Here is a 101,934-nt window from a genome sequence, read left to right as displayed (position 1 = left end):
CGCTGCCGCTCCGCTTTGCCCATCCAAGGCTTTCTCTGTCGACTCATCGATGCTCCCACACCCTTTCCCGATAATTAAACCAGAGGTGTTGCATCGACCGGTTGAATCCGCCGCTTTTCAAGCCCGCTGTCACACGCAACTTGGCCAATTTTCTCCCTCAAGTTGGCACTCGCCTAAGTGTCGCCCTCACAGGCCCAATCGGACTTGGCTCGCGCACGGTCTGCCGCATCGCGCCGCCCGCCAGATTGGTTCAGCACGAAATAGCATCGGCACAGCGCTGCGCGCAGCCGTTGGGTATGCGAGGGAAACCGGCGAGAAAGAAGCGCACGCAGACCGCCCCCGCCCCGATGGACCCATCGGCCGCGTAGCGGGCCGGCGCCATTTCGTGCTGGGCCAACTTGTTGTGTGGTGCGATGCGTCAGACCGTGCGCGAGCCAAGTCCGACAAGACCTTTGAGGGCACTCGCTACTCTGGGGGCCATTCGGTCGATCGCCTGTGCCGCGGCCGGTGTGAAGTGCTTAGGCTGGGGATAGCTGTTTCTTTGGTTACTTTCTTTGCAGCAGCAAAGAAAGTGACTGCCGCCCCGCACAGGGGCAACGCTAATAAACCGACGCGAAAACGGGATCCGGCGAAAACCCTCGAGGCCTCAGAAAGCCCCCGCGCCGAGCGCGATAAAAGCTGCTTCATTGCAGCAGCAAAGAAAGCGACTGCCGCCCCGCACAGGGGCAACGCAACAAACCAAAAGCAAATCGGGGTCCGGCGAAAACCAAAAAAACCTCAAACCGCCAAATCGGCGGTCCCCTCCCGATGCAGCGCCCGAACCCACTTCCCCACGCGCCGAGGATCGAGCCTCCCCCCACGCCCGCCAGGCTCATCGCATAACGCCCCACGAAACCCGGCAATATCGGGCGCAAGCATGAGAATCCTGTCGAGATCGCCCCAGCCCAGCGAGCCGGCAACCGCAATCATCGTTCCGCGAGCACGCGCATCGGCGATACACAAAGTCAACACTTCGACATCGACGCAATCGAACAACGTGCGCCCGTTCTTGTTCGCCGTATCGAACACGATACCGACAAATCCCAACCGGGCCGCCAGCGCGGCCAGTTCACGATCCACGCCGTCGTCCGACAGAAACACCGGCACCACCGCCGCGGGCAGGCTCGCCAAATGCCGCAAGCAGGCATAAGCCCCTGCACCGGGCGTCACCCCGACCTTCACATAATCGACACCCGCCGCCGCGACATCGAGCACGCGCGCGGTCATCTCGTCGAGCGCATCGTTGGGCAAGTCGCCGATGGTCGCGCTGATCGGCCGCACCGCATATCGCGCACGCAACGCCTGCACGATCCGCGCGATATCGCCGATCGCGACGCCGCCCAAGGCTCCCGCGTCCGGCTCCTTCAGATCGATCAGGTCGGCGCCGGCGTCGGCGGCATCGAATGCTTCGTCGGCCGAGCGGACGCTCGCGAGCAATGCGGTCATCGTCGAAACTCCAGAGAAATGCTAGGAATGAAGCGCTTTGGCGCGATGCGCCTCGATCGCCTGCAAGAGCCATTGCCATGCTTCGCGCTCGGCGTCGCCCGCGGTCTTGTCGATCGCGATCTTCAGATACGCGATCTCGCTGTCCACTTTTTCCGGCGGCAGCATGAAGAGCCGGCTCACCAGAATCGCGCCTTCGACCACGGCAGCCTGCGCGCGATTGAAGCCCGCAAACGGCGCATGCGTCGCGCGATGCACGCATGTCATGCGCAAAGTCGGACGCGTTGCGTCATCGAGAAGTTCGGCGAGACGCAGCTCGGTGTGCGCGAGCGTCGATTCGAGCCGCACGCCCGGCACCACATCCGCGGCGACCGTCGGCCAGTCGCGCGCATAGCCCGTCACGCAGCCCGCGAACACGCGCACGTCCGTCGTGAAGTTGATGACGGCGCTCTGCGTCGCGAGGACGTTGTCGAGCGTCGTCGATGGGCGGAATGGCGCGAGTATCGCCAGGCCATCTTCGAAGCGCACGCCCATCGGCGCGATATGCGGCCGGCCATCGCGATCCGCGGTCGTGACGATGGTCTCGTAAATCATGATGGTCGGCGCATGCATGCGTAGCCGCACGAAATGGCCGCGATCGCGTCGATGCGGCTTCGTGCGGGTTTGATCCGCATTTAGCGGGTGGCGATATACATCGTGATTTCAAAACCAAAACGCATATCGGTGAAGCTCGGCGTAGTCCATTGCATGCGCGTTCCTCCATGTGAGTGGGATTGATGTTTTGCCGATGCGGACGAATCCGCCCAGGCGGCCGGGAGGGGCCGGCATTTCGACGATGCAAGCGTCATGCCAATCGCATGAAGCGGATGCCGAAGAACGCGGCTCGCGCGTCGCGCGCGCCGACTGTGACGGAATCAGAGCAAAGTGTCCCATTCGCGTCGCCACATACGCATCAGGGCTAATCCGGACTAAGGCAACGCTTATGGTCCGCCAAGTTAATCGTGAATTCCGTTCCTCGCGGCCAGTGCGTAGTCTGGAATCACCGCAGGCAACAACGCTCATGTCACTGTCGAGGAAACGGAATGAACGACTTCAGCAAGGCCGCCATCGACGCGGCGCGCAATCCGTCCGATCCGCGCTCGCGCTATGCGGCCGGCGTCATGAAGTATCGCGAGATGGGCTACTGGCAGCCCGATTACACGCCGAAGGACACGGACGTCATCGCGCTCTTTCGCATCACGCCGCAAGCGGGCGTCGAGCCGGAGGAAGCGGCCGCGGCCGTGGCGGGCGAATCGTCGACGGCGACGTGGACCGTCGTATGGACCGACCGTCTCACCGCGTGCGACATGTATCGCGCGAAGGCGTATCGCGTCGAGCCCGTGCCGAACGCGCGCGCCGACGAGCCGCAATACTTCGCGTACATCGCCTACGAGCTCGATCTGTTCGAGGAAGGATCGGTGGCGAACCTGACGGCGTCCATCATCGGCAATGTGTTCGGCTTCAAACCGCTGAAGGCGCTGCGTCTCGAGGACATGCGCATTCCCGTTGCGTATCTGAAGACGTTTCAGGGGCCGCCGACGGGCATTGTCGTCGAACGCGAGCGGCTCGATAAGTATGGAAGGCCGCTGCTCGGCGCGACCGTGAAACCGAAGCTCGGCTTGTCGGGCAAGAACTACGGGCGTGTCGTGTATGAAGGCCTGAAAGGCGGACTCGACTTTCTGAAGGACGACGAAAATATCAACTCGCAGGCCTTCATGCACTGGCGCGACCGCTATCTCTTCTCGATGGAAGCGGTGCACCGCGCGCAAGCCGAAACCGGTGAAGTGAAGGGCCATTACCTGAACGTGACGGCCGGCACGATGGAAGACATCTACGAGCGCGCCGAATTCGCGAAGGAACTGGGCTCGTGCATCGTGATGATCGATCTGGTGATCGGATGGACCGCGATTCAGTCGATGTCGAAATGGGCGCGCCGCAACGACATGATCCTGCATCTGCATCGCGCGGGACATGGCACCTATACGCGGCAGCGCAATCACGGCATTTCGTTTCGCGTGATCGCGAAGTGGCTGCGCATGGCGGGCGTGGATCATGCGCATGCGGGCACGGCGGTCGGCAAGCTGGAAGGCGATCCATTGTCGGTGCAGGGGTATTACAACGTGTGCCGTGAGGCGCGCAACGAGCCCGACCTTTCTCGCGGGGTCTTTTTCGATCAACCGTGGGCGGGGTTGCGCAAGGTGATGCCGGTGGCATCGGGCGGCATTCATGCGGGGCAGATGCATCAGTTGCTCGATCTCTTTGGCGATGACTGCATTCTGCAATTCGGCGGCGGGACGATCGGGCATCCGCAAGGTATTCAGGCCGGTGCGACGGCCAACCGCGTCGCGCTCGAAGCGATGGTCAAGGCGCGGAATGAAGGGCGCGATATTGCTAATGAAGGAGCGGATATTCTCGATGCCGCTGCGCGGTTTTGTACGCCGCTGCAGCAGGCGCTCGATACCTGGCGCGATGTGACTTTTAACTATGCATCGACGGATATGCCGGATTTTGCTGTTACGGCGACAGTGGCGGCGTGAGTTTCTTTTTTTTCGCCGGATCCCGATTTGTTTTTGGTTTATTAGCACTGCCCCTGTGCGGGGCGGCAGTCACTTTCTTTGCTGCTGCAAAGAAAGTAACCAAAGAAAGCAGCTTTTCAAGCCCGCGGTCACACGCACGTTGGCCACTTTTCTCGTTGCAGATGGCACTCGCCTAAGTGTCGCCACCAAAGGCCCAATCGGGCTTGGCTCGCACACGGTCTGACAAGCCATATGTTTAAGGGCGCTGGTTCAGCACGAAATAGCATCGGCACAGCGCTGCGCGCTGCCGTTGGGTATGCGAGGGAAACCAGCGAGAAAGAAGCGGACGCAGTCCACCCGCCGATTGACCCATCGGCCGCGAAGCGGGCCGGAGCGATTTCGTGCTGAACCAGTTTGTTATGCGGTGCGATGCGTCAGACCGTGCGCGGTCCAAGCCGCGCGAGTTTTGTGAGGGCACTTGCTATAGCCGTTCCATTCAGCCAATCGCCTGTGCCGCGGCCGGCATGAAGTACTTAGGCTGGGGAAAGCTGTTTCTTTGGTTACTTTCTTTGCAGCAGCAAAGAAAGTGACTGCCGCCCCGCACAGGGGCAACGCTAATAGACCAATAACAAATCAGGATTTCACGAAGAAACAACTTAAGGATATCGAAATGAAAATAACGCAAGGAACATTCTCCTTCCTGCCCCCTCTCACCGACGAGGAAATCGCGAAACAAATCACCTACGCGCTAGACCAGGGCTGGTCATGCTCAGTGGAATACACCGACGATCCCCACCCCAGAAACACCTATTGGGAAATGTGGGGCCTCCCCATGTTTGATCTCCACGATGCCGCCGGCGTGCTGATGGAAGTGAACGAATGCCGCAACACGTATCCGAATCACTACATCAAGGTGAATGCGTTCGATTCGGTACGCGGGTTCGAAACGATACGTCTCTCGTTCATCGTGAACCGTCCCGAGCAGGAACGAGGCTTCCGTCTCGAACGTCAAGACGATAGAAGCCGTGTTCAGCGCTACGCGATCCGCACCTACGCAACCGACCGCCCAAGCGGCGAGCGCTAATAAAAAGGGGCGATCATGAGCGCCGAAGTCACGCTCGAAGAAGCGCCTCTTCAAACCACAGCGGATCTGATGGCGCTCTATCGCGAATCGCGTATCGGTGAAGTGCTGGCCGAACTGGATCGCGATCTCATCGGGCTCGCGCCGGTCAAGACCCGCATCCGCGAAATCGCCGCGCATCTGCTCGTGGAGCGCGCGCGCAAGACGCTCGGCATCGCGTCGGGTCCGCCCACGCTGCACATGTGCTTCTCGGGCAATCCCGGCACCGGAAAAACCACGGTCGCGCTGCGCATGGCGCAGGTTCTGCATCGGCTCGGCTATATCCGGCGCAATCAGCTCGTTTCAGTGACGCGCGACGATCTCGTCGGTCAGTACATCGGCCATACCGCGCCAAAAACGCGCGAAGTGCTCAAGCGTGCGATGGGCGGCGTGCTCTTCATCGACGAGGCTTATTACCTGTATCGCCTGGAGAACGAGCGCGATTACGGGCAGGAAGCCATCGAAATACTGCTGCAGACGATGGAGAACCAGCGCGACGATCTCGTCGTGATTCTCGCGGGGTACGCGTCGCGCATGGAAACGTTCTTTCACAGCAATCCGGGCTTTCGCTCGCGCATCGCGCATCACCTCGTGTTTCCGGACTACGCGCCCGACGAGCTAATGCAAATCGCCGGGCACATGCTTGACGCCATGCACTATCGCTTCGACGATGACGCGCGCCGCGCCTTCGAAGCGTATCTCGCACGCCGCATCAGACAGCCGAACTTCGCCAACGCGCGTTCGGTGCGCAACGCGCTGGATCGCGCGCGCCTGCGTCAGGCGAATCGTCTGTTTGCCGCAGCGGAAAGGGGCGACGGTATCGCCGACGCCGATGCGTTGATGCAGCTCGACGCAAGCGATATCCGCGCGAGCCGCGTGTTCACCGATTCATGAAGCAAAAGGAGAGCGCGATGCAGGATGGACGCACGACCTTATCGAAGTTCCTGATCGACACGCTGGACCGCAAGCCCGGGCCGGAAGTGGCGAGCGGTTTGTCCGCGCTGCTGATCGACGTGGCCGCATCGATCAAGACGATCGCGGCGGCATTGACACGCGGCGCGCTGGGCGCACAGCACGGCTCGGCGCACTCGGTCAACACGCATGGCGAGGAACAGAAGAAGCTCGACCTCGTGACCAACGATATCTTCCTGCAACACTGCGAATGGGATGGACTGCTCGCGGGCATGGTGTCGGAAGAGATGGAGCATGTCTATGCGATTGCGGAGCCTTATCCGCGCGGCGAATATCTGCTTGCATTCGATCCGCTCGATGGTTCGTCGAACATCGACATCAACGGCGTGGTCGGGTCGATCTTCTCCGTGCTGAGACGCGGCTGCCATCAAACCGGCGCACCGGACGACGCATCGTTCCTGCGGCCCGGACGCGAGCAGGTCGCGGCGGGTTACGCGATCTACGGGCCATCGACGATGCTGGTGCTCTCCGTCGGCAACGGCACGCATGGTTTCACGCTGGAACGCGATGTCGGCAATTTCGTGCTCACGCATTCCGATATCCGCATTCCCGACGATTCTTGCGAGTTCGCGATCAACGTATCGAACGAGCGCTTCTGGGAGCCGCCCGTGCGCCGCTACGTGCAGGAATGCAAGGACGGCCGCACCGGTTGCCGCGCGCAGGACTTCAACATGCGATGGATCGCGTCGATGGTCGCGGAAGTGCATCGCATCCTCATGCGCGGCGGCGTGTTCATGTATCCACGCGACTTCAAGACGCCCGAGATGGAAGGACGCCTGCGCCTGCTGTATGAAGCGAGTCCGATGAGCTTTCTCGTCGAGCAGGCGGGCGGCCTGTCGATCACGGGGCGCGAGCGCATTCTCGATGTCGAACCGAAGGCGCTGCATCAACGCGTGCCGGTGATTCTCGGCTCGCGCAACGAAGTCGCGCGCATTCAGCGCTATCACAGCGAATACGATCGCGGCGAGGACAAGCCCTTCACGTCGCCGCTATTCAAGGAACGCTCGTTGTTTCTGCCGGAAACGGAAGCATAGATCGACAGAGGTAGGGAGAGAAACGCATGTCAGCCAAGCATCCGATCGTTGCCGTGACGGGCTCCAGCGGCGCCGGCACCACCACCGTCATGAAGAGCTTCACGCATATTTTCAGGCGCGAGAGAATCAATGCGCAGATCGTCGAAGGCGATGCGTTTCATCGTTACGACCGCCTCGCCATGCGCGAGGCGATGAAGCAGAGCGAGCGTGACGGCATCGTCAATTTCAGCCACTTCGGACCGGAAGCGAATCTGCTCGAAGAACTCGAAACCTTGTTCGATACCTACGGCGATAAAGGCGGCGGCCGGTTCCGCCATTACGTGCACGATGAAGGCGAAGGCGCGCATTTCAAACAGGACGCGGGCACCTTCACGCCGTGGACGGACATCGCGCCCGGCACGGACATGATGTTCTATGAAGGCCTGCACGGCGGCGCCGTCACCGACAAGGTCGATATCGCGCGCCATGCGGATCTGCTCGTCGGCGTCGTGCCGATCATCAATCTCGAATGGATTCAGAAGCTGCATCGCGACCAGACGATGCGCGGTTATTCGCACGAGGCCGTCGTCGATACGATCCTGCGCCGCATGCCCGATTACGTGAACTACATCTGTCCGCAGTTCTCGCGCACGCACGTGAATTTTCAGCGCGTGCCGACCGTGGATACGTCGAACCCGTTCACTGCACGCGAGATTCCGCAGCCCGACGAGAGCTTCGTCGTGATTCGTTTCGCGAAGCCGAAGGGCATCGACTTTCCGTATCTGCTGACGATGTTGCACGACTCGTTCATGTCGCGGCCGAATGTGATCGTCGTGCCCGGCGGCAAGATGGGTCTCGCGATGCAGCTCATCTTCACGCCGATGATCCTGCAACTGCGCGACCGGCGCGCGCGGGCATAAAAGGTTTCTTGTCATTGCATAAAAGGAGGCATCTCATGAATGCCGTCGCTGAGGCTTTGCCCCGACTTCATCGCTCACCGGATACGCGACAGATGGCGAACGCGTTGCGCATGCTCGCCATCGATGCCGTGAGCCAGGCGAACTCCGGCCATCCCGGCATGCCGATGGGCATGGCGGAGATCGCGGTCGCGCTGTGGGGGCGTCATCTGAAGCACAATCCCGTCGATCCCGACTGGCCGGATCGCGATCGCTTCGTGCTGTCGAACGGTCATGGCTCGATGCTGCTCTATGCGCTGTTGCATCTGAGCGGCTACGACTTGTCCATCGACGAGATCAGACGTTTTCGCCAGATGGGCAGCAGGACGCCGGGGCATCCGGAAGCGGGCGTGACGCCCGGCGTCGAGACGACGACCGGGCCGCTCGGTCAGGGCTTGACCAATGCAGTCGGCATGGCGCTCGCCGAGGCCTTGCTCGCGCGCGAATTCAATCGGCCGGGGCATGAGATCGTCGATCATCGCACCTATGTCTTTGCGGGCGACGGCTGTCTGATGGAAGGCGTGTCGCATGAGGCGGCGTCGCTCGCGGGCACGTTGCGGCTCGACAAGCTCACCGTGCTCTATGACGACAACGGCATTTCGATCGATGGCCATGTCGGCGGCTGGTTCACCGACGATACGCCGAAGCGTTTCGAATCGTACGGCTGGCACGTCGTGCGCGCGGTGGATGGCCACGATGCCGATGACGTGTCGCGCGCGTTGCAAGAAGCACGCGAGTCGGATCGTCCGACGTTGATCTGCTGCAAGACGGTGATCGGCTTCGGCGCACCCGGCATTGCCGGCACGCACGACGTACACGGCGCGCCGCTTCCCGCCGACGAAGTCGAAGCGACGCGCCGCGCGCTCGACTGGACGCATGCGCCCTTCGAGATTCCATCGTCGATTCGCGCGCTATGGGACGCGCGCGAGGCGGGCGCGGCGGCGCAAGATGACTGGAATCGCCGCATGGATGTGTATCGCCGCCTGTTTCCGGACGAGGCGGCCGAGTTCGAGCGTCGCGTGCGCGGGGCGCTGCCCGCGAACTGGCGCGATAGGGCGGATGCGCTCGTGCGCGATGCGGATCGCGCGCGGCAGACGGTCGCGACGCGCAAGGCATCGCAACTCGCCATCGAAGGACTCGCGCGCGTGTTGCCCGAATTGCTCGGCGGTTCGGCTGATCTGACCGGATCGAATCTCACGCGCTGGAAAGATGCGGTCGATGTGAGCGCAGCGCCGGAAAAGGGCAACTACGTCCACTTCGGCGTGCGCGAGTTCGGCATGAGCGCCGTGCTGAACGGCGTCGCGCTGCATCGCGGCCATCTGCCTTTCGGCGGGACGTTCCTCACATTTTCCGACTACTCGCGCAACGCGTTGCGCATGGCCGCGCTCATGAAGGCGCGCGTGGTCTTCATCTTCACGCACGATTCGATCGGCCTCGGCGAAGACGGTCCCACGCATCAGCCGATCGAACATGCCGCGAGCTTGCGCATGATTCCGGGCCTCGATGTCTGGCGTCCGTGCGATACCGTCGAGACGATGCAGGCGTGGGTCAGCGCGGTCGAGCGCGACCGGCCTTCGTGCCTGTTGCTGTCGCGCCAGAATCTGCCTTTCGTGCCGCGCGATGAAACGCAGATCGATGGCATCGAGCGCGGCGGCTACGTGCTTCTCGACTGGCCATCGACATGCGAGCGCGATGCGCGCCGCGTCGTGCTGATCGCGACCGGCTCCGAAGTGACGCTCGCGCTCGCAGCCGTCGAACCGCTGAAGCAGGAGGGCATTCTCGCGCGCGTCGTGTCGATGCCATCGACCACCGTGTTCGATCGTCAGTGCAACGCGTGGCGCGAGCGCGTGTTGCCCGAAGGCGTGCCGCGTGTCGCGATCGAAGCGGGCGTCACGGCGTTCTGGCGGCAATACGTCGGACTGAACGGCGGCGTGATCGGCATCGATCGCTTCGGCGAATCCGCGCCCGCGAGCGCGTTGTTCGAGCACTTCGGCGTGACGACCGGAGCGCTTATCGATGAAGCGCGCCGCGTGGCCGCCTGAACGCTCGCACCGTGAATGGAGCAATCACGCTGGCAAAGCGCGATCACTGATTCCTCTTCTTCGTGCTGCCCGGCGCGTGCCACGTCATCAGATCCTCCTCCGGCCGCTCGACTTCGCATCCCCAGTCGAGCGGCTGATCCTGATCGAAGCGTTTGCCTAGCTGCCAGGCGATCTCCGCGCGCGCAAGCTGCACGCCGAGATAGAACGCATGACCGCCATCGCTTTCGACCTTGAGCTCGGGATAAAGCGCGAACGGATCGATGGCGACGTGATGACCATCGCGGTTATAGACATGAATTCCTTCGGCAGATATCTGCACGCGATAATTCGGATCCCTAATCGCATCGGCTAGCGCGGCGATCTCTTCCGCGCTATACGGAAACGGCCGCTTCGCATGCAGCGCGGACAGATCGGCGGAAATGCCTTTGGGCAGCGTCTGCGTTTCGCGCGCGGCATGCATCACACGCCGCGCGACATCGGCTTCGCGAACGGCACGCCGTGCGTGCAGACTGACCGATGTCGTCAACACGGCGGCGATGCGCAATTCGGCCGCCATGCCGAACAGCACCGCATTGATGCCGCTCGTATCCGCCTCGGTCAGCTCGGTCACGTTGCCGACGCCCATCATGATCGGCACATCGCGATAGCGCTCGCGCAACGATACATATCGCGCGATGGAAGCCGCGAGCCCGAACGGAATCGGATCGAGAATCGGATCGGCGAGAAAGGGGCGGCCGCGCTTCGTCATCGCTTCGATGGCGGCATCGAGCGAGGCGGCGTCCGCGGGTTCGCGCGGCACGAGAATCGGCGTCGAGGCGATTTCATCGGCGATCCATAACGTGTCGACGTTCAGGCTCATCACATAGTCCGCGCCCGCGCGTCCGCCGCGCACGAGTTCTTCATCGTGCATCGAATCGACGCTCACGCGATAGCCTTGCTCCTTCAACATCGCAACGGCGTCTTCGAGATGCGGAAACGCCGTCTCCGGGAGACAGCCGACATCGATGACATCCGCGCCCTGACGCTTGTATTCGCGCGCGCGCGCCGCGATGCCGTCGAGATCGAGGCGCGGCGCATCCACGATTTCCGCGAAGATTTCCGTCTCGTAGCGCGACAGATCCATATGCCGCGCCTCGCGTCCGAAAAATTGCGGCAAGTCCTTCACTTCCTCGGGGCCGCGCTCGACGCGCACGCCGTAATGCGCGCTCAAGGCGTCGAGATCGCCACGGCATCGGCCGGGCACGATCATGCGGCTCGTGCGCTCGCTCAAAGGCGCGGCGACGCGGCGCCGGATCATGTCGGCGGTCATCAGTCCCGCGACCTGCAAGCCGATCTCGCGAATTTCCCACGTGAACGGCGATCCCACGGCGGCGGGCGCGATGCTTTCGAGTACCTGATGGAGGCTGAGCTGCGCGAGCCGCCCCGTCAGGAAGACGATGTGTTCCATGCGAGCTTCAGGTCCGACAGGCGTTGATCGAGCGCGGCTTTGAGATCGTCGAGCGAGCGGGCCACGGTGGTATGCGCGAAGCGCGCGAGCCGCTCCACGTTCTCGAACTCGATCGCGCGTGGCCGCACTTCGACCCATTCATGCGGGGTCTGCGTGATGACACTCGGCGCGGTATCGCATGCGAACACGATGCCTGGCACGCATTGCTTGCCCGCTTGCGCATAGAGGTTCGTGGGCAAGGTATCGGAGATGCCGAACGCGCACTTAGCGACGGTATTGCTCGTCGCGGGCGCGATCACGACCGTGTGATATTCCCCGTTATAGATCATGCCGACAGGCACGCTGCTCGCGCTGTTGTCGCGAAACACCTTGAAGTGCTCGCGCAGCTTGGCGAGGGTCAAGCCATAGAGCGGCAGCACTTCTTCGCCCGCAGCGGAAAGGAACAGATCGACGCCGGGTAGTTGCCGCGCGAGTTCGATCGACTCGTCGAGCATATGGCCGGAGCCGGTCACGCACCACGCGAAGCGCGCGTCGGGCTTGAACTCGTCGAGCCGGCGGGCGGGCGTGGGTTGCGTCATGCGTCGGATGCAGGCGTGTCGTGCGACAGGCGAATATGCAGGCGATGCATCTTCCGGTACAGCGTGTTACGGCTGATGCCGAGCACTTTCGCGACATTGCTCACGTTCCAGCGATGCTCGTCGAGCAGTTGCAACACGGTCTCGCGCTCCTTCACTTGAATCGCGTTGAGCGACGATGTATCCGCTTCTTCGCTCGGATGCGTGGGCGGCGCACCCGGCGAGCGCGCAGGCGTCTGCGCACTCGCAGTCGCGCCGTTCGCGATCTCCGGCGGCAGATGTGCGCAGCGGATCTCGGGACCGTCGCAGAGCGCGATCGCCATTTGCAGCACGTGACGCAACTGGCGAATATTGCCCGGCCACGGATACGACAGCAGCGCCTGACGCGCTTCGGCGGAAAGCGCGGGCGGATCGTCGGATTCGGTTTCGAGAATATGCGCGATGAGCGCGAGCGCATCGGCGCGTTCACGCAGCGGCGGCAGATTGATCTCGATACCGTTGAGCCGGTAATACAGGTCCTCGCGGAACATGCCCGTCTGCACGAGTTCGACGAGATTGCGGTGGCTCGCGCTGATCAACTGAAAGTCCACCTTCACGGTGGTTTCCGCGCCGAGCGGCGTGACCTCGTGCTCTTCCAGCACGCGCAGCAAACGCGCCTGCAAAGCGAGCGGCATGTCGCCGATTTCATCGAGAAAGAGCGTGCCGCCGTTCGCCTGCACGATCTTGCCGCGCCGGCCTTCGCGCTGCGCGCCGGTGAACGCGCCCGCGCGATAACCGAACAACTCGCTTTCGATCAGATTCTCCGGCAGCGACGCGCAATTCACGGCGACGAACGGACCGGTTCCGTTCGGGCTGATGCTGTGCAGCGCATTGGCGAACACTTCCTTGCCGGTGCCCGTCTGGCCGCGAAGGATGATCGGGATCTTGCGCTGGATCACGCGCGCGGCGAGCTGAATCTGCGAGGCCATGCGCGGATCGCCGAATTCCAGATGCGCGAGCTTGTCGAGACGGCCGGCGCCGCCGGTCTCGCGCGTGTCCTTCTTCGATGCTTTCGCGCGCGCGTCGGAGGCGGACAGATCGCGCGACAGGGGATCGTTCATCAGGATGCGTGTCGCGCCGTTCGCGCCTTCGCGCGGCGTCTGCGCGGTGAGGAAGAAGCGGCTGTTCGCCTTCGCGCTGTAGACCGTCACGGGATGAAACGAGCCGCGTATGCTGCGCGCGATCATGTCCTCCAGCGAAGCATTGAACGCTTCTTCGATGCGCTTGCCGCAGAGTTCGGCGGGCGAGCGCAGGTCGAGCTGGAAGAGCGCGCTGCGGCTCGCGGCGAGCACGACGCCATCGTCGCCGACAGCGAGCTTGCCCGCGTGCAGCGTGCCGACGAACTCGGGCCTGCTGTGAAAGTGGATGATGTTCGCGTGCCGGTAACGCGCATCGATCAGACGATTTTCGATCATCTGCCGCGACATGCCGACGAGCACGAGCGAATGCTGTTGCAAGAGCTTCGAGCGGCTCGTCACGTCGAGCACGCCGGCGACGGCGCCGCGTTCGTCGAAGATCGGCGCGGCGGAGCAGGTGAGCGACGTATAGCGCGGATAAAAGTGCTCGTGCTGGCACACGGCGATGCAATCGCGTTCGATGAGACATGTGCCCATGCCGTTGGTCCCGGCCTCGCGCTCGCTCCACAGCGCGCCGACGCGCAGGCCATCGGCGGCGACTGCTTCGCCGAACGGCACCGACGACACCTGATGCACGATGACGCCGTCCGCATCGACGAGCACGACGGCGAGTTCAGGATCGGCGAGTTGCTGATACAACGTCGTCATTTCCAGCTTCGAGCACGCGATGAGATCGCTCGCGGCCTCGCGGCGGTCGTTGAGTTCGTGCTGAGTGAGCACGGGCGGCATGACGAAGCGGCCCGGATCGAGCCTGAATTCCGTGAGGCACCGCAGCCACGATTGCGCGACCGAATCGCTGGCGCGACGTGCGGCCAGCGGATTGTGGACGATGTTCAGCACTTCCCGGACATGCGTGTCTACGTCAACAAGCGACGACATGGGGGCAAGTCTCCGTTGCGCCGCATTCCGGTGCGCGGGTGTCGCGCGCCGTCCGGCGCTGAATTTGTTGTGTGACTACGCTGGCGCTCTGTTCGCCTGTTCTGGGCGCGCCTCGTGACCGGGTTGTCGGGCCGGTTCTCAAAAAGGTTACATCCTTAGACGCATTGGTTCAATAAGTAGTCGCATAGAGTGGGGCCAACGCGCCCGTTTTTTGCTTGTAGCTTACGGATTACTCTGGCGATTCTATAGGGCCGCCTTTGCGCGGCATCAGGCATATGGGCCGATTCGAACCGATTCGCGAAGCGGGTTATGTTGCACCGCAACCTCGTGTTTCCGAGGCGTGTGCTGCATTGGACATCGTATATATCGAAGGGCTTACGGGGCAGACGGTCATCGGCATCGACAAGACCGAATTGCATGACCCGCAGCCGGTGCGGCTTGACCTTGCTATCGGCGTGCCTTCCATTCGCGCTTGTCTCACTGACCGGATCGAAGATACGGTGAATTATGCGGCAGTGCGGGAAGCGGTTCTTGCGCTGTTCGCCTCGCATGGATTGCAGTTGCTCGAGGCGCTGGCGGAACGCATCGCGCAGATGGTCATCGCGGATTTCGGCGCTCACTGGGTTCGCGTTACGCTCGCGAAACCCGCGAAGTTCGATGATGTCGAGGCGGTTGGTGTCGTTATCGAGCGGCGGCGCTCGGCCGATGTTTGTGGTGTCAGTCTTGCCTGGATTGGGCGGGGGTATGTGCCGGAGTGATTTGGTTTTTGGTTTTCGCCGGATCCCGTTTTCTTAGTGGTTTATTAGTGTTGCCCCTGTGCGGGGCGGCAGTCACTTTCTTTGCTGCTGCAAAGAGAGCAGCTTTTATCGCGCTCGGCGCGGGGGCTTTTTGAGGCTTCGAGGGTTTTCGCCGGATCCCGTGTTCGCGTCGGTCTATAAGCGTTGCCCCTGTGCGGGGCGGCAGTCACTTTCTTTGCTGCTGCAAAGAAAGTAACCAAAGAAAGCAGCTTTTCCATCCAAAGTGCTTCATGCCGGCCGCGGCACAGGCGATTGGCTGAATGGCCCCCAGAGTAGCGAGTGCCCTCACAAAACTCACGGGGCTTGGATCGCGCACGATCTGACGCATCGCACCACACGCCAGATTGGTTCAGCACGAAATAGCGCCGGCCCGCTTCGCGGCCGATGGGTCAATCGGGTCTGCGCGTGCTCCCTTACTAACGCTGCCATCTCACGGCATTTGTTATTAGCATGGTTTCCCTCGCATACCCAACGGCAGCGCGCAGCGCTGTGCCGATGCTATTTCGTGCTGAACCAGCGCGCTAAAACGTATGGCTTGTCAGATCGTGCGCGAGCCAAGTCCGATTGGGCCTGTGAGGGTGACACTTAGGCGAGGGCCATCTGCAAGGAGAAAATTGGCCAAGTTGCGTGTGACAGCGGGCGTGAGAAGCTGCTTTCTTTGGTTACTTTCTTTGCAGCAGCAAAGAAAGTGACTGCCGCCCCGCACAGGGGCAGTGCTAATAGACCAATAACAAACCGGGATCCGGCGACACACACACAAGAAGACAAACACACAACAAAACCATTCACTTAGCCGCAGACTTCTGCTGAATCCCGCAAGCCTTATAAGCATCCCTCTGAAGCTCACGAAACTTCTTGGTCTGCGCCTTAGCCCGATCGACGCGAAACTCGGCGCCGCCTTCGCCGCCTAACGTAGCGTATTTGGAAAACGTGGACTGCTCGACGTAGTCGTCGTAAGGAAGCACCGCAGCGATCTTGTCGATCGCACAAGAGCACTTGTACACGTTGGCGAAATCGTGCCCGTTGTCGTCCATGCACCCGAGCACGTACTCGACGCGCCCTTCGGTCGGATAATCGTGCGTGCCAGCGGGCGCGCCGCCACCAGCCCCCGTCGCGGCGATCGAAACCGGCGAAATCAGCGAGAGGCACGTAAGCACCGTCAACGCGCAGCAACGTGGGGTCATGCGATGAACCTCGTGGTTGTGTCCATCCGAATCGGCGGCCGGCACGCAAGAACGAACAAGCACGCACCGGCCACGCAGCACATCATCAGCTCGGCGAGAACGGATGCGACATCGTTCCCTTCTTCGATACTACCTCCTGCGCCGACGGCTCGCCCGCCACCGCGCGCGCGATCGCTTCCTTCGTCGCCTGATAGTTGAAGTCGTGGATCTTCTGGTCGTTATCCGCTTCCCAGTGAATGAACACGCCGACGCAGACGAACAGGTCGTCGGCCTCATCGGCGGGAATGACGCCGCCTTCCACGCTGTCGGCGACGGCCATCGCTACCGCGCGCTGCGCCGGGCCGAACATCTGCACCGCCTGCTTCGCGCCCTTGATCGTCACCTTGTTGAAGAGAATCGTGTTCGGCTTGGTCAGCAGATTCGGCGCGACCACCGCGAGCAGCGACGTGAAGCCATCCTTGTTGTTCGTGAGCGCGTGACAGAACGCCGTCTCGGCAGCGGAACCTCGCGGTCCGATGATCAAGTCGATGTGCGCGACTTCGTTGCCATCGCCGACGAGCGACTCTCCCACCATGACGCGGTTGATCTTGGCCATGCTGTTCCTCCAGTGATGTGTGGTTGCAGACCCTGACGACTTGCTCCCGGCTCGCGGCTCGATCGGCGTTCCGACGATGCGATCGCTCAACCTCGGAATCTCCTAACATGTTCCGTGCCAATTTTTTGTCCGCGCGGGGCAGACTTCATGCGTTCATCGGCGACACCGCCAGCGCGACGAAGAGCGCCGCCACCGCGAGGTCCGCGCTCGTGCCCGGATTGATGCCGCGCGCCTTCAGTTCGGCGTCCCAGCCGTCGAGCGCCGGCGACTCGGCGGGACTGCCCGCCATGCGCCAGTTCGCGCGATGCCGCGCCGCATCGCGCGTGACACTTTGCGCCACCGCCGCGCCCGCTTTGCGCACTATGTGCGAATCGGGCCAGCCCGAGAGAAACATCAGATACGCGTCGAGCATCGCGCGATGCTCCGTCGACGGCGTGACCGGGTCCGCCGCGCCGAATACGTCGGCGAAACCGTTCTCGTATTGACGCGCGATGCTGTCGCGATCCGCCGCCAGCATCATCGCCGCGCGCAGGTTCACGGTCGGCGGCGCGTGGACGGACTGCTCGGGCGCGTCGCCCAGGCCGCCCGGATTGGCGAGCGCAATCGCGCGATAGGCGAGGCGCGCATCGTCGATATCCAGTTCCGCCAGCACGCGCTCCGTCGCCCGATGCCAGCGCGCCGCATCGACCGATGCGCTCGCGCCGAACGAATCGAGCGCGGCGCACAAGGGCGCGGCGAGCAGCACGATGCCGAGGTTCGTATTGCAGCCGACCGCGTCGGACGTGCGGCGCACGGCGTCGAGAATGCGCGCGCCCACGCGTGCATGCGGCGCGAAAAGACCCGCCGCCGCAGTTTCCGCGCTCGCGATGAATTGCGCCGACGTCATGCCGTGTCCCGCGCTCGCGACGCTCACGTTGCCGGGCTTTCTCGTCTCGACGTCGAGCCGGCACGCGCGCAGGAACGCGGCGCGCGCGCGGACGGCGAGCGGTGCGTCAGAAGCGTTCATCGCCGCTGGCGAGCGCGAGCGCGCTTTTCGAAGCGGCCAGCTTGCGATCGAGCAGATCGTCGACGAGCAGCGCCGCGATATCGACCGGCGTCACCGATTGCAGGCCGCGCCACGCCGCGACGCCGTTCACTTCGAGCACGACCGGCCGCCCGCCCTCCGACGGAATCAGATCGACGCCCGCGTAATCGAGCCCGAGCGCCGCCGTCGCGCGCACGGCGATGTCCGCGAGCGCGGGCGACAGTTCCGCCGCCTCGCAGCGCGCGCCGCGCGCGAAGTTGTGAATCCAGTCCTCGCCGCCGACGCGCTTCATCGCCGCGACGGCCTGCCCGCCGATCACGAGCACGCGCCAGTCGAAGCCGGGCGTGCCCGCATCGACATAACGCTGCAGATAGGCGACCTGACTGAACGGCTTGAGCGACGGCAATTTCACGCCGGGCTTTTTCAGGCCCTTGCCCTGCGAACCGAAGAGCGGCTTCATCACGACCCGCCGGCCCGCCGCCGCCTCGCGCATCAGCACGCGCTGCGCATGCGCGGGCGATTCCCCGGCCCACGTCGCGGGCGTCGGCACGCCGTAGCGATTGAGCAGAAAGCTCGTCATCGACTTGTCCACGCTGCGCTCGATCGCGCGCGCATCGTTATAGACGGGCACGCCGCATTCGCGCAGCGCGTGCAGGATGCCGAGCCGCAACGTCACTTGCTCGAAGGTGCCGCCCGCGATCCCGCGCACGATCGCCGCGTCGGGCAGCGTGTGGCCGAAACCGGGAATCGCGAGGCCGTGCGGCTTCCATGTCGTGTCGATGCGGCAATCCGCGAGATCGACGCAGCGCGCATCCACGTCGCGCGTGCGGAAGGCTTTTTTGAGGCGGGCGGTGTGCCAGCCGGTTTCATCGGTCATGATGGCGACGCGCACGCTCATGACGCGCTCCATTGCTTCTCCAGCAGCGCGTGGTCGATCTTGCCGCCGAGATACGTCGCGCCGCTTTCCAGGCTCGACACCCACACTTCGGCGGGCGCGAACAACGCCGGGTCGATCTGATAGAAGTCGTAGTTGAACGACGCGAAGATGTCGGCGAACGGACGGCCATGATCGCGCGCATTCGACGACGGCAATTCGGCCGCGAGGCGCTTCGCAACCGCATCGCTTTTCACGGTCAGATGCACGCGGCCGCCGTAGAGAATAGCGTCGTTGGTGCGGCCCATCGCCTGGATGCCGTCGGGCGCGGGCGGCGGAAGCGGCGCGCTGCCGCTGCCTTCGACGATTTCCGCGAGATCCACGCCCAGCACGTGCGTCTTGTGCAGCGCAACTTCCACGACACGCGCGACGACCTGAACCGTGCCCGCCACAGACTGTGTCGGTGTCACGGCGATCACGAGATGCTCCGGCGCGAGGCCGCAATCGTTGAGCACCTTGTCGATGACGACTTGCGGCGGCAGGCGATCCACTTCCATCACGAGCGCGCCGCGATCGTGCCGGTCGCGATAGCCGAGCTCGTCGAACAGCGGCTCCTTGCACGCGAGCGCGCGCGCCGGGCCCGAGCCGAGCGAGAAGAACTTCTTGCCGCCCGTCTGTTCCTTCGTCGCGGAGAGGCTCCAGCCCGCGTACTGGCTCGCGAGGCAGGCGAGGACCGGATTGCTCGTATGCACTTCGATGAAACCCGGCCACAGCGGCGCCTGATCGAAAGCGACGCGCCTCGCCACGCGACCGAGCCCGCCCATGCAGATGCGCGCGATCAGGATGCCCGCGTCGGCGCTGCCTTTCGCATCCACGCCCGCATCGACGATGACGGTGCCGCCGTCCGTGCGCGTCACATCGACGTGAAGACGCGCGGCGTCGTCGATGAGACGTGCGACGAGCCGCTCGCTCGTTTCGTTGACGCTGATCGCGGCGTCCGCCTGAAAGGTCGAAGTCATGGTCTCGATAAGGTTTCGATGCGTTGCAAAAGGCGCGCGTGCTCGCGGTCCAGGGCGTCGCGCAGCTCGGCGAACGCGGGCGCGGTGACGGTCATCGTGCAGACCGGCTGGCCCGCTTCGATGCGCGCGCCGGCGAGCGGCACGTCGTGGCACGCGGGATCGTGAAAGCATGCATCGCTGAACGCGCGCGATGCGCTGAAGCCTTCGCGCGCGAACACGACGCGCTGTCCCGCAAAAAGCGGCGGCGACTGCGCGGCCGCGTGCGGCAGCTCGCCATGCAGACACGCGTCCAGATGCGCGCCGATCAGCCCGCGCGGCCACGCGTCGGGCCAGGCGGTTTCGTAGAGCGCCATCGTCGAGGACGGACGCGTGTTGATTTCGAGCACGCTGAAGGTGTCGCCGTCGAGCAGGAAATCGATGCTGTTCAGGCCGGTCAGGTCCGTTTGCCAGACGATCGTGTCGATGGCCTCGACGATGCGCGCCGCGACGTGCCGCGGCAATCGCACCGGCCCGAGCGAGCCCGCGTGCACGAAGGGCAGGCGTCCCGCCTCGACCGTCAGTTGCTCCGCGAAGCCGATCACGGCTGCCTCGCGATGGGCGGCGACGAAGAGCGCTGACATCGAACGGCCTTTCGCGAGCCGCTGAAAATACGCGCCGGCGGGTGCGCGCTCGATATCGTCCGCCCATTCGATATGCGTGCCGCCGCAGCCGTCGGAGCGCTTGACGAGCCAGCCGCTGCGATCGGCGGGCGGCGTAGGGCGCACTTCCGGATGCGTGATGTGCGCCTCGTCGAGCAACGCAAAAAAGCGCCGTGGATCGCGCACCGCTTCCGCCTGCGCGCCGTTGCCGATGAAACGCGGCACGCGCGGCGCACGCGCAAGTTCGGCCGCGAGCGGTTCGAGGCCGCTCGTCACGATGAGGCCGAGCATGCGCGGCAGGCGGGCTGCGTGTTCGAGCGCATCGTAGAGACGCGCGCGGTCGATCGACAGACCATTGCCGCCGATATCGAACCACAGGCCCGCGTGCTCGCGCGTGTCGCGGTCGCCAAAAATATCGAGCGCGACGACATTCAGCCCCGCGCGCGCCGCCGATTGCGCGACAAGCCGCGCCGACAGTCCCGCGACGGCGACGCGCGGCGCGCGGGCGGCATCGGCGGATGTCATGCGCTTTGTCCGGCGACGATCGAGCGGGCTTCGTCGAATGCTTCGGGAAAGCCGAGATAAACGGGCTTGCCGCCGGTGCGCATGCGCAGGAAGAGGCGATGTTCCGCCTGATACTTCACGTTGCCGATGGCGAGCGCGCCGATGCCGACGGCGTCCGCGCGCGCCGCGCCGGCGAGCGGCTTGCCGTCGTCCATCACGTTCACGCCGGCGATGCCTTCGGGCGGCACGGCGTTGACATCGGCGGCGATCAGAAGATTTTTTGCGTGCGCGAGATCGGCGGATGTCATCACCTGCACGCCCGCCGCGGCAGTCGCGAACACCACTTCCGCGCGCGCGAGTTCGCGGTGCAGCAGATCGGGCGAGCCGGTCGCGACGCCCGAGGTCGCGATATCGAAGCGGCGATTGATCTCGTCGCTCACCTGCGTCGCGCGCGACTGGCTGGAATGGCTCGCGACGACGACGTCCGCGCCGAGCGACGCGGCCATCGCCGCCGCCACGCGCCCGACCGCGCCCGTGCCGCCGAGCAGCAATACCCGCTTGCCGCCGAGATCGACCGAATGCGCGGCGCGCAGATGCTTTTCCGCGAGCGCGACGAGCGCGGCGGCCGTCGTGTAAGCGCCGCTCGGATCGGCGAAGACGGAGACTTCGAAGGGCGGGACCATTGCGTTGCGGGCTTTTTCGAGCATGTCGGCGGCGAGCATCACGTCGCGTCCGCCGATGAAGATGCCGGTGCGCGACACGCCTTTCGGCCCGCGCGAGAAGATCGCGTCCTGCGTGAGCTGCACGACGATGTCCTCATCGACGTTGCAGTACGGCACGAGGATCTGATAACCCGCGTCGGCGGCCATGTTCACGTCGAACGGGCTCATTTGCGGCGTGCTGGTGAACATGTGCAGGACGTAGGGTCGTTCGGTGGCTTCGGGCATGGCGATGGACTCGATTGGCGTGTAAGTGTCGATTGAACCTGTCGATGCGCTGCGTGCTCAGGCCGCGTCCGCGCCGTGATGACGCCGGTCGGCCGCGCGCCACGTCGCGCCGCGATTGCGTCCCGCGGCGACCGTGAACGTGAGCGGGCCGCCTTGCGAGACGCGTTGCGCCGCCGCGAGCGCGCGTTCGGCGTCCTGCGTGCTCGCGATGAACGCGAAGCCGACCGGCCCCCACGACGTCTGGCCGATGCCCGCCTTCATCTCGGCGGCGACGGCTTCGAGCGCGCGCGCGACGGCCAGACTCGCGAACACGCCGCCTTGCACGGGCGCGAAGTATTCGCCGATGGTCTGTTGCAGGTCGCAGATGGCGTCGGCGAAGGTGTCGAAATCGCTTTCCGCGACGCCGGGCAGAATGCGCATCAGCACGAGATGGGCGAGATGCGCGGCGAGCGCGGCGGGAAAGGGCGCGAGCGACGCGAGGCCGCGCTTTTCCGCGTCGCCGTGGAGGCCTTCGCGCGAGGTGTCGTCGATGAGCAGCACGCGCCATGCATCCGGGAACGGCTGGCGTGCGATGAGCGGCGGCGGTGTCTTGCGGGAAGCATTGCGCCCGCCGTCGACGATCAGGCCGCCGTGATCGAATGTATGTATGCCGATGCCGGAGCGCGCACCGCGTGCGAGGATTCTTGCGATATCGGCGGTGCTTGCTTCGTGGCCTCTTGCATGGGCGAACGCGGTGCCGAGCGCCAGCGCCAGTTGCGTGCCGGAGCCGAGGCCCGTGTGGGCGCGCGGTGTTTCATGTATTTCGATGTCGATTGCCGGGCCGTTGCCTAGCGCCGATTCGAGTTGTTCGAGATATCGCTCGACGCGCTCGCGCTGGGCGTCGTTGATGGTGCCTTCGATGATCGAGGTTCGTCGCGAGGCTGGCGCTTGTCGCGCGGTGATTCGCGTGCCGTGCGCGTCGATGGCGAGTCCCACGCTTCCGAACGCGCGGCCCAGAGAGCCGTTCGGATCGATGAAGCCAAGATGCAGGCGCGATGGCGATTCGACTGTGATCGCCGGGGGCGATAAGCGTCCGGGGGAGGTCAGCATCGGAGTGGCTTCCTTTTTGCACGGATTTTTTTTGAGGCCTAGGGGATAGGCAAATCCTGTACCAATTTGGTTTTTGGTTTTTGGTTTTTGGTTGTTGCCGGATCCCGTATTCGTGTCGGTTTATTAGCACTGCCCCTGTGCGGGGCGGCAGTCACTTTCTTTGCTGCGGCAATGCAGGCACCTTTTATCGCGCGTGGCGCGGGGGCTTTTTGAGGCTTCGAGGGTTTTCGCCGGATCCCGTATTCGTGTCGGTTTATTAGCACTGCCCCTGTGCGGGGCGGCAGTCACTTTCTTTGCTGCTGCAAAGAAAGTAACCAAAGAAAGCAGCTTCTCAGGCCCGCTGTCACACGCAACTTGGCCAATTTTCTCCCTCAAGTTGGCACTCGCCTAAGTGTCGCCCTCACAGGCCCACTCGGGCTTGGCTCGCGCACGGTCTGCCGCATCGCGCCGCCCGCCGGATTGGTTCAGCACGAAATAGCATCGGCACAGCGCTGCGCGCTGCCGCTGGGTATGCGAGGGAAACCAGCGAGAAGGAAGCGCACGCACCCGCCCCCCGCCGATTGACCCATCGGCCGCGCAGCGGGCCGGCGCTATTTCGTGCTGAGCCAATCTGTTGTGTGGTGCGATGCGTCAGACCGTGCGCGAGCCACGCCCCGTGAGTTTTGTGGGGGCACTCGCTACTCTGGGGGCCATTAGGTCAATCGCCTGTGCCGCGGCCGGTGTGAAGCACTTTGGATGGGGATAGCTGTTTCTTTGGTTACTTTCTTTGCAGCAGCAAAGAAAGTGACTGCCGCCCCGCACAGGGGCAACGCTAATAAACCGACACGAACACGGGATCCGGCGAAAACCCTCGAAGCCTCAAAAAGCCCCCGCGCCGCGCGCGATAAAAGCTGCCTTCATTGCAGCAGCAAAGAAAGTAACTGCCGCCCCGCACAGGGGCAACGCTAATAAACCAATAACAAACCGAGATCCGGCAATACAAAAAGCATCCAATCAAGCATCGTCATACTTGACATAGCGGAATCGCTGATCATCCGAGGGTGTGCCATCAAGCGGCCCATCTTCCTTGCCGGGTTGCCACTGAATAACCTCTTCGATCTTCGAAGCAAGCGCAAAGTCCTTATCGGTAATGCCCTTGGCGGAATGCGTCTTGAGCTTGACGATGACGAACGCATAAGAAACGGTCAGATCCGGATGATGCCAGGCGGTTTCCGCCAGATGCCCGACCGTATTGACGACCATGAGCGTTCCTTTCCAGCTCTCCGTCTTGAACTTGCGCCTGAGCCAGCCATCCTCCACATACCAGTGCTTGAGCGCGCCAGTCAGACGTTGCTTGATTTCCTCGTCGGAATAGACCTTTTCGGCTTGGGTCATGGCGAAGCCTCTAAAAAAATTCGACGAGACCCAGTATGCGCCAAAGAAAACATGCTGCATCGCGTCATGTCACGCGGTCCATTGCTGTATTTGACACAGTATGTCTCGTCACCCGAAAGAAACCCGCCGACTAACAACACCTGCCCCCGTCAAATTCCCGATTTAAAGCAATGCGAGTTAAACCGGCATGGAATATGCAATTAGCCTCTCTACGCAATCGTCCGGCTATGCACCGGACCAAGCGCAGCTCGTTACCTGCATTTGAAGGCGCGCACGATGCAACCTGGTAGCGTGGTCATCCCTGGGTCGGAGGCATCACCATTCTGGAGGAGACATGAACTTACGCACCCTGGTTCTTGGACTGGCGGTGGTCGGGACGGCTGGCCTGAATTCATATGTGGCCCAGGCCGACCCGCAACTCGACAGCCTCATCAAGAATCCCTCGAACTGGGCGGCGCAGGCGGGCGATTATTCGAATCACCGCTATAGCACGCTCAAGCAAATCAACGAAAGCAACGTCGGCAAGCTACAGGTTGCCTGGACCATGTCGACCGGCGTGCTGCGCGGCCATGAAGGCTCGCCACTCGTCATCGGCGACACGATGTATATCCACTCGCCATTCCCCAACAAGGTCATCGCCATCAACCTGAAGGATCAGACCTTTATCTGGCAATACCAGCCGAAGCAGGACACGTCGGTCATTTCGGTGATGTGCTGCGATACGGTCAACCGCGGCCTTGCATATGGCGACGGCAAGATCTTCCTCCAGCAAGCCGATACGAAGCTCGTCGCGCTCGACGCCAAAACCGGCGACGTCGTCTGGACCGCGCAGAACGGCGATCCGAAGAAGGGCGAAACCAACACCAATGCGCCGCACGTTTTCGGCGACAAGGTGCTGACCGGCATCTCGGGCGGTGAGTTCGGCGTGCGCGGACGTCTTATCGCCTACAACATCAAGGACGGCAAGGAAGTATGGAAGGCGTATAGCGTTGGTCCGGACAACGAAATGTTGATCGATCCGCAATCGACCATGACCTGGACCGACGGCAAGATGACGCCGGTTGGCGCGGACTCGTCGCTCAAGAGCTGGCAGGGCGATCAGTGGAAGTACGGCGGCGGCACGACGTGGGGCTGGTATGCGTGGGACCCGAAGCTCAACCTTGTGTACTACGGCTCGGGCAATCCGGGCACGTGGAACCCGACGCAGCGTCCGGGCGACAACAAATGGTCGATGACGATCTTCGCGCGCGATCTCAACACGGGCAAGGCGAAGTGGGTCTATCAGATGACGCCTCACGACGAGTGGGACTATGACGGCGTCAACGAGATGATCCTCTCGGACCTGAACATCGGCGGCAAGAAGGTGCCCGCGATCGTTCACTTCGACCGCAACGGCTTCGGCTACACGCTGAATCGCGAATCGGGTCAGTTGCTCGTCGCGCAGAAGTACGACCCGGCGGTGAACTGGGCCGACAGCGTCGATCTCAAGAGCGGCCTGCCGATCCGCAACGCGAGCTATTCGACGCAGAAGGCCGGGCCCGATCACAACGTCAAGAACATCTGCCCCGCGGCGCTCGGCTCGAAGGACCAGCAGCCGGCCGCATTCGATCCGAACTCCAGCCTGTTCCTCGTGCCGACGAATCACGTCTGCATGGACTACGAGCCGTTCCAGGTCGATTACGTGTCGGGTCAGCCGTTCGTCGGCGCAACGCTCTCGATGTATCCGGGCCCGAACGAGAACGGCGCGATGGGTAACTTCATCGCCTGGGATGCCGCGAAGGGCAAGATCGTGTGGTCCAAGCCGGAGAAGTTCTCGGTATGGTCCGGCGCGCTCGCGACCGCCGGCGGCATCGTGTTCTACGGCACGCTCGAAGGCTATATCAAGGCAGTGCGCATCAAGGACGGCAAGGAGCTGTGGAAGTTCAAGACGCCGTCGGGTGTGATCGGCAACGTGTTCACCTACCAGTACCAGGGCAAGCAGTATGTCGGCGTGTATTCGGGAATTGGCGGCTGGGCCGGCATCGGCATGGCGGCGGGTCTCGAGAAGTCGACGGAAGGCCTCGGCGCAGTGGGCGGCTACAAGGAGCTCGCGAAGTACACGGCGCTCGGCGGCACGTTGTTCATCTTCGCGATCCCGGGTTGATGAAGTTCATTTGATCGCGGCAATGCGCGGCGGCTGCAATGGCCGCCGCGCCGAAATACCCCCTATACCGAGACATGAAGGAGTTGGACGCATGAAAGGCCGATCACGCTTGCTGCTGACGTTGACGCTCGTTGCGTCTTCCGCTTCGTTTGCCCAGACGTCCGATGGCGCGGGACAGATGAAGCCGGTCGCGTACAAGGTCGTCGATGGCAACAAGGTCGACACCGAAACGCTGCAAGGCTGGAAGACCTGGCGCGCGCTGGCGTGCGAACGTTGTCACGGGGCGAAGCAGGAAGGTATGGTCGGCCCGTCGCTGATCGATGCTTTCAAGACGCTGGACAAGAACGAATTTCATCGCACGGTGTTCGGCGGGCGCGTGGACAAGGGGATGCCCGACTTCAGTTCCAGTCAGATGATGCAGAAGAACTGGGAGAACCTCTTCGCCTATCTGAAGGGACGTTCCGATGGCAAGATCAATCCGGGCGACCTGCAGGCAATCGATGCAAAATGAGGACGTTGCATCGCCGATGATTGCTCTCATACCCGGAGGTGTCGATGTCTGATCGTAATGCAAGCCGCGCCGCTTCGTTCCGATTCATCGCCGTGCTATGCGCGGCCCTCGCGACGTTCCCGGCGCAACAGGCGCTCGCGCAAGGCGCGGGCGGTCCACCGCCCGATTTGCCGAACAACGATGGCGCCGACGGCGTGTTGCGCGTGTGCGCCGATCCCAACAACATGCCGCTCTCGAACACGAAGGGCGAAGGTTACGAGAACAAGATCGCGAGCCAGATGGCGAGCGACTTCGGCTACAAGCTCGAATACACGTACTGGCCGCAGCGCATGGGTTTCGTGCGCAACACGTTGCGCGAAAAAGTGCCGCAAACGGAGCGCTTCAAATGCGATCTGATCATCGGCGTGCCGAAGGGCTACGAGCTCACCGCGACCACGCGTCCGTATCTGCATTCCACTTACGCCATGGTGTTCCCGAACAAGCCCGAGTACGCGAGCATCAAATCGCCTTCGGACCTCATGAATCTGCCGCCCGAGCAGTTGAAGAAGATGAAGCTCGGCATCTTCGTGAAGAGTCCCGCGACGGACTGGCTGCTCAGTCATGACCTCATCAATCAGGCGGTGTCGTATCAGGGGCAAAGCGGCGATCCCGAAGCTTTTCCGGGCGAAATGATCGAACATGATCTGGTGCAGGGCAATGTCGATGCGGCTTTCGTATGGGGGCCGATTGCAGGCTATTTCGCGAATCGCTCCGATAACAAGGTGCGCCTCGTGCCGTTCCCGGCGGGCCAGCCGATCCGTTTCGACTACGAGATTTCGATGGGCGTGCGATACGGCGAAAAGGCGTGGCGCGACAAGGTCGATAACTGGATTGCATCGAATCAGCCGAAGATCGATCAGATTCTGTCGAGCTATCAGGTTCCCTTGCTGCCGTTGCAGCCGGCAAGCGCGCAATGAAGCGTTCTCTTCGCACGTGGGCCGTTGTTTGCGCTGCGCTGACGATATCGGCCGGTGCGATTGCAGCGGATGCGCCTGCCTCGGGCGCGAACATCAAGCCGGCCGAGCAGTTGCTTTTCATGCAGCCGCATATGAACGGCGTCGAACCGCAGACCGAGCTCGACTACGCGGTGGAATATTCCGGGCCGCCGTCGAAAGTCAAGGATACGCTGCGCGTGCTCGTCGTGAGTCCGGGCAACAACAAGAACGACGCGCATGTTTCGGATCGAACCGGCAACGTCGACGTGCCGGGCGGGCTGCCGTGCAATCCGGCGATCATCTATTTTCTCGAGCATGACATCGCGGAGATGGCGCAACTGACGGGCGGTCAACGGCGCTATTTCCAGCAGCGTGTGCGCATGGCGCTCGCGGCCGGACCGGCGATCACGCCGGTGTCGAGCGAATCGCTCGGGCTCGGCAAGCACGAGAAGGCGCGGCAGATCGTCATTCAGCCTTATTTGAATGATCCGAATGCAGAGCGTTTCACCAAGTACACAGGCAAGCGATATACCTTCGTCATGGCCGACGATGTGCCCGGGCAATTACTGATGATTCGCACTGAAGTGCCGGGCGATGGGAATGATTTTGCGCATCCGCTGCAGAAGGAGACGATTGCTTATCAGGGAACGCTCAAGAACATGAGTCCGCCGGGCGGTGCGCCGGCGAAGCCCTCGAATGCGCCGCGGGCGAGCCGGTGAATGCTTTTTTGTTGGGGTATTTCGCCGGATTGCATAAAAGCGAAGCCCGGGCGACCCCGACATCCACAGAAACCCTTCGTGAATTTCATCCGCTCCCTGACGCTGCGTCAGCTACAAATCTTCGTGATAGCGAGCCGCTGTCCGAGCTTCGCACGCGCAGCGGAAGAACTGCATCTCACGCAGCCCGCCGTATCGATGCAGATCCACCAACTGGAAGAAGCCATCGGTCTGCCGTTGTTCGAACGCGTCGCGCGCCGTCTGGCGCTCACGGAAGCCGGTGAAAGGCTATCGCATCACGCGGCCCGCATACTGGGCGAAATAAAGGACGCCGAAGACGCGATGATGTCGCTCACGCAAGCCGACAGCGGCTCGATCGCGGTGAGCATCGTCAGCTCGGCGACATACTTCGCGCCCAAGCTCCTCGCGCTCTACCGGCAGCAGTATCCGAAAGTCGACGTGCATTTCTCCGTCGGCAATCGCGAGACGCTTCTGCGTTTGCTTCAAGACAATGCGACCGATCTCGCCATCATGGGCCGGCCACCGCCCGAACTCGGGACGACGGTCGAGCCGCTTGCCTGGCATCCGCATGTGATCGTCGCGCCGCTGTCGCATCCGTTGCGTCATGCGAAGGCGTTCGACTTGCAGGAACTCGCGAACGATACCTTCCTTCTGCGCGAGCCGGGCTCGGGCACGCGCGCGGTTGTCGAGCATGTTTTCCGGCAGAACCTTTTCGTGCCCGCGCGCAGCGTCACGCTCGGGAGCAACGAGACCATCAAGCAGGCGGTGATGGCCGGAATGGGCATAAGCCTGATCTCGCTGCACACGTTGTCGCTCGAATTGCGAACGGGTGAGATCGCCGTGCTCGACGTGAACGGCACGCCCGTCGAACGGACCTGGCAACTCGTGCATTCACGCTCGAAAAAGCTGTCGCCAACCTGTCTCGCGTTTCGCCGTTTTCTTCTCGAACACGCCGAGCCGTTTCTGGAGCGTGAATACGCGCAGTTCGGCCTGCGCCGGTCCGGACGTCTGGCCGAAGCGGGCAGCGTCCGATGAGCGCCGCCCGGCGCAGTGCGATGTTCCTCATACTAATTGCATGCGCAACTATCGCGCGGAGCGAGAGCGTGCTTTTGATAAGACAGATCGCGCCGGGCAACTACGCGCATCGCGGTCACGACGATGTCGCGACGCCCGAAAACGGCGGCGATATCGCCAACGTGGGCTTCATTGTCGGAACACGCTGCGTCGCGGTGATCGACACGGGCGGCACGCTCGACGAAGGCCGCGCATTGCGCGCCGCAATACGCGCGGTCACGCCGCTGCCGGTTTGCTATGTCATCAACACGCACATGCATCCGGATCACATTTTCGGCAATGCGGCGTTCAAGGACGATCACCCGGAATTCGTCGGCAGCGCGGCGCTCGCGCAAGCCGAAGCCGCACGCGCGGACAACTACATGCGCGCGCTGAATCGCGAACTGGGCAGCGCGGCGGCGGGCAGCGAAATCATTGCGCCGACGAAGACCATCGACGGCGTCGGCACGCTCGATATCGGCGGACGCACGCTCACGTTGCGCACATGGAAAACCGCGCATACCAACAACGATTTGACGGTATACGATGAGAAGAGCGGCACGTTCTGGACCGGCGATCTTTTGTTCGTGCGCTGCATTCCCGTGATCGATGGCAGCGTGACCGGCTGGCTGGACGATATCGCGCGCATTCGCCAGATGAATCCGCGCCATGTCGTGCCGGGGCACGGTCCGCTCGATCCGCCGTGGCCGCAATCGCTCGATGCCGAAGAGCGTTACCTCGCCGATCTGGCGCGCGATGTGCGTGCGGCCATCAAGAAAGGCGAAACGATTCAGCAGGCCGTCGATAGCATTGGCGTCGACGAGAAAGACGAGTGGCTCCTCGTCGATATCTATCACCGTCGCAATGTGACGGCCGCTTATGCGGAACTCGAGTGGGAGCAGTAGTGCAGCATTGGAGGGACATCATGAACACAGCATGGTCCGGCACGCGCGCGATGACGATCGCGAGCCTCGCCGCCGCGGTCCTCGCACCGTATGCCGCGCAAGCGGCGCAGCCCGACGACGATCCCGACAAAGTGGCGCGCTGGCTCGACTTCAAGGAAGGCACCTTCAAGGGCCGCGCGATCGATCCGCACGGCGATGCCGTCATCAAGTTCGATGCGCCCGCGCGCGCGGCGGACGCCGCCGTCGTGCCGATCGCCGTCAACGCGCGATTCCCGCAGACGCCCACGCATTACATCAGGAAGCTCTATCTGTTCATCGACGAGAATCCCGAGCCTTACGCCGGTTCTTTCGAATTCACGCCGGAGTCCGGACTCGCGACGATCGAGACGCGCGTGCGCGTGGAAGACTACACGTTCATGCGCGTGATCGCGGAGACGAACGACGGCAAGCTTTATAGCGCGATTCGTTTCGTGAAGGCATCGGGCGGCTGCTCCGCGCCCGCCGACAAGGACGATGACGCCGCCGAACGCGCCGCGGGACAGGTCAGGATTCAGGCTGAAGGACAGGCCGTCGCGGGCAAGCCCGAGCTCGCGCAATTGATGGTGCGCCATCCGAACCGCACCGGCATGGCGATGAACCAGGTCACGCGCAACTATGCGTCGGCGTACTTCATCCGCAAGGTCTCGGTCACGTATGCGGATAAACCGGTGATGACCGCGAACGTCAATTTCTCGATTAGCGAGAACCCGAATTTTCGCTTCTATTTCGTGCCGGGCGGCAATGGCGAACTGAAAGCGCATATTGAAGATACCAAGAACAAGCAATGGGACGGTGCGGTCGCGGTCAGCGCACAACCGGCCGGCGCGCAAGCATCGGCGATGAAATGACGGGGCGTCGATGGCGGGCGCTCGTCTGCACGTTGTTCCTCGTGCTGAGCACGCTCGCGCGCGCGGCGATGAGCGGAATGCCCGCGCCCGTCGCGATTGCGCCGAACGTGTACGCGTTCCTCGGCGACAACGAAGCGGTGGCGCCCGCGAATCACGGCATCGTGTCGAACAACGGCTTCATCGTCGGGCAAGATGGCGTGACGGTGATCGACACGGGGTCGTCGTATCGTTATGGCCGCGCGATGATCGAAGCGATCCGCAAGGTCACGCCGTTGCCGGTGAAGCTCGTCATCATCACGCATCAGGCGCCCGAGTTCGTGTTCGGCGCGTCCGCATTCCGTGACGACGACGTGCCGATCCTCGCGCACGCGCGCACCGCGCAACTGATCCGCGAGCGCTGCGCGATCTGCCTCGCGAATCTGCGCAAGACGCTTGGTGAAGATGAAATGGCCGGCTCGCGCGTGACAGTGCCCGATCAAACGGTGAACGGCACGACGGAAATCGATAGCGGCGGGCGCAAACTGCAACTGCTGCACTTCGGACCCGCGAGCACGCCCGGCGATCTCGCCGTGCTCGATACGCAAACCGGCGTGCTCTTCGCGGGCGGGCTCGTCTTGAACGGACGCATACCCGAGTTGCGCAACGAGCAGATTCCCGGCTGGCTCGCCGCACTGGAGAACCTGCGTGCGCTCGATCTGAAGACAGTCGTTCCCGGCTTCGGCGCACCTTTGCGCGGCGAAGCCATCATGCGGACGGGCGATTATCTTCGCGAGCTGGATGCGTCGGTGAAACGGGCCTATAAAAACGGTGTCGGTCTCACCGAGGCGAGGCATACCGTGCAGGTTCCGGCGTTCAAGAACGACAAGCTCTATGCGATCGCGCAGCCGCAGAACGTGCAGCGCGTCTATCTGCAACTCGAAAAGCAGTAACGCCTCGACGCGAATTTCATTCACGCCGTACAACCACCAGGAGACACGAAGATGGCCCAACTCGTAGCGCTATACAAGAATCCGTCCGATCCGAAGGCATTCGACGAATACTATGCTTCGACCCATGCGCCGCTCGCAAAGACGCTGCCGGGTCTGCGACGCTATGAGATCAGCACGGGGGCCGTCGTGGCCGCGTCGGGCGATTCGCCGTATCACCTCGTCGCGCTGTTGCAGTTCGATTCACTCGAGGCGATCCAGACCGCGCTCGGCTCGCCCGAAGGTCAGAAGACCGCCAACGATCTCTCCAATTTCGCGCAGGCGGGCGTCGAATTGCTGATGTTCGATTCGAAAGAAGCCTGACATCGCGCGCGCCTTCGGGGCAGGTTATCGCATCGGCTTTGGCATGGCATAGCGGTTCGCGTCGGCGTTATCGGCGAATCCGTATGCGATCGGCGTCGCGACACGCTAATCGATATGACCGGAGGAAGAATCGCCGGATTCTTCCTCCGGATCGGCCACGCTCAAATCTTCGCGCCGATGGTTAATCGCGAGAAATACGCCCATCAACACGAGAAACGCCACGACGAGCATCGCGGCATTGATGAGCACGCGCTCATAACCCAGCTCCGAGACGTTGATGAACGGATAGGGATAGAAGTCGGAAAGACTTCCGCGCCATAGCGTGAAGCAGAAATACGAGAGCGGATAGACGAGCCAGAGCGCGCATCGTCGCAATGACAGATGAAAGCGCGGCACGAACAGGAACCAGTACAAAGCGGCGAGCGCGGGAACGATCGTATGCAGCGATTCGTTGACGAGCGCGCGATAGCCCGACGGCGTCCAGAGATATCGCAGTAACGCGTTATAGGCGATGCCGACGAACACGATATACACGACGACCGCCGTCACCACGGTCGGCTTGCGAAAGAATCGTGCAATGGGAAATTGCGCGCGCGTCGCGACGCACGTGAAACAGAGCGCGGTCAGCAGCACCGTGAGGTTCGTCAGATAGCTGCTCATGCGCGCGACGCCGTCGAACACGGTGAAGCCGCGATGAACCACGCGCGCGATGGTGATGTCCGTTTGCGCGGCGAACGCGAGCCACGCGATCATCGCGATGGCCGCCGCAAGCGCGAGCGACGCAGTGCTCGGGGTGTGGAGCGGAAGCTCGGGTTCTTGCCTCGGGGGTCGGGAAGATGCGTTCGCCATGACGCCATTTTACTGATGTGGCGCCGGCGCGTGAGCTACCGCGGGAAGTCGGAGATGCCGCTGTTTTCGATGAACAACATCTGCAACACTGCATTTCATATCTTCGCTATCACTTTCGCCGACTTCCGAAAGCCGCATTCGGACGGCGCTCATAGAATTCGGGCATCTCAAACCGCGCGATCCACATCATGCCGACCAAGCTCGAATTCGCAACACCCGAAGGACGTCTCTCGCTTTCCATTCTCGACGTTCAATTCATGGCTTATGACGCGGGCGAACTCGCCTATCGATCGACGCGGGATTTCGTCGCGCGAATGCAATCGATGGGACTGGGCGAGATGGCGGAAAACTACGCGCGCAGTCTTGCGCAGAACAAGGTCTCGGTGATGGAACTGAACGAAGCGCGCGAAGATGCGCAAGCGTGTCTTGGTCGCGAGGCTGAATATCGCGAGATCGCGGAAGGCATCATGCCGCGGCTTGAAAAACTTCGCGAGATCATCACGCAAACGCAGCTCGACATGCGTGCGAACGTGGATCGGCTCGCCGCGCTTTCGGCTGCGTGCGATCAGGCGCTGCGCCAGATTCCCGGTTATCGGCCATCGGCGCGGAGTTCGCGGTGAGCAACTTCTCGACGAATGGGTAACGGTCGAAGAGCTGCTGAGCGGGCATCGAATCGTCACCGGTCCGCCCGCAACCGGTGACGAAGCGAAGGTGTCGGCTTCCACGTTGCCCGACAATCACCCAAGCTTCCCCGCCGCATCCCGCAACGCCGTCCGCAACCCTTCTTCCACCACCGGATGATAGAACGGCATCCTTAGCATATCGTCGATCGTGAGCTTCATCTGCAAGGCCCACGCGAGCAGGTGGGCAATATGCTCCGCATCCGGCCCGATCCATTCCGCGCCGACGAACCGGCGGCTCGCGCGATCCACATAGACATGCATCAACCCGCGATTTCTGAGCATCACGCGGCTGCGTCCCTGATCTTCGAAACTTACTTCGCCCGTCACGAAGGCGCCTTGCGTCAGGTCGATATGACGCGCACCGACCATTGCAATGCCGGGGTCCGTGAATGCAATCGCGATCGGCGCGCGACGCTCGAACGGCGCGACATGCGGGTAGCGCGCTGCATTCGTGCCTGCCGCGCGGCCTTCGTCGGCTGCTTCGTGAAGCAAGGGCAGCACGCCGTTCGCATCGCCGGCGATGAACACCGGATGCGTGCCCGCCTGCAAGGTCAGCGCGTCATACACGGGCGCGCCGTCGCTATCGAGCGCGAGCGACGTGTTCTGCAAGGCAAGCCCGCCGACATTGGGTTTGCGTCCCGCGGCCACGAGCACGTAATCGAAAGTATCTTCAATCAGTTCGCCTGCACCTGAAACGTAACGCAAGCGCACCTCGTCGCCTTCGCGCGATGCGGCTTCGACTTGCGCACGCGGCTCGAATCGAAACGCCTCGCTGAATACACGTTCGGCATATCCGCGCACATCCGGATCGCTCAAAGGTCCGACGCGCCCGCGCGCACCCAGCACCGACACGCGCACGCCGAGCCGCGCCAACGCCTGACCAAGTTCCAGTCCGATGACACCCGCGCCGATCACCGCGACGCGTTTCGGCAGATCGTCCCACGCGAACACGTCGTCGTTGATGATCGCGCGATCACCGAGCGCGCGATACATCGCGGGCATGACGGGGCTCGATCCCGTCGCGATCACCACGCTCTTCGCCTGCACCTTGGTGTGCTCGCCCACTTGCAGCAGGTTGTCGTCGATGAAACGCGCGTAGCCGGTGAGCTTGTCCGCATCGGGCATCGCATCGACGCCCGCGACGACGAAGCTCACGAAGCGATCGCGCTCACGTTTCACACGCGCCATCACCTCGCGTCCGTCGATGCGCACCGCGCCGTCGATATGCACGCCGAATGCATCCGCGTGGGTCGCGTGATACGCGGCATCGGCCGCCGCGATGAGCAGCTTCGAAGGCATACAACCGACGCGCGCACACGTTGTTCCGTGCGCGCCGCCTTCGATGAGAATCGCCGAAGCACCCGCCGCCTTCGCCGCGCGATACGCGGAGAGTCCCGCGCTGCCTGCACCGATGATGGCGACATCCGTATGGATCGTGTTCATGATGAAGTCCCGAAAGGTTGTTGCATTTGCAACTATCATGGCGCGCGGCATGCGGAATGTGAATGCTCGTTCGGATCGATTTCCTGCTCGATCGTCTCACTCGGCGTTTGCCGAAGTCATGTATTCATCTAGACGTCTCATCCGCGTCACCTTCTCGTCATGTTCGCTTTTTAGAATCTCTCGAACGTTTCAGCGCGCCGTTTGAGCGCGCCCATCGAGGGAAGCTATGGACGCAATTCGCATCGAGCGTCTCACCAAGACGTTCAAGAATGGCCGCAAGGCGCTCGACTCCGTCGATCTGTGCGTGGAAGAGGGCGAAATGGTCGCGCTCATCGGCGCATCGGGGTCTGGGAAGTCGACGCTTCTGCGGCATATCGCCGGCTTCACGGCATCCGACCCCGCGCCGTCGCACGTCACGTTGCTCGGCCGGCCGATCCAGCAGAACGGCAAGATCGTGCGCGAAGTGCGTTCGATTCGCCGCGACGTCGCCTTCGTGTTTCAGCAGTTCAATCTCGTCGGACGCCTTTCGGTGATGACCAACGTGTTGATCGGCGCGTTGTCGCGCGTATCGCTGTGGCGTCGTCTCGCGGGGCGTTTTCCGCGCGGCGAGCGTTCGTTTGCGATGGATTCGCTCAGCGCAATGGGCATCGGCGAGCACGCGTTCGAACGCGCGAGCAATCTGTCCGGCGGCCAGCAGCAACGCGCTGCATTGGCGCGCGCGCTCGTGCAGCGTGCGCGCATCGTGCTCGCCGACGAGCCGATCGCGTCGCTCGATCCCGAATCGGCGCGCCGCGTCATGGAATTGATGCAGACGCTCAACCGCGAACACAAGCTGACGGTCGTCGTGTCGCTGCATCAGATCGATGTCGCGATGAAGTATTGCCCGCGCACGATCGCCCTGCGCGATGGCCGCGTCGTGTTCGACGGCGCAAGCGAGCGCCTCACACCCTCCGTGCTGCGCGAGCTGTACGGCTCGTCGGCGGATGAACTGCTCACGCATCACACCGCGCAAATCGCGGACACGCAAGCTTCGCCGGTATTCGTACCGGCCGCGAGTGTCTGAGTTTCGAACCCAACATCAACCCTGGATCGCATCATGAAAACAGCCCGTTTCTTCCTGGCTGGCGCCGCGCTCGCGTCTTGCCTTCTGACGCAGAACGTTCTTGCCGAGACGATCAACTTCGGCATCATCTCGACGGATTCGTCGGCCGCGCTCAAGCAGCGCTGGCAGCCGCTCATCGACGATCTGAACAAGCAGACGGGCCTCGACGTGAAGGCCTATTTCGCGACCGATTACGCGGGCATTATCGAGGCGATGCGCTTCAACAAGGTGCAGATGGGCTTCTTCGGCAATGCATCGGCGATCGAAGCCGTCGATCGTTCGAATGGCGAAGTCTTTGCAAAAGTGAAGTACAAGAACGGCGAAGCGGGCTATTACTCGCTGCTCATCACGAACGTGAACAGCAAGTGGAAGTCGCTCGATCAGGTGTTGAAGAACACGAAGGACGTCAATCTCGGCTTCGGTGATCCGAACTCGACCTCGGGCACGCTCGTGCCTTCGTATTATCTGTTCGCGAAGAACGGCATCAATGTAAAGAGCGCATTCAAGAGCGTGCTGCCTTCGAGCCACGAGGCGAACATGCTGGCGGTCGTGAACGACAAGATCGATGTCGCGACCAACAACACCGACATGCTCGACACCATCAGGACGCAGCATCCGGAGCTGTATCCGAAGGTGCGCGTGTTGTGGAAGTCGCCGCTGATTCCGTCGGACCCGCTCGTGTGGCGCCGCGATTTGCCGCAGGCCACGAAGGACAAGCTGCGCAACTTCTTCGATCACTATGCGGAGAAAGATCCGCGTGAGCAGGCTGTGATGACCGCCATCTCGGGTTACTCGGGCTTCGCGGATTCGTCGGACGCGCAACTCGTGCCCATTCGCCAGATGGCGCTCTTTCAGAAGAAGGAGCAGGTGCAGAACGATGCGCATCTCGACGCCGCCGACAAGCAGGCGCAGATCGCCGCACTCGATCAGAAGATCGCCGCGCTCGGCAACACGGCGGCGAAGTAAATGAAGCCGCTCGACGTAACCACGTTCGAGGCCGGCATCGTGCGGCCCGTGCAGGCGAGCGCGCCCAAGCGAAGCTGGACGTCGATGCTCGGCTGGATCGTCTTGATCGCGGTGCTCGGGTTGTCATGGACGAGCGCGGACATGCGCCCGCTCGATCTGCTCGGCGCATCGGGCAACATGAGCCAGTTCGCGCGCGACTTCTTTCCGCCCGACTTCAGCGAATGGCGCACGTATGTGCATGAAATGATCGTGACGCTCGCGGTCGCGGTGTGGGGCACGGCGCTCGCGCTGGTCTGCGCGGTGCCGTTCGGCCTGCTCTCGGCGCAGAACATCGCGCCCGTGTGGATATCGCAACCGGTGCGCCGTCTGATGGACGCGTGCCGCGCGATCAACGAAATGGTCTTCGCGATGTTGTTCATCGTCGCGGTCGGGCTCGGACCGTTCGCGGGCGTGCTCGCACTGTGGGTGCATACGACGGGCGTGCTCGCCAAGCTGTTCGCCGAAGCGGTCGAGGCCGTCGATTCGAGGCCCGCGGAAGGCGTGCGCGCGACCGGCGCGAGCAGTCTCGACGAAATCGTCTATGGCGTGCTGCCGCAAGTGTTGCCGTTGTGGATTTCGTTCGCGCTGTATCGCTTCGAATCGAACGTGCGCTCCGCGATGGTCGTCGGCATGGTCGGCGCGGGCGGGATCGGCGTCGTGCTTTATGAGGCGATCCGCTCGTTCAACTATGCGCAGACGGCGGCGGTGATGCTGATCGTCATCGTGATCGTGTCGCTGATCGATCTCATGTCGGGATGGGTGCGCGAACGCGTGATCTGAGCCACGTCATGACGTCATGAAATCTCGATGCCGAGCGCCTTGATCAGGCGCTCGCGTCGTTTCTGCGCCTGCAGCGAACGCCTTGCCGAGCTGCGCCGCGCGAACGCAAACGCAACGAGTCGAGCCTAGATGCCGCCGGCGCGCGCGAGCACGTCGAGGAACTGAGTGCCGGCGTCGGCGAGCATGCCGGAATTGTCGATCTTCACGACATGCGCGTGCGACGGCAATTCGAACGCGGGGCGGCGTGCAAGACGCGCTTCGATCTGTCGCGCATCTTCGCGGCCGCGACGCGCGAGGCGCGCGGCCAGGACCGAAGGGGTTGCATCGATATGCACGAAGCGCGCTTCGGGATAACGCTCGAGCGCGAGTTCCGCATATTGCCGCGAGCCGTTCACGACGACGGTCATGCCGCGCGCGAGCCACGCATCCAGCTCGATGCCGATGCCGTAGCGCAGACCGAGACTGGTCCAATGCATCGCGAAGAGGCCATACGAAAGCCGCGACGTGAATTCGTCATGCGAAAGCGCGATATGGTTCTCGCCGTCCGCGACCGCGCGCGTGATGTAGCGATGCGCGAACATCATCTGTGCGCCGATGCGTTCGCGCGCGAAGCCGAGCAGGGAGTCCTTGCCCGCGCCCGACGGTCCCATTACGTAGATCAGTTTCGTGCTATCGACTGCGGTCATGCCACATCCTGTGCGTTGTTGAACGGCAGGCGCTGCCACAGCGTGAAGGGCGCGCCCGGCTCCGGTTCGATGAAAAGCGCCGCGCCGTGCACCGGCAACGGGCCGAGCGTGTCGATGCGCTTCATCCAGTCCGACATGATCGACGCACGCACGTTCGCGTCGTCGAGCGAATCGGAGAGCGTCATGTGAAAGCGATACTCGTCGAAGACATACGGATAGCCCCATGCGCGCAGAAGCTCGATTTGCCGCGCGCTCATGCCATCTGCAATGCGCCGCTCGATGCTTTCGTGCGAAGGCATCTTGCGCAGTGCGGAAAGCGCCTGCAAGGCGCTGGCGGCGAGCGTGCGAAGCGTGGCGTCGTCGTTGGCTTCGGCGGGCCGCAGTGCGACGAACCGGCCCAGTTCGGCGGCCTTCACGCGCATCTCGAAGCGCGGCACCAGGCTCGCCCATGCGCGCGCGCATGCGAGCACGTCCGCGAGTTCGATGCCGGGCGCCACGTGAAAGGGCGCGACGAGCGTCGCATGCCAGCCGTAACGGCGCGGCGCGTGCGTCACGTCATGCGCGGCGGTTGCGGTCTCGCGTCCGTTCTCGGGATCGCGCCCGAGCCATTCGCAACCGTCGCGCCACCATGCGGACGATGCGGGCGGCGCGTAATAGAGCGCGACGCGCGGATTTCGAGCGACATTCATAGATCGTGCTCGACCATCAATTGCACGCGGTCCGCCGCGAAATGCGTGATGCCGTACTTGACCGGCACGCCTTCTTCGTCGACATCGACGTTCTCGACCCACAGCACCGGCTGCTGGCGATTGATCTGCAAGCGCCGCGCCACGTCCGACGAAGGCAGCACGCTGCCGATGCGGCTCCATTTGCGCGTGTAGTCCTTCACGCCGAACGTTTCCAGCGCGGCGCTGATGCCGCCCGCCGCTTCGATCGCCGCGGGCAGCTCGTTGAAGCGCGCCGCCGGATACCAGTTGCGCGCGTAGGTCATCGGGATGCCGTCGGAATCGTGGCGCGTCTCGATCTGATAGACGAGCGTGCCCGCGCGCACGCCGAGCGCCTTCGCGACGGTCGGATCGGCCTTCACGCGCTCGGAGCTCAGCACGACGCCCGCCGACGTGTGCTTCTGGCGGCGCAGATTCTCGGTGAAACGCGTGCGGCGTCCGATCTGATAGTCGATCGCGCCCGGCTGCACGAACGTGCCACGTCCCTGCTCGACGCTGACGAGGCCCGTCGCGGCGAGCCGCAGCATCGCGCGGCGCACCGTATGACGATTCACGTCGAAGCGCTTGGCGAGCTCGGCCTCGCTCGGCAGACGGCCTTCGTCCCCGAAGCTCTTCGCGGCGATCTCGGCGGCGAGAATCTGCTCGATCTGCCGCCAGACCGCGACCCCGGCGCCGCGCTCGACCGCATGTCCTGGCGCGGCGTTTTCGTTCGATGTCATTGCGCTGTCATTCCTGTCGGTTTGAATATCGTTCTCTGGATTGTAGTGCGCAACTCGTGATGGAAATGTGAAAGCCTCACTACACGACCAAACGTCTAGACGACTAGATCAAACGACGAGTACCATACGACAACCGGATCCTTCCAGACATAGGGAAAGCGATGAGTAATTCAATGCAGAACGCCTGGGGCCGCCGCGAATGGATGGCGGTGCTCGCACGCACGCCGTGCGATGCGCTGAAACAGGCGCTCGACGCCGCGCTCGAAGGCGCGAAGGCGCCCGAATACGAGTGGCTGCGCGCGCCGGACATCGGGCTCGCGATGGTGCGCGGGCGCATCGGCGGCACGGGCGATGCGTTCAATCTCGGCGAAACCACCGTCACGCGCGCCACGCTGCGGCTGCGTACCGGTGACGGCAGCGCGCCGGTCGGCGTCGCCGTGCACATGGGCCGCGACAAGGAGCGCGCGACGCTCGCCGCGCTCGCCGATGCGCTCCTGCAGATGCCGCGCTACGCCGACAAGTTGCAGACGCAACTAATCGAGCCGCTGGCCGCGCGCATCGCTGAAGAGCGGCGTCGCAAGGAAGCGGAAGCGGCGGCGACCAAGGTCGAATTTTTCACGATGGTGAGAGGCGAATGATGAGAATCGACATGACCCGGCTCGTGCCCGGTTTCAACGACACGGTGCACGACGCGCAGCGCGTGTTCCGCGCGTTGCTCGATGCGCTGTCGCGTCCGGGCAGCATCGTCGCGATCGATGCCGCGCTGCCGAATAATCACGCCATGCGCGATGCGCTCGCGGCACGCGTGCCGCTCGCCGCGTTCGCGTCGCTGCTCGCGCTGACAGATTATTCGACGCCGGTTTTCATCGAACGTGAAGACGACGTGCTCGGCGACGCGCTGCGCTTCCATGCAAGCGCGACCCTGACGCGCGATCGCCGCGCGGCCGCGTTCGCCTATATCGACGATGCGCGCGACATGCCTTCGCTCGATGCGTTCTCGCACGGCGATCCCGAGTCGCCCGAGGATTCGGCCACGTTGTTCATCCGCGTGCCCTCGCTGACCGAAGGCGAGCCGCTCGTGTGGAGCGGTCCCGGCATCGCCGAGACGCGCACGGTCGGCATCGCGGGTCTGTCGCGCGAATTCTGGCGCGAGCGCGCGGCGCTCACCGCGCTCTTTCCCTGCGGCATCGATTGCTACTTCGTCGCGGGCGGCTCGCTCGTCGGCCTGCCGCGCACGACGCACGTGGAGGTGAACTGATGTACGTCGCGGTCAAGGGTGGCGAACGCGCCATCGAACGTTCATGGGACGTGCTCGCGAAGAAGCGCCGCGGCGACGTCGCCGTGCCCGAGCTTTCCGTCGCGCAGATTCGCGAGCAGATGCGTCTTGCCGTCGCGCGCGTGATGACCGAAGGCTCCGTCTACGACGAAGACCTCGCTGCGCTCGCGATCAAGCAGGCGGCGGGCGATCTCGTCGAAGCGATCTTCCTGCTGCGCGCGTATCGCACGACACTGCCGCGCTTCGGCTACACGCTGCCGATCGATACGGAAGCGATGTGCGTCGAGCGCCGCATCTCGGCGGCGTTCAAGGACATTCCCGGCGGCCAGATGCTGGGCGGCACCTACGATTACACACAGCGTCTGCTCGATTTCACCTTGCTCGCCGAAGGCGAACAAGTTAGCGATGCAACTATCGCCGCTAAGTTGCCCGACGAAAGCGCGATGCCGCGCGTGTTGTCGATGCTCGACAAGGAAGGACTGATCGAGCAGGAGCGGGCGCACGAGGATGCTCCGCCGCCGGGCGATCTGTCGCGCGAGCCGCTGTCGTTTCCCGCCGATCGCTCGACGCGCCTGCAAAATCTCGCGCGCGGCGACGAAGGCTTTCTGCTCGCGGTCGGCTATGCGACGCAGCGCGGCTATGCGCACAGCCATCCGTTCGCGGGCGAGATTCGTCACGGTGAAGTGGCGGTCGAGATGGTGATCGAGGAACTCGGCTTTGCGGTCGAGATCGGCCAGATCGACGTGACCGAATGTCAGATGATCAACCAGTTCGCCGGCAGCGGCGACGTGCCGCCGACCTTCACGCAAGGCTATGGTCTCGCCTTCGGCCATTCCGAACGCAAGGCGATGGCGATGGCGCTCGTGGATCGCGCATTGCGTGCGGAGGAACTGGGCGAAACCGTGGGTTCGCCCACGCAGGATCCCGAATTCGTGCTGTATCACAGCGATAACGTCGAAGCGTCCGGTTTCGTGCAACACCTGAAATTGCCGCATTACGTCGATTTTCAATCCGAGCTGGAACTGCTTCGCCGGCTGCGCGCGGCGCATGGCGCGGATGACAACAAGGAGAATGCGGCATGAACGCACTCACCGAAGGCTATAACTTCGCGTATCTCGACGAGCAGACCAAACGCATGATTCGCCGCGCGCTGCTCAAGGCGGTGGCGGTGCCGGGTTATCAGGTGCCGTTCGCGTCGCGCGAAATGCCGCTTCCGTACGGATGGGGCACCGGCGGCTTGCAGGTCACGTCGGCGATCATCGGTGAAAGCGACACGCTGAAGGTCATCGATCAGGGCTCCGATGAAACCACCAACGCGGTGAACATTCGCCGCTTCTTCGCGCGCACCGCGGGCGTGGCGACCACCACGCGCACTGCGGATACAAGCATCGTGCAGACGCGTCACCGTATTCCGGAGACGCCGCTCACGGACAAGCAGATCATCGTTTATCAGGTGCCGATGCCCGAGCCGCTGTTCCGGCTCGAACCGCGCGTGACGGAGTGCAGAAAGCTGCACGCGCTCGCGGACTACGGCCTCATCAACGTGAAATATTATGAGGATATCGTGCAGCACGGCAGCATCGCGACAACCTACGATTATCCGGTGCTCGTGAACGACCGCTATCTGACGTCGCCTTCGCCGATCCCGAAGTTCGACAATCCGAAGATGCACATGAATCCCGCATTGCAGCTTTTCGGCGCGGGCCGCGAACGGCGCATCTACGCGATTCCGCCTTATACGAAGGTGAAAAGCCTGGACTTCGAGGATCATCCGTTCAGCGTGCAGAAGTGGGAGCACGCGTGTGCGCTGTGCGGTTCGCACGAAAGCTTTCTCGACGAAATGATCGTCGACGATCAGGGCACGCGCATGTTCGTCTGCTCCGACAGCGATTACTGCCACAGCCGTCGCGGCGATGAAGAGGTGTCGCAATGAACGCACTGCTGAAAGCGACGCGCCTGACGAAGCGTTATGACGGACGCGGCGGTTGTGTCGATGTCGATCTCGACGTGTATCCGGGCGAAGTGCTGTGCATCGTCGGCGAATCGGGCTCGGGGAAATCGACCTTGCTGAATGCGCTCGCGTTGCGCAGCGAGATCGACGGCGGCGCGCTCACGTACACCACGCGCGAAGGCGAAGCGCTCGATCTCCTGACGCTCGCCGAAGCACGCAAGCGGCTTCTGTCTCGCACCGAATGGGGCTTCGTGCATCAGAACGCACGCGACGGCCTGCGCCGCAACGTATCGGCGGGCGCGAACATCGGCGAGCCGTTGATGGCGATCGGCGCGCGCCACTATGGCCGCCTGCGCGATACGGCCGCCGACTGGATGAGCCGCGTCGAACTGGATGCGGCGCGCATCGACGAATTGCCTTCGGCGTTTTCGGGCGGCATGCAACAGCGCCTGCAGATCGCGCGTAATCTGGTGACGGGTCCGCGCCTCGTGTTCATGGACGAGCCGACCGCCGGCCTCGATGTATCCGTGCAGGCGCGTCTGCTCGATCTGCTGCGCACGTTGACGAGCAAGCTGCATCTGGCCGCCGTGATCGTCACGCACGATATCGGCGTGGCGCGTCTGCTCGCGCATCGGCTGATGGTGATGAAGGACGGGCGCGTCGTCGAGAGCGGTCTCACGGACCAGGTGCTCGACGATCCGCAACATCCTTATACACAGACGCTCGTCGCGTCCGTGCTGCCCGTTTGAGGTGCGAGACATGACCATGAATGCCTTTGTCACGAACGACAAACTGATGCTGCAGGCGCGCGGCATCGAAAAGACCTTCACGCTGCATCAGCAGGGCGGCGTGCGTATCGCGGCGCTGTCGGGGGTTTCGCTCGATGTCGAGCGCGGCGAGTGTGTCGTGCTCGCGGGCGCATCCGGCGCGGGCAAGAGTACGTTTCTGCGCTGTATGTACGGCAACTATCTCGCGACGCGCGGCACCATCGCGATTCGCGACGACAGCCGTGCCGCGCGTCACGTCGTGCTGACCGAAGCCGCGCCGCACGAGATCATCCGCCTGCGCAATACGACGATGGGCTACGTCAGCCAGTTTCTGCGCGCGATTCCGCGTGTGTCGTCGCTCGATCTCGTCGCGGAGCCGCTCGTGTCGCGCGGCGTGGACGAAGACGAGGCGCGCACTCGCGCGAGCGTCCTGCTCGAACGCCTCAATGTGCCGCGACGTCTGTGGACGCTCGCGCCCGCGACGTTCTCGGGCGGCGAGCAGCAGCGCGTGAATATTGCGCGCGGGTTGATCGCGGCGCATCCGCTGCTTCTGCTCGACGAACCCACCGCGTCGCTCGATGCCGAGAACCGCGACGTGGTCGCCGATCTGATCGTCGAGGCGCGCGAGAAAGGCGCGGCGATCGTCGGCATCTTTCATGACGAGGACACGCGCGAGCGCGTCGCGACGCGCATCGTGCGGCTCGCGAGCGTCAACGGCGCATCCGTTCAAACCGATTCCGGAGTGTTGCAGACATGCTGATCAAAAATGCGCGCATCGTGACGCGCGACGAGGAGTTCACGGGCACCGCGCGTGTCGAGGACGGACGCATCGCGGAGATCGCGCCGGGCAATACGGCGGCGCGCGAAGCCGTGGACTGGGACGGCGATTATCTTTTGCCGGGCTTCGTCGAACTGCATACGGACAACATCGAAAAGCATCTCGCGCCGCGTCCGGGCGTGCTGTGGAATCACGAAGCGGCGATCATCGTGCATGACGCGCAGGTGGCGTCCGCCGGCATCACGACCGTGTTCGATGCGCTCGGCGTCGGCTCGCGTCCCGAAGACGGCGTGCGTGGCCGCGAGCTTCAGGTGCAATGCGCGAAGTCGATCGGCAAGTTCGTCGAGCGCGATCTGCTGCGCGCCGATCACTTCCTGCATCTGCGATGCGAAGTGGGCACGACCGATGTCGTCGAAGTCTTCGATTCGCTCTCGTCGCATCCGCTGTTCAGGCTCGCTTCGGTGATGGATCACACGCCCGGCCAACGGCAATGGCAGGACCACGAGAAGTGGCGCAAGTATCAGGAGCGCCACGGCAAGTGGAGCGACGAGCACACGAACCAGATCCTCGCCGAGCTGGCGGATCATCAGGCGCGTTATGCCGCCAAGCATCGCGCGGATATCGTCGGGCGTTGCAAGGGCTTGGGCATCTCGCTCGCGAGTCACGACGACACGCTCGTCGAGCACGTCGAGGAAGCGGCCCGCGACGGCATCGCGCTCGCCGAATTTCCGACGACGTTCGAAGCCGCCCGCGCCGCGCGCGAGCACGGCATCGCGACGATCATGGGCGCGCCGAACGTGGTGCGCGGCGGCTCGCATTCGGGCAACGTGTCGGCGCTCGAACTGGCGCGCGAAGGGCTGCTCGACATCTTGTCGTCGGACTACGTGCCGTCGAGTCTCCTGATCGCCGTGTTCGATCTCGTGAGCAAGGCCGGCTGGTCGCTGCCGCGCGCGGTCGCAACCGTTTCGTGGTCGCCGGCGCATGCGGCCGGCCTGACCGATCGCGGCGCCATCGCCACGGGCCTGCGCGCGGACTTCGTGCGCGTGGCGGCGGTGGACGGCGTGCAGGTTCCGCGCGAGACCTATCGCGCGGGCCGGCGCGTGGCCTGACGCACGGCGCTTCATTCCCTCCCTCCGACAGCCACACGTCAGCGCTTCGTCATACGCGGGTAAGCCCGCGTTGACGAAGCGCAAGCTTCTTAAGTACCCTCGGACGCGTGTTCGCTATTAGAATCGGTGTTCGTCTGTCGAACTTTTTTGCGCCGATGCCCGCGCGACGACAACAAGAACGCTTGCGGGAAGCGGGTTTCAGTTCCGGGATGCGAGCTTGCGAGGCGCGCGCCCATCATTGAAAAGGGAATGAAGTGAGTAGAAGTCCTGCCGTGAACGTACAGACGTTCATCAACGATCATCCGTTTTCGCCGTTTCAGTGGCTCATCTTCGTGATGTGCTTCGTGATCGTGCTGCTGGATGGTTTCGATACCGCCGCGATCGGCTTCATCGCGCCTTCGCTCGTCAACGAATGGCACATCAGCCGGCCGGCGCTCGCGCCCGTTCTGAGCGCGGCGCTGTTCGGTCTCGCCGCCGGCGCGCTGCTGTCCGGGCCGCTCTCGGACAAGCTCGGCCGCCGCGCGATGCTGCTCTCGTCGGTGCTGCTCTTCGGCGTCGCGTGTCTCGCGTCGTCGTTCTCCGCGGACATCACGCAATTGACGACGCTGCGCTTCATCACCGGTCTCGGCCTCGGCGCGGCCATGCCGAACGCCGTCACGATGATGAGCGAGTTCTGCCCCGACAACCGCCGCGCGACGCTCATCAATCTGATGTTCTGCGGCTTTCCGCTCGGCGCGGCATTCGGCGGCTTTCTCGCGGCGTGGATGATCCCGCATTTCGGCTGGCGCAGCGTGCTGATGCTGGGCGGCGTCGCGCCGCTCGTGCTGTCGGTGCTGCTCGTCGCGAAGCTGCCGGAATCGGTGCGCTACATGGTGGCGAAGGCGAAGCCCGTCGAGAAGATTCGCGCGACGCTCGCGCGCATCTCGGCCGACGCCATGCAGGCGGGCTCGTTCTTCATGACCGAAGCCGCGCCCGCCGCGGCAGGGCAGAGCGGCATGAGCGTGGTGCTGTCGCGTTCGTACATCGTCGGCTCGATCATGCTGTGGATCGCGTACTTCATGGGCCTCGTGATCTTCTATGCGTCGATCAACTGGATGCCGATCCTGCTCAAGGAATCCGGGCTGACGCCGCAGAAAGCGACGCTCGTCTCCGCGCTGTTCCCGCTCGGCGGCGTCGGCGCGGTGCTGTGCGGCGTGCTGATGGACAAGTTCAACGCGAACCGCATCATCGCCGCGTGCTATGCGCTCACCGCCGTGAGCGTGTACCTGATCGGCCAGGCGGCGGGCAACGTCGGCATGCTGGTGCTCGTCGTGTTCGTTGCGGGCGTACTGATGAACACCGCGCAATCGTCGATGCCCGCGCTGGCCGCGGCGTTCTATCCGACGCAGGGCCGCGGCACGGGCGTCGCGTGGATGCTCGGCATCGGGCGCTTCGGCGGCATCGCGGGATCGTTTCTCGTCGCCGAACTGACGCGCTTGCACTTCAGCTTCGGCGGCATCTTCGCGACGATCGCGGTGGCGGGGATCGTCTCGGCCATCGCGCTGCTGATCAAGCAGGCCGCGCACCCGCAGACGGCGATGGTGAGCGATCTCAAGTCGACGGAACCGGTCGGCCACTGATTCGACGACACGGCAGTGGCGGCGCCCCGCGTGGCTTTGGCTGCGCGGGGCGTTTTTCCATCTGACGAAGCGCCTACATTTAGGATTTTTCGCTCTGTTGCGCGCGTGTGGCAGCATCGACAATGCCCGGTTTTCCTAGTCGCCGGGCGGCGCGTTCTGCTTCTTGCTGACCGAGTTCGGCTACCAGACGTTTCGCCCGGTTCCGGCGATCCGGGTGTGTCGAATGAAAGTGTTCAGCAAAAACAAACTCCTTGGTTTCTGCAGGTTTTGCATCGTCCTCGTGATGCTGCTGATCTGCGCGGGCAACGTGACCAACAGCGTGTTGCTGAAATACGGCTTCCGCGATACGCAACGTGCCGAGCGCTACGAGGAGACGTTCAGCCTCGTCGGCATGATGAACGGCACGGCGCCGCGACCTTACGTGTACCGCTCGACGCTCGCGAAAGTCGCGAAGCGCGGCGCCGAGGCGATCGCGCCGCCCGTCCGCGACAAGCTCTATCGCTCGATCAGCAAGTACGATTCGCTGCGCCACGCGTACTTCGACGGTGTGCCCGACGCGCTCTGGACGCCCGTCGTCGCGATCACCTATCACCTGATGTACCTCGCGACCGTGCTCGCGACGATCTTCATCCTGTTGATCGTCTATCGGCTCGCGCGATTGCACGACTACCGATTCGGCGCCGCGTTGACCTTCATGGCGGCGTTCAGCTTCGTGTATCCGCTCACGTTCCAGCAAGGCGGCGATTTCTACGACTTTCCGGAAATGCTCGGCGCGTTCGGCGCGATGTACTTCGTGCTCAAACGCCGCATGATTCTCTGCACCGTGTTCGTCGCGCTCGCGTCGTTCAACAAGGAGACCTTCTTTCTCGTGCCGATCGCGCTGTTCTTTCTGCACGACAAGAGCGTGGCGCTGAATCGGCGCGTCGGCTGGCTGTTGTTGCAGCTCGCGTGTTGCGTGATCGGCCGCCAGTACGCGATGAGCGGCTACGCGCACAACGCGGGCGGTTTCGTCGAAGTCCACATCCTCGACAATCTGCGCTTCTGGATCAAGCCGGGCTCGTACTTCAGCTTCTACAATCTCGTCGCGAAGGGCGTGTTCACGCCGAGCCTGCAAAATCTGCTGATCGCGATTCCGCTCTTCGTGTTCTTCCGCGAGGCGTGGAAGTCGGCGCCGCGGCGCTATCGACGCTATTTTCTGGCGGCCGTCGTGCCGCTTCTGCCGCTGTACGCGTGCTTCGGATTCGGCGACGAAGTGCGCGGACTGTCGCTCGCGTTTCCCGCCATCGCCTTGCTGGCGGTCGGTGTCGCGCCGCGCTTTACATCGATTTTCGAGCCGTTGCCCGAGGCGTACCAGCCGCACCGCGTGGCTAAAGATCCCGCACCCCTTGCCGTTAAATTGCACGCAGCTTTCGAAAACGAGACCGCGTCGCACGCCCGCACGCAAACGTAAAACCGCCCGCGATCGGAAGCCGCACAGCGAGCGCCTGCCCCGGCGCTTCCATCGGCTCCTTCAACCAGATCGTGAAAAAACTCTCTTTCAAGACCAAGCTCATGAGCACCGTGGGCTTCGTATGGCTCAGTCTGATTCTTCTGTGCGCGCTCAACGCGATCTCCACGAAACACTCGCTGATGCACAACCGTGAAAGCGCGCTCGCCGAACAGGTTCAATCGGCGACGAGCGTCGTCCGGTTCTATGTGAAGCAGGCGCAAAGCGGCGCGTTGCCCGAAGACGAAGCGAAAAAACTCGCGATCGCCAGTGTGCGCGCGATCCGCTACGGCACGAGCGGCTATCTCGGCATTCTCGATTCGAAGATGTTCCAGGTGCTGAATCCCGTGCGCCCGGACACCGAAAACAAGATCAACGATTTCGTCGATGCCACCGGCAAGCATTTCACCGGCGAAATCGTCAAGCACGGTCTCGACGGCTCGCATGTCACGACGTATCTCTATCCGAAGCCCGGCGAGACCGAGCCCCTGCAAAAGCTCACCTACGGCGACTACGTGCGCGAGTGGGACTGGCACGTCTACACCGGCGCGTATATCGACGATATCGACGCGGCCTTTCACGCGATCGTGCTCAAGTCGCTGCTGCTCGTCGGCGTGATCGGCGTGGCGTTGACGCTCGCGATGACGCTCATCATTCGCGGCGTGCTGAAGAGCATCGGCGGCGATCCGCGCGACGTGTCGATCGTCTGCCAGCGCATCGCGGCGGGCGATCTCGCGCAGTCCGTGCAGATCGAGCCGGGCGACGAGTCGAGCCTCATGCACTCGATGCACACGATGCAGTCGCGCCTCACGCAGACGATCGCGCAGATCAAGCTCGTCGCGGACGGCATCACGGCGGCGTCGCGCGAAATCGCCGACGGTCATCATGATCTTTCTTCGCGCACGGAAGAACAGGCCGCTTCGCTCGCGCAAACGGCGTCGAGCATGGAAGAACTGACCTCGACGGTGCGCCTCAATTCCGACAACGCGGGACAGGCGAGCCAGCTCGCGGCGAGCGCGTCGTCGACGGTCGAAAGCGGCAGCGGCGTCGTGCTCGGCGTCGTCGCGACGATGGACAAGATCGCGGGCAGCTCGGAGAAGATCGTCGACATCATCGGCGTGATCGAGGGCATCGCGTTTCAGACCAACATTCTCGCGTTGAACGCGGCCGTCGAAGCGGCGCGCGCGGGCGAACACGGACGCGGCTTCGCGGTGGTCGCATCGGAAGTGCGCGCGCTCGCGCAGCGTTGCGCGGCGGCGGCGAAGGACGTGAAAACGCTCATCGACGAATCGGTGACGAACGTCACGGCCGGGCAGGATCTCGCGCAGCAATCCGGCGACACGATGAAGCAGATTCTCACGTCCGTCACGCGCGTGAACGACATCATGAACGAGATTTCGTCGGCGTCTTCGCAGCAGACGCAGGGCATCGAGCAGGTCGGCGTCGCGATCACGCAGATGGACGCCGTCACGCAGCAGAACGCGGCGCTCGTCGAGCAGGCGACGGCCGCCGCCGCCGCGCTCGCCGTTCAGGCCGAAGAGCTGAAACGCGCGGTCTCGGTGTTCAAAACCTGAATGTTCGACGAAAGGGCGCGCCTTTCATCGACGAAACTCCGTTTGCGAAACGTCAGACCGTGGCATAGCGCGTGCTGACTCGTAACGTGCGAGCTGGTCGCGGCATGAGCGTCGCGACCGGCAGGCAGAACCCGCCGCAAGCATCGCATTCGCAAACCGCCAACAGGAGTGTCCGATATGAAACGTTTCGCCCTTTCCGCCGCCGCCGGCGCTTTTGCTCTCGTTTGTGCGTCGGCTTTCGCGCAAGATAATCCGCCGAGCTCGAACACGGGCTTGCAGGCCGGCGACAACGCGCAAACGACGACGCAGCACGCGCAGTCGAAATCCCACAAATCCACGCATTCGAGCAAGATGCAAAAGAGCCCGATGAACGCAGGCCCGTCCAACGCGCCGAGCGGCACCGCGACGCCGAGCGGTCCGGGCGCGCCGGTCAGCGCGAGCGGCTCCGGTCAGTAATGCACGACGCCGGGACGCCACGAGGCGTCCCGTTTTTCATCGACACGCGTTACTTCGCGAACAGCGACGACATATCCGCGAACGCCTTGATCTCGACCGCATTGCCCGACGGATCGAGGAAGAACATCGTCGCCTGCTCGCCGACTTCGCCCTTGAAGCGCACATGCGGCTCGATGATGAAGCGCGTGCCCGCGGCGCGCAGCTTGTCGGCGAGTTCTTCCCATTGCGGAATCGACAGCACGACGCCGAAGTGACGCACCGGCACGGCGTCTCCATCGACGGCGCTCGTCGAACCATGCCCGGCTTCCTCGGGCGCGAGGTGCGCGACGATCTGATGTCCGTAGAAATCGAAATCCACCCAGGCATCGGAGCTGCGGCCTTCCGGGCAGCCGAGCAGTTCGCCATAGAACGCGCGCGCGGCGGCGAGGCTGTGAACGGGGAATGCAAGGTGAAACGGCGGCATGGCGTGCTGGGTCGTGCTCATGGCGATGAATCCTTTTTTCGGCGTAGGGAACGAAGACCAGTGTATTGACAAAAGAAAATGTTGAAAAACGATATATTGCGGGGGTCAGCCACAATATTTTCGATGAATCGACATGCTGCGCGAACTTCAGACTTTCATGGCGGTGGCGCGCCACGGCACGTTTGCGGGCGCGGGCGCGCAGATCGGCCTCACGCAATCGGCCGTGAGCGCGCAGATGCAACGCCTCGAAGCGCATCTCGGCGTCGCGCTCTTCGACCGCACCGGCCGCTCCGCGACGCTCAACAAGGCCGGCAGGCGCACGCTGGAACTCGCCGGCGAACTGATCGCGCTGTACGCGCGCCTCGCCGAACCTGAAGGCGAGGACGGGCGCGGCGGCTCGCTGTCGGTGGGCGCGATCGCATCGGCGCATGCGGCGCTGCTGCCCGAAGCGATCGGCGCATTCCGGCGCATGCTGCCCGCGTGGCGCATCCGGCTCGTGCCGGGCGTGTCGCTCAATCTGCTGGCGAGCGTCGATGCCGGCGAGATGGACATGGCCGTCATCATCCGTCCGCCGTTTTCGCTGCCGGCGGAGCTGCAATGGCGCACGCTCGCCGCGGAGCCGTTCGTGCTGCTCGCGCCCGCCGCGAAGAAAGGGGCGGACTGGCGCGAATTAATCGAGTCGGAGCCGTTCATCCGCTACGACCGGCGCTCGTTCGGCGGCCGGCAAGTCGATACGTTTCTGACGAAGCGGCGCATCGCGGTGCGCGATTCGATCGAAGTCGACGAATTGCCGGGCATCGCGCAACTGGTGGCGCGGGACTTGGGCGTGGCGCTCGTGCCGGTGTCCGACGGCATCGGCGCATGGCCGCGCGGCGCGGTCGCGCTCGATCTCGGCGACGCCACGTTTCATCGCGAGATCGGGCTCGTCGAGCGGGCGCGGCGCGTGCGCGCGGACGAGCCGGATGCGGCGGCGCGGCTCGCCGGCTGCATCGTCGAGGCCGCGCGGCATGGCGCGGCGAAAGCGCCCGTCAAACGCGCACGCGGACGGAACGCGGCGCGCGGCATCGCCTAGAATGCGTTGCAGACGCGTTTCCTTCGGTGAATGCCCATGGACGACGAGCAGAATATCGGCGCGAGAACCCGCCTCGCGGACGTTGCACTGACGCTCGGGCGTTACGCGCGGATGGCGCTCGCGTGGCTCGATCGCGTCGATCCGGGCACGCATCGGCGGATCAAGGGCTTGCGGCTCGTCACCGCGTACGGGCTCGCGGCGGCGCTCGGCGCGTTGCAGGACGTGACGCAGAGCGTGCCGCCGGGCGTGTCCGTCGGCACGCTCGCGGGCGGCTTCGCGCTGTGGGCGAGCGTGTCGGAAGCGCGCACGACGCGTTTCGAATCGAGCCGCGACCTCGCCATTTTGTGCATGGCCGCCGCATTCGGCGCGCTGACATTCGCGCTCTTCGGCTCGACGCTGCGCGAGTTCGGGCGCGGCGGCGCCGAGCTGATTCTCGTGACGGGCGCGTTTCTCGCGGGCTATCTGAAGCGTTTCGGGCTGATCGGCGCGGGTATCGGCTCGCAGCTTTATATCGGACAGCTTCTCGCCTATGGGATGGACCTCAGACCCGGCGATTCACCGGCGATTCTGATCGCCTTGCTGATCGGCATGCTCGCGGCCATCGTGCCGCGCGTCCTGAGCGGGCCGGCCGAGCATCCGGCCTTGCTGCCCGCGCTGGCGTCGGAGCCGGCATATGGGCGCCACGCGATCTCGCCCGCATTCGCGATGGGCCTGCAGGCGGCGTGCGGCGCGCTCGTCGTCGTGGCGCTGAATCGCGTGTTCGTGCTGGCGGAATCGGCGTGGGCGATCACGGCTTGTGTGTATGTCGTGGCGACATCGGCGGTCGGAACGGCGGAGCGCGTGCGGCGGCGCATCTACGGGACGCTCGTCGGCGTGCCGATCGGGATCGCGTGTCTGCCGCTTGCGGAGCATTGGCCGCTCGTCGTGTGGACGTTGTCGGCATTCGCGATGATCGCTTATGCGATGGCGTTGCCCGAGCGCTATGACGTCGCGTGCGGGGCGTTCGCGTTCGTGCTCATCGTGACGATGGCCGCGAGCGGCGTGCATTCGGTCGAATTGCTGACTGCGCGGGCTTGGGAGACGCTGCTCGGCGGGGCGCTGGGGTTGATTGCGTCGAGGGTCGTGTTTCCGTTGCGGGTGGTGAGGGCGTAGGTTTTTCTCTCGTTGCCGCAGACCTCACCGCTCCGCCACCTTCTCCAGCAACCGGTCCAGCACTTCGAAATCCACCGGCTTCACCAGATGCGCATCGAACCCGGCTCGCGCCGACCGCTCCTTGTCGCTCTCTTGACCGAAGCCCGTCATCGCGACCACCGTCGCGCGCCCGAGGAGCCGTTGCGAGCGCAGCGTCCGCAGCACCGCGTAGCCGTCCATATCGGGTAACGCCAGATCGAGCAGAATCAACTCCGGCGGAAAATGCCGGATGACATCGAGTCCTTCCTTGCCGTGATACGCGATACGCACGTCATGCCCCTTCATCTGAAGCAGCATCGCGAGGCTGTCGGCTGAATCCTGGTTGTCGTCGATCACCACGATGCGCAGCGTATCGCCGGCGGGCTGCAGCGCATTCTGCGCGAGCACGCGATGCGGCCGCGGCGCGTCGTCGTCGGAGGCGTAGGGCAGGCGCACCGTGAACGTGCTGCCCTGATTCAGGCCGGCGCTCGCCGCGCTGATCGAACCGCCATGCATCTCGACGATAGACCGGCACAGCGTCAGCCCGATGCCGAGCCCCGCCTCGCCGGGATTCAGATAATGATCTTCCTGCACGAAGAGATCGAAGATGGACGTGAGGCCCTTTTGCGAAATTCCACGCCCGCTGTCGATCACTTTCAGCAGCAGCGCGCTCGCCTCGCGCTCGACTTCGACGCTGATCTTGCTCGCGCGCGGCGAGAACTTCGACGCATTGTTCAACAGGTTCTGCACGACCTGCACGAGCCGCGTGCTGTCGCCCATCACATGAACCGGCTCCTGCGGCAGCTTCGCGACGACGCGCTGCGCGCGTTCATCGGTGAAAGGATGCACGAGCTCGATGCTGCGCGAGACGATATCGCTCACGTCCACGCGCGCCATGCGCAGATCGATCTTGCCCGTGGTGATGCGGCCCATGTCCAGCAGATCGTCGACGAGCCGGCCGAGATGCGACGTCTGCCTGTCGATGATGTCGCGGCACGCGGTGATGCGCTGCGGCATGTCCGCTTCCATCTGCATCACGCCGATGGCATTGCGCACCGGCGCGAGCGGATTGCGCAGTTCGTGCGCGAGCGTCGCGAGAAATTCGCTGATGCGCCGCGACGAGACTTCGAGCTGTTCGAGGCGCTTGCGCTCGCTCATGTCGCGCGTGACTTTCGCGAAGCCGCGCAGCACGCGATGCTCGTCGTACACCGCCGTGATGACGACGTTCGCCCAAAAGAGCGAGCCGTCCTTGCGCACGCGCCAGCCTTCGTTTTCCACGCGGCCCGTGCGGATCGCGGTCTGAAGCTCGATCTCGGGAACGTTGGCGGCGAGGTCTTCGGGGCAATAGAACGTCGAAAAGTGCTTGCCCAGAATGTCCGACGGCTGATACCCCTTGATGCGCATCGCGCCCGTGTTCCAGCTCGCGATATGGCCGCCCGGATCGAGCATGAAGATCGCGTAGTCGCTCACGCTTTCCACGAGCAAGCGGAAGCGCTCTTCCGACAGGCGCAGCTTCTCTTCCTCCGCGCGCTTCGCGGTGAGATCGCGCGTGCATTTCGCGTAGCCGATGATCTCGCCATTCGTATTGCGCGCGGCAGTAATGACGACGTTCGCCCAGAACAGCGTGCCGTCCTTGCGCACGCGCCAGCCTTCGTCTTCGAAGCGGCCGGTCGCATACGCCTGCTTCAGCTCGTATTCGGGCCAGCCGCGCGCCACCGATTCCGCCGTATAGAAGCGCGACAGATGCTGGCCGATGATCTCGTGCGCCTCGTAACCCTTGATCTTGCGCGCGCCCTTGTTCCAGCTCGTGATGCGGCCTTTGAGGTCGAGCATGAAAATCGCGCAGTCTTCGATCGCGTCGACGAGCGCGTGATATTGCGCGTCGCTCATCGCGTGGTCGCTCGACGCCGGGCCTGCGACGCCGAACTGGGGGACGGCTGATCTCGATCTGGTCATGGTTAAGGTCGTCAGCGCAGCGGTGAAATGGTGGATCGCCTTTTTAGTGTAGCCGTCGTCCGTGGGTGGACGTGGCTTGGACAACGCCGCTCGCCATAGTTTACCCGCTCGCCGCGCCGCGCACCGGCGCCTTTGTAAAAAGCGGATCGCCACGCCATGCTGTCACGCAAACGTCCCTTGACAGTGCGGGGCGTGATTTATAGCGTTAAGCATTTCATTTCCGAAGAGAGCCTCGCTTATCCGTCGGATGGACCGCTCGACGCATCCAGCGAACTCCCGTCTGTCGTGCACCGCATCGACGTCTGCAAACGGAGGCTCTCATGGACCGTCGCCGCTTTCTCTCGCTGTCCTCGTTCTATACCGTCGCGGCCGCCGCCGGCTCGCTCGCCGCCTGCCATTCCGGCGATCACGACGACGACAATCCCGGAAGCGTCGGTTCGACGCCGCCTCCGCCGGCGGGCGCATTCGCGTTCCCGCAAGGCGTCGCGAGCGGCGATCCGCGTGACGTCTCCGCCGTATTCTGGACCCGTTGCGTCGCGAACGGCAGCAATGCGGCGACGCCGGCGACGCCCGTCGCGCTGACGTTGCAGGTGTCCGCGCAGCAGAACTTCGCGCAGCTCGTCGCCAGCGTGCCGTTGAGCGCCGTGCCGGATTACGACTTCACGGTGCGTATCAAAGTCACGGGGCTCGCCGCGAAGACGACGTATTACTACCGCTTCGTCGCGGGCAGCGACGTCAGCGTGACGGGCACGACGCGCACCGCGGCCGCGGCGGCCGAAGCGATTCCGCAACTGCGCTTCGCGTGGTTCGTGTGCCAGAACTGGAGCGCGAATCACTGGCAGGCGATGTCGCTGCTCGCCGCCGAAACCGATCTCGACTTCGTCGTGCATCTGGGCGATTACATCTACGAGGCGGGCTTCGCCGCGCAGCCCGGCACCGTGGAGCCCGCGCATCCGACCATCACGCTGCCGAGCGGCGGTTCCTATGCGAACACGGTCGATGACTACCGCACGCTGTATCGCACGTATCGGGGCGACGCGCGCCTGCAGAACGTGCACGCGCGCTTTCCCATCATCGCGATCTGGGACGATCACGAGTTCTCCGACGACTGCTGGCAGGATCATCAGACCTATACGAACGCGAACCTTCAGCAGACCGCGCGCCGGCGCAACGCGAATCAGGCGTGGGCGGAGTATCTGCCGGTCGATTGGGGCGACGTGTCGTTCGATCTGAACAACCCGGCCTACGACAACATCCGCATCTATCGCGACTTCCACTTCGGCTCGCTGATGCATCTCGTGATGACCGACGAGCGGCTCTATCGCGACGATCACGTCGTCAGCGAAGCGGCGATCGCGCAGGCGCTCGGGCACGATCCGGTCAATGGCAACGATCTCGTCGGCTCGCGTTATTTCGTGCCGCAGCAAGTGCTCGCGCAGTTCGAAGCCGCCGATACGCAACGCCTCGGACGCGTGCCGTCGATCTTCGGTCCCACGCAGACGCAATGGTGGAAGGACACGCTGAAGGCTTCGACGTCGATATGGAAGGTCTGGGGCAACGAAGTGATGATGAACCGCTTGTGGCTCGATCTTTCGTCGATCGCGCCGGCGCCCGACAACGTCGTGTTCGTGCTCGACTGCGATGCGTGGGATGGCTATCCGTCGCACAAGGCGGATCTGCTGTCGTTCGTGAAGACGCAGAACATCACGAATCTCGTCGCGATCACGGGCGATCTGCACGCGTTCCAGGCGGGCATCGTGCGCGATGTGCCCGATCCCGCGACGGGCACGCCCGTGATGATCGATCTGATGTCGGCGGGCATCAGCAGCCAGCCTTTCTTCGAAGACGTGAAGACGTATGCGGCGGGCATGCCGCTCGCGTCGCTCATCAGTTCTTCCGCGCTGCTCGACAGCTTCATCCGCCAGAACAATCCGGACATGCAGTATGCGGATCACGACGGCATCGGCTATGCATCGGCGACGGTCACGCCCACGCAGTTCGTCGCGATCTTCAACAAGATGAAGTTCCTCAACGCCGACGGCACCGCGCCGCAAAGCCCGCTGCAAAAGCGCACGCGGCTGACGATCAATGCGGGTGCGGTATCCGTCGCTGTCGAGGACAACGTGTGATGCATGACACGCTCCATACATGAGCGACGCGCCCATCCATTTTTATCCGTGCTTTTGAGGGGATTTCAACGCCGGTCCGCGCCAGTAGACTGCGTGCACATTTCAGAAGGTCGGTTGCTGGCAGGCAGTGCAATGAGGCCGATTGAAGTGACTATGTGAAACCCTCAGGAGCACTATCATGACCGGCACTCTCAAAGGCATCATCATCGTCGCGGCGCTCGCGGGCGCTTCCTACGCAATGGCGAGCGGCTACGGCCCCGCGCCGTACTATTCGCCGATGGAAGGCGCGCCCATGTCGCAACAAGGCATGAACACGCAGACCATCGCGCAGGACGCGCAGCAAAGCAACGATGCGAGCGTCGACAAATCGAAGCAGGAAAGCCCGCTCATGCAGGCGCAGGACTGAGCGTGCCTGCATGACTTCGCGTCCCGCCGGCCGCCCCGGCGGGACGCGTTCGTCGAAAGATGCGTTGATGCGCGACACCTGTTGTGAGCCGTGCTTTTGGGGGGATTTCAAGTCGGGCGCGCGCCAGTAGACTGCGTGCACATTTCAGAAGGTCGAGCCTGTGGCAGGCAGTGCGATGAGGCCCATGAAGTGAACCTTGAAAATCTTCAGGAGCACTACCATGACAGGAAAACTCGTCGGCATCGTTCTCGTTGCGGCGCTGATCGCCGGATGCTATGCGCTCATGCATAGCCACGGTCCCATGACGTACTACATGGACGACAACGCGCTGCTGTCGCGCTATCTCGCCGATACGGAAACGCTCGCAAGCGATAGCCAGCCCGCCAGCGCGAGCGTCGCGACCGTGAAGCACGAAAGCCCGCTGCTCCAGTCGCAGGACTGAGAACGTCAGCGCCCGCCGAGCAGCGTGCGCAACATGCGTTCGGGATTCGCGAGAAACGCCCGCGTCACCTTGAAGTGCTCGGTCTCTTCGTAGGCGACGCGCTCGATGCCGTCCGCGGTGAACTGATAGATCCACGCGTCGGGGTAGGCCATGAGAATCGGCGAATGCGTGGCGATGATGAACTGCGAATCGTCGTTGACGAGATCGTGAATGCGCGCGAGCGCCGCGAGCTGGCGTTGCGGAGACAGCGCCGCCTCGGGTTCGTCGAGCAGATAGAGCCCTTGCCCGCCGAAGCGCTCCATCAGCAACGCGAGGAACGACTCGCCGTGAGATTGCTCGTGCAGCGACTTGCCGCCATACGACGCGATGACCGGCGGCCCGAAGCCGGGTTCGCCGTCGAGCTGTTCGATTTCCGTCGCGACGTTGAAGAAGCTTTCCGCGCGCAGAAAGAAGCCGTCGCGCGGCCGTTTGAATCCTTTCGCGATGCGCAGATATTCATGCAGCGGCGAATGCGACGCGCGCGTGCCGAAGCGAAAATTCTTCGTTCCGCCTTCGGGATTGAAGCCCATCGAGACGGCGATCGCTTCGAGCAGCGTCGACTTGCCCGAGCCGTTTTCGCCGACGAGAAACGTGACCTTCGAATGAGGCTCCAGCGTATCGAGCGCGCGCACGGCGGGCAGCGAGAACGGATAGACGTCGAAGGACGGCGCCTTGTCGCGCATCAGCGTGATGCGGCTGATGTACTGGGTCGAAAGCATCCCGCGCGCTCAGTGGAACGCCTGATTCGCGGCGTTTTTGGCGTCGGCCGCGCCGACTTTCTCGACCGTTTCCTTCGCGCGTCCGATCTCGATCTTCGGCATGAACATCATCGCGACGACGGTGCCGAGCGCGATCACGAACATCGCCGCGAAAGTCATATGCAGCGAGTGATGCAGCACGAGGCGGATCTCGCTGTTGGTCGCGAAGTCGCCGGGCACGGACGAGAGCAGTTGCTTCAACTGATCCGCGTGCACGGGCGGCAGGCCGTCCGTGTGCGTGAGGCCGTAGTTCTGCACCGCGCCGAACACGGCCGCGCCGAGCGTGTTGCCGAGATTGCGCGAAAAAAGGTTCGACGCGGTCGCGCTGCCACGCTCGTGCGGCTGCACGATTTCCTGAATCAGGATGAGACACGACACGCTCGTGATGCCCATGCCGAAGCCCAGCACCGCCGAGCCGACGCCCGCCCAGACCGGGCTCGATTGCGGGCCGAGCAGCACGAACGGCAACGCGCCGAGCGGAATGAACACGGGGCCGATCATCAAAAGACGCCGCAGCCCGATGCGGCTGAACGAACGCGACGTGAAGGTCGCGCCGCTCGGCCAGCCGATCATCATCATCGTGAGCGCGAGGCCCGCTTGCACCGGCGTGCGATGCATCACGCCCTGCACGTACATCGGCAGGAACGTGGTGAGGCCCATCATCGCCATGCCGGCGAGCAATGTGGCGACGTTGCTCGCCGCGATCGGCCGATGCGACCACAGGCCGAACGAGATCATCGGATCGGCGGCGCGGCGTTCCTGAACCACGAAGCACACGATGGCGAGCACCAGCACGACGATCTCCGTGCCGACGCGCGCATTGCTCGCGTGGCCGGCGTCGGTGAGCGTCATCATCAGCGCGGCGACGGCGGCGGTGAAGAAGAACGCGCCCGCGAGGTCGATCGCCGGACGGTCGTGGCGCTTTTCCTCGTGCAGGAAGAGCGTGAAGAGCAGCGCGGCCAGAATGCCGATCGGCACGTTGATCCAGAAGATCCACGCCCACGAAAACTGGCGGATCAGAAGGCCGCCGACCATCGGCCCGAGCACGGCGGACACGGCCCACACGCTCGCGAGATAGCCCTGCACCTTGCCGCGCTCGCGCGCCGGATAGAGATCGCCGACGACCGTCAGCGCAACCGGCAGGATCGCGCCCGCGCCGACGCCCTGGATCAGCCGGAACACGATCATCGCGGGCATCGACCACGCGAAGCCCGCGAGCACCGAGCCGATCAGAAAGATCGCGATGCCCGCGAGGATCGCCGGCTTGCGGCCGTACAGGTCCGCGAGCTTGCCGAAGACCACGGTGAGCGCCGTCTGCGTGAGCAGGAACGACGAGAACACCCAACTGTAAAGATTGAGGCCGCCGAGCTGCGTCGCGATTTGCGGCATCGCGGTCGAGACGATGGTGGCTTCGATCGCGACCATGGCCATCGAGGCCATGACCGCTGCAATGACGAGGGGACGGGCGGTTTTTCTGGTCTGTGACATGCGTTGATGGATGGCATATCGCTCGCCGCGCGATCCGGAAGTCGATGCGCGCAAGCGGGCCATGCTCGATAAATGGAGATGCGGCGGCGACGCGCGGCTTGCGGAATCCTTGCAGCCGAAGCAATGTCGCCGATGAAGAAGCGCCGGATGCAATGTTATCCCGCCACGGCAAACGCTGCTCGGCGCAACGCGCCGCGCGCTCATTCAACGCTAATTCTTCGCGCTTACGCTTCTTCACGTGGACGGGCGGCGCGCTTCCCCGAGCAACCTGCGGCCCGTTACACGTTTCTCGAAGTCTCCTCAGCTCTGGCGTCGGCCGTGACCGGACCGACGCTTTTTTTTCCACGCGCTTACGCGTATCTGCCACGCACATGTCGTCTTTCAGACCGAAATCTCCGGGAATGTCGCCTAAAATCGAACGGATTGATGAATCGCCCCGTTCCTTTCCGAAGCGGCGGACCCGAATGGTCAAATCATTGAAGAATCAGCTTGTCATCGCACTCGGGTTGCTCGTGAGCGTGATCGGCGTCGTGCAGGGCGTGAGTTCGTATCAGTTGAGCAAGACCGGCATGAGCGCGCTGCTCGACATGCGGCTCGAACAGGTGGCGGCCCGTCTGCGCGAAGGGCTCGCCGAGAGCCTGCCGAAAAATCCCTCGCGCGGCACGCAAGACGAGCGCGACGTGGTCGCCGTCGTGTGGAAGCCCGGCCAGGATGTGCCGTTTCGCACCACCGACCCGTCGCTGCACTTTCCGCGCGACGCGCAGCCGGGTTTCTCCCAAGTCGATGTCAACGACGAGGACTGGCGCATCTTCACGCGTCAGGAGCCGACCATGACGATTCAGGTCGCACAACGTTCGTCCGTGCGCCGCGAGATCACGCAGGAAGCCGCGACCCAAACGCTCTGGCCGATCGCCGTGTTGCTGCCGCTCGTGTGGATCGCGGTCGCGCTGGTCGTGCGGCGCTCGCTGCGTCAGTTGAACGAACTCGGCGCGGAGGCGCAGGCCATCGACATGAGTCATCTGCAGCCGCTCTCGACCGTCGGCGTGCCCACGGAGATCGAGCCCTTCATCCATTCGATCAACACGATGATCGAGCGTCTCGCGACATCGATCGAGAAGGAGCGCAAGTTCATCGCCGACGCGGCGCACGAACTGCGCACGCCGCTGACCGCGCTTCAGCTTCAGGCGGATAACCTCGCGCCGCATATCGTCGCCGGCAATCAGGAGCGCTTTCAGGAACTGCGCAAGGGCATCGCGCGCAGCGGCAAGCTCATCGCGCAGTTGTTGCGGCTCGCACGCGCCGATGCGCCCGTGAACGGCGCGCCGCTGGCGCGCGTGGACCTGTCGGAAGTGGTGACGAATGCCGTCGCCGATGTGCTGCCGATCGCGATTTCGCGCGGCATGGACATCGGCGCGGAGGAAATGGTGAATGCGCACGTGCGCGCCGTGGAGACGGACATCGGCATGGCGGTGAAGAATCTCGTGTCGAACGCGGTGCGCTATACGGCGGATGGCGGCACCATCGACTTGCGCATGCGGCGCGACGGCGAAATGGTCTGGGTCGATGTGATCGACAACGGACCGGGCATCGACGAAGCGCTGCTGCCGCGCGTGTTCGACCGCTTCTTCCGCGCGAATCCGGACGTGGAGGGCAGCGGGCTCGGATTGTCGATCGTGAAGGCGATCGCCGCGCGCTACGGCGGCGACGTCACGCTGAAAAACCGCAGTGACGGGCACTCGGGCATCGTCGCTTCGATCAGCTTTCCTGCCGAGGAAGTCACGGAAGACGCGGTCGCGCCCGCGTTGAACACATAGGGATTTGCGCGCGCTTTTACGCCGATTACAATGCATTCGCTGCGTGGCGCGAAGCGATCATCGGCGGTCAATACAATATTCAAAACGACCGGTCGTACGTTTTCATCTCCTTCGGGCCGCATTCCGGGCGCGTGGCGCGCGCCATTCTCGCGAGACGCGGGTGGAACATGCGAATTCTCCTGATCGAAGACGACGTGCAGATCGGCACGAGCCTCATGCGGGCGCTCAAGGACGCCGACTATGCCGTCGATTGGGTCCGCGACGGCAACGCGGGCCGCGAAGCGCTCGACGCCGCCGAATACACCGTGGTGCTGCTCGATCTCGGTTTGCCGGGCATGACCGGAATCGAGTTGTTGCGGCAGGCGCGCACGTCCGGCAACGCGACGCCGGTGCTGATCCTCACCGCGCGCGACGATGTCGACACCCGCGTTCAGGGCCTCGATCTCGGCGCCGACGACTACCTGCTCAAGCCCTTCAACATGCCCGAACTGCTCGCGCGCATCCGCGCGGTGCTGCGGCGCAAGGCGGGCTATGCGGTCTCGCGTCTCGGCGACGACTCGATCTGCCTCAATCTCGATCAGCGCACGCTCACGTGCGGCGAGAATTCCGGCGTGCTCTCCGCACGCGAATTCGCGCTGATGCACGCGCTGCTCGAACGCCCGGGCACGATCTTCTCGCGCGATCAACTGGAAGACCGTCTTTATGGATGGGGCAAGGAAGTCGAAAGCAACGCGGTCGACGTGCTGATCCATTCGGTGCGCAAGAAATTCGGCGCCGGCGTGATCCGCAACGTGCGCGGCCTCGGCTGGACCGTGATGCTCGGGCAGGCCGGCCGTGAGGAGCCGAAGTAGCGCACGACGCATGGGCCGCGCGGCTCATGGCTGGTCGTGATGCCGCCCGAGCGCGCCGCAGAAATGCATGCTGTAGTCGTGGTCCTGCGTTTCGACCTGACGCATGCGGCGTTCGAGATCGGCGAGATCGCTCGACGATGCGAGATAGGTTTCGCGAGCCTCGTCCGACGTGCGGATCGAGAAGAAGTGGTCGATGGACTGCGAAAGGCGTTCGAACATGATGTGCTCCCGTCGTTTAAATGAGGCCGGTATGGGTGGCCGACGAAAGCAGGTTATGCCCGGCAAATTAGAGAAAAATGAGCGCCGTGGAGCGCCTTCGCCGCGCGCGTTCGAGCTCTTCGCATGCCGAAGCGTTCGCCAACGCACCGTGAACCGGATCGCACTGCGGGCAGGGATCGCCGCGTCGCACCATCCCGTGCTATCGTGCTTTTATAGGGGTGACGTGCGCGTTTGCAGATGAAACGCCGTGCGTGATTCGCGTTCGTCGATCGTCTCTCGTGAAGGCCGCCATGAACGATGTCTCTCGTATCCTCAGTGCCCGCGACCGCGTCGAGTTGCTCTGCTGGCTCACGTGCGGCAGTCTCGGCGCGTATTACCTGAATGGCGACTGGCCGGCGGCCTCGTTTCACGTGCAGGCCGCGCACAAATGGCTCGACCGGCATCAGCGGCTCGCGGACTGGCTCACGGTCGCGAAGCTCGCCGCCATCGCACGCGACATCGCCACGCAGCATTGCGCGATGCTCGAAGCGGACTGGGCGCGCGCCGCCGTCGAGGAAATTCTCGACAGCGAAGACCTCAACTATCAATCGGATGTCGTGCGGCAGGTTTTCGACGATTGCCGCCGCGCACTGGCGGAAAAGCGCACGCCGGAATGACGCGCCGCTCGCCCGCGCGGACAGGCTCTAGCGCGAATTGCTGTATGGATGTACAGTAAGCCATTTTCATTGCCTGGCGGCACTGTCTCAGCATGTTCGGTGCGTTCGTTCCTCTCGATTTCGCTCTGAGCGCGTCTCATCGCGCGGCGGCATTCCGATCGCCGCCATGAACACGCCGTCTCCCGCACTCGCGCCGCGCCGTATCGCGCATCTCGACATGGATGCGTTCTTCGCATCGGTCGAACTGCTGCGTTATCCGGAACTGCGCGGCATGCCGGTCGTGGTCGGCGGCGGGCGCAGCGCCACGCCGGAAACGCTCCCCGACGGCTCGCGCCGCTTCAGGCGCCTGCGCGACTATGCGGGGCGCGGCGTCGTGACCACGTCCACGTACGAGGCGCGCAAATTCGGTGTCTTTTCCGCGATGGGCATGATGAAGGCCGCGCAGCTCGCGCCCGACGCGATCCTCCTGCCGACGGATTTCGATTCCTATCGCCATTACTCGCGCCTGTTCAAGACGGCCATCGCGGCGTTCACGGCGCAGATCGAGAATCGCGGCATCGACGAAATTTATATCGACGTCAGCGATCTGCCCGGCGAACCGGCCGATATCGGCCAGCGCATGAAAGACGCCGTGCGCGACGCGACCGGGCTCACGTGTTCGATCTGCATCGCGCCGAACAAGCTGCTCGCGAAGATCGGCTCCGAGCTCGACAAGCCGGACGGCCTCACCCTCCTCACGATGGACGACCTGCCGACGCGCATCTGGCCGCTCGCCGCGCGCAAGGTGAACGGCATCGGGCCGAAGGCGAGCGAAAAGCTCGCGGCGCTCGGCATCGTCACCGTGGGCGACATCGCTGCCGCCGATCCCGGTTTCCTGCAGACGCACTTCGGCGGCACCTATGCCGCGTGGCTCGCGCGCATCGCGCAGGGACAGGACGAGCGGCCCGTGGTCGTGAGCTCGACGCCCAAGTCGATGAGCCGCGAGACCACGTTCGAGCGCGACTTTCATCCGAAGCAGGATCGCGCGACGCTTTCGGCGGAGTTCACGGGTCTGTGCACGCGTGTCGCCGAAGACTTGCAGCGCAAGGGCTACGTCGGGCGCACGGTGGGCATCAAACTGCGCTTCGACGATTTCCGCACCGTGACGCGCGATCTGACCGTGCCCGTCGCGACCGCCGATCCGGTCGAAATCCGCCGCGCCGCGACCGAATGCCTGAAGCGCATCGTGCTCGATCGCCGGATCAGGCTGCTCGGCGTGCGTGTCAGCGCGCTCGCCGGGCGCGATGAAAGCGGTTTTGTCGAGCCGGTGCAGGTCGAATTGCCGTTCGACGTCGCGGGCGAGTGAAGATCGCGCGTTCTATTCGTCGCGAATGAAATCGATGAACGCGCGCAGCGGCCCCGGCATGTGCGCACGGCTCGGATAGTAGAGCCGCGGCCCGGTGAAACTCTGCCACCACGGCTTGAGCACCGGCACGAGCGCGCCGCGGTCGATGGCCTCGCGCACGAACTCGTCGAAGGTGTAGACGAGGCCCAGCCCGGCGACGGCCGCGCTTCTGCTGATCTCGATCGACGACGTGACGAGCGGCCCTTCCGGCGCGATGCGTATCACTTCCTTGCCGCGCATGAATTCCCACACCGCCAGCACGCCGCTGTCGAAACGATGCCCGATGCACGCGTGGTTCACCAGATCGCGCGGATGCTTCGGCTCGCCGTGCGCGGCGAGATAAGAGGGCGCCGCGACCGCGACGAAGCGCTGCGTGCGCGGCCCGATCGGCACCGCGATCATGTCGCGCTCGATGCGCTCGTCGTAGCGGATGCCCGCGTCGAAACCGGCGGCGAGCACGTCGAGGAACGTATCGGTTGCGCTGATTTCCAGCTTGATGCCCGGATGCGCCGTCAGAAAGCGCGCGACGATCGGCGGCAATATCTCGCGCGAGACGATTCTCGGCACGTTCAGGCGCAGCGTGCCGGTCGGGCTGTCGCGAAAGCCGTTGACGGCATCGAGCGCGCCCGCGATTTCCGCGAACGCGGGCGCAAGCCGCTCGATCAGCCGCTCGCCCGCTTCCGTCGGCGTGACGCTGCGCGTCGTGCGGTTCAGGAGGCGCACGCCGAGACGCGTTTCGAGCCGGCGAATCGCCTCGCTCAGCGACGACGCCGACACACCGCGCAACAGCGCCGCCTGCCGGAAGCCGCGCGAGCGCGCGACGGCCAGAAACGCGTGAAGGTCCGACAGATCCGGTTCGCTCATGATTCGCCCATTGTTCGTCTGGGCGCACAGCCCATTCGCATTGAGACGGATTATCGCACGCGCGGTTTGCTCCCATAATCGACTGCATCCCTTCAGGAGAGAACGAACATGGAACAGCGCAGACTCGGCAGGACCGGACCGCAATCGGCGGCCATCGGACTCGGATGCATGGGCATGTCGGGCATGTACGGGCCGTCGGATCGCGCGGAGAGCATCGCGACGATTCACGCGGCGCTCGAAGCGGGCGTCACGCTGCTCGACACCGGCGACTTCTACGGCATGGGCCACAACGAGATGCTGATCGGCGAGGCATTGAAGAGCGCGCCGCCTTCGCGCCGCGATTCGGCGATTCTCAGCGTCAAGTTCGGCGGCATGCGCGATCCGGCGGGCCGTTTCATCGCATTCGACGGCCGTCCCGTCGCCGTGAAAAACGCGCTGGCGTACACGTTGCAGCGGCTTTCCGTCGAGCATATCGACATTTATCGCCCCGCGCGGCTCGATGCGGACGTGCCCGTCGAAGACACGGTAGGCGCTATCGCCGAGATGATCGACGCGGGCTACGTGCGTCACGTCGGATTGTCGGAAGTGGGCGCGGAAACGATCCGCAAGGCCGCGGCCGTACATCCGGTGTGCGATCTGCAAATCGAGTATTCGCTGATCTCGCGCGGCATCGAAGATTCGATTCTTCCGGCGTGCAGGGAACTCGGCATCGGCATCACGGCGTACGGCGTGCTGTCGCGCGGGCTCATCAGCGGACACTGGAACAAGGACGCCGCGCAATCCGGCGACTGGCGCGCGAACAGTCCGCGCTTTCAGCAAGGCAATGTCGAACGCAATCTCGCGCTCGTCGATGCGTTGCGCAGCATCGCCGATGCGAAGGGCGTGAGCGTCGCGCAGATCGCGATCGCGTGGGTGCTGGCGCAGGGCGACGACATCGTTCCCGTGATCGGCGCGCGCCGCCGCGATCGGCTGACGGAGTCGCTCGGCGCGCTCGACGTGACGCTCACGAAAGACGAGTTCGCCGCGATCGAAGCGGCGGTGCCCAAGGGCGCGGCGGCGGGCGATCGCTACGAGGCCGTGCAGATGGCGCACCTCGACAGCGAGAAAAAATAGGCGCTCATCTCGCGTGCTGACAACAGCCGACTTTAAGTTTGCGCACAACCAGAGTTTGATTGGTTGCACGCGGAAATCTTACCAAAAACGCGGGTTTTCCCGCGCGGCCAGCATTCGCAAGTTTGATTGGTTGCACGTTTACGGCTTAAGTTTGAGTGTTGTCCGCGAGAGGTTCCCGGCAAACGCTTGCCCACAAACGCTCCGCTGCGACCGAATCCGAGCAACCGATGCCTTAGCGTTGTCTGCTTGAGCACCCCCGTCGCCTTTCTTGAGTCGCGGAGTCTCATCATCTTGTTGCATGTTTTTCTGAGGTATTGCCGGGATGAGCTGATGATGTGGCCAAGCGCCGCGGGCCACTATGGTTGCAGACTAGATGAGAGTTACTGTTGTTGGTGGCGTCCTAGCGCTGAGCAAGCTCGCTTCGCTACTCGTGAGCAAACGCCTCGGAACAGAAAAGTTTTGGTTAGCCGCCGTCAGTCTAAACACCGGCGCACCCTCCGAGTGCGCCGGCCAAAACTTGGTTATCTACGAAGCGACAGATTGGCCATACGGTCCGCTCACGAATAGACGGGAATGTCGTCGTCTTCGTCTTGCACTTCACTAGCCTCTTCAGCCACTTCTTCAGCAGTGTCGTTGTCCTCCGATTGTTCCCACCACTCAGGACCGCCCGGCAGGTCGACTGTCGGCGTGCCGTTGATGAGCGTGAATCCTGGTAAGCCGTGAGCGTTCTCACGAGCAGCTTCATGCATGTGCACGAGGACGGTTGAGGATTTGGCTTCTGACAACACCTCCGCATAAGCCATCGCTCGATTTCGGCGCTTCGCAACCTTGCCGGCAGCACCTTTCTCCGTAAGGTAGGCCGTATATTCGTCCAACTCCACCGGCGTGAACTGGCTGAGAACTTCATATTGGTTGCAGAAGCACTCAACCCAGCCACCATCGTGTTTAAGCCAGATAAACACATGAGCGACGTTGTCCGGGTCATAGTGAACCCTTACGGACTTTCCTTCCATGTTAGGCTGCAGCAGTACTGGAGAGAAATACTCGAGGTTGTGGCACTCGATGCTTCCCTGCTTGGTGACGATGCGATTTCCGCTGCGCCCGTCGACCATGGGCATGCAGCGCAGACGCAATTGGTTGGTGTATTGCACCTTCGGAATATGAGAGGTGCCTGCTTCTCGGAGCAACCGCGCTTCGAAATCTTCCAGCGTTTCTCCGTTGGTTCTGGATGTGATGTGCTTGGGCTCGACCTCGAAGTAGACTCGCTCCAACAGCACCCGAATCGTGCCGAGAGAGAGAACTTCGTTGTCTTCAGGTCGGAAGCCTTCGCAGAGCTTCCGGAAGTTCTCAATATTGAGCTTATTGCCCGGGAGGTTGGAGATGATGTTGTTGTCGTCTTTGCGATTTCCCGATTCTGCGACTTGCCCGGCCCGAGGTTTTTTGGCCGGTCGATTTAACTTGCAAACACCGACGTCCGCCAAAGCGGCTTCGAACTGCCGTGCTAGGAAATCTAGCCCTCGGTCAGAAACGATGTACTGCGGCAACTGACCCCAACGACGCACGCAATCGAGGATGAGTCGATAGAGTGCAACGTATGACGGCGGTCCAAAGAACACGACGAGCGCGATTACCCGGAAGCTGCACGCGTCGCGTAGCACAGTCCGCCACATTTCGCGATTGAGAAGCTCGCCGGTGATGCACGAGCGAACCACAACTTCAATCTTCGCGTGGTCAACGTGAGCGACTTCCCACGGAATACGGCCTTTCACCAAGCGATTGACTTTATCGCGCGGCACGAAATGCCCATACTCGTAGGCCATGAAATTTCCGCTTCGAGCCTCCACAATCACCGCCTTGTCCTCCAGAGCTAGGCGCTTACGAGCAGTAGTCTCGCTGACCGGCACAATGTTCGCTGCTCGGCAACGATTCAAGTACCGGCCGTAACAACTGGCATAGTGCGGCCGATGATTCTGCTTATAGTCCTCATCAAGGCTCTCACGCCACACGGCCATCTCCTCCGAGTCGTGTCTCTGTTGACCTCCGCAGTTGTCGTATCCATTGGCGAGCGCGAGGAGTTTAGAAGTGCCGGCCGCCTCCGCCTTCGCCACCAAAGCCTTCATCCGATTGAAGGTTGCTATCGAGACTTCCTTGCCTTGTCGTGGTCCTGACTTCCAGAAGCGCTGACCGACAGGCATCCCGAGTATCTCCAACTTCTCAGCTGCTTCTGCAAGCCGTTGTGGAGAAAGGTTGACCAGCGTAGTCTCCGGCTCGACTGCGAACTTCCAGGTCTGAGCATCACAAAGGCGCTGCACATGAACCCGGTCAAGCTCTTGGAACGTGCCGTTCTTGTGTGTGATAGTGAACGACGTTCCTGCATTGGCGACTAGCCAGTCTTCTCCGTTCCAGGAGATGTTCTGCCCTGTCTTCGGCAGGACGGTGTGTATCGAAAGCGGCGGTCCCGCGCCGTCTGCCTGTCTTTGGTCGCGGTGATGAAGATAGGTGGCTTCGTCCCCGTATAGCCGGCACATTTCGACGCTTGTCAGGTCCTCATCTGCAAGCGGAAAAAAAACTAATTGATGCGCTAAAGCAAACTTGATGAGGTCCGGGTCGACGTTCTCCGCGACGAGTTGGCGCCGATAGACAACGCCTTCAGCCACCACGCGTGAAACCAAGTCCTTCACTTTTACCGGGTCGGGCGGTTCCGCTCCCGGTCTGAACGCACTGGACAAATAGCTGAGATTTGCAGCGTAGCGCTTGCCAAAGCGGCTGCAAGGCCATACTTCGTACCCAATCCCGAATGGAACCAGGGCCTCGGCCACCGCAGGCGAAATCCACGACCCATTGGGGAGTTGCTTGTACAGATTGTGGCCTTTCGCCTCTGATTCCAACATCTGCTCGTCGGCGATGACGTCGAGGAAATACACCCGGTCCCTTTGTAAGCAAAGAACCCTTGGGCTCCGAACTGTCTTGGTGGCTCGACTGCCATCTGCTTTTAAGACTACAACGTTGTGAATGGTTGTGGGGCGACGCCAGTACTCGAGAAGGTCAGGGTGCTTGGCCCTGTTGTCTAGTTCCATGAAGAGGGCAAGCTCGGGGATGACACTTGCTATCTGCACGCCCACGTGCATCAGCGTGCTTGGGTACAGCCCTGTCACATTGCCGCGCTCCCGGTCGGCGCGTGGAGCGCTTACCGGGTCGCCTTCACGAACACTACGAATCAAAGCTTGGCCAGCCGGTGTCACATTGCAGCGTGCCATCAATATCTGAAACTCCCTCTCTTTCAGCCGTCCCACGTTACGAGTTGCGACCATTGACTACTCCAACGGAAGATGAACAAGTTGAGCATCTCAGGGTGACGCTCGAACCCTTTGGACAGGTATTGTTTGAGAAACATGACAGTTCTCCTTCTGAGATTGCTCGCCGTTGTAACGGTAAAGCGAGCTAGTGGGCGAAACAAACGCACCGGATGCAAGCCGTTAAGTCACGACTGTGACGGCTCACACAATGCAGGTGTTGATGAAACACTTGCATCGATAACGCGGTGTCTCGACAACGACATCTACGACACCTGTTTTTGCTACCACGCTCGGTTCAGAGACCGCGGCACGAAAAAAAAGATATGGCGGACGATGCTTGAGCTTTAGAAGAGCGGCGATTCCGTTCTGACGCTTCCGTCCTCCAAACGGCTCATCGGCATCGAGGCATTGAGATATAAGCCTGCGGCAGGCTTACGTCCTGGTTCAAACGCGACTCTCCGACGGGAACGGCTTCACGGATGTTTCGACGGTACGCTTTACCGGGTGATGTGACGTTGTAGCTTCGTTCCAGACCGTGGAAATGACTCTGTGTGCTTCGTATTGCGGATTTACGAGAAGTTTCACCATCCGCGCCAGCACGTGCGGACCTGTGCGACGCCCCATCTACGTCAATTTGCGTGCGGTTGCACCTCCGTGAACCGACGCTGTGCCTCCCTGCGCTGCTCCCGGTTTCGACTCGCTTGGGGTGCCAACCTGTTCTAGATGCTAGTGCGGAGAAAGTAAACGGGATTAGGGTTAACGTTGCTGTTTGAGTTGCTCGGGAGTGCGCATTTATCGATGTTTGAAGATTTTCCTTTCCTTCCTTCGAGCCTTATCCTAGTCTCGTTTACCTGACGGGAAAAGATGAATGTTGTTTTTTAACTACCTCTGTTTGTGTTGATGGAAGACATACAAAAATATAGTTTTGTCACAAATCTGCTTGGTTTCGGCCGCCGTATCGCCTAAGCTCCGTTGGCCGAACTGAATTGCGTAGTTTCTCCGCCGGGCAAGACTCGTTCGAATCGCACATCGCGCCCTAAGAGACGGTCTCTCAAACGAAAGTATTGAGCTCGACGAGAAGATAAGGAATACGAAGTAGGTGACAAAGGATTGTGCGCCCTGTTCCGCAATCCGACTGAACCGCGTCGGACGCATTCAGGGCTCCGGTGTATCGGCGCCCGTCGTACCCTGGCGAAGTTATGAAGTGCGCAAATGTGCGAGCAGCGGTATCCACGATGACAGGAGGACGATGGCGGAACACTACTTGGATGAGAAAATCGCGCGGGTGCAGACCGGGCTCGCTTGGACTGGATACCATTTGTGGAGTCTCAGATGGAATCGGAAATGTTGGAGAAGGTGGCGCCACCTGCTGAACTGGCGCCCGCAGAGAAGTGGCACGTCTCAGCAATCGACCACGTCGTAACGACGCATCCGCAACATCGGCTGCTCACAATCTGGCGTCGTAACTTGGAGTGCCTAGCGCTCGACTTTGTCTCCTTGGAGTCGAACGTTGTGTACGCTTCTGTACGTCAATTGGCTTCGATGTATCCTGTACCTGAAATGCTCACGACTGACCGTACGATTCTGAGCGGACCTCTTGTCGTCGCCGCTTGCAGCTTTCAGCATGCGGTCGGCGTTCGATGGAGTGCGCCCACGCCTGAGCACAAGGCAGCCTTTCAAGACTTGGTGCACCTTGGCCGAAGGTTGTCAGATGGCCAGTTGTACTCGTGCGCAACGCTTCAAGCAGTATTTGACGGTTGGCGGAAGCGGTTTAACGCAGCGCTTGCCGGTGAGGTCAATCCTGACTGGAGTCTCGAATTGGGAGCGCCACGGGCGGACTGGTTGGAGCTGTACCTTGAAGAGGTGCATTCGCGAGGTGCTGCGATGGCTGTGGAAACGCTTCGGCGTCCTGTGCCACGCTCGTGCAAGGAGTTTCGTGACCGGCAAACACCGGCGGAGCAACGAGTGGAGGCGGCGCACGCTGTCGTTGTTGATGTTCTCGGTCAGCGCCGCTCCGTTAGAAAACCGCAGACATCTCCCAGTCGTAGCCGGGCAGCAGAGGCGGTCGCAAGCACTATCGTTTCGAGTAACGCTTAATTCCGACGCGCTTCATAACAGTTCCATTTTACGGAGGTTTGCCATGTGCACGCTCACCACGAAGCTAGTATCGATTCCGCTGCTTAAATTAGGAGTGCGATGTTGGAATACGACAATCTACTGAAGGATAGAAAGACATTGCCGTTGGAGCAGAAGGAGCGGTTGAAAAAGGCACTGACCGACACGCTCATTCTGCATCGAAACATGAAGGATGCGTTCGAGGAGCTTCACGAAATCATCCAGTTGGGAAAGCCTGGACAACTCATCGTGCTGTCCGGCCCGACCAATGTGGGCAAAACTCGGCTCGTGAAGGCCATGGACCAGATGCTGGTCGCTGAGGCGCGAGCAAACGGCCTACCTGTCTGGGGCTCGACTTACTGCCGTCTTCCGTCGCCAGTGCGTGCCAGGTTCGACCACGGCGAGACATATCGGAGGACGTTGTGTTCGTTGGAGGAGCCGTTGCTCGAGAGCAAGGTCGAATATCCCAATGTGCGGGACGGCGCGTTGCCTCGAAGGTCGATGCCTCAGGCGCGAAGGCCACCGACCCACGCGGCGCTATGGCAGGCGCTGATGAATCGGATACAAGCGGGCCATCTTGCCGTTTTTTTTGATGAAGCGGGCGAATTGCCGCAGGCGCTTAAGGTGACGACTCTGCGAGAGACCGTGAATCTTTTCAAGCAGATGGCGGACGTGGGCGGGTCGAACGCCGTGCTAGTCAGTGGCCCTGAAATCGGACCGGTTTTGTGGGAGTCGGGGCAACTGGCAGCAAGAATCAGGTTGGTCGGGCTTGATGCATATGACTTTCGTGACGGGGGTGACGTGAAGGTTTTTTGTAACGCATTTGGGAGGGTGGAGGCGTCCTTGGGAAAGGACTTCATCGTGTCGGGCACGCTGAAGGCTACAAACGCACGCGTGATGATGCGAAAGGTCCGGGGAACGTTTGGCATCGCTCTCGACATCATCGTCTACGCCATTCATGCAGCTCTGTTGGCAAAGACTGCACCGCTGACGTGGCCGCGTCTGGAGGCGGCCATCGACAAACGTATGGAGGAGATTGGCATGCAGGTGGACAAGGAGCAGGCACTCTGGGCTGCAGTCAAAGACGCAAGTCTGCGCAGCAAGTATTGGGGCATGGAGGCGGCTGCCGGATATCTTGGTACCGGCTTGATTCTGCCCACGAGCGCGCCGTCGAAGTCGGCTAAGAGCGACCGAACGTCCGGCGACAAGACCTCTGCGAACCGGCCGGGAGCGGCGAAAGCGCAGGCCGCTAAGCGCGGCATGCACCCGACGACGCCGAAGAACGTCCCTTTGGACGAGTATTCGGAAGAGATTGCTGAGGAGGATGCCTAAAGCAAGAACCCGGCGGCGGCGTGACAGCGTCTGGGCGCATGCTCATCGCGAGGTCACGCACCGCCGTCAACTCGTCGCGAAGTTCGCAAGTCGCGTCGGGCTCACTTTTACGTCAAGGAGCCTTTTTTGAAGCTGCAATCAATCGAGCCAATCGTAGACGCAAGATGGGGGCGCGAGCGACTGTGGACATATACGCAACGGTTGGCGGAGCACCACTGCGTCTTGGTCGGCGACCTTGTGAGAGAAGTCATCTGGCCAGCGTCTGGTTGGCCGGTCGAAAAGATGAGGAGTTTGAACGGACTCGAACGAATTGGCTTTCTTGATGGCGCAGGAGATACAGCTCTTGACTGGGTGACAGTCTTGCAGAATTTGACCGGTCGACGAGACCTTGCTCGTCTCACGTTCTTGCCAGCAGCAGGCCTAGCACGGCTGGAGGGGGCTGAACGATACAAGGGTGCAAGATGTATCGAATGCGTGCGCGAAATGGCAAACCGTCTTGACGCCTGCTATGACCCACTGTGTTGGGCACTCAAGGACTATACGGACTGTGCAGAACACAATGTACTGCTCACAGACGTTTGTGCCTCTTGCGGGACCAAGGATTTGTCCATCGTGAGGGCGACATCGCGTGTTGGTTGCTGCGGGAAATGCGGCGTGTGGATGGGTGCAGAGGCCTTTAAGGCAGAGTCAGTACTGGAGGCAAGTCGCTATCAAGTTGCTATCAGTGAAGCGCTGCGCGACATAGTTGGCATTCTGGACGACCCGAGGCTCGCAAAGGTCGACGGAACGAGCGTGATGGAATACGCTGCCAAGCTATCATTCGAGAACAACTTTGCGGAGATGGCGAGAGCCATTGGCATGCCGAAAAATACGCTATCGGTCCAGCTGAGTCGACGCACTAAACCTCGAATTGAAACGGTCGCGACCTTGTCCGTCGTCTCGGGCGTTCCAGTCAAGCATCTCATCTTCGGCTCTACCACAGGGCGCCGCGTAAGCTTTCGTCTCGTCAAAGAACCTGTCGCGAAGCCGGCGCTTCCAGAAAAGAAAATGAGACGCGGAAACCTGGATGTCGCTGCGGCAGAGGCCGAGTTGCGCCGGAGCGTCCGAGGCGCCAAAATGCCGCCACTCAAGAAGGTTGCTGAGAAGCTCGGCACGACTGCGCGGAGCCTTCATAAGCACTGCCCGGAATTGGCCAAACAAGTTTCGGCCAGATACTTGAGCAATCGACGCACCAAGTCAGAGAATCGGGCAGAACGTGATTGCAGAAGAATTTTCAATGCATTCGCTACGCTCGTCCTTGCTGAAGAATTTCCGACGAATCGTCGCCTTTCGGAGTTTCTCGGGCCGGTGGCTTGCCTAAAGCATCGAGCGTTTTACGTGGCGACGCTTAAAGAGTACGGATTGACCGGAAGGGGCAGGGCTCCCGCGCCCATCCAACTCAAAGCATTGCGACAAGCCCGAAGCCTGCTCGTTGCGAACAATCTACAACCTTCTATCGAGTCTTGAGGACAGCCTGGATGCTCGCGGAAAACCTCGCGATGCGTTACCGGTCGGCCGATAGGAGTCTGCATGTTGAGACGCACGTCGAGGGAAGACCGAGGAGCGCGGGCCCAAATCCGCATCAAATTGGGTAAAAATTACAAGCTTTATTAGAGGAAAAACTCTAAAAAGTGGAGGGTGGTAGGTCGTCTCTGATTCATCTGGACTAACGAAGGGCGTAGTTGTTAGTTTTTGGCAATCTCATCCGAGGTCGCTTCGGTATTCGTAGGATTTTTAGTTTGGATACGCAGAATTCCGCAGGGCTCGTCGACGTTGGGAAGACGAAGTCGGCGCGGCAAACGTCCGTTGATGCGAGCGCCGTTGCTGTTTGTACGTCCGACAGAATGAGTCTCACAGGATAGGGACGGTAGGTAGCGCCGAAAATTAGGTATGCGAAGCATCGAGTGGTTTGCATCGTTGTGGCTCGCTGACTGACAGAGGGCTAGGTCTGTCTCCGAACCACTAGGTCTTGACTGGCGGGGGAAACGGCGCAACCGTGCTTGTGCCGATTGCCCCCGTCGCGAACTTGATGGCTCTGGCTGAGGGAACGGCGCAAGCGCCGTCTTCACGTGCGCTGTTTCCGTTTGGGCGTGTCAGGGTGGCGCTCAAGGCTGCCGCACCATGCCTCCGGACGATGGTGACACGTATGCGACGTCGTATCGCACAAGGGTCCGCTGCCCTCGAAGCTAGCGTGATGTTGGCCGAACACCGGAAGTCGGACTTCGTGACAGGAGGACCCCCCGTTCAGCCTAGGTCCGTCCGCGGCGTAGTGACGCTGTCCGTGGCAGAATCCGCCCTTCTTGCGAGATGGGTGCTTCACTGCGGCGCTGTTGGCTGCTTCTTCGTCGCCGTGGGACTCTGAGCCACGATTGCTCTGCGCGCTTCGTTCGCCCGCGGGGCGGTGGCCATCAGCGCGTTGAAGGCACTGAGGTGCGTTGTTCGCTGTTACGTCGTTGCACATCGATGTCAGGGTCGTGCGAAGCGAGCATCTGCCGTGCAGTTCAATTACGGCGAAGACGAGAGGGCGACAGGAAGTCGATGCCGCTTGCACCGTGTTCGTCTTGCACTGAAGATGACGTCTTTGGCCGCTCGATACGGATAGCAGGAACAGGCGCCAACTGGTCCCAGTGGCTTGCGGCGCGTTGCAATGCCGGGTCTGTGCATCTCTATCGTTACATGGCCGAAATGGAGACTGCGTCACTCGCGTCGAGGTGTTCACTTTCGTCCGGCGCTCACAAGGCTGCCGAACGTGCATCGAAGCGTGTCTATGTGCTCGTCGGGCTTGAGAAGCCGGCATCGCTCGTTGCGGTGACTGTCCCGAAAGCCGACTACGACGGTTTGCGGTCGGTGGCTAGCTCGTCGAGCCGTGTACCGCGCCATACGGCTCGTGAAATGGCCGGCTCGAAGCCGTGTTAGTCGCTCGGAAGAGCCTGCGCGCGGCGATACTGTCGGCAGGAATGCTCAGTTTGGAGCCTGCTTCACGCGCGTCCCGTCGCGTTCCACTCTGCTTCAGGCGGAGGGCGCCTCAATAAACGTACCCCAAGAATACCCTGTACCCGGCGAAGCCGTGCCCGACCGTTCTCGAGGTCCACGAGCTTCGCCGGTGCTCGACAATTTGCGCTCCCAGAGCATGGGCGCTGTTGTGCGAGCTGCTGCAGGCGACGTCAATAGGTCACACATGCCATCGGCGAGACGTATCGGTTCGATGCGCTCCCATGGACCATGAAAGGGGAATATGCCTCGCTCACGCCAAGACGGCTACCTGCGTAGCGAAGACTGGGGTTTTTGAACTGCAGTGACCATCGAAGCGACGAACACGTTCACTGCGACCATCCCAGGCCGCCCTACAGCTGGCGGGAAATTGCACGAGCGGGCGTAGCCATCACATCTTCCATAGTAGTTCGGTCTGCTGTCTTGGTGAACGAAGACGGCAAAATCAGCAGAGTCTGGTCCGATGATGTGTCGACGAGCGGTTTGAGTGTCTCCCTGCGCAGGCTTGTCGTACGTAACCTAACGTGCATTATCGACGGTCTCGTCCGATGGGAGGCAGAGACGGTGACTGCGGTCAGTTCGGTAAATTACAGTAAGCTTCTTCTACCGATGTAGGTGACAAAGCATGGCTGCTGGCACACTGCGCTCAAACTGTCGCATAAATCGACGACGCCCTCATCCAGCGGTCGGTCGTTACCACCAGAGCGAACTTGCTACATCCCAACCTGCTTACCGTTGTCCGGATTCATCGGGGCTGGGGGGGGCGGCTCACTCCGTCGTCGCGTCTTCCTCTTTGCTGCGGCTACCGGATACCAATTTCATGGGTTTGTGACCGGAAGAAGACTTCTTGGATGTCTCGAGCTTCTTCAACCGTTCCTGAGGTCTCGTGGTGAGGCCGGTACCCTCCATCGCAAGCATCTCCTCACTTGTAGGTATCAGGAAGAAGCCGCCGTCCATGCCGAGGACGGACATGCACCTTAGGAAATAGGCAAAGGTGAACTTCCCGCGGTTGACCTTCGCTGCGATTGACCGGGGTGCCTCATCAACGCCGTCAGCGCTTAACAACTCGGAGAGCCGGATGAAGCTGACTCCCTTTGTCACCATCACACCCCGAAGGATGTTCTTCGCGCCAATCATGTATTGGTCATCTTTGGACATCGTTAACGCTCCACAACAAATCCATGGCAGAGGTGTCTGAGGCCCCTATGCTAACCAAAACGGCTCACTGGTTTGGGGCGGGGACCTGGGGGTGCGTGAGGTCGCACTGCGCTGCGCATCATATTTACAAGTCTTTTGTCTTATGTAAGACCATGCTGCGTAGAACGTCAAGTGCTGGGCAGAGCATCGGTAACATCCCCATCGCTATACGAAGAAGTCGCCAATCCAAGAGCAGAATTTAGCCGGCAAGGCAGACTCCTTTGTTTACCCCGCATCCACACGTGAAAATTCTGGCGCGGGCAGCCTGCCTCGCCCTGCCGGGTAAGCGGTGCCTCAGCAGCAACAAGGATTTTAGAAAATCGGTTCCAACACTCTAACTAAAATTTTTCTAAGTTGATTTTAGATTTTACCCCGAGGCGTCGCCCAGACAGGAGTTTCCGCCAGACGCGCCGGCGGTCGGGCGCCGGCAAAACGGCCGGCTCCGCCAGACGCGCCGGTGCCCCGAACGCCCGGGCCGACCTTTCGGTCGAAGGCCATCCAGCAACCACGCGCGAGCGGGGCATGCACCAAAAATTTTGACCGCGAACGTCTCGCGCTAAAATTTAAAATCGCAAGGAAATTTAAAATTTCGCGCTCACCATTCGAGGGCATCCGGTCGGTTCGTAGTCACGAACACGTGCAACGAGCACACGAACATTATTGGTCTCCTCACCTTTTACCGGCGCGCGAAGGGTCGCCGGAAAATTTAAAATTCGTTTTTTCAATTCCCGATTCTTGGTCGAAAAGCGCCGGTGTTGCGTGTTCCGGAGAACCGGGCGCGCGCTTCTCGACTGACAGTCTTGCCTTAAATTTCAACCACCAACGTTGGAAGAAATTCGGGGTTTCGGCGCTGAGGTGTTCCCGCGGGATTGCAAACAACGCGGCATCGTTTGACCTTGTAGTCGCAGGAATGGTGAACATGCCCGTGAATCCAAAGATGCGCAAACTTCGCAAGACCCGATAGGTCGCTGGCAAATGCCGAGTCGAAGCGTTGCCGGCCGAACCGACGGTCGAGCGACCTAACGTGCGGAGCATGATGGGTGACCACAACGGTCTTTCCATCGAAAGGCTTCGTCAACTCTCGTGTCAGCCACTTCACCGTCAAGTTGTGTTCGAAACAGGTGTCCTCCGGGATGAGACGCCTGCCGTCCGTGCGCCGCAAGCAGCGGTAGTCCGCCCCCCCAAGCTGCGCCAGAAGCATTGCGTCGTCAGGCCTGCCCAGGAGTGCAAAATCGGTCCAGAGGCAACATCCAATGACGCGAACTCCATCGCGAGCCCAGACGCTTCGTTCCAGGAACGTGAAGCGCGAGTTCGTCGTCGCGTTGGCCAACCTACCAATCTCGGCCTCATAGGCAGTGAAGAACGAATCATGGTTCCCTCTGACATATAACACTGGCGTCGGCCAGTTGAGAAAGCGTTCGTGGACCCGGTCAATGCGGTCGATATCGCCTGCGAGAATCAAAACATCGGAAGCCGCGTGACGCAATGGACCATATTTCTCGCCGTCGGGCTTCGTGATTTCGAGGTGCAGGTCCGAGGCAATTTGCAACCGCATCGCGGCTCCGCTCGAAAGTGCAAAGTTGCAGGCGCAGCCGAATGGCTAATCCTCTGTCCACAAGGTCGGATACGCGAGTATCAAGACAATAGCGAGTCCTTGGATGTACTTCAAACTATGGTAAACACCGGTTTTAGTTGTACATAGTATGAAGTACATTCGAGTCGAACCAGCTGCATGATTCGATTGGTTACCGCAGTGATTTCCTCGCGAGTTACATCGCTTCTCTACACGCACTTACGAGGTTCTCATGTTTAGAATATCGCCATCAGAAGCTGGAACAGGAAGGGTCGAAAGCTTATCAAGCTTCTCGGTCAGGTACGCGGAGCACATGGCGGTCACGTTCGTCGAGTTGTATCGGAGCATCGTCCATCCGCGCTTGTTTTCTGAGAGCACAAGGGGAACGCGAGTGAAGATTCCCCCTGCAATGGTCATTGATGGCATCACAAAGACCGCGCAGGATTGGACACGAGCGTTTGAACACATTGCGTCCATCGATGACCTGTCCGGCTGCACTCTTTTGCCCTTTGCGGGTGTAATCGCGGCGCGACGCATCGTAACGTTGTCACGGCGATGGTGCCCGCAGTGCCTCGATAAGATGGCGGAGCGGGGCCGCCACGCTGTCTTCGAGCCGCTCGTCTGGAGGCTGGACGAAGTGAAGTCTTGCGGCGAGCACAGGCGTCCCCTCGAGGCCACGTGTCCGAAATGCGCAAAGGGCGGGCAGTACCCCTTTGTTGCCAATGCCCGCGTCGGATGTTGCAGATACTGCGGTTCCTGGATGGGGCAACCGGCTCGAAACGTTAAGCAGGACGTGACCGACTTCGACGTCTTTGTGGCCGAGAAGTGCGAGGAACTGATTTCACTTCCCGCGATTTTGCCACCAGGGGCCCATCTTCTGCAGTCAAGCGTTGTAGTCCAAGCGCTGCGCGACGTCTTCTTCAGAGGCAGCGGCACAGGTATGGCGCGCGCTGTCGGCGAACTGCCTGGCCAGGTCCATGGGTACATCAAGGGGGAGTTTCCCGCGCCGCTCGCGTTCTTCATGCGTGTTGCGGCGGTAACCGGCGCGTCTATGCGTGAGATTTTTGTGACCAATGCGTTTGAGTCGACAAACCTTTCTGCCTCGACACATACGTTTGAGTTGCGCAGAGCTCGACCGAGGCGAGTTGTCACTCAGGAGTCAATCGACAACGCCTTGCAAACCGCGTTGAACGGGGACGGCTCCAAGTCTGTTCAGGCGATTGCCGTCGACTTGCGCATGGAGGCAGCGACTGTGTGGCGTCGTAGTCCGAATTTGAGTTCGAAGGTCTCCCAGCACCATGCAAGGTACGTCGCCGCCTCGGCCGCACTTCGAAGAGCGGAGTTCGAATCGAAAGTGCATGAGGTTCTGAGCAGTTTCAAGGGGCGCGGTATTCGTCCCACGCAAGACGAACTGAAGGAAGCGTTGCACGACCCTGCCTGCTTTCTGGACGACTGGAAGCGAACGGTCATCCGGCAGCAGTCGCGCAAACTCGACCTCTAATGGAGCGGCGAATATGGCCTACTGGCGATGCATGCCGGTCTCGATTGAGCCGGAAATAACTCTCGTTGAGTGGAGAATCATGGAGACGGAGCGTGGGCAACGACATTTTGTCGGCAGCAGAGATGACCACCACAGTTCCGGAAGAGTCAGTAGCGCCATCGTGACGTTTGACTTTGAGCGGCGAGTCGGCATCACTGTCTCAGGTCGGGTCTATCGCCTTGACGGGCCACCTGGTCGAAGCTCCGATGCGGACTATGTATGGAGCAATTGGCGGGTGCGAAACAGGGTTTCGGGATATGCCGATGTTACCGACACGGCGACCCGTCGACCCTAAGTCACGAAGAGTAAGCCTGGTTGGGAACGGTCGCGTACCCTCAGGGCAAATTCGAGGCTGCCGTAACCGCTTTCCACTGATATTGGGCAAGCGCTAAGGCGTCTCGTGCCTATCGCGTAACAGGCGATTCGCCGTATCTGTTTTGAACTGCGTCGGTAGATGTATGGCGTTGTTGGCTAAGCGACGAGGACGCAGCACTACGGTCTGCGAAAAACGGGTTCTCTATGCTACTGGTAACAGTTGAGCTATTTCCGTTCGGGCGTGAAGACGGTCGAAAGTCAATTGGCCAGACGCGCGTCATCAACGTCGCAGGGGACGCTGCGTACGGCTCTTATCTATTCGAAGTCTTCGAGGGGGCGGAGACGCCCATCGCGACGTCCCTGCTGACCGATTATCCGCGCTTTGCCGGGTCGGTTTGGGACTTGGTGGCAAGGGGGGTGATAGCTGCGCTGTCTGGCAAAGAAGAGTTGCCACCACGACCGGTTCATCCTTGGCGAAAGGGCGAGGAATGGAAATGACCTCAGAGAAAACGAAGCTTCTGTCGCAACTGCGCGTCCTGCGAGCAAATGAATTACAGCGCCTTCGACGAGAAAGCGGGCCGGTGTCAGCACAGACTGCCGTCGCGTTCGAATGTTTGTGCCTCTGCTGTGTCGACATCGTTGCGCGTTGCGGCATCGGTATCGCGAAGATTGACCACCCGGACAGAGCGACTATCGCGGGCGCGATGCGCTTGTGCGGGATGTCAGAGACCGACGTCGACCACGCCCTTGCTTTGGCGGAGTGGTCATTCTACTCAATCGCCTCGAACCCGCCGCCGTTTCCGCCCGAGAGGGCATGGCATCTGGCAGAACGCCTTCTTGAAAGATTGACATCCGCGCGACCACTTGGAGTAAGGGATGAATTTGCAGGTATTTTCCGACCTTCACCTTGAAGGGTCTCCCGACACGGAAGAGACTGGAGTTAGACCGGTGCCCGAAGCCGACATGCTTATCCTCGCAGGTGACATAGACCGCGGAGCGAGAGCGGTCAGGCGCTTCGCCGATTGGCCTAGACCTGTCATCTACGTTCACGGCAATCTCGAAGCGCGGTCAGGTCACATGCTGGATGTCAGCCGGTCTATCAAAATGCAGACAGTGGGTACCAGCGTCTCATATCTCGAGATGGAGACTCATCAGGTCGAGAACGTTCGTTTCCTGGGCTGTTGCCTGTGGACGGATTTTGAACTGTATGGCGCGCCATCGCCCGCGATGCGGGAGGCGGGGCAATACATGCCTGAATTCACCTTGTTTCGCAGCGGCGTAGCGAAGGCCTTCTCTCCTGAGTACTCTCTGGAGCTGCATCAAAGCGCTCGCGCGTGGCTGAGAGCCGAGCTGGCGAAGCCCTTCAATGGGCAGACAATCGTTATCACTCATCACGCGCCGCACCCGAAATCAATACCTTCCAGGTTTATAGGCGACTCGCTCTCTCCGGCCTTCGCAAGCGACTTGAGTCCCCTCATGCAGCATGTCGACCTGTGGATTCACGGTCACGTGCATGCAAGTTGCGACTACCTGGTGGGGAAGTGTCGAGTCCTCTGCAATCCGCGGGGCTATATGAACCGTCGAGGTATCAGTGACAGCAGCGCCTACGAGAACCGAGACTTTAACCCGCAACTTGTTGTGACCACCTGAAGGCGCGTCATCTGCGCGAGGCTACGTGTCCAACAATTCGCCAAGCAGCTTTGGTCCGTCGTTCGATGCGCCTGCGCCGCGACACATGGGAGGAAACGTCCTCTATTTGGACTTCGATGGTGTGCTACAGCCTTCAGAGGTGTATTGGATTCGAGGCATTGGGCCGTGCCTCATGAATTGCCCCGGTCACAAATTATTCGAGAACCGAACCCTCTTGGAGCATGAGTTGGACCCGTATCCGGGTGTTCGCATCGTCTTGTCAACAAGCTGGGTCGTGCGCTACCGCGGAAGGGTTCCCCGTCTTGCCGCCAACTTGGGCCCGTCTCTCGCCAAGCGCGTGATTGGTGCCACGTTCCACTCGCAGATGGACCCTTTCGAGTTTCAGCAGGCTGCTCGTGGTCAGCAGGTTTGGGCGGATGTTGTCCGCAGAAAGCCGAACAGTTGGCTCGCCCTCGATGATGATGACACTGGATGGCCGTCGTGGTGTCGCAGTCGTCTCGTGCTGACAGACCCGATGCTCGGAATTGCATCACCGACAGCGCTTGCCGAACTGCGGTTGCGCCTGCAAGCGATGCACAGTCGCTCGCCCTAGCGGTCCGCGCAATCGTAGCTTTAACGGAATTGTCGTCACGGCCCAAGACGTTCCTCAGATTTGAACTCAACTTACGCCTTCCCTTGCCGCCTTTAAGGCCAGACACCATGAAAGTTCATCAGCTCGTACGTCGCCTCAGGCGGGCGCCAGACGATGCTACAGTTCTTATGCTGGTCGGCGGCATAGATGCGAGCGACGCAGCAGAAGTCCGCTTCGCAAATTTGCCGAGGCGCGCCTGGATACACGAGCGACATCATCGCGAGGACGGCACCGCCGAGGACCGCTATTACCCACAATCTTATGGGCCGAGCACGGACTTCAATGATGCGACGGATGAGTCTTGGACGGAGCCAGTGGTAGTGTTGGTCGCAGATAGGGAGAACCTCCAACTTTTACTGTCGGAGACTGCGGGGTCCGGCAAGCTAGACCTCGAGGCAATCAAAGCCGAGGCGCTTGAATGGCGTCGAGCAATGTTGAAGTACGGCGAGCTGCTTCGCGAGGATGCGTTTCGCGAAAAACTAGGTGTGAGTGAGAGGCGCTTCGCCTCCTTGGTCGCCGATGAAAGCGTGTTCGCGCTCGACGTCGACGGTATGGACGCCTATCCAGCGATACTCTGCTCCGGGCGACTTCGACTGAAGCGCTTATGGAAAGTCGCGCGGATTCTTGCTCCAGCGTTGCCTGACCAACGTTTCGATTTTCTGACGTCGAAGAGCGGCGCGCTTGGAAACCGCGTCCCTATCGACATGCTGGAGAGCGATTCTGACTATCGAAAGCTCCGAGCCTTCGCCAAAGGGTGGGTCGCAGAATTTTCCCGCACATTTGTCAAAGTTTATGACGCCGCGCATCCAAAAGGGGTGCCATATATCGAGCCGATTTACTCCAGCGCAACCGAGGTCGACCCTAGGCGTCCGCTATGGAAGCGCGCACTCGGTGCCGTCCGTGCGCCAGGCTATCGGTTTCCGCATGAGGTCCCGCGCTGCCCGCCGACGGTGCAAATCGTCGTCGAGCGCCACACTGCCGGTCTTGGCTCCGTGGAGTCTGAGGCCAAAATAGTCTGCGACATTGACGAGAGAGACATACGGGTTACGGTAACGCTAGAGGGCAAACTTCCGTTAGCCATCAAGGTTGGCACGCCGAGCAGGAATCCGACCGTGGTTGAAGTGGCTGAAGTTGTTTTCACTGCGCTCGCGAGACAGTAGCGCAGCAGTCACATGAACGGGCGTTCCCTTGCATTGATTTCCCGGGCGTGTGAACCGAAGCGTTCTGGATTGGGACCGTGCACTCTGACCGACCCCCTGTCGGTCCGCGAGACGCGGTACGAGTGTGACATATGGACAAGAGAGTAGACGACCTTTCGGATACTGACGAGCCTGACGAAATGCGCCGCGTTCGACGAGCGCGGCGACGACTTGCTCATAGGAAAATGCCGTTGGCCAAGACGGAGTTCTGCCGTCGCGCCGGTATCTCCCGACACGTACTCAGCAGGCGAGAGATGCGCGGAACAATTTTCGCCGTCAACGTCGGCCGTCTATCTTACTATCCCGCCATTCTCGCGCGCACAGACCGGAACCGGTCGCGACTGGCGCGTGTTGTTCGCTCGATGAAAGCAATGGACGACAGCTGGGGTACGTACTTTGAGCTTGCCTACGAGTTCGAGAGCCTAGGGAATAAGACACTTCCGATGGTGTTGCGGCGAGGGAACGGCTTACGCGCTGCGATGAAATACGCGCGAGCCCTCGCTGGTGACTGATAGCACGCTCCTGATGCCATGACAGCCAAAGATTCTTATCTGCACGTGTTTGCAAACGTGGAAGCAAAATGGACGCATTGCGGCGAGCTAGCGCTGCTCGAGGACGGCAGCGAGTTGCTTTCATCCTCGTTCAGATATGACGCAAGATATACTGACTCTCCCGGCGCCTTCGCGCTCGACCCGGTCAGCCTCTCTTTCGAAAGGGCGAAGGCTTCGTCTGGAAAACCGGTTCGTCCAACCTATCGCCATTCGCAGTTCGGAGCCATTCGGGACGCATCTCCCGACGCCTGGGGAAGGCGCGTCATTGAGGTAAAGCTGCGGGCGCCTGCAAACAGTCTTCCCGAATCGGTGTATCTGCTTCACGCCGGCAGTGAGCGGGTCGGCGCGCTCGATGTTCGGAGCGATGCGGCAGACCGTTTGGAAGAGGGTGCCGGCCGTCTTGAAGACCTAGGCGAACTGATGGAAGCGGCGGCATGTATTGAGGCAGGAGTGCCGGTGCGCAAACGCAACGCGCCCATCTTCGCTTGCGGGTCAGGTTTGGGAGGGGCTCCTCCGAAGCTCAGCGTACGTGACGAAGACAGCGTTGTGTGGGTTGCGAATCTACCCAGCCAAGGCGACCGCTTCGACGTGGCGGCGGTGGAAGCGGCCACGTTGAACATGGCGACGGATGCTGGCCTGCGCGTTCCGAATGTCCGAACCATTTCGCTGGATGAGCACCGAGTCATGCATATCGAGCGGTTCGACCGGAGGTGGTCCGAGGCACGCGAGCCCAAGGTTAACGCAGCGGCGCATGCCCGCAAGAGCGGCGGCCACGCGCGTCCCGAGCTTCGCGTACCGTTCATTAGCGCGCTCACGCTCCTAGGTCGCGACGAGTTCGAGTCTCGGACGCAATCCTATGCCGGACTTGCTTCGGCCATTTGGGAGCACTGCGACCGTAACGTGGTTCGTCGTGACCTCGCGAAACTCTTCGAGCGCATGGTCTTCAATATATTTGTGACCAATCTCGATGACCACTTGCGTAATCACGGCTTCATCTACGACTTCGCACTCCCTGGCTGGCGTCTCAGTCCGCTCTACGATGTTCTACCGAGCCCATCGTATGCATTCGAGCGACACCTGCATCTAGGAGTGGGAGAAGAAGGCAAGTTGGCAACGCTCGACAACGCTGTAAGCCGCTGCGATGCCTTTGGAATCAGCGAAAGCGAGGCATGCATGTTGATTGGGCTGATGTGGGACGTGGTCAAGGATTGGCGGTCGCTGTTCGCCGAGGACGGTGTCGCGGAAAAGGATATGGACTACGTCTCGACCGCCATCCGGCACATCGACGACATCTCCACAGAGGAGCTTCGGCGCTGGATTACGTGATGACTTGACAGGTTGCTGCAACAACACGATGAGTTTGAGGACGACCGAAAGAGCGTTTCTTCGAGGCGAGTTCGAACACAAGCGCGCTGAAGGTGTGTCGTCTACCGAGTTCCAGGCTGCTTGAGCTAACCAGACTAACGAAAAAAGCCCGCGTGAAGCGGGCTTCTTCAACGACAGGCTTTTACTTTAGGCTGCCGCGTCCTTCAGCTTCTTCAGCGCACGGACCTTCAACCGCACCGTCGCCGGCTTGGCATCAAACCAGCGCTCCTCACCCGTGAACGGGTCTTTGCCGAAGCGCCGCTTCTTTGCTTCCACCTTCTGGACGTTGATTTTCAGCAGGCCCGAAAGCGTGAACTCGCCGAGGCCCTTCTTGTGCACTGAACCCAGAATCGTGTCCTCGAGCGCGGCGAGGATTGCCTTCGCCTGCTTCGGCTCGACACCAGCTTGCGCAGCCACATGAGTGACCAGCGACGCCTTGGTGAACGTGTCTTTCACCGGCTTAAGTGTTGCGCCAGCGGCCGCTGCTTTCTTTGCCGGAGCGGCCTTCTTGGCTGCCAGTTTGGTCACAGCTTTCTTGGCGGCAGGTTTTGCGGTCTTCGTTGCCATTTGCGTCCTCTTCGTCGTAGATTGAAAGACGCTTAGGACGTAGCACCCCGGAGCGTCAAGCGCTAGGCACATGCGACGTCGTAAGCTGTCGGCTAGCGTAGCAACGGTTCAAACGGATGGCAACAAGGAAACCCCTTGAAACAAGCGCCTTTCGCGCTATTTGGCCGATTTACAACGTGATACCGTTCGATTGTCTTGCTCAGTCGTCGCTACATCCTCAATTCGTGGAGGATAAGCAACTCGACCGCATCGTCCGCGTAGTCTCGCGGCCAGTTCTCCGCGAGCAGTTCGACTGCAGTCCGAATGCGCTCCATCGCCTCAGAACCGTCGTCGGCTCCGCCATCGTGACTGCCACTCCCACTCACCCCGGCTGCGCCGCTGGCAATTGCTTCCAGAACACCCTGCGCGCAATCAACTCGGTCCAGCGCCCGCCGAAGCCGCTCTCGCATCTCGTCCCTGAGCCCAAGCTCCCGCGCGACCAATTCAACATCGGTCGCCGCATCTGCGAGCAGAACCTCCAAAAGCAGGAACAGCTTTGACGTCAGCTCGGGCGGGCGGTACCGTTCGGTCTTTTTGATTTCGCAAGAGTTATCCATTCAACCGATAGCGAGCGGACTTATACCGCCAGCTATACCGATGCCCGTGCCCGCGGTGTCTTCCATTGGAGCCGCGCATTGAGACGCGCGACGTCTCAATGCGGGACTACATTTTCCGCGAGGCCTGGAACGAGCGCGACGACTCGACGCAGCGAAGGAACCGGGATGAGCGGGTGGCTACGCATCGCGCAATCCCTGCACTTTGGCGCATTTCTAAAAAGACACGGGCGCGTGGCAGAATACGGCGCGCGGTAAACGATTCGGTGTGGGACGCAAACCTGGGAGAAAACGTTTGTTAAGGAGCTTCATTCTCAGCGCGCTTCTGACGATAGCTGCTATGGCGTTCGCCGGTCAGCATTACGTCGAAGTCTGGAACCCATCCGAGGCTCATGGCTCGGTATCGCCGAACACTGCGCGCGAACACAAGTCGCCAAAAAAGCGCCAGGCGACTGCGAAGCGAATGTCGATGCGCGGGAAACAGCGCGGCCTAATGAAGTCGGTAGCGGCACCGTTGCCAGCATCGGCCGCTACCGAACGCCGCGTTCCGACGTTCGATGACATCCCTCGCAGAAAGACGCCTCAAGGAGATGTCTTGCGCGTGCACGGCGACGTGACGCAGGTGCACGTCCAACGTTGACGACAGTTCGATGTTTGCAAACGCGTAAGAGAAAGGAACTCCACCGGTTAGTCAGGCGGCGGCTGTGTCCGGGACGTGCACACGCCAGGCCGGTTGGGCTTATCCTTGATGTCCTCGCGCCGCGTCTAGAGCGCGGCACTTAGCCTTTCTTCCGCTCTCAAGCTCATAGTTCAGTCGGGCCGTTCGCTAGACATGTATGGGTCAAATCGCAGATTCGTCGGCCCACTAGAGAGAACAACGACGCGCTCGGACACCTGCTTTACTTCGCTGTAAGCATTGTCCCTCTGAGCAGGAGGGCCGGGGTAGCGCACCGAATACTCCCGACCGGCATAACGCCCACTGTCGCACGTCCACGCGTCCCGCGGGATGGCAACCTCGCAGACTTCATCGGCTTCATCGGTGTCTGCATATTCGCCCAAGAAAAGCACACGACTGGTCGGGTCTGCGCCACGCAGTGCATCGATAAGTTCGGCCACAGTCATCATCGTCTCCCGCGGTTCGGTCTGGAATCGGCCGACGAGTGTCTTCCTTTCGGTCCCTGTCTCGCTCAAGCTCAGACAACAACTCGTCGACGTCGCTGAATTCGCCCCTCCTGATTTCGCCTTCGCCGAATTCAAGGATTGCGAGCAATGCTTGCGTCTTTACCTCGATTTGCATGTTGGCAGCAGGGTTAATGTGTCGATGGCGAGCGAGCGAGTTTCAGTCATTGAACGGTATGAACGAGACGCGCCGCGTCTCGCTTGACAAGGATTTGAACGACAAAAGCCTGCGTTCATCGCGGGCTTGTTTCCGAAGACGTTCGTACTGGCCGAAGCAGGATGCCGCGGGTTCAGAAGTACATGACCTTACGGGCGATTTGCTCGAGAAGTCGCAGCTTGGTGGCGTCCGACTTCGAGTCCTGTCGTTGCTTGAAGTCATCCAGATGGATGACAACAGAGCCATGTTGTGGTACCAATATCTGCTTGCCGTGCGGCAGATGGAAACAAAATGCTCATCGTCCATACCTGCGAACAGCACCGACCACCACGCCCACTATCTCCAGTGAACCCTGCGGTCGAATCGGCTGGAAATCCGGATTTGCGGGCTCGAGATAGAAAGCGCCGTCTTTGGCCAGGCAAAGCGTTTTCACGGTCATCTCGCCGTCGACGACCGCGACGACGATGTCGCCAGGCCGTGTCGGCCGGTTCTTTTCGACGACGACAAGGTCACCGTCTAACAGGCCGACATCCCGCATCGACTCGCCCCGAACACGACAGAGGACTGTCCTGTTCGGGTCATCAACGAGATAGTCGTCGATTGTGAGCAACTCCGGGGGCTCTTGTCCTTCCAGCTGTGGGAGACCTGCGCGCACCGCGCCAATAATCGGACGGCCGAAAAAGCGACGCGTGGGCGCGACGCGACCTTCCACTCGCTCTAGATAGCCCGCCTCGGAGAGCCGTTTGATGAGGGCGAAGACACTGCTCGTGCTGGTCAGACCAACGACACCACACAGTTTTGCCATCGCAGGGAAGGCTTGGTTTCTTCTCCAATAGGTGCGAAGAGCGGCGAGGTGAGTCTCATCGTTCATTTATTCGCTCCATCGAATATTTGTTCGAAGCATTGTAACGCATTGGGACGCCTCCAGCATTCGGTTAGGCCAACAACCGAAGTTTCGCCGGAGCCCGCACGCTTGCCGATGGTCCACTTACGGAGTGGGAAACTCCGACGTATCACGAGGGTCCGAGCCTTCATGCACTTGAGGAGGACGCCATGCTTGAATCATCGGGAACCGTTGAGCTTCTCGTCGTCGAGTCCGCCACAGGCGAAGAAGAGCAACTCGTTCTTACGGGAAAAGACTTTCACCCCGAACGCCGGTCGATGCTGGACGACGACGTAATGCGCGATGACGAGGAGAGCGAGTACGTCGCGTACGCCAGCGCGTTAGGTTTCGACTTCAAAGTCGTTGTGACGCCGCCGAACCAGATAGACGTCGAAGATGACGCGGAAGAAATCCGCGTCGAGATAGTCGAGAACAATTTAGAGTTCGTTGAGTCGGACGATGACGAAAACGATGTGGAAGAATAATTGTCCATCTCAGGAGACTGAGGCTGCAAAGCGCGAGGACCGAACAGAGGTGTCGGCCGGAAAAAACTGAGATGCTGAGGAGCCGGTCGCCAGCAGGATTGGCAGAGCGCTTAAGCGAATGAGTCGCTTGCCGCTAACTGGATTGTCAGGATAACTATGAGAACACTGTCAGCGGCAGTGGTCTTACTGGCAGCTTGTACGCCAGGTGGGGACGACGGTTCATGGACCTATGTGACGGACCATCCGGAGAGTCGTACGCGCGAGTTCCAAACGGAGCACATGATTTGCGTGGTTTGGATGCCGAGAGGGCCGGCGACCCGGCTCTCTCGTGCGCGAAGAAGTGAACCGGTAGCGACGCACGAGAGCAGGTCGTCGGTCGGATGACTATGTTCGCACTCGCTCTTGTGACCAAATCGACCTTACGCTGCGGTCGAGAAAGTCACGCCTCATTTATGGCGCGTGCGGGAAGACTGTCTTCCAACTCGACCGCGAAAAATGACGCGTCCACGTGCGCGAAGCGGCGGGGGACCGTCCGAGGTATCGGCGACCAGTGGCTTGCCTCTGCTACCGAAGAAGACGCCGCAGTTGAGGTAGCGAGTTTTCATCTGCACCACAAACACGGCTGCGACACCACCGATTGCCGGCAAGAAAATCAAGCCAGGATTTCTGAGCGCAAATTCGAGCATTGAGGGCATGTCGTGCTCTCCGTCGGAACGATTTTGTTGCTGTGGTCAGTTGCTGCCGTGCGAATTAAGCGAGTTCTCTTGGTCGAGTTCGCGCAAGAAATCGTCAAAGTCGCGAAAGTTGCCTTCCCCTGATTTCAGCTTCACCCATCGCCAAGATTTCGACCAGCGCTTGTGTCTCGCCTTTCGGGTTCACCGCATCCTCCGTTACAGCTCCATTCTGCGCCAATCGTCGATGCTGCCCTAGCGCCTGTACCTGCGAACAGAGCCCGCGTCGGAGAGGCGTTTAATGAGGGCGAAAGGCATTATCGGGCAGTTACCCCTGACAACAGCCGGCTCCGGCGCCGACAATCGTTATCGTGCGCAAACCCCTGCTCCGTAAGCCTCGAGGCTCCTAGGCGAGCGTTGGGGCAAAGGTTTTCGCCTGAAAAGCGCGCATGCCTATTCGTGTCAGCCGTAAGCTAGCGCTTCAGCGCGGCGGCGCCCGACCCCGCAAGCTCAGACATGTCGCATTTTTTATCGCAACGTCGGATGCTAGACACGTCTCGTCCTACCCGGACATGACAACCGCTATCGCGACTCGCTTTCAAGCAGCCGACGAGCGTGCGCAATCACACCGACAAATTGACCGCCGCGGGTTTTCCCGAGGTGAATCCGTCGTTTGAATGCCTACTCTTACGAAAGTTTTCCACGCTGCTGTCCGTGCGCACATCATCGTGTGCTGTTCGAAAAGAAGATGAACAGGAGAAGAAAATGAGGAAGATGTCGTGGTGTTCCTTGCCTGTAAGGGCTGCGCTGAGAGGGCTTCAAACCATCGCGCTGGCCACTGCACTTTGCGGTGCCGCGCACGCCGCACTGGTCTTCAGAGACAGTACGTCGACTCCGTCCATCGCTGTCATCGACAGCACGTCGAACACAGTCACCGGAACGATTGGAAGCCTCGCACAGGGAGGCATGGCGGTCCCCCCAGCAGGCGACAAGCTTGTCACCGTCAGTGGCACAACGTTGTCCATTTTCAGCACGGGCACCAAGGCCCTGCTCAACACAGTCACTCTGAGCAAGTTGGGACACAATCCTGTCATTTCAGCGGACGGTCGATTTGTCTACGTGCTGCTCGACCTGAGCGATGGCGGGTCCAATCTTGGGGTCGTCGACCTGGCCACCAACACGCAAATCAAAGAGATACCGCTGAGCCTGGGTGGAGATGCCGTTGGGCTTTCGAGGACGTTCGATGGCAAGAAAATAATTGTTTTTGACGACAACGGGCCAATACAGGTCCTCGACGCAAACACATTGGCGGTGCTCGCGAGGGTTGCGCCTCCTGGAAACGGCTTAAGCGCAAGCACCACGTCTTCCGTGTCGCCGAACATCTACGTTGCCGATTTCGATGGAAATTTTGGGGTTGTCGATACCTCGAACTATTCCTCTCGCTCGCTCGATATCCCGGCGGTGGTTTCTTTGGCCGCAATGACTGTTTCTGTTGACGAGAAGAGCCTGTTTTTGAGCAGCGGGTTCAACAAATGGGCAATTGTGGACTTGACAACGCTGGCGACGACCGCAAACGGCACTTTTTCGGCCAGCACCACCATTCTGACTACGGCAGTGGCAATTGCACCTACTGCAGATAAAAAGTTCGCCTACTTTCTAGCCAGGGAGATGCTTCGTACGGACCCTCTCCGCCCGAACTCGAGAGTGTATGTCCTGGACCTGGCCTCGAATACATTGCTAGCGACGTCGTTTCCGTTCACCGGCGAGGTTGCGCATCTTGTGACCGCGCCGGTGACCCCGCCCGTTTCGTCAACGAGTTTCGCGAAGTACACGACTGAACTACTTGTCGCGCCGAAACTGAAGGCGTATTCGGTCGCAGCCAGTTTCACGCTTGCGACTTCGGCAGCGGCAATCAGTCCCACGACCCAGAACTTGACGCTCACGATTGGAACGCTAAGCATCACGGTCCCAGCCGGGATGATTAAGCAGCCCAGCCCCAAGATTGGCCTCTATACCTATGACGGGGTCATCAACGGAGAGAAGTTCGGCCTCGTCCTCACGGGGCAGAAGAGCGGACCTTGGGGTCTCGTCGCGGTAGGCAGTCACGCGTTCACCAGTTTAACCACGTCCGTGCCGGTCACGCTGACCATCGAGACGAACACTGGCACAGCGACCATCAAACCGGTGATTGCTTCACAGGTGCTGACGTTGCAGTGACCTCGCACTCGCGCCAAGAGAGTTGCTGAGTTAGACCAGCATTATCGGGCAGTTAGGGGTAACTGTCCGATAATGCCGCTCTTGAAGCAGAAAATCAAAACGCAGCGCAGCTAGCAGTACCTGTATCAACGAAGTTCGTCGTAAAATTAGTTGGGACTCTTCGTCGCGTTGGCTCTTTCGAGTGAGCGGGTGCGCGTTCAAGAGGGGACATTTCAACAGCCTGTTAGAGGACACCTGGGCTAGGGTGCCGAGAGCTTCAGCGCGCGTGAGCGGCGCTCGCCGTTAGAAGCTAGGTCCGCCTCGGGCGGGCGGGTGGCGGCGGCACGTAAAAAGCAAAGTTAGTGCGTGCTTGTAGTGTGGTTGGTTCGAATATCAGAAGTTCGTGAGGCTTCTGTAGGGGAAAGCCCACTTTTGAGAATCCAGCGCTCCCCACGACCGCTTCGACTGTGTGAGTTACCGTGAGTATCCCGTAGTAATTTCCATCTTCCCAAGCACCATCGTGGGCGTCTTCAGATTGCAGCTGCGCTTTGTACAGTCCGTACATTGAGGGATTGTCCGCCTGTTCCAAGATTGCGCTTTCGAGATTTGAAAATTCGAAGCGCCAACCCCACACATCGGAAGAAAATCCGCCTGTGATGTGCTGAGCTGGCACGTACAGGTTGAAATCATTGCGCCGCAAACCCGTGACACCTTTTCCGTCGAGCGTGACGAGAATAGCCGCACGGACCTCGTTGCGCGTATCGTTCACGAACGCACTCACGACAATCTGGAGGTTCATCGCATGCTCCTCTCTCACGACACGTGTGCTTGGCAAAGAGTGGGTCGCAATAGCACGAGAAACAAGGTTTCCACCGACCGCCGGAAATACGGCCCCGGCCCAGGGGAAGCTGGAACCGCTGCGGCTGCGCTGACGAGCTCTCAAAAAGCGAGAATCGACTCATATTTTGGGCTGTGCTCGCGCAGCCCGGAGTTGTTCATCATAAGAAAAAGGAAACGTGCCACGTGAGTGGCCCGTGAATGCGCGAGGTACGGCGTAAGCAGGTTGCTGGGCACTCTAGAGAAGAGTTCCACTGGAAGCATGCCGACAAGTGCAATGACGAGCAAAGTCATCTCACTTCGAGGCACGTTGCACCGTTTGAAAGAACCACCAACCTGACAAAGTATGCGCTGACTACGCGCGAAGCGAACGATGCCGTAGACCGTCAGGAAGTACGCCTCGTATCGAAGCCTGCGAATGAGCTGTCTGTGGCTCTGCAGAAGCGAGAGCCACAAGTAATTTCCTTCGCCACTGCGGTTCATTTGAAGCGCAAACACTTGTCACCGACCATCGAGCGCGCGTACATCGGGTCTGCCTGTTCACGGACACGCTCAGCGTGAAGCAGGAGCACAAGACTCAGAGGTATCTCCGCGAGAACCTCGGGATAGCCATCCTGCAGCTCGCCTTGACCGAGCCTCCGTTGCTTGCATCGAGCGCAAGACAGGTCGTTAGATGCTGATGTAAGCGTCTAAAGGCCGTCCGACGCCTAACGCTGGCGACACGACGTCGGAGGGCCGAACATAAACAATGCTTCGTTCGACTACCACCGCAAGCCGAACACTGAGACCTTCTTCCCCTCAAAGCTCTCTTGCACACCTTGAGAGCAATTCGGCGGACACTTGACGGTGCCGTCCCCGCTCTGGCCTCCTACCGTGAGCGCACGATAGACAACAGATTCGATAACCGTACCGTCGGCGGCAACCACCATGTTCAGGTCCGTCTCGACACCCGCTGGCACGGCACCGCCTGCCTCATAGGTGATTTGCATAATGCCGGTGCAGTCGGAATTAACGGAGTAGCTCCCACTCTGTGCCGGATTGAACGTTGTCTTCCCCCCCTTCGGCAGCCCAGCGATAACGCCAAAATCGGTACGTGTGAAGTGGCCCATGCCGTCGAATGTCACAAGGGCGACGTCGTCGAGTATCGAGGGTGCCGCGTACGGATGGACCGCTCCGTCGTCGCCTATCAAACCAAGAATCACACCGTGGCCAATGAAACTGAATGGCCCTCTCAGCATCTCGTTGGAACAGCGACCGCTACCGCCGGCCTGCGCTGCCCCGCTAAGGGAGAAGAGGGCAACGGCTATTGCCGTTGCAACGCTTAAGTGCTTAATCATCACGGTCACCTTATTGCGAGCAAATTGAGCGCTGAGCATCGCGATTACAGGGAGTCCCTGTGGCCGGATTAAGCACCCAATTCAGGATGAAGTTTAAAAAAAAGGCATAGGGGTTCCTGGCGCTCCTTTCGCGGGCGCCAAAGGGAACAAGCGGTAATCAGGTTAACCGGGCGATTTCGAGGTGCACGGCGAGAACGCCGGTGCCCGGTCGAGGAACGGGAAAACACCAGGCAGTTGTTGTAGCTTGGCAGGCGAACACGCGCAGAAGAGGAAGCGCTAAAGTTCGCAACGTTGTGACTTTGTGAGTCGGTTGCTATGAAAAAGGACGCATAGCAAGCCGAAGTCTAGTGCACGTTTCGCAGGGCTTCCAGATTGTTTCGTTCAGTTTGCGATTGCACGAGCTCGACCCGCGTCACGACATCGGCATCGTTCTTATCGAGGCGGGACCGAGAATCTTGCCCGCGCTGTCGGAGCGCATTTTGCAAACGAACGACCGAACTGCTCACGTAGCTCGGCGTGAAAGTGATGACCGACGAAGCAGTCGCTGAGATAGGCTGGCAGTGACCTGACGGTGTGGGCCGCTGGCATCAAGGCGCCGCCTGTCGTCGGTATCCACGACGGCCTGGCGGTCAGCCGGCTCGGATAGCTCGAAACGCGCCCGACGCGTCGCACCACGCCTGACAACAATGTTGTCGCACTTGGTAATTGCGCCGCCTGTCCGTCGCCAGCCGGCGAAGGTAAGAACGTACCGCCGCATGCATAAGCCGCCCGCCGTCGGGCCCGCTTTTGTTTCGTGCGCGCCGGGCACGCATCGAAGGTCGCGCGTCGCCGGAGTTCAGCAATCGAGGCCTTGGTCCCCTCGGTTCGCTGGGACACCACGGCGCGGTTGGCAATATAACAGGCGGTGTTATCGGCGGGGACATGTTCATCGGAGGGCTGCTAGCGAGATTCATCTACATGTCTCTGCATCGTATGCACATTGCCGCGCTGCACGGCGTTCCCGCATGGGTCGTAAGACCGTCGCTCACTGGCTGCGCGGCGCGACGGTTCAGCGCGTTAAGTTGCACCAGCCGAGGCAGCCGATATGCAACGCGAACTTGCAGATTCAGGCGCTTCCGGCTCCGGGCAACCTCGCGCGGACACGAAGAGCGTCCCATCGGGACCAAATGCCACTCCACTGGGATGAAAGTTGGCGCTGAATAACCCAGGCTTATTGCTGTGGTTCAAAACCCGAATTGGTTGACCTCCTGATTCGTTGAATTTAAACACATTCCCCTCGTCGCTGGGACTCGCCACATTGCAATGGGTGCACTGGTTCAACCATATCCGCTTGCTTGAACCCATCGGATACGTTCCGCCGGCAGAGGCCGAAGAAAACTACAGGCGTACAATCGCCAGCGAGTCCAAGAAAGCTGTTTTTACTTAAATCAGCCTGCCTCCTCGATACACAGGGCGTTTCCCTTGCGGTCTACGGCACGTGGCAGTCGGAGAGCGATGTCCGACATCTTGCCGCGTAGCGGCTGGTCGATATGTCTTACTTCTTGGGTGGGCTTACGACCGTCAGCCGAAATTTCTGCTGACCGAGAACAGGAACACCACGTCGCGCACATAGACTCGCTTTCAAGATGCACAACGCAACGATTGCCCAACGCGGCCGCGCCCTTTTCATTGACTCCATTTGGTGGACGGCAATTTTGCTCTTCGTACCACTGGGGTCACCGACCGATGAGATTTCGCTGTCTCCTGATGGATTTGCGTTGTCGGTCATGCTGTCGCTGTTCGTGGGTCAATGCATACCGATATTGATAACTGGCGTGCTGTGGGCAGTTTGGGGAACTTCTCCTGGAAAGCGCGCCGTACGACTTCAAATCGTCGACGCAGAATCCGGGCAGCCAATGTCGACGAAGCAGGCTGTCTTGCGCACAGTAGGCTACCTGCTTACCTTTGCGATGCTCGGAATCGGATTCGCTTGGGTACTATTCAATCCGCAACGACAGGCTCTTCACGACCGCGTGGCCAGTACAGTCGTGGTCACCCGAGCGCCCGTCAATACTTGAAACGCAGCGTGGATTGTCGCCTTGAGGTGACAGCTCGAAACCGTGCTTAAACCGATTTTGTAGACAGCCCTGAGCGTGTGTAACCGGACCTAGAGGATGAGGCTTGGGTTCAAGCAATCCGGGACAAAGAGAAGCGCACATCATGCGGGCTCTTCCGTTAATGCTCGAAGCAGCTCCCCAGCAACGCAAAAGTGGGCCAGGTGCCGTGGCTCCTTGCCCACTTTTAGAGGCGGCAGACCCTTCCTCTTACCAGACAGTGTCGTCGGTTTTCGGGAATGCCCAACCGTCCCAAAGATGTCTGTCCTCTTGGTCCGAGGCTATAAAAAGCATGTGATTGAGCCTTATCATCAAGGTTTTGCTTCGCAACAGCACTGCCGCGGACACTAAAGCTATGCCTGTATCTTCTGCAATAACGCCACCTGCAACCAATTGAGGGGCCCTGTTCATCACGAACAGAAATGAGTAGTTCCTCAAGACGAGCAGGCGCTCAGAAATTCGTGGGAAATTGGGAAACCAGAAACCGACGCGGTACATCGCAGGGAGCTTGTCACCCGTCCCTTTGTTAAAGCGATATCTGTTTTGGTCGTTCAATGACGTGAAGTCATAGAGTTCCGCTTTTGTATCGTTGACGTCCGGGCTGTTGTTGTTCATCGTGTAAAACGCCAGCTCCTTCGGCTCAACTGCCTTATCAAGCGCATTTCCCTCTGCGTCGGTCACGCTGAACCAGATGGCGCCGCGAAGACCCGTATCGGATAGGTCGTCCTTATTTGGAATCAGCTGCTGTTCGGGCAGGCACTCGATTGCAGCTTGAACTCTCAATCCCTTGGAAGGAAGGGGCTTGAGCCCCGGCGGCGTCGGTAGCTTGGTTACCATGTGAACCTCCTGAGTTGGACGGGGACTCCGGGCGGAGCCAAATGAACGATAGGCGAAATCGAAGTCGCCGCAAGACGACGGTGAGCGCAGACCCACAGAGTGCCTAGGTTCGCGCGCAACTCTTTATTCGCTTACTTCACGCGACGCGAGTCGTTGCCCCAATCACCGAACAGCCGATGTCTCTGGTGAGACCGAATCTCGAGTCTGGCGCACTTGCATTCAGTGCTCGATGAGATTTCGGCCGACTTTGCGGACTCGCGTGCGGTTTGGCCAAAGGTGGCGAACCTGCGTCCATCCGTTCGGCACGTAGTCGTACGCTTGTGGCGCTAGCGGAGCGAAGTCGATTGGTTGGAACTGTCGGAGGTTCTTCACTTTCAACATCATCTCGGACCAATCTTGAACCTGGTCGGAAAAGCGACTCGGTTGCGGCTTCAAGCCGAGTCGTCGGACCTATTGCACGCCCTTATTGGAAGATGTAGCTCGTAGTGCTAATGGGCGAGCCATTTCAGGTAGAGGTCGGCATCTTCGAATACGAACACAACAGTACCGTCACGTTCCCGTCCGCAGACTTCACCTCGATGCGCTCCGGAGCAGTCCCGCTCTCTACCCAATCTTGAAGGGCCACGAAAAGTTCGTCACGACCTGTGCTGGGTTGCGGAAGCGCTACCTTTGAATGGTTAGTCGGCGTATTGGTCAGCGGGTCAATGGAGTCGCTTTGCGTGAACGTTCCCCTACTAACATGCGCAACCCCGGAACGAGGAAGAGACGGTCGCGGGTTTGCAGCGCTGCAACCCCTCCGGCTCGTTTTGCTGCGCGGTTTAAGTAGTTGATAAGACCCATCGTCATGGTGATTGTCGGAGAGGCTTCGATAGGAGAGTACCTTTGCGCCGGCGCCATTGGCGCCTCCCGAAGCAAGCCCGCTCAGGTCGGGGTCGTCCGTATTGATTTTGCTGAACAGCAGTTGCAACTGCTAACCCTTGGACGTATGCGTTCGCAAGACCGGCGTAATCGAGCGTGCTCCGTTTGTTCATCCCACTACCAGCGGGATTTACCAGGTCCGCTTGAGCAACACTGTACAACGACATAATGGAAGGCCATCGCATGGCGCTCGCCTGCGCCACACGACGGATGCAAAAAAACCCGCGCAAAGCGGGCTTCCTGAACGACGTCACTTCACTTACGCCGCGGCGTCTTTCAACTTCTTCAACGCACGCACTTTGAGTTTCACTGTCGCCGGCTTGGCATCAAACCAACGCTCCTGACCCGTGAATGGGTCTTTTCCGAAGCGGCGCTTCTTTGCTTCCACTTTTTGCGCGTTGATTTTGAGCAGGCCGGACAGCGTGAACTCGCCCAAGCCCTTCTTGTTCACAGCACCCAGAATCGTGTCTTCCAGCGCGGCGAGGACTGCCTTCGCCTGCTTCGGCTCGACGCCGGCTTGCGCAGCCACATGAGTGACCAGCGACGCCTTGGTGAACGTGTCTTTCACCGGCTTAAGTGTTGCGCCAGCGGCCGCTGCTTTCTTTGCCGGAGCGGCCTTCTTGGCTGCCACTTTGGTCGCAGCTTTCTTGGCTGCAGGTTTTGCGGTCTTCGTTGCCATGTGCGTCCTCTTCGTCGTAGATTGAAAGACGCTTAGGACGTAGCACCCCGGAGCGTCAAGCGCTAGGCACATGCGACGTCGTAAGCTGTCGGCTAGCGTAGCAACGGTTCAAACGG

The 101,934-nt window shown here is 61.4% G+C and carries 89 protein-coding genes and 1 pseudogene; 53 read left to right on the top strand and 37 right to left on the bottom strand.

Annotation, left to right across the window (positions count from 1 at the left end; translation table 11 throughout):
- Positions 1 to 777: 777 nt before the first annotated feature.
- The 3 genes from NOV72_RS25700 to pqqA form a co-directional block, all read right to left on the bottom strand.
- Complete coding sequence (locus NOV72_RS25700) at positions 778 to 1,485, bottom strand: (5-formylfuran-3-yl)methyl phosphate synthase (protein WP_106857373.1); 708 nt, start codon at positions 1,483 to 1,485, stop codon at positions 778 to 780.
- Between the two features lie 21 nt (positions 1,486 to 1,506).
- Positions 1,507 to 2,076 (bottom strand): DUF447 domain-containing protein, encoded by a 570-nt coding sequence (locus NOV72_RS25695; RefSeq protein ID WP_106857380.1) that lies wholly within the window; start codon positions 2,074 to 2,076, stop codon positions 1,507 to 1,509.
- A gap of 80 nt (positions 2,077 to 2,156) precedes the next feature.
- Positions 2,157 to 2,231, bottom strand: a complete 75-nt coding sequence (pqqA, locus tag NOV72_RS25690) for a pyrroloquinoline quinone precursor peptide PqqA (RefSeq protein WP_008354335.1) — start codon at positions 2,229 to 2,231, stop codon at positions 2,157 to 2,159.
- Positions 2,232 to 2,564: 333 nt separating this feature from the next.
- Here pqqA and NOV72_RS25685 point away from each other — a divergent pair, with 333 nt between their 5' ends.
- The 6 genes from NOV72_RS25685 (at position 2,565) to tkt (ending at position 10,140) form a co-directional block, all read left to right on the top strand.
- Positions 2,565 to 4,058 carry a form I ribulose bisphosphate carboxylase large subunit gene (locus tag NOV72_RS25685; RefSeq protein WP_106857372.1) on the top strand — a complete coding sequence of 498 codons (1,494 nt, stop codon included), beginning with the start codon at positions 2,565 to 2,567 and terminating at the stop codon, positions 4,056 to 4,058.
- A gap of 649 nt (positions 4,059 to 4,707) precedes the next feature.
- Positions 4,708 to 5,121: a ribulose bisphosphate carboxylase small subunit gene (locus NOV72_RS25675; protein ID WP_106857370.1), complete on the top strand. Its 414-nt coding sequence runs from the start codon at positions 4,708 to 4,710 to the stop codon at positions 5,119 to 5,121.
- 15 nt (positions 5,122 to 5,136) lie between these two features.
- Positions 5,137 to 6,051, top strand: coding sequence for a CbbX protein (gene cbbX, locus NOV72_RS25670; protein ID WP_106857369.1), 915 nt, complete (start codon positions 5,137 to 5,139; stop codon positions 6,049 to 6,051).
- Between the two features lie 17 nt (positions 6,052 to 6,068).
- Positions 6,069 to 7,163, top strand: coding sequence for a class 1 fructose-bisphosphatase (locus tag NOV72_RS25665; protein ID WP_106857379.1), 1,095 nt, complete (start codon positions 6,069 to 6,071; stop codon positions 7,161 to 7,163).
- A gap of 26 nt (positions 7,164 to 7,189) precedes the next feature.
- The gene (locus tag NOV72_RS25660) at positions 7,190 to 8,062 is read left to right on the top strand and encodes a phosphoribulokinase (protein ID WP_106857368.1); all 873 of its coding nucleotides are present in this window, start codon (positions 7,190 to 7,192) and stop codon (positions 8,060 to 8,062) included.
- A gap of 35 nt (positions 8,063 to 8,097) precedes the next feature.
- Positions 8,098 to 10,140 carry a transketolase gene (gene tkt, locus NOV72_RS25655; RefSeq protein WP_106857367.1) on the top strand — a complete coding sequence of 681 codons (2,043 nt, stop codon included), beginning with the start codon at positions 8,098 to 8,100 and terminating at the stop codon, positions 10,138 to 10,140.
- Positions 10,141 to 10,183: 43 nt separating this feature from the next.
- On the opposite strand, the gene NOV72_RS25650 is transcribed toward tkt, so the two are convergent.
- The 3 genes from NOV72_RS25650 to NOV72_RS25640 are packed head-to-tail and all read right to left on the bottom strand — an operon-like array spanning position 10,184 to position 14,216.
- The gene (locus tag NOV72_RS25650) at positions 10,184 to 11,587 is read right to left on the bottom strand and encodes a DUF6513 domain-containing protein (RefSeq protein WP_106857366.1); all 1,404 of its coding nucleotides are present in this window, start codon (positions 11,585 to 11,587) and stop codon (positions 10,184 to 10,186) included.
- A complete protein-coding gene (locus tag NOV72_RS25645) occupies positions 11,566 to 12,165 on the bottom strand; it encodes a flavoprotein (protein ID WP_106857365.1) in 600 nt (199 codons plus the stop codon). The genes NOV72_RS25650 and NOV72_RS25645 overlap by 22 nt, the downstream gene beginning before the upstream one ends.
- On the bottom strand, positions 12,162 to 14,216 hold the full coding sequence (locus tag NOV72_RS25640; protein ID WP_106857364.1) for a sigma-54-dependent Fis family transcriptional regulator: 2,055 nt from the start codon (positions 14,214 to 14,216) through the stop codon (positions 12,162 to 12,164). Before NOV72_RS25640 ends, NOV72_RS25645 begins: the two co-directional genes overlap by 4 nt.
- Before the next feature lie 275 nt (positions 14,217 to 14,491).
- Here NOV72_RS25640 and NOV72_RS25635 point away from each other — a divergent pair, with 275 nt between their 5' ends.
- Positions 14,492 to 14,974, top strand: coding sequence for a dihydroneopterin aldolase (locus NOV72_RS25635; protein ID WP_245933150.1), 483 nt, complete (start codon positions 14,492 to 14,494; stop codon positions 14,972 to 14,974).
- An 824-nt stretch (positions 14,975 to 15,798) separates the two neighbouring features.
- Here the strand turns inward: NOV72_RS25635 and NOV72_RS25625 are convergent.
- The 9 genes from NOV72_RS25625 to NOV72_RS25575 all read right to left on the bottom strand — a co-directional run bounded on the left by NOV72_RS25625 (position 15,799) and on the right by NOV72_RS25575 (position 24,261).
- Positions 15,799 to 16,197: a hypothetical protein gene (locus NOV72_RS25625; RefSeq protein WP_106857362.1), complete on the bottom strand. Its 399-nt coding sequence runs from the start codon at positions 16,195 to 16,197 to the stop codon at positions 15,799 to 15,801.
- Positions 16,198 to 16,282: 85 nt separating this feature from the next.
- Positions 16,283 to 16,792, bottom strand: a complete 510-nt coding sequence (gene fae / locus NOV72_RS25620) for a formaldehyde-activating enzyme (RefSeq protein WP_106857361.1) — start codon at positions 16,790 to 16,792, stop codon at positions 16,283 to 16,285.
- 145 nt (positions 16,793 to 16,937) lie between these two features.
- The gene (locus NOV72_RS25615; RefSeq protein WP_106857360.1) at positions 16,938 to 17,798 is read right to left on the bottom strand and encodes a triphosphoribosyl-dephospho-CoA synthase; all 861 of its coding nucleotides are present in this window, start codon (positions 17,796 to 17,798) and stop codon (positions 16,938 to 16,940) included.
- On the bottom strand, positions 17,785 to 18,714 hold the full coding sequence (locus NOV72_RS25610) for an ATP-grasp domain-containing protein (protein WP_106857377.1): 930 nt from the start codon (positions 18,712 to 18,714) through the stop codon (positions 17,785 to 17,787). Before NOV72_RS25610 ends, NOV72_RS25615 begins: the two co-directional genes overlap by 14 nt.
- The gene (gene mch, locus NOV72_RS25605; protein ID WP_106857359.1) at positions 18,711 to 19,709 is read right to left on the bottom strand and encodes a methenyltetrahydromethanopterin cyclohydrolase; all 999 of its coding nucleotides are present in this window, start codon (positions 19,707 to 19,709) and stop codon (positions 18,711 to 18,713) included. Before mch ends, NOV72_RS25610 begins: the two co-directional genes overlap by 4 nt.
- Positions 19,706 to 20,872: an ATP-grasp domain-containing protein gene (locus NOV72_RS25600; protein ID WP_106857358.1), complete on the bottom strand. Its 1,167-nt coding sequence runs from the start codon at positions 20,870 to 20,872 to the stop codon at positions 19,706 to 19,708. The genes mch and NOV72_RS25600 overlap by 4 nt, the downstream gene beginning before the upstream one ends.
- Positions 20,869 to 21,798 carry an NAD(P)-dependent methylenetetrahydromethanopterin dehydrogenase gene (locus NOV72_RS25595; RefSeq protein WP_106857357.1) on the bottom strand — a complete coding sequence of 310 codons (930 nt, stop codon included), beginning with the start codon at positions 21,796 to 21,798 and terminating at the stop codon, positions 20,869 to 20,871. The genes NOV72_RS25600 and NOV72_RS25595 overlap by 4 nt, the downstream gene beginning before the upstream one ends.
- Positions 21,799 to 21,855: 57 nt before the next feature.
- Positions 21,856 to 22,887 (bottom strand): beta-ribofuranosylaminobenzene 5'-phosphate synthase family protein, encoded by a 1,032-nt coding sequence (locus NOV72_RS25590; RefSeq protein ID WP_106857356.1) that lies wholly within the window; start codon positions 22,885 to 22,887, stop codon positions 21,856 to 21,858.
- A gap of 993 nt (positions 22,888 to 23,880) precedes the next feature.
- A complete protein-coding gene (locus NOV72_RS25575; RefSeq protein ID WP_106857353.1) occupies positions 23,881 to 24,261 on the bottom strand; it encodes a 4a-hydroxytetrahydrobiopterin dehydratase in 381 nt (126 codons plus the stop codon).
- Positions 24,262 to 24,595: 334 nt separating this feature from the next.
- On the opposite strand from NOV72_RS25575, the gene NOV72_RS25570 reads away from it, so the two are divergent.
- The 9 genes from NOV72_RS25570 to NOV72_RS25530 all read left to right on the top strand — a co-directional run bounded on the left by NOV72_RS25570 (position 24,596) and on the right by NOV72_RS25530 (position 32,760).
- Positions 24,596 to 26,404, top strand: a complete 1,809-nt coding sequence (locus tag NOV72_RS25570) for a methanol/ethanol family PQQ-dependent dehydrogenase (RefSeq protein WP_106857352.1) — start codon at positions 24,596 to 24,598, stop codon at positions 26,402 to 26,404.
- A gap of 91 nt (positions 26,405 to 26,495) precedes the next feature.
- Positions 26,496 to 26,915 (top strand): c-type cytochrome, encoded by a 420-nt coding sequence (locus NOV72_RS25565; RefSeq protein WP_106857351.1) that lies wholly within the window; start codon positions 26,496 to 26,498, stop codon positions 26,913 to 26,915.
- A 44-nt stretch (positions 26,916 to 26,959) separates the two neighbouring features.
- Positions 26,960 to 27,871: a substrate-binding domain-containing protein gene (locus NOV72_RS25560; protein WP_106857350.1), complete on the top strand. Its 912-nt coding sequence runs from the start codon at positions 26,960 to 26,962 to the stop codon at positions 27,869 to 27,871.
- A complete protein-coding gene (locus NOV72_RS25555) occupies positions 27,868 to 28,608 on the top strand; it encodes a hypothetical protein (protein WP_106857349.1) in 741 nt (246 codons plus the stop codon). Before NOV72_RS25560 ends, NOV72_RS25555 begins: the two co-directional genes overlap by 4 nt.
- Positions 28,609 to 28,686: 78 nt before the next feature.
- A complete protein-coding gene (locus tag NOV72_RS25550) occupies positions 28,687 to 29,661 on the top strand; it encodes a LysR family transcriptional regulator (RefSeq protein WP_106857348.1) in 975 nt (324 codons plus the stop codon).
- A 68-nt stretch (positions 29,662 to 29,729) separates the two neighbouring features.
- Positions 29,730 to 30,584, top strand: a complete 855-nt coding sequence (locus NOV72_RS25545) for a quinoprotein relay system zinc metallohydrolase 2 (protein WP_245933149.1) — start codon at positions 29,730 to 29,732, stop codon at positions 30,582 to 30,584.
- A gap of 20 nt (positions 30,585 to 30,604) precedes the next feature.
- Entirely contained in the window at positions 30,605 to 31,471 is an 867-nt protein-coding gene (locus NOV72_RS25540) for a quinoprotein dehydrogenase-associated SoxYZ-like carrier (protein WP_106857346.1), read from the top strand.
- Positions 31,468 to 32,400 (top strand): MBL fold metallo-hydrolase, encoded by a 933-nt coding sequence (locus NOV72_RS25535; RefSeq protein WP_106857345.1) that lies wholly within the window; start codon positions 31,468 to 31,470, stop codon positions 32,398 to 32,400. Before NOV72_RS25540 ends, NOV72_RS25535 begins: the two co-directional genes overlap by 4 nt.
- Before the next feature lie 51 nt (positions 32,401 to 32,451).
- Positions 32,452 to 32,760: an EthD family reductase gene (locus NOV72_RS25530; RefSeq protein ID WP_106857344.1), complete on the top strand. Its 309-nt coding sequence runs from the start codon at positions 32,452 to 32,454 to the stop codon at positions 32,758 to 32,760.
- Between the two features lie 105 nt (positions 32,761 to 32,865).
- Here NOV72_RS25530 and NOV72_RS25525 read toward each other — a convergent pair whose 3' ends face one another.
- Positions 32,866 to 33,609 carry a Pr6Pr family membrane protein gene (locus NOV72_RS25525; RefSeq protein WP_106857343.1) on the bottom strand — a complete coding sequence of 248 codons (744 nt, stop codon included), beginning with the start codon at positions 33,607 to 33,609 and terminating at the stop codon, positions 32,866 to 32,868.
- A gap of 188 nt (positions 33,610 to 33,797) precedes the next feature.
- Between NOV72_RS25525 and NOV72_RS25520 the strand changes: the two genes are divergently transcribed.
- Positions 33,798 to 34,229, top strand: a complete 432-nt coding sequence (locus NOV72_RS25520; protein ID WP_106857342.1) for a hypothetical protein — start codon at positions 33,798 to 33,800, stop codon at positions 34,227 to 34,229.
- Positions 34,230 to 34,346: 117 nt separating this feature from the next.
- Here NOV72_RS25520 and NOV72_RS25515 read toward each other — a convergent pair whose 3' ends face one another.
- Positions 34,347 to 35,735 carry a dihydrolipoyl dehydrogenase gene (locus tag NOV72_RS25515; RefSeq protein ID WP_106857341.1) on the bottom strand — a complete coding sequence of 463 codons (1,389 nt, stop codon included), beginning with the start codon at positions 35,733 to 35,735 and terminating at the stop codon, positions 34,347 to 34,349.
- A gap of 226 nt (positions 35,736 to 35,961) precedes the next feature.
- On the opposite strand from NOV72_RS25515, the gene phnC reads away from it, so the two are divergent.
- From phnC to phnE, 3 genes are all read left to right on the top strand, one after another.
- Positions 35,962 to 36,798 (top strand): phosphonate ABC transporter ATP-binding protein, encoded by an 837-nt coding sequence (phnC, locus tag NOV72_RS25510; protein WP_106857340.1) that lies wholly within the window; start codon positions 35,962 to 35,964, stop codon positions 36,796 to 36,798.
- Between the two features lie 33 nt (positions 36,799 to 36,831).
- Positions 36,832 to 37,803: a phosphonate ABC transporter substrate-binding protein gene (phnD, locus tag NOV72_RS25505; RefSeq protein ID WP_106857339.1), complete on the top strand. Its 972-nt coding sequence runs from the start codon at positions 36,832 to 36,834 to the stop codon at positions 37,801 to 37,803.
- 84 nt (positions 37,804 to 37,887) lie between these two features.
- Positions 37,888 to 38,622, top strand: a complete 735-nt coding sequence (gene phnE, locus NOV72_RS25500) for a phosphonate ABC transporter, permease protein PhnE (RefSeq protein WP_245933152.1) — start codon at positions 37,888 to 37,890, stop codon at positions 38,620 to 38,622.
- Between the two features lie 125 nt (positions 38,623 to 38,747).
- On the opposite strand, the gene phnN is transcribed toward phnE, so the two are convergent.
- From phnN to phnF, 3 genes are read right to left on the bottom strand one after another with little or no spacing between them, the layout of a single operon-like run.
- On the bottom strand, positions 38,748 to 39,308 hold the full coding sequence (gene phnN, locus NOV72_RS25495) for a phosphonate metabolism protein/1,5-bisphosphokinase (PRPP-forming) PhnN (RefSeq protein ID WP_106857337.1): 561 nt from the start codon (positions 39,306 to 39,308) through the stop codon (positions 38,748 to 38,750).
- Complete coding sequence (locus NOV72_RS25490; RefSeq protein ID WP_106857336.1) at positions 39,305 to 39,997, bottom strand: DUF1045 domain-containing protein; 693 nt, start codon at positions 39,995 to 39,997, stop codon at positions 39,305 to 39,307. The genes phnN and NOV72_RS25490 overlap by 4 nt, the downstream gene beginning before the upstream one ends.
- Positions 39,994 to 40,752, bottom strand: coding sequence for a phosphonate metabolism transcriptional regulator PhnF (phnF, locus tag NOV72_RS25485; RefSeq protein WP_106857335.1), 759 nt, complete (start codon positions 40,750 to 40,752; stop codon positions 39,994 to 39,996). Before phnF ends, NOV72_RS25490 begins: the two co-directional genes overlap by 4 nt.
- A gap of 161 nt (positions 40,753 to 40,913) precedes the next feature.
- Here phnF and phnG point away from each other — a divergent pair, with 161 nt between their 5' ends.
- From phnG to NOV72_RS25430, 11 genes are all read left to right on the top strand, one after another.
- Positions 40,914 to 41,390: a phosphonate C-P lyase system protein PhnG gene (gene phnG / locus NOV72_RS25480; protein WP_106857334.1), complete on the top strand. Its 477-nt coding sequence runs from the start codon at positions 40,914 to 40,916 to the stop codon at positions 41,388 to 41,390.
- The gene (phnH, locus tag NOV72_RS25475; protein ID WP_106857333.1) at positions 41,387 to 42,010 is read left to right on the top strand and encodes a phosphonate C-P lyase system protein PhnH; all 624 of its coding nucleotides are present in this window, start codon (positions 41,387 to 41,389) and stop codon (positions 42,008 to 42,010) included. Before phnG ends, phnH begins: the two co-directional genes overlap by 4 nt.
- The gene (locus NOV72_RS25470) at positions 42,010 to 43,110 is read left to right on the top strand and encodes a carbon-phosphorus lyase complex subunit (protein ID WP_106857332.1); all 1,101 of its coding nucleotides are present in this window, start codon (positions 42,010 to 42,012) and stop codon (positions 43,108 to 43,110) included. The genes phnH and NOV72_RS25470 overlap by 1 nt, the downstream gene beginning before the upstream one ends.
- Positions 43,107 to 43,961: an alpha-D-ribose 1-methylphosphonate 5-phosphate C-P-lyase PhnJ gene (locus NOV72_RS25465; protein ID WP_106857331.1), complete on the top strand. Its 855-nt coding sequence runs from the start codon at positions 43,107 to 43,109 to the stop codon at positions 43,959 to 43,961. Before NOV72_RS25470 ends, NOV72_RS25465 begins: the two co-directional genes overlap by 4 nt.
- Positions 43,958 to 44,728 carry a phosphonate C-P lyase system protein PhnK gene (gene phnK / locus NOV72_RS25460; RefSeq protein WP_106857330.1) on the top strand — a complete coding sequence of 257 codons (771 nt, stop codon included), beginning with the start codon at positions 43,958 to 43,960 and terminating at the stop codon, positions 44,726 to 44,728. The genes NOV72_RS25465 and phnK overlap by 4 nt, the downstream gene beginning before the upstream one ends.
- A gap of 10 nt (positions 44,729 to 44,738) precedes the next feature.
- Positions 44,739 to 45,506, top strand: coding sequence for a phosphonate C-P lyase system protein PhnL (phnL, locus tag NOV72_RS25455; RefSeq protein ID WP_106857329.1), 768 nt, complete (start codon positions 44,739 to 44,741; stop codon positions 45,504 to 45,506).
- Entirely contained in the window at positions 45,500 to 46,633 is a 1,134-nt protein-coding gene (locus NOV72_RS25450; protein WP_106857328.1) for an alpha-D-ribose 1-methylphosphonate 5-triphosphate diphosphatase, read from the top strand. The genes phnL and NOV72_RS25450 overlap by 7 nt, the downstream gene beginning before the upstream one ends.
- Before the next feature lie 254 nt (positions 46,634 to 46,887).
- Positions 46,888 to 48,252, top strand: a complete 1,365-nt coding sequence (locus tag NOV72_RS25445) for an MFS transporter (protein ID WP_106857327.1) — start codon at positions 46,888 to 46,890, stop codon at positions 48,250 to 48,252.
- Positions 48,253 to 48,535: 283 nt separating this feature from the next.
- Complete coding sequence (locus NOV72_RS25440) at positions 48,536 to 49,702, top strand: hypothetical protein (protein ID WP_245933151.1); 1,167 nt, start codon at positions 48,536 to 48,538, stop codon at positions 49,700 to 49,702.
- Positions 49,703 to 49,773: 71 nt separating this feature from the next.
- Positions 49,774 to 51,312 (top strand): methyl-accepting chemotaxis protein, encoded by a 1,539-nt coding sequence (locus NOV72_RS25435; protein WP_106857325.1) that lies wholly within the window; start codon positions 49,774 to 49,776, stop codon positions 51,310 to 51,312.
- Positions 51,313 to 51,489: 177 nt separating this feature from the next.
- Complete coding sequence (locus NOV72_RS25430; RefSeq protein ID WP_106857324.1) at positions 51,490 to 51,768, top strand: hypothetical protein; 279 nt, start codon at positions 51,490 to 51,492, stop codon at positions 51,766 to 51,768.
- Positions 51,769 to 51,817: 49 nt separating this feature from the next.
- On the opposite strand, the gene NOV72_RS25425 is transcribed toward NOV72_RS25430, so the two are convergent.
- Positions 51,818 to 52,252 carry a VOC family protein gene (locus tag NOV72_RS25425; protein ID WP_106857323.1) on the bottom strand — a complete coding sequence of 145 codons (435 nt, stop codon included), beginning with the start codon at positions 52,250 to 52,252 and terminating at the stop codon, positions 51,818 to 51,820.
- Between the two features lie 112 nt (positions 52,253 to 52,364).
- Here NOV72_RS25425 and NOV72_RS25420 point away from each other — a divergent pair, with 112 nt between their 5' ends.
- Positions 52,365 to 53,303 (top strand): LysR family transcriptional regulator, encoded by a 939-nt coding sequence (locus NOV72_RS25420; protein ID WP_106857322.1) that lies wholly within the window; start codon positions 52,365 to 52,367, stop codon positions 53,301 to 53,303.
- A 36-nt stretch (positions 53,304 to 53,339) separates the two neighbouring features.
- Positions 53,340 to 54,455, top strand: coding sequence for an FUSC family protein (locus NOV72_RS25415; RefSeq protein WP_106857321.1), 1,116 nt, complete (start codon positions 53,340 to 53,342; stop codon positions 54,453 to 54,455).
- 24 nt (positions 54,456 to 54,479) lie between these two features.
- Here the strand turns inward: NOV72_RS25415 and NOV72_RS25410 are convergent, their stop codons facing one another.
- On the bottom strand, positions 54,480 to 56,363 hold the full coding sequence (locus tag NOV72_RS25410; protein WP_106857320.1) for a PAS domain-containing hybrid sensor histidine kinase/response regulator: 1,884 nt from the start codon (positions 56,361 to 56,363) through the stop codon (positions 54,480 to 54,482).
- A gap of 386 nt (positions 56,364 to 56,749) precedes the next feature.
- Between NOV72_RS25410 and NOV72_RS25405 the strand changes: the two genes are divergently transcribed.
- The 3 genes from NOV72_RS25405 (at position 56,750) to NOV72_RS25395 (ending at position 59,406) form a co-directional block, all read left to right on the top strand.
- Complete coding sequence (locus tag NOV72_RS25405) at positions 56,750 to 58,558, top strand: alkaline phosphatase D family protein (RefSeq protein WP_106857319.1); 1,809 nt, start codon at positions 56,750 to 56,752, stop codon at positions 58,556 to 58,558.
- A gap of 178 nt (positions 58,559 to 58,736) precedes the next feature.
- Positions 58,737 to 58,964 carry a hypothetical protein gene (locus NOV72_RS25400; RefSeq protein WP_106857318.1) on the top strand — a complete coding sequence of 76 codons (228 nt, stop codon included), beginning with the start codon at positions 58,737 to 58,739 and terminating at the stop codon, positions 58,962 to 58,964.
- Between the two features lie 220 nt (positions 58,965 to 59,184).
- Entirely contained in the window at positions 59,185 to 59,406 is a 222-nt protein-coding gene (locus NOV72_RS25395; RefSeq protein ID WP_106857317.1) for a hypothetical protein, read from the top strand.
- Between the two features lie 5 nt (positions 59,407 to 59,411).
- Here NOV72_RS25395 and NOV72_RS25390 read toward each other — a convergent pair whose 3' ends face one another.
- The gene (locus NOV72_RS25390; protein ID WP_106857316.1) at positions 59,412 to 60,164 is read right to left on the bottom strand and encodes an AAA family ATPase; all 753 of its coding nucleotides are present in this window, start codon (positions 60,162 to 60,164) and stop codon (positions 59,412 to 59,414) included.
- 9 nt (positions 60,165 to 60,173) lie between these two features.
- Positions 60,174 to 61,691, bottom strand: coding sequence for an MDR family MFS transporter (locus NOV72_RS25385; protein ID WP_106857376.1), 1,518 nt, complete (start codon positions 61,689 to 61,691; stop codon positions 60,174 to 60,176).
- A 464-nt stretch (positions 61,692 to 62,155) separates the two neighbouring features.
- On the opposite strand from NOV72_RS25385, the gene NOV72_RS25380 reads away from it, so the two are divergent.
- Complete coding sequence (locus NOV72_RS25380; protein WP_106857315.1) at positions 62,156 to 63,505, top strand: ATP-binding protein; 1,350 nt, start codon at positions 62,156 to 62,158, stop codon at positions 63,503 to 63,505.
- Between the two features lie 167 nt (positions 63,506 to 63,672).
- Positions 63,673 to 64,356 carry a response regulator transcription factor gene (locus NOV72_RS25375; protein ID WP_106857375.1) on the top strand — a complete coding sequence of 228 codons (684 nt, stop codon included), beginning with the start codon at positions 63,673 to 63,675 and terminating at the stop codon, positions 64,354 to 64,356.
- Positions 64,357 to 64,380: 24 nt separating this feature from the next.
- On the opposite strand, the gene NOV72_RS25370 is transcribed toward NOV72_RS25375, so the two are convergent.
- Positions 64,381 to 64,575 (bottom strand): DUF3563 family protein, encoded by a 195-nt coding sequence (locus tag NOV72_RS25370; protein ID WP_106857314.1) that lies wholly within the window; start codon positions 64,573 to 64,575, stop codon positions 64,381 to 64,383.
- Between the two features lie 290 nt (positions 64,576 to 64,865).
- On the opposite strand from NOV72_RS25370, the gene NOV72_RS25365 reads away from it, so the two are divergent.
- Entirely contained in the window at positions 64,866 to 65,231 is a 366-nt protein-coding gene (locus tag NOV72_RS25365) for a hypothetical protein (RefSeq protein ID WP_106857313.1), read from the top strand.
- A 166-nt stretch (positions 65,232 to 65,397) separates the two neighbouring features.
- The gene (dinB, locus tag NOV72_RS25360) at positions 65,398 to 66,576 is read left to right on the top strand and encodes a DNA polymerase IV (RefSeq protein WP_106857312.1); all 1,179 of its coding nucleotides are present in this window, start codon (positions 65,398 to 65,400) and stop codon (positions 66,574 to 66,576) included.
- Positions 66,577 to 66,588: 12 nt separating this feature from the next.
- On the opposite strand, the gene NOV72_RS25355 is transcribed toward dinB, so the two are convergent.
- Positions 66,589 to 67,479, bottom strand: coding sequence for a LysR family transcriptional regulator (locus NOV72_RS25355; protein ID WP_106857311.1), 891 nt, complete (start codon positions 67,477 to 67,479; stop codon positions 66,589 to 66,591).
- 108 nt (positions 67,480 to 67,587) lie between these two features.
- Here NOV72_RS25355 and NOV72_RS25350 point away from each other — a divergent pair, with 108 nt between their 5' ends.
- Positions 67,588 to 68,592 carry an aldo/keto reductase gene (locus NOV72_RS25350; RefSeq protein ID WP_106857310.1) on the top strand — a complete coding sequence of 335 codons (1,005 nt, stop codon included), beginning with the start codon at positions 67,588 to 67,590 and terminating at the stop codon, positions 68,590 to 68,592.
- 557 nt (positions 68,593 to 69,149) lie between these two features.
- On the opposite strand, the gene NOV72_RS25345 is transcribed toward NOV72_RS25350, so the two are convergent.
- Positions 69,150 to 71,903 (bottom strand): Mu transposase C-terminal domain-containing protein, encoded by a 2,754-nt coding sequence (locus tag NOV72_RS25345; RefSeq protein ID WP_106857309.1) that lies wholly within the window; start codon positions 71,901 to 71,903, stop codon positions 69,150 to 69,152.
- A 2,181-nt stretch (positions 71,904 to 74,084) separates the two neighbouring features.
- Between NOV72_RS25345 and NOV72_RS25335 the strand changes: the two genes are divergently transcribed.
- Both NOV72_RS25335 and NOV72_RS32090 read left to right on the top strand, forming a co-directional pair.
- The gene (locus NOV72_RS25335; protein ID WP_106857307.1) at positions 74,085 to 75,335 is read left to right on the top strand and encodes a hypothetical protein; all 1,251 of its coding nucleotides are present in this window, start codon (positions 74,085 to 74,087) and stop codon (positions 75,333 to 75,335) included.
- A gap of 126 nt (positions 75,336 to 75,461) precedes the next feature.
- A complete protein-coding gene (locus NOV72_RS32090) occupies positions 75,462 to 76,841 on the top strand; it encodes a TniQ family protein (protein WP_146150044.1) in 1,380 nt (459 codons plus the stop codon).
- Positions 76,842 to 79,133: 2,292 nt separating this feature from the next.
- Here NOV72_RS32090 and NOV72_RS25325 read toward each other — a convergent pair.
- Both NOV72_RS25325 and NOV72_RS25320 read right to left on the bottom strand, forming a co-directional pair.
- Positions 79,134 to 79,523, bottom strand: a complete 390-nt coding sequence (locus NOV72_RS25325) for a DUF6471 domain-containing protein (RefSeq protein WP_106857305.1) — start codon at positions 79,521 to 79,523, stop codon at positions 79,134 to 79,136.
- A gap of 844 nt (positions 79,524 to 80,367) precedes the next feature.
- Positions 80,368 to 81,117 (bottom strand): metallophosphoesterase family protein, encoded by a 750-nt coding sequence (locus tag NOV72_RS25320; protein WP_106857304.1) that lies wholly within the window; start codon positions 81,115 to 81,117, stop codon positions 80,368 to 80,370.
- Positions 81,118 to 81,367: 250 nt separating this feature from the next.
- Between NOV72_RS25320 and NOV72_RS25315 the strand changes: the two genes are divergently transcribed.
- From NOV72_RS25315 to NOV72_RS25280, 6 genes are all read left to right on the top strand, one after another.
- Positions 81,368 to 82,636, top strand: a complete 1,269-nt coding sequence (locus tag NOV72_RS25315; protein ID WP_106857303.1) for a TniQ family protein — start codon at positions 81,368 to 81,370, stop codon at positions 82,634 to 82,636.
- 558 nt (positions 82,637 to 83,194) lie between these two features.
- Complete coding sequence (locus NOV72_RS25305) at positions 83,195 to 83,488, top strand: hypothetical protein (protein ID WP_106857301.1); 294 nt, start codon at positions 83,195 to 83,197, stop codon at positions 83,486 to 83,488.
- A gap of 378 nt (positions 83,489 to 83,866) precedes the next feature.
- A complete protein-coding gene (locus NOV72_RS25300) occupies positions 83,867 to 84,640 on the top strand; it encodes a metallophosphoesterase (protein ID WP_106857300.1) in 774 nt (257 codons plus the stop codon).
- Between the two features lie 85 nt (positions 84,641 to 84,725).
- The gene (locus NOV72_RS25295; RefSeq protein WP_106857299.1) at positions 84,726 to 85,232 is read left to right on the top strand and encodes an HAD domain-containing protein; all 507 of its coding nucleotides are present in this window, start codon (positions 84,726 to 84,728) and stop codon (positions 85,230 to 85,232) included.
- 107 nt (positions 85,233 to 85,339) lie between these two features.
- Complete coding sequence (locus NOV72_RS25290; protein WP_106857298.1) at positions 85,340 to 86,431, top strand: hypothetical protein; 1,092 nt, start codon at positions 85,340 to 85,342, stop codon at positions 86,429 to 86,431.
- A gap of 569 nt (positions 86,432 to 87,000) precedes the next feature.
- Complete coding sequence (locus NOV72_RS25280) at positions 87,001 to 88,347, top strand: type II toxin-antitoxin system HipA family toxin (protein WP_106857296.1); 1,347 nt, start codon at positions 87,001 to 87,003, stop codon at positions 88,345 to 88,347.
- A gap of 186 nt (positions 88,348 to 88,533) precedes the next feature.
- Here NOV72_RS25280 and NOV72_RS25275 read toward each other — a convergent pair whose 3' ends face one another.
- The 3 genes from NOV72_RS25275 to lexA all read right to left on the bottom strand — a co-directional run bounded on the left by NOV72_RS25275 (position 88,534) and on the right by lexA (position 91,753).
- On the bottom strand, positions 88,534 to 88,953 hold the full coding sequence (locus NOV72_RS25275) for an HU family DNA-binding protein (protein ID WP_106857295.1): 420 nt from the start codon (positions 88,951 to 88,953) through the stop codon (positions 88,534 to 88,536).
- A gap of 209 nt (positions 88,954 to 89,162) precedes the next feature.
- On the bottom strand, positions 89,163 to 89,549 hold the full coding sequence (locus NOV72_RS25270; protein WP_106857294.1) for a hypothetical protein: 387 nt from the start codon (positions 89,547 to 89,549) through the stop codon (positions 89,163 to 89,165).
- A gap of 1,628 nt (positions 89,550 to 91,177) precedes the next feature.
- A complete protein-coding gene (lexA, locus tag NOV72_RS25260; protein ID WP_106857292.1) occupies positions 91,178 to 91,753 on the bottom strand; it encodes a transcriptional repressor LexA in 576 nt (191 codons plus the stop codon).
- Between the two features lie 182 nt (positions 91,754 to 91,935).
- On the opposite strand from lexA, the gene NOV72_RS25255 reads away from it, so the two are divergent.
- Complete coding sequence (locus tag NOV72_RS25255) at positions 91,936 to 92,250, top strand: hypothetical protein (RefSeq protein WP_106857291.1); 315 nt, start codon at positions 91,936 to 91,938, stop codon at positions 92,248 to 92,250.
- A 446-nt stretch (positions 92,251 to 92,696) separates the two neighbouring features.
- Here the strand turns inward: NOV72_RS25255 and NOV72_RS32085 are convergent, their stop codons facing one another.
- Entirely contained in the window at positions 92,697 to 92,945 is a 249-nt protein-coding gene (locus NOV72_RS32085; protein ID WP_146150043.1) for a hypothetical protein, read from the bottom strand.
- Between the two features lie 591 nt (positions 92,946 to 93,536).
- Here NOV72_RS32085 and NOV72_RS25250 point away from each other — a divergent pair.
- Positions 93,537 to 95,138 carry a YncE family protein gene (locus NOV72_RS25250; RefSeq protein ID WP_146150042.1) on the top strand — a complete coding sequence of 534 codons (1,602 nt, stop codon included), beginning with the start codon at positions 93,537 to 93,539 and terminating at the stop codon, positions 95,136 to 95,138.
- Between the two features lie 289 nt (positions 95,139 to 95,427).
- On the opposite strand, the gene NOV72_RS25245 is transcribed toward NOV72_RS25250, so the two are convergent.
- Both NOV72_RS25245 and NOV72_RS25235 read right to left on the bottom strand, forming a co-directional pair.
- On the bottom strand, positions 95,428 to 95,916 hold the full coding sequence (locus NOV72_RS25245; RefSeq protein WP_106857289.1) for a hypothetical protein: 489 nt from the start codon (positions 95,914 to 95,916) through the stop codon (positions 95,428 to 95,430).
- Between the two features lie 799 nt (positions 95,917 to 96,715).
- On the bottom strand, positions 96,716 to 97,330 hold the full coding sequence (locus NOV72_RS25235) for a hypothetical protein (protein WP_245933147.1): 615 nt from the start codon (positions 97,328 to 97,330) through the stop codon (positions 96,716 to 96,718).
- Positions 97,331 to 98,579: 1,249 nt separating this feature from the next.
- Between NOV72_RS25235 and NOV72_RS25230 the strand changes: the two are divergent.
- Positions 98,580 to 98,717: pseudogene (locus NOV72_RS25230) on the top strand (IS3 family transposase); the annotation flags it as partial.
- Between the two features lie 199 nt (positions 98,718 to 98,916).
- Positions 98,917 to 99,348 carry an RDD family protein gene (locus tag NOV72_RS25225; protein WP_106857287.1) on the top strand — a complete coding sequence of 144 codons (432 nt, stop codon included), beginning with the start codon at positions 98,917 to 98,919 and terminating at the stop codon, positions 99,346 to 99,348.
- 246 nt (positions 99,349 to 99,594) lie between these two features.
- Here NOV72_RS25225 and NOV72_RS25220 read toward each other — a convergent pair whose 3' ends face one another.
- Positions 99,595 to 100,221: a hypothetical protein gene (locus NOV72_RS25220; RefSeq protein ID WP_106857286.1), complete on the bottom strand. Its 627-nt coding sequence runs from the start codon at positions 100,219 to 100,221 to the stop codon at positions 99,595 to 99,597.
- Positions 100,222 to 101,398: 1,177 nt separating this feature from the next.
- Positions 101,399 to 101,818 (bottom strand): HU family DNA-binding protein, encoded by a 420-nt coding sequence (locus NOV72_RS25210; RefSeq protein WP_106857284.1) that lies wholly within the window; start codon positions 101,816 to 101,818, stop codon positions 101,399 to 101,401.
- Positions 101,819 to 101,934: the final 116 nt, after the last annotated feature.

The sequence above is a fragment of the Caballeronia novacaledonica genome (genome assembly GCF_900258035.1).
GTDB classification, from domain to species: domain Bacteria; phylum Pseudomonadota; class Gammaproteobacteria; order Burkholderiales; family Burkholderiaceae; genus Caballeronia; species Caballeronia novacaledonica.
This window is presented reverse-complemented; position numbering and strand designations above follow the sequence as displayed.

Bases quoted from the DNA above. Each gene is read 5' to 3' on its own strand.
- NOV72_RS25700 (WP_106857373.1), bottom strand. From the start codon at position 1,485: ATGACCGCATTGCTCGCGAGCGTCCGCTCGGCCGACGAAGCATTCGAT.
- NOV72_RS25695 (WP_106857380.1), bottom strand. From the start codon at position 2,076: ATGATTTACGAGACCATCGTCACGACCGCGGATCGCGATGGCCGGCCG.
- NOV72_RS25685 (WP_106857372.1), top strand. From the start codon at position 2,565: ATGAACGACTTCAGCAAGGCCGCCATCGACGCGGCGCGCAATCCGTCC.
- NOV72_RS25675 (WP_106857370.1), top strand. From the start codon at position 4,708: ATGAAAATAACGCAAGGAACATTCTCCTTCCTGCCCCCTCTCACCGAC.
- cbbX (WP_106857369.1), top strand. From the start codon at position 5,137: ATGAGCGCCGAAGTCACGCTCGAAGAAGCGCCTCTTCAAACCACAGCG.
- NOV72_RS25665 (WP_106857379.1), top strand. From the start codon at position 6,069: ATGCAGGATGGACGCACGACCTTATCGAAGTTCCTGATCGACACGCTG.
- NOV72_RS25660 (WP_106857368.1), top strand. From the start codon at position 7,190: ATGTCAGCCAAGCATCCGATCGTTGCCGTGACGGGCTCCAGCGGCGCC.
- tkt (WP_106857367.1), top strand. From the start codon at position 8,098: ATGAATGCCGTCGCTGAGGCTTTGCCCCGACTTCATCGCTCACCGGAT.
- NOV72_RS25650 (WP_106857366.1), bottom strand. From the start codon at position 11,587: ATGGAACACATCGTCTTCCTGACGGGGCGGCTCGCGCAGCTCAGCCTC.
- NOV72_RS25645 (WP_106857365.1), bottom strand. From the start codon at position 12,165: ATGACGCAACCCACGCCCGCCCGCCGGCTCGACGAGTTCAAGCCCGAC.
- NOV72_RS25640 (WP_106857364.1), bottom strand. From the start codon at position 14,216: ATGTCGTCGCTTGTTGACGTAGACACGCATGTCCGGGAAGTGCTGAAC.
- NOV72_RS25635 (WP_245933150.1), top strand. From the start codon at position 14,492: ATGGGCCGATTCGAACCGATTCGCGAAGCGGGTTATGTTGCACCGCAA.
- NOV72_RS25625 (WP_106857362.1), bottom strand. From the start codon at position 16,197: ATGACCCCACGTTGCTGCGCGTTGACGGTGCTTACGTGCCTCTCGCTG.
- fae (WP_106857361.1), bottom strand. From the start codon at position 16,792: ATGGCCAAGATCAACCGCGTCATGGTGGGAGAGTCGCTCGTCGGCGAT.
- NOV72_RS25615 (WP_106857360.1), bottom strand. From the start codon at position 17,798: ATGAACGCTTCTGACGCACCGCTCGCCGTCCGCGCGCGCGCCGCGTTC.
- NOV72_RS25610 (WP_106857377.1), bottom strand. From the start codon at position 18,714: ATGAGCGTGCGCGTCGCCATCATGACCGATGAAACCGGCTGGCACACC.
- mch (WP_106857359.1), bottom strand. From the start codon at position 19,709: ATGACTTCGACCTTTCAGGCGGACGCCGCGATCAGCGTCAACGAAACG.
- NOV72_RS25600 (WP_106857358.1), bottom strand. From the start codon at position 20,872: ATGACATCCGCCGATGCCGCCCGCGCGCCGCGCGTCGCCGTCGCGGGA.
- NOV72_RS25595 (WP_106857357.1), bottom strand. From the start codon at position 21,798: ATGCCCGAAGCCACCGAACGACCCTACGTCCTGCACATGTTCACCAGC.
- NOV72_RS25590 (WP_106857356.1), bottom strand. From the start codon at position 22,887: ATGCTGACCTCCCCCGGACGCTTATCGCCCCCGGCGATCACAGTCGAA.
- NOV72_RS25575 (WP_106857353.1), bottom strand. From the start codon at position 24,261: ATGACCCAAGCCGAAAAGGTCTATTCCGACGAGGAAATCAAGCAACGT.
- NOV72_RS25570 (WP_106857352.1), top strand. From the start codon at position 24,596: ATGAACTTACGCACCCTGGTTCTTGGACTGGCGGTGGTCGGGACGGCT.
- NOV72_RS25565 (WP_106857351.1), top strand. From the start codon at position 26,496: ATGAAAGGCCGATCACGCTTGCTGCTGACGTTGACGCTCGTTGCGTCT.
- NOV72_RS25560 (WP_106857350.1), top strand. From the start codon at position 26,960: ATGTCTGATCGTAATGCAAGCCGCGCCGCTTCGTTCCGATTCATCGCC.
- NOV72_RS25555 (WP_106857349.1), top strand. From the start codon at position 27,868: ATGAAGCGTTCTCTTCGCACGTGGGCCGTTGTTTGCGCTGCGCTGACG.
- NOV72_RS25540 (WP_106857346.1), top strand. From the start codon at position 30,605: ATGAACACAGCATGGTCCGGCACGCGCGCGATGACGATCGCGAGCCTC.
- NOV72_RS25535 (WP_106857345.1), top strand. From the start codon at position 31,468: ATGACGGGGCGTCGATGGCGGGCGCTCGTCTGCACGTTGTTCCTCGTG.
- NOV72_RS25530 (WP_106857344.1), top strand. From the start codon at position 32,452: ATGGCCCAACTCGTAGCGCTATACAAGAATCCGTCCGATCCGAAGGCA.
- NOV72_RS25525 (WP_106857343.1), bottom strand. From the start codon at position 33,609: ATGGCGAACGCATCTTCCCGACCCCCGAGGCAAGAACCCGAGCTTCCG.
- NOV72_RS25520 (WP_106857342.1), top strand. From the start codon at position 33,798: ATGCCGACCAAGCTCGAATTCGCAACACCCGAAGGACGTCTCTCGCTT.
- NOV72_RS25515 (WP_106857341.1), bottom strand. From the start codon at position 35,735: ATGAACACGATCCATACGGATGTCGCCATCATCGGTGCAGGCAGCGCG.
- phnC (WP_106857340.1), top strand. From the start codon at position 35,962: ATGGACGCAATTCGCATCGAGCGTCTCACCAAGACGTTCAAGAATGGC.
- phnD (WP_106857339.1), top strand. From the start codon at position 36,832: ATGAAAACAGCCCGTTTCTTCCTGGCTGGCGCCGCGCTCGCGTCTTGC.
- phnE (WP_245933152.1), top strand. From the start codon at position 37,888: ATGCTCGGCTGGATCGTCTTGATCGCGGTGCTCGGGTTGTCATGGACG.
- phnN (WP_106857337.1), bottom strand. From the start codon at position 39,308: ATGACCGCAGTCGATAGCACGAAACTGATCTACGTAATGGGACCGTCG.
- NOV72_RS25490 (WP_106857336.1), bottom strand. From the start codon at position 39,997: ATGAATGTCGCTCGAAATCCGCGCGTCGCGCTCTATTACGCGCCGCCC.
- phnF (WP_106857335.1), bottom strand. From the start codon at position 40,752: ATGACATCGAACGAAAACGCCGCGCCAGGACATGCGGTCGAGCGCGGC.
- phnG (WP_106857334.1), top strand. From the start codon at position 40,914: ATGAGTAATTCAATGCAGAACGCCTGGGGCCGCCGCGAATGGATGGCG.
- phnH (WP_106857333.1), top strand. From the start codon at position 41,387: ATGATGAGAATCGACATGACCCGGCTCGTGCCCGGTTTCAACGACACG.
- NOV72_RS25470 (WP_106857332.1), top strand. From the start codon at position 42,010: ATGTACGTCGCGGTCAAGGGTGGCGAACGCGCCATCGAACGTTCATGG.
- NOV72_RS25465 (WP_106857331.1), top strand. From the start codon at position 43,107: ATGAACGCACTCACCGAAGGCTATAACTTCGCGTATCTCGACGAGCAG.
- phnK (WP_106857330.1), top strand. From the start codon at position 43,958: ATGAACGCACTGCTGAAAGCGACGCGCCTGACGAAGCGTTATGACGGA.
- phnL (WP_106857329.1), top strand. From the start codon at position 44,739: ATGACCATGAATGCCTTTGTCACGAACGACAAACTGATGCTGCAGGCG.
- NOV72_RS25450 (WP_106857328.1), top strand. From the start codon at position 45,500: ATGCTGATCAAAAATGCGCGCATCGTGACGCGCGACGAGGAGTTCACG.
- NOV72_RS25440 (WP_245933151.1), top strand. From the start codon at position 48,536: ATGCTGCTGATCTGCGCGGGCAACGTGACCAACAGCGTGTTGCTGAAA.
- NOV72_RS25430 (WP_106857324.1), top strand. From the start codon at position 51,490: ATGAAACGTTTCGCCCTTTCCGCCGCCGCCGGCGCTTTTGCTCTCGTT.
- NOV72_RS25425 (WP_106857323.1), bottom strand. From the start codon at position 52,252: ATGAGCACGACCCAGCACGCCATGCCGCCGTTTCACCTTGCATTCCCC.
- NOV72_RS25420 (WP_106857322.1), top strand. From the start codon at position 52,365: ATGCTGCGCGAACTTCAGACTTTCATGGCGGTGGCGCGCCACGGCACG.
- NOV72_RS25415 (WP_106857321.1), top strand. From the start codon at position 53,340: ATGGACGACGAGCAGAATATCGGCGCGAGAACCCGCCTCGCGGACGTT.
- NOV72_RS25410 (WP_106857320.1), bottom strand. From the start codon at position 56,363: ATGAGCGACGCGCAATATCACGCGCTCGTCGACGCGATCGAAGACTGC.
- NOV72_RS25405 (WP_106857319.1), top strand. From the start codon at position 56,750: ATGGACCGTCGCCGCTTTCTCTCGCTGTCCTCGTTCTATACCGTCGCG.
- NOV72_RS25400 (WP_106857318.1), top strand. From the start codon at position 58,737: ATGACCGGCACTCTCAAAGGCATCATCATCGTCGCGGCGCTCGCGGGC.
- NOV72_RS25395 (WP_106857317.1), top strand. From the start codon at position 59,185: ATGACAGGAAAACTCGTCGGCATCGTTCTCGTTGCGGCGCTGATCGCC.
- NOV72_RS25390 (WP_106857316.1), bottom strand. From the start codon at position 60,164: ATGCTTTCGACCCAGTACATCAGCCGCATCACGCTGATGCGCGACAAG.
- NOV72_RS25385 (WP_106857376.1), bottom strand. From the start codon at position 61,691: ATGTCACAGACCAGAAAAACCGCCCGTCCCCTCGTCATTGCAGCGGTC.
- NOV72_RS25380 (WP_106857315.1), top strand. From the start codon at position 62,156: ATGGTCAAATCATTGAAGAATCAGCTTGTCATCGCACTCGGGTTGCTC.
- NOV72_RS25375 (WP_106857375.1), top strand. From the start codon at position 63,673: ATGCGAATTCTCCTGATCGAAGACGACGTGCAGATCGGCACGAGCCTC.
- NOV72_RS25370 (WP_106857314.1), bottom strand. From the start codon at position 64,575: ATGTTCGAACGCCTTTCGCAGTCCATCGACCACTTCTTCTCGATCCGC.
- NOV72_RS25365 (WP_106857313.1), top strand. From the start codon at position 64,866: ATGAACGATGTCTCTCGTATCCTCAGTGCCCGCGACCGCGTCGAGTTG.
- dinB (WP_106857312.1), top strand. From the start codon at position 65,398: ATGAACACGCCGTCTCCCGCACTCGCGCCGCGCCGTATCGCGCATCTC.
- NOV72_RS25355 (WP_106857311.1), bottom strand. From the start codon at position 67,479: ATGAGCGAACCGGATCTGTCGGACCTTCACGCGTTTCTGGCCGTCGCG.
- NOV72_RS25350 (WP_106857310.1), top strand. From the start codon at position 67,588: ATGGAACAGCGCAGACTCGGCAGGACCGGACCGCAATCGGCGGCCATC.
- NOV72_RS25345 (WP_106857309.1), bottom strand. From the start codon at position 71,903: ATGGTCGCAACTCGTAACGTGGGACGGCTGAAAGAGAGGGAGTTTCAG.
- NOV72_RS25335 (WP_106857307.1), top strand. From the start codon at position 74,085: ATGTTGGAATACGACAATCTACTGAAGGATAGAAAGACATTGCCGTTG.
- NOV72_RS25325 (WP_106857305.1), bottom strand. From the start codon at position 79,523: ATGTCCAAAGATGACCAATACATGATTGGCGCGAAGAACATCCTTCGG.
- NOV72_RS25320 (WP_106857304.1), bottom strand. From the start codon at position 81,117: ATGCGGTTGCAAATTGCCTCGGACCTGCACCTCGAAATCACGAAGCCC.
- NOV72_RS25315 (WP_106857303.1), top strand. From the start codon at position 81,368: ATGTTTAGAATATCGCCATCAGAAGCTGGAACAGGAAGGGTCGAAAGC.
- NOV72_RS25305 (WP_106857301.1), top strand. From the start codon at position 83,195: ATGCTACTGGTAACAGTTGAGCTATTTCCGTTCGGGCGTGAAGACGGT.
- NOV72_RS25300 (WP_106857300.1), top strand. From the start codon at position 83,867: ATGAATTTGCAGGTATTTTCCGACCTTCACCTTGAAGGGTCTCCCGAC.
- NOV72_RS25295 (WP_106857299.1), top strand. From the start codon at position 84,726: ATGGGAGGAAACGTCCTCTATTTGGACTTCGATGGTGTGCTACAGCCT.
- NOV72_RS25290 (WP_106857298.1), top strand. From the start codon at position 85,340: ATGAAAGTTCATCAGCTCGTACGTCGCCTCAGGCGGGCGCCAGACGAT.
- NOV72_RS25280 (WP_106857296.1), top strand. From the start codon at position 87,001: ATGACAGCCAAAGATTCTTATCTGCACGTGTTTGCAAACGTGGAAGCA.
- NOV72_RS25275 (WP_106857295.1), bottom strand. From the start codon at position 88,953: ATGGCAACGAAGACCGCAAAACCTGCCGCCAAGAAAGCTGTGACCAAA.
- NOV72_RS25270 (WP_106857294.1), bottom strand. From the start codon at position 89,549: ATGGATAACTCTTGCGAAATCAAAAAGACCGAACGGTACCGCCCGCCC.
- lexA (WP_106857292.1), bottom strand. From the start codon at position 91,753: ATGAACGATGAGACTCACCTCGCCGCTCTTCGCACCTATTGGAGAAGA.
- NOV72_RS25255 (WP_106857291.1), top strand. From the start codon at position 91,936: ATGCTTGAATCATCGGGAACCGTTGAGCTTCTCGTCGTCGAGTCCGCC.
- NOV72_RS32085 (WP_146150043.1), bottom strand. From the start codon at position 92,945: ATGCCCTCAATGCTCGAATTTGCGCTCAGAAATCCTGGCTTGATTTTC.
- NOV72_RS25245 (WP_106857289.1), bottom strand. From the start codon at position 95,916: ATGAACCTCCAGATTGTCGTGAGTGCGTTCGTGAACGATACGCGCAAC.
- NOV72_RS25235 (WP_245933147.1), bottom strand. From the start codon at position 97,330: ATGCTCAGCGCTCAATTTGCTCGCAATAAGGTGACCGTGATGATTAAG.
- NOV72_RS25225 (WP_106857287.1), top strand. From the start codon at position 98,917: ATGCACAACGCAACGATTGCCCAACGCGGCCGCGCCCTTTTCATTGAC.
- NOV72_RS25220 (WP_106857286.1), bottom strand. From the start codon at position 100,221: ATGGTAACCAAGCTACCGACGCCGCCGGGGCTCAAGCCCCTTCCTTCC.
- NOV72_RS25210 (WP_106857284.1), bottom strand. From the start codon at position 101,818: ATGGCAACGAAGACCGCAAAACCTGCAGCCAAGAAAGCTGCGACCAAA.